This is a genomic window from Thauera sp. WB-2 (genome assembly GCF_027594845.1).
Lineage (GTDB): Bacteria > Pseudomonadota > Gammaproteobacteria > Burkholderiales > Rhodocyclaceae > Thauera > Thauera mechernichensis.
In genome coordinates this window covers 3868449-3980082 of sequence record NZ_CP088935.1, presented here as the reverse complement: position 1 = coordinate 3980082, position 111634 = coordinate 3868449, and the positions used below count along the sequence as shown (strand labels likewise).

At 66.9% G+C, this 111634-nt stretch carries 105 protein-coding genes and 1 riboswitch (2 of these 106 only partly in view); of the genes, 55 read left to right on the top strand and 50 right to left on the bottom strand.

Annotation, left to right across the window (positions count from 1 at the left end; all coding sequences use genetic code 11):
* Together LQF09_RS18160 and LQF09_RS18155 are read left to right on the top strand one after the other, a co-directional pair.
* Positions 1–576, top strand: the 3' portion of a protein-coding gene (locus LQF09_RS18160) for a DMT family transporter (RefSeq protein ID WP_270068625.1). It extends 309 nt beyond the left edge of the window; 576 of the gene's 885 nt are visible here — the last part of the coding sequence; the start codon falls outside the window, past its left edge; its stop codon occupies positions 574–576.
* Positions 577–615: 39 nt separating this feature from the next.
* Entirely contained in the window at positions 616–1221 is a 606-nt protein-coding gene (locus LQF09_RS18155) for a 2-hydroxychromene-2-carboxylate isomerase (protein ID WP_002931175.1), read from the top strand.
* An 8-nt stretch (positions 1222–1229) separates the two neighbouring features.
* Here the strand turns inward: LQF09_RS18155 and LQF09_RS18150 are convergent, their stop codons facing one another.
* The gene (locus LQF09_RS18150; protein WP_270068624.1) at positions 1230–1952 is read right to left on the bottom strand and encodes a hypothetical protein; all 723 of its coding nucleotides are present in this window, start codon (positions 1950–1952) and stop codon (positions 1230–1232) included.
* 86 nt (positions 1953–2038) lie between these two features.
* Here LQF09_RS18150 and LQF09_RS18145 point away from each other — a divergent pair, with 86 nt between their 5' ends.
* Positions 2039–3970 carry an ATP-binding cassette domain-containing protein gene (locus tag LQF09_RS18145; RefSeq protein ID WP_270068623.1) on the top strand — a complete coding sequence of 644 codons (1932 nt, stop codon included), beginning with the start codon at positions 2039–2041 and terminating at the stop codon, positions 3968–3970.
* A gap of 13 nt (positions 3971–3983) precedes the next feature.
* Here the strand turns inward: LQF09_RS18145 and LQF09_RS18140 are convergent, their stop codons facing one another.
* Positions 3984–5198 (bottom strand): HD-GYP domain-containing protein, encoded by a 1215-nt coding sequence (locus LQF09_RS18140; protein WP_037984489.1) that lies wholly within the window; start codon positions 5196–5198, stop codon positions 3984–3986.
* 199 nt (positions 5199–5397) lie between these two features.
* Here LQF09_RS18140 and thrH point away from each other — a divergent pair, with 199 nt between their 5' ends.
* The 6 genes from thrH to LQF09_RS18110 all read left to right on the top strand — a co-directional run bounded on the left by thrH (position 5398) and on the right by LQF09_RS18110 (position 11364).
* Positions 5398–6009 (top strand): bifunctional phosphoserine phosphatase/homoserine phosphotransferase ThrH, encoded by a 612-nt coding sequence (gene thrH / locus LQF09_RS18135; protein WP_002928719.1) that lies wholly within the window; start codon positions 5398–5400, stop codon positions 6007–6009.
* Between the two features lie 14 nt (positions 6010–6023).
* Positions 6024–6899 (top strand): formyltetrahydrofolate deformylase, encoded by an 876-nt coding sequence (purU, locus tag LQF09_RS18130; protein ID WP_002928722.1) that lies wholly within the window; start codon positions 6024–6026, stop codon positions 6897–6899.
* Between the two features lie 110 nt (positions 6900–7009).
* The gene (locus tag LQF09_RS18125) at positions 7010–8431 is read left to right on the top strand and encodes an aspartate kinase (RefSeq protein WP_002928724.1); all 1422 of its coding nucleotides are present in this window, start codon (positions 7010–7012) and stop codon (positions 8429–8431) included.
* A gap of 228 nt (positions 8432–8659) precedes the next feature.
* Positions 8660–10456: an acyl-CoA dehydrogenase C-terminal domain-containing protein gene (locus LQF09_RS18120; RefSeq protein ID WP_270068622.1), complete on the top strand. Its 1797-nt coding sequence runs from the start codon at positions 8660–8662 to the stop codon at positions 10454–10456.
* 63 nt (positions 10457–10519) lie between these two features.
* Positions 10520–11011 carry a thioesterase family protein gene (locus tag LQF09_RS18115; RefSeq protein ID WP_002928727.1) on the top strand — a complete coding sequence of 164 codons (492 nt, stop codon included), beginning with the start codon at positions 10520–10522 and terminating at the stop codon, positions 11009–11011.
* Between the two features lie 8 nt (positions 11012–11019).
* A complete protein-coding gene (locus LQF09_RS18110) occupies positions 11020–11364 on the top strand; it encodes a cupin domain-containing protein (RefSeq protein ID WP_270068621.1) in 345 nt (114 codons plus the stop codon).
* A gap of 92 nt (positions 11365–11456) precedes the next feature.
* Here LQF09_RS18110 and LQF09_RS18105 read toward each other — a convergent pair whose 3' ends face one another.
* From LQF09_RS18105 to LQF09_RS18085, 5 genes are all read right to left on the bottom strand, one after another.
* Positions 11457–12683: an ammonium transporter gene (locus LQF09_RS18105; RefSeq protein ID WP_002928755.1), complete on the bottom strand. Its 1227-nt coding sequence runs from the start codon at positions 12681–12683 to the stop codon at positions 11457–11459.
* Positions 12684–12800: 117 nt separating this feature from the next.
* Entirely contained in the window at positions 12801–13139 is a 339-nt protein-coding gene (gene glnK, locus LQF09_RS18100) for a P-II family nitrogen regulator (protein ID WP_002928757.1), read from the bottom strand.
* Positions 13140–13237: 98 nt separating this feature from the next.
* Positions 13238–14587 carry an ammonium transporter gene (locus tag LQF09_RS18095; protein ID WP_270068620.1) on the bottom strand — a complete coding sequence of 450 codons (1350 nt, stop codon included), beginning with the start codon at positions 14585–14587 and terminating at the stop codon, positions 13238–13240.
* 13 nt (positions 14588–14600) lie between these two features.
* A complete protein-coding gene (glnK, locus tag LQF09_RS18090) occupies positions 14601–14939 on the bottom strand; it encodes a P-II family nitrogen regulator (protein WP_002928762.1) in 339 nt (112 codons plus the stop codon).
* Between the two features lie 63 nt (positions 14940–15002).
* Positions 15003–15764, bottom strand: a complete 762-nt coding sequence (locus LQF09_RS18085; protein WP_270068619.1) for a TorF family putative porin — start codon at positions 15762–15764, stop codon at positions 15003–15005.
* 271 nt (positions 15765–16035) lie between these two features.
* Between LQF09_RS18085 and LQF09_RS18080 the strand changes: the two genes are divergently transcribed.
* The 3 genes from LQF09_RS18080 to LQF09_RS18070 all read left to right on the top strand — a co-directional run bounded on the left by LQF09_RS18080 (position 16036) and on the right by LQF09_RS18070 (position 19204).
* Positions 16036–16293 carry an accessory factor UbiK family protein gene (locus LQF09_RS18080; protein WP_002928770.1) on the top strand — a complete coding sequence of 86 codons (258 nt, stop codon included), beginning with the start codon at positions 16036–16038 and terminating at the stop codon, positions 16291–16293.
* 89 nt (positions 16294–16382) lie between these two features.
* Entirely contained in the window at positions 16383–17885 is a 1503-nt protein-coding gene (locus LQF09_RS18075) for a YifB family Mg chelatase-like AAA ATPase (protein ID WP_002928771.1), read from the top strand.
* 125 nt (positions 17886–18010) lie between these two features.
* Positions 18011–19204 (top strand): multidrug effflux MFS transporter, encoded by a 1194-nt coding sequence (locus LQF09_RS18070; protein WP_002928772.1) that lies wholly within the window; start codon positions 18011–18013, stop codon positions 19202–19204.
* 15 nt (positions 19205–19219) lie between these two features.
* On the opposite strand, the gene LQF09_RS18065 is transcribed toward LQF09_RS18070, so the two are convergent.
* The 3 genes from LQF09_RS18065 to LQF09_RS18055 all read right to left on the bottom strand — a co-directional run bounded on the left by LQF09_RS18065 (position 19220) and on the right by LQF09_RS18055 (position 21173).
* Positions 19220–19612: a rhodanese-like domain-containing protein gene (locus tag LQF09_RS18065; RefSeq protein ID WP_002928773.1), complete on the bottom strand. Its 393-nt coding sequence runs from the start codon at positions 19610–19612 to the stop codon at positions 19220–19222.
* A 78-nt stretch (positions 19613–19690) separates the two neighbouring features.
* Entirely contained in the window at positions 19691–20416 is a 726-nt protein-coding gene (locus LQF09_RS18060; RefSeq protein WP_002928774.1) for an ABC transporter ATP-binding protein, read from the bottom strand.
* Positions 20406–21173 carry an ABC transporter ATP-binding protein gene (locus tag LQF09_RS18055; protein ID WP_270068618.1) on the bottom strand — a complete coding sequence of 256 codons (768 nt, stop codon included), beginning with the start codon at positions 21171–21173 and terminating at the stop codon, positions 20406–20408. The genes LQF09_RS18060 and LQF09_RS18055 overlap by 11 nt, the downstream gene beginning before the upstream one ends.
* 322 nt (positions 21174–21495) lie before the next feature.
* Between LQF09_RS18055 and LQF09_RS18050 the strand changes: the two genes are divergently transcribed.
* The 5 genes from LQF09_RS18050 to LQF09_RS18030 all read left to right on the top strand — a co-directional run bounded on the left by LQF09_RS18050 (position 21496) and on the right by LQF09_RS18030 (position 26193).
* Positions 21496–22341, top strand: a complete 846-nt coding sequence (locus tag LQF09_RS18050; RefSeq protein ID WP_232431560.1) for an ABC transporter ATP-binding protein — start codon at positions 21496–21498, stop codon at positions 22339–22341.
* Positions 22341–23045, top strand: coding sequence for an ABC transporter ATP-binding protein (locus LQF09_RS18045; protein ID WP_002928777.1), 705 nt, complete (start codon positions 22341–22343; stop codon positions 23043–23045). Before LQF09_RS18050 ends, LQF09_RS18045 begins: the two co-directional genes overlap by 1 nt.
* 11 nt (positions 23046–23056) lie before the next feature.
* Complete coding sequence (locus tag LQF09_RS18040; protein WP_002937940.1) at positions 23057–23926, top strand: branched-chain amino acid ABC transporter permease; 870 nt, start codon at positions 23057–23059, stop codon at positions 23924–23926.
* Positions 23926–24873 carry a branched-chain amino acid ABC transporter permease gene (locus LQF09_RS18035; RefSeq protein WP_270068617.1) on the top strand — a complete coding sequence of 316 codons (948 nt, stop codon included), beginning with the start codon at positions 23926–23928 and terminating at the stop codon, positions 24871–24873. Before LQF09_RS18040 ends, LQF09_RS18035 begins: the two co-directional genes overlap by 1 nt.
* Positions 24874–24987: 114 nt before the next feature.
* On the top strand, positions 24988–26193 hold the full coding sequence (locus LQF09_RS18030; protein WP_002928780.1) for an ABC transporter substrate-binding protein: 1206 nt from the start codon (positions 24988–24990) through the stop codon (positions 26191–26193).
* Between the two features lie 95 nt (positions 26194–26288).
* Here LQF09_RS18030 and LQF09_RS18025 read toward each other — a convergent pair whose 3' ends face one another.
* From LQF09_RS18025 to LQF09_RS18010, 4 genes are all read right to left on the bottom strand, one after another.
* Positions 26289–27017: an amino acid ABC transporter ATP-binding protein gene (locus LQF09_RS18025; protein WP_270069897.1), complete on the bottom strand. Its 729-nt coding sequence runs from the start codon at positions 27015–27017 to the stop codon at positions 26289–26291.
* A 54-nt stretch (positions 27018–27071) separates the two neighbouring features.
* The gene (locus LQF09_RS18020; RefSeq protein ID WP_270068616.1) at positions 27072–28169 is read right to left on the bottom strand and encodes an amino acid ABC transporter permease; all 1098 of its coding nucleotides are present in this window, start codon (positions 28167–28169) and stop codon (positions 27072–27074) included.
* Positions 28170–28184: 15 nt separating this feature from the next.
* Complete coding sequence (locus tag LQF09_RS18015; RefSeq protein ID WP_270068615.1) at positions 28185–29369, bottom strand: amino acid ABC transporter permease; 1185 nt, start codon at positions 29367–29369, stop codon at positions 28185–28187.
* Between the two features lie 89 nt (positions 29370–29458).
* Positions 29459–30487, bottom strand: coding sequence for an amino acid ABC transporter substrate-binding protein (locus tag LQF09_RS18010; protein ID WP_270068614.1), 1029 nt, complete (start codon positions 30485–30487; stop codon positions 29459–29461).
* A gap of 509 nt (positions 30488–30996) precedes the next feature.
* On the opposite strand from LQF09_RS18010, the gene LQF09_RS18005 reads away from it, so the two are divergent.
* The 3 genes from LQF09_RS18005 (at position 30997) to metH (ending at position 36375) form a co-directional block, all read left to right on the top strand.
* Positions 30997–31491, top strand: a complete 495-nt coding sequence (locus LQF09_RS18005) for a hypothetical protein (RefSeq protein ID WP_002928792.1) — start codon at positions 30997–30999, stop codon at positions 31489–31491.
* Between the two features lie 18 nt (positions 31492–31509).
* The gene (locus LQF09_RS18000) at positions 31510–32166 is read left to right on the top strand and encodes a hypothetical protein (protein WP_270068613.1); all 657 of its coding nucleotides are present in this window, start codon (positions 31510–31512) and stop codon (positions 32164–32166) included.
* A 296-nt stretch (positions 32167–32462) separates the two neighbouring features.
* Positions 32463–32537: riboswitch (S-adenosyl-L-homocysteine riboswitch) on the top strand.
* A gap of 76 nt (positions 32538–32613) precedes the next feature.
* A complete protein-coding gene (metH, locus tag LQF09_RS17995) occupies positions 32614–36375 on the top strand; it encodes a methionine synthase (protein WP_270068612.1) in 3762 nt (1253 codons plus the stop codon).
* Between the two features lie 28 nt (positions 36376–36403).
* On the opposite strand, the gene LQF09_RS17990 is transcribed toward metH, so the two are convergent.
* On the bottom strand, positions 36404–39019 hold the full coding sequence (locus LQF09_RS17990) for a bifunctional diguanylate cyclase/phosphodiesterase (protein WP_270068611.1): 2616 nt from the start codon (positions 39017–39019) through the stop codon (positions 36404–36406).
* Positions 39020–39251: 232 nt separating this feature from the next.
* On the opposite strand from LQF09_RS17990, the gene trxA reads away from it, so the two are divergent.
* Positions 39252–39629 carry a thioredoxin gene (gene trxA / locus LQF09_RS17985; RefSeq protein ID WP_002928802.1) on the top strand — a complete coding sequence of 126 codons (378 nt, stop codon included), beginning with the start codon at positions 39252–39254 and terminating at the stop codon, positions 39627–39629.
* Here the strand turns inward: trxA and LQF09_RS17980 are convergent.
* Positions 39620–40552: a LysR family transcriptional regulator gene (locus tag LQF09_RS17980; protein ID WP_270068610.1), complete on the bottom strand. Its 933-nt coding sequence runs from the start codon at positions 40550–40552 to the stop codon at positions 39620–39622. The two genes, trxA and LQF09_RS17980, sit on opposite strands and share 10 nt — an antisense overlap.
* 157 nt (positions 40553–40709) lie before the next feature.
* On the opposite strand from LQF09_RS17980, the gene LQF09_RS17975 reads away from it, so the two are divergent.
* Both LQF09_RS17975 and LQF09_RS17970 read left to right on the top strand, forming a co-directional pair.
* Positions 40710–41117, top strand: coding sequence for a hypothetical protein (locus tag LQF09_RS17975; protein ID WP_002937905.1), 408 nt, complete (start codon positions 40710–40712; stop codon positions 41115–41117).
* A gap of 72 nt (positions 41118–41189) precedes the next feature.
* Complete coding sequence (locus LQF09_RS17970) at positions 41190–41663, top strand: phosphate-starvation-inducible PsiE family protein (protein WP_270068609.1); 474 nt, start codon at positions 41190–41192, stop codon at positions 41661–41663.
* Between the two features lie 18 nt (positions 41664–41681).
* Here the strand turns inward: LQF09_RS17970 and LQF09_RS17965 are convergent, their stop codons facing one another.
* A complete protein-coding gene (locus LQF09_RS17965) occupies positions 41682–42626 on the bottom strand; it encodes a ribose-phosphate diphosphokinase (protein WP_002928812.1) in 945 nt (314 codons plus the stop codon).
* A 221-nt stretch (positions 42627–42847) separates the two neighbouring features.
* Between LQF09_RS17965 and LQF09_RS17960 the strand changes: the two genes are divergently transcribed.
* Positions 42848–44464, top strand: a complete 1617-nt coding sequence (locus LQF09_RS17960; RefSeq protein WP_002928815.1) for a SulP family inorganic anion transporter — start codon at positions 42848–42850, stop codon at positions 44462–44464.
* Here the strand turns inward: LQF09_RS17960 and LQF09_RS17955 are convergent.
* The gene (locus LQF09_RS17955) at positions 44461–45684 is read right to left on the bottom strand and encodes an exo-beta-N-acetylmuramidase NamZ family protein (RefSeq protein ID WP_270068608.1); all 1224 of its coding nucleotides are present in this window, start codon (positions 45682–45684) and stop codon (positions 44461–44463) included. The genes LQF09_RS17960 and LQF09_RS17955 overlap by 4 nt on opposite strands.
* Before the next feature lie 5 nt (positions 45685–45689).
* Positions 45690–46310 carry a DOMON-like domain-containing protein gene (locus LQF09_RS17950; RefSeq protein WP_270068607.1) on the bottom strand — a complete coding sequence of 207 codons (621 nt, stop codon included), beginning with the start codon at positions 46308–46310 and terminating at the stop codon, positions 45690–45692.
* 289 nt (positions 46311–46599) lie between these two features.
* On the opposite strand from LQF09_RS17950, the gene LQF09_RS17945 reads away from it, so the two are divergent.
* From LQF09_RS17945 to LQF09_RS17925, 5 genes are all read left to right on the top strand, one after another.
* Complete coding sequence (locus tag LQF09_RS17945) at positions 46600–47766, top strand: MFS transporter (protein WP_270068606.1); 1167 nt, start codon at positions 46600–46602, stop codon at positions 47764–47766.
* 82 nt (positions 47767–47848) lie between these two features.
* Complete coding sequence (locus tag LQF09_RS17940; protein ID WP_270068605.1) at positions 47849–50623, top strand: bifunctional diguanylate cyclase/phosphodiesterase; 2775 nt, start codon at positions 47849–47851, stop codon at positions 50621–50623.
* 43 nt (positions 50624–50666) lie between these two features.
* Positions 50667–51074 carry a hypothetical protein gene (locus LQF09_RS17935; RefSeq protein ID WP_270068604.1) on the top strand — a complete coding sequence of 136 codons (408 nt, stop codon included), beginning with the start codon at positions 50667–50669 and terminating at the stop codon, positions 51072–51074.
* A gap of 281 nt (positions 51075–51355) precedes the next feature.
* Complete coding sequence (locus LQF09_RS17930; protein ID WP_270068603.1) at positions 51356–52666, top strand: tryptophan--tRNA ligase; 1311 nt, start codon at positions 51356–51358, stop codon at positions 52664–52666.
* Between the two features lie 218 nt (positions 52667–52884).
* Positions 52885–56334, top strand: coding sequence for a transglycosylase domain-containing protein (locus tag LQF09_RS17925; protein ID WP_270068602.1), 3450 nt, complete (start codon positions 52885–52887; stop codon positions 56332–56334).
* On the opposite strand, the gene LQF09_RS17920 is transcribed toward LQF09_RS17925, so the two are convergent.
* Positions 56237–57166: a LysR family transcriptional regulator gene (locus LQF09_RS17920; protein WP_002937887.1), complete on the bottom strand. Its 930-nt coding sequence runs from the start codon at positions 57164–57166 to the stop codon at positions 56237–56239. The two genes, LQF09_RS17925 and LQF09_RS17920, sit on opposite strands and share 98 nt — an antisense overlap.
* A gap of 184 nt (positions 57167–57350) precedes the next feature.
* Here LQF09_RS17920 and LQF09_RS17915 point away from each other — a divergent pair, with 184 nt between their 5' ends.
* Positions 57351–58286 carry a sodium-dependent bicarbonate transport family permease gene (locus tag LQF09_RS17915; protein WP_002928837.1) on the top strand — a complete coding sequence of 312 codons (936 nt, stop codon included), beginning with the start codon at positions 57351–57353 and terminating at the stop codon, positions 58284–58286.
* Here the strand turns inward: LQF09_RS17915 and LQF09_RS17910 are convergent.
* Entirely contained in the window at positions 58231–59613 is a 1383-nt protein-coding gene (locus LQF09_RS17910; protein ID WP_002928839.1) for an MFS transporter, read from the bottom strand. The two genes, LQF09_RS17915 and LQF09_RS17910, sit on opposite strands and share 56 nt — an antisense overlap.
* Positions 59614–59933: 320 nt before the next feature.
* On the opposite strand from LQF09_RS17910, the gene LQF09_RS17905 reads away from it, so the two are divergent.
* The 3 genes from LQF09_RS17905 to LQF09_RS17895 all read left to right on the top strand — a co-directional run bounded on the left by LQF09_RS17905 (position 59934) and on the right by LQF09_RS17895 (position 63006).
* The gene (locus LQF09_RS17905) at positions 59934–60428 is read left to right on the top strand and encodes a PACE efflux transporter (protein ID WP_002928841.1); all 495 of its coding nucleotides are present in this window, start codon (positions 59934–59936) and stop codon (positions 60426–60428) included.
* Position 60429: 1 nt separating this feature from the next.
* The gene (gene murB / locus LQF09_RS17900; protein ID WP_002928843.1) at positions 60430–61452 is read left to right on the top strand and encodes a UDP-N-acetylmuramate dehydrogenase; all 1023 of its coding nucleotides are present in this window, start codon (positions 60430–60432) and stop codon (positions 61450–61452) included.
* 156 nt (positions 61453–61608) lie between these two features.
* The gene (locus LQF09_RS17895) at positions 61609–63006 is read left to right on the top strand and encodes an FAD-binding oxidoreductase (RefSeq protein WP_270068601.1); all 1398 of its coding nucleotides are present in this window, start codon (positions 61609–61611) and stop codon (positions 63004–63006) included.
* 14 nt (positions 63007–63020) lie between these two features.
* On the opposite strand, the gene LQF09_RS17890 is transcribed toward LQF09_RS17895, so the two are convergent.
* From LQF09_RS17890 to urtA, 17 genes are all read right to left on the bottom strand, one after another.
* Positions 63021–63773 carry a flagellar brake protein gene (locus LQF09_RS17890; protein ID WP_270068600.1) on the bottom strand — a complete coding sequence of 251 codons (753 nt, stop codon included), beginning with the start codon at positions 63771–63773 and terminating at the stop codon, positions 63021–63023.
* Between the two features lie 123 nt (positions 63774–63896).
* Positions 63897–65567: a nitric oxide reductase activation protein NorD gene (locus tag LQF09_RS17885; protein WP_270068599.1), complete on the bottom strand. Its 1671-nt coding sequence runs from the start codon at positions 65565–65567 to the stop codon at positions 63897–63899.
* Positions 65551–66348 carry a CbbQ/NirQ/NorQ/GpvN family protein gene (locus LQF09_RS17880; RefSeq protein ID WP_270068598.1) on the bottom strand — a complete coding sequence of 266 codons (798 nt, stop codon included), beginning with the start codon at positions 66346–66348 and terminating at the stop codon, positions 65551–65553. Before LQF09_RS17880 ends, LQF09_RS17885 begins: the two co-directional genes overlap by 17 nt.
* A gap of 84 nt (positions 66349–66432) precedes the next feature.
* Positions 66433–67470, bottom strand: coding sequence for an aliphatic amidase (locus tag LQF09_RS17875; RefSeq protein ID WP_270068597.1), 1038 nt, complete (start codon positions 67468–67470; stop codon positions 66433–66435).
* A 130-nt stretch (positions 67471–67600) separates the two neighbouring features.
* On the bottom strand, positions 67601–68014 hold the full coding sequence (locus LQF09_RS17870) for a type II toxin-antitoxin system VapC family toxin (RefSeq protein WP_270068596.1): 414 nt from the start codon (positions 68012–68014) through the stop codon (positions 67601–67603).
* Positions 68011–68259 (bottom strand): type II toxin-antitoxin system Phd/YefM family antitoxin, encoded by a 249-nt coding sequence (locus LQF09_RS17865; protein ID WP_002928853.1) that lies wholly within the window; start codon positions 68257–68259, stop codon positions 68011–68013. Before LQF09_RS17865 ends, LQF09_RS17870 begins: the two co-directional genes overlap by 4 nt.
* Before the next feature lie 481 nt (positions 68260–68740).
* The gene (locus LQF09_RS17860; protein ID WP_002925881.1) at positions 68741–69022 is read right to left on the bottom strand and encodes a helix-turn-helix domain-containing protein; all 282 of its coding nucleotides are present in this window, start codon (positions 69020–69022) and stop codon (positions 68741–68743) included.
* The gene (locus tag LQF09_RS17855; protein WP_002925880.1) at positions 69012–69326 is read right to left on the bottom strand and encodes a hypothetical protein; all 315 of its coding nucleotides are present in this window, start codon (positions 69324–69326) and stop codon (positions 69012–69014) included. Before LQF09_RS17855 ends, LQF09_RS17860 begins: the two co-directional genes overlap by 11 nt.
* Before the next feature lie 331 nt (positions 69327–69657).
* Entirely contained in the window at positions 69658–69990 is a 333-nt protein-coding gene (locus LQF09_RS17850) for a type II toxin-antitoxin system RelE/ParE family toxin (protein ID WP_270068595.1), read from the bottom strand.
* Complete coding sequence (locus LQF09_RS17845) at positions 69987–70238, bottom strand: ribbon-helix-helix domain-containing protein (RefSeq protein WP_270068594.1); 252 nt, start codon at positions 70236–70238, stop codon at positions 69987–69989. Before LQF09_RS17845 ends, LQF09_RS17850 begins: the two co-directional genes overlap by 4 nt.
* Positions 70239–70330: 92 nt before the next feature.
* A complete protein-coding gene (locus tag LQF09_RS17840; protein ID WP_270068593.1) occupies positions 70331–70675 on the bottom strand; it encodes an FmdB family zinc ribbon protein in 345 nt (114 codons plus the stop codon).
* Positions 70676–70758: 83 nt separating this feature from the next.
* Positions 70759–71991 (bottom strand): formamidase, encoded by a 1233-nt coding sequence (gene fmdA, locus LQF09_RS17835; RefSeq protein WP_270068592.1) that lies wholly within the window; start codon positions 71989–71991, stop codon positions 70759–70761.
* Between the two features lie 21 nt (positions 71992–72012).
* Entirely contained in the window at positions 72013–72702 is a 690-nt protein-coding gene (urtE, locus tag LQF09_RS17830) for an urea ABC transporter ATP-binding subunit UrtE (RefSeq protein WP_002928872.1), read from the bottom strand.
* Between the two features lie 18 nt (positions 72703–72720).
* The gene (gene urtD / locus LQF09_RS17825; protein ID WP_002928874.1) at positions 72721–73464 is read right to left on the bottom strand and encodes an urea ABC transporter ATP-binding protein UrtD; all 744 of its coding nucleotides are present in this window, start codon (positions 73462–73464) and stop codon (positions 72721–72723) included.
* A 21-nt stretch (positions 73465–73485) separates the two neighbouring features.
* Positions 73486–74703: an urea ABC transporter permease subunit UrtC gene (gene urtC / locus LQF09_RS17820; protein WP_002928877.1), complete on the bottom strand. Its 1218-nt coding sequence runs from the start codon at positions 74701–74703 to the stop codon at positions 73486–73488.
* A gap of 41 nt (positions 74704–74744) precedes the next feature.
* Positions 74745–75659 carry an urea ABC transporter permease subunit UrtB gene (gene urtB, locus LQF09_RS17815; RefSeq protein ID WP_002928878.1) on the bottom strand — a complete coding sequence of 305 codons (915 nt, stop codon included), beginning with the start codon at positions 75657–75659 and terminating at the stop codon, positions 74745–74747.
* 108 nt (positions 75660–75767) lie between these two features.
* Positions 75768–77018, bottom strand: coding sequence for an urea ABC transporter substrate-binding protein (gene urtA, locus LQF09_RS17810; protein WP_270068591.1), 1251 nt, complete (start codon positions 77016–77018; stop codon positions 75768–75770).
* Positions 77019–77357: 339 nt separating this feature from the next.
* Between urtA and LQF09_RS17805 the strand changes: the two genes are divergently transcribed.
* Positions 77358–80798 (top strand): ATP-binding protein, encoded by a 3441-nt coding sequence (locus LQF09_RS17805; protein ID WP_270068590.1) that lies wholly within the window; start codon positions 77358–77360, stop codon positions 80796–80798.
* Positions 80770–81423: a response regulator gene (locus tag LQF09_RS17800; RefSeq protein ID WP_002937826.1), complete on the top strand. Its 654-nt coding sequence runs from the start codon at positions 80770–80772 to the stop codon at positions 81421–81423. The genes LQF09_RS17805 and LQF09_RS17800 overlap by 29 nt, the downstream gene beginning before the upstream one ends.
* Positions 81424–81453: 30 nt before the next feature.
* On the opposite strand, the gene LQF09_RS17795 is transcribed toward LQF09_RS17800, so the two are convergent.
* A complete protein-coding gene (locus LQF09_RS17795; RefSeq protein ID WP_270068589.1) occupies positions 81454–82185 on the bottom strand; it encodes a S1 family peptidase in 732 nt (243 codons plus the stop codon).
* 48 nt (positions 82186–82233) lie between these two features.
* Complete coding sequence (dksA, locus tag LQF09_RS17790; protein WP_002928894.1) at positions 82234–82668, bottom strand: RNA polymerase-binding protein DksA; 435 nt, start codon at positions 82666–82668, stop codon at positions 82234–82236.
* A 249-nt stretch (positions 82669–82917) separates the two neighbouring features.
* Here dksA and LQF09_RS17785 point away from each other — a divergent pair, with 249 nt between their 5' ends.
* The 4 genes from LQF09_RS17785 to LQF09_RS17770 all read left to right on the top strand — a co-directional run bounded on the left by LQF09_RS17785 (position 82918) and on the right by LQF09_RS17770 (position 87696).
* Positions 82918–83790 carry an outer membrane protein OmpK gene (locus LQF09_RS17785; protein WP_002928895.1) on the top strand — a complete coding sequence of 291 codons (873 nt, stop codon included), beginning with the start codon at positions 82918–82920 and terminating at the stop codon, positions 83788–83790.
* A gap of 222 nt (positions 83791–84012) precedes the next feature.
* The gene (locus LQF09_RS17780) at positions 84013–84732 is read left to right on the top strand and encodes a class I SAM-dependent methyltransferase (RefSeq protein WP_002928897.1); all 720 of its coding nucleotides are present in this window, start codon (positions 84013–84015) and stop codon (positions 84730–84732) included.
* Positions 84729–85511 (top strand): enoyl-CoA hydratase/isomerase family protein, encoded by a 783-nt coding sequence (locus LQF09_RS17775; RefSeq protein WP_002928899.1) that lies wholly within the window; start codon positions 84729–84731, stop codon positions 85509–85511. Before LQF09_RS17780 ends, LQF09_RS17775 begins: the two co-directional genes overlap by 4 nt.
* Positions 85512–85515: 4 nt before the next feature.
* Complete coding sequence (locus LQF09_RS17770) at positions 85516–87696, top strand: acetate--CoA ligase family protein (RefSeq protein WP_270068588.1); 2181 nt, start codon at positions 85516–85518, stop codon at positions 87694–87696.
* 279 nt (positions 87697–87975) lie between these two features.
* Here LQF09_RS17770 and LQF09_RS17765 read toward each other — a convergent pair whose 3' ends face one another.
* The 4 genes from LQF09_RS17765 to LQF09_RS17750 form a co-directional block, all read right to left on the bottom strand.
* Entirely contained in the window at positions 87976–91527 is a 3552-nt protein-coding gene (locus tag LQF09_RS17765) for an indolepyruvate ferredoxin oxidoreductase family protein (RefSeq protein WP_270068587.1), read from the bottom strand.
* Between the two features lie 105 nt (positions 91528–91632).
* A complete protein-coding gene (gene dmpH, locus LQF09_RS17760; protein WP_270068586.1) occupies positions 91633–92427 on the bottom strand; it encodes a 2-oxo-3-hexenedioate decarboxylase in 795 nt (264 codons plus the stop codon).
* Positions 92428–92443: 16 nt separating this feature from the next.
* Positions 92444–93226, bottom strand: coding sequence for a 2-oxopent-4-enoate hydratase (gene dmpE, locus LQF09_RS17755; protein ID WP_270068585.1), 783 nt, complete (start codon positions 93224–93226; stop codon positions 92444–92446).
* A 40-nt stretch (positions 93227–93266) separates the two neighbouring features.
* The gene (locus LQF09_RS17750) at positions 93267–94727 is read right to left on the bottom strand and encodes a 2-hydroxymuconic semialdehyde dehydrogenase (protein WP_002931482.1); all 1461 of its coding nucleotides are present in this window, start codon (positions 94725–94727) and stop codon (positions 93267–93269) included.
* Positions 94728–95103: 376 nt separating this feature from the next.
* Here LQF09_RS17750 and LQF09_RS17745 point away from each other — a divergent pair, with 376 nt between their 5' ends.
* The 12 genes from LQF09_RS17745 to LQF09_RS17690 all read left to right on the top strand — a co-directional run bounded on the left by LQF09_RS17745 (position 95104) and on the right by LQF09_RS17690 (position 105137).
* Positions 95104–95973 carry an urease accessory protein UreD gene (locus LQF09_RS17745; protein WP_002931483.1) on the top strand — a complete coding sequence of 290 codons (870 nt, stop codon included), beginning with the start codon at positions 95104–95106 and terminating at the stop codon, positions 95971–95973.
* Positions 95974–96024: 51 nt separating this feature from the next.
* Positions 96025–96327 (top strand): urease subunit gamma, encoded by a 303-nt coding sequence (gene ureA, locus LQF09_RS17740; RefSeq protein WP_270068584.1) that lies wholly within the window; start codon positions 96025–96027, stop codon positions 96325–96327.
* A gap of 10 nt (positions 96328–96337) precedes the next feature.
* Entirely contained in the window at positions 96338–96643 is a 306-nt protein-coding gene (locus tag LQF09_RS17735) for an urease subunit beta (protein WP_002931486.1), read from the top strand.
* Positions 96643–98394: an urease subunit alpha gene (ureC, locus tag LQF09_RS17730; RefSeq protein WP_002931487.1), complete on the top strand. Its 1752-nt coding sequence runs from the start codon at positions 96643–96645 to the stop codon at positions 98392–98394. Before LQF09_RS17735 ends, ureC begins: the two co-directional genes overlap by 1 nt.
* Before the next feature lie 9 nt (positions 98395–98403).
* On the top strand, positions 98404–98961 hold the full coding sequence (gene ureE, locus LQF09_RS17725; RefSeq protein WP_270068583.1) for an urease accessory protein UreE: 558 nt from the start codon (positions 98404–98406) through the stop codon (positions 98959–98961).
* Between the two features lie 2 nt (positions 98962–98963).
* Positions 98964–99662 carry an urease accessory protein UreF gene (locus LQF09_RS17720; RefSeq protein ID WP_270068582.1) on the top strand — a complete coding sequence of 233 codons (699 nt, stop codon included), beginning with the start codon at positions 98964–98966 and terminating at the stop codon, positions 99660–99662.
* Positions 99663–99664: 2 nt separating this feature from the next.
* Positions 99665–100315, top strand: coding sequence for an urease accessory protein UreG (gene ureG / locus LQF09_RS17715; protein WP_002931490.1), 651 nt, complete (start codon positions 99665–99667; stop codon positions 100313–100315).
* Between the two features lie 82 nt (positions 100316–100397).
* Positions 100398–100982, top strand: a complete 585-nt coding sequence (locus LQF09_RS17710; protein ID WP_002931491.1) for a HupE/UreJ family protein — start codon at positions 100398–100400, stop codon at positions 100980–100982.
* 124 nt (positions 100983–101106) lie between these two features.
* Positions 101107–102111: an adenosine deaminase gene (locus LQF09_RS17705; protein WP_002939890.1), complete on the top strand. Its 1005-nt coding sequence runs from the start codon at positions 101107–101109 to the stop codon at positions 102109–102111.
* 116 nt (positions 102112–102227) lie between these two features.
* Positions 102228–103823: a tetrathionate reductase family octaheme c-type cytochrome gene (locus LQF09_RS17700; RefSeq protein ID WP_270068581.1), complete on the top strand. Its 1596-nt coding sequence runs from the start codon at positions 102228–102230 to the stop codon at positions 103821–103823.
* A gap of 1 nt (position 103824) precedes the next feature.
* A complete protein-coding gene (locus LQF09_RS17695) occupies positions 103825–104466 on the top strand; it encodes a cytochrome b/b6 domain-containing protein (protein WP_270068580.1) in 642 nt (213 codons plus the stop codon).
* 83 nt (positions 104467–104549) lie between these two features.
* Positions 104550–105137, top strand: a complete 588-nt coding sequence (locus LQF09_RS17690; protein WP_002931496.1) for an NADPH-dependent FMN reductase — start codon at positions 104550–104552, stop codon at positions 105135–105137.
* Here the strand turns inward: LQF09_RS17690 and LQF09_RS17685 are convergent.
* A complete protein-coding gene (locus tag LQF09_RS17685; protein ID WP_002931499.1) occupies positions 105126–105521 on the bottom strand; it encodes a putative zinc-binding protein in 396 nt (131 codons plus the stop codon). The two genes, LQF09_RS17690 and LQF09_RS17685, sit on opposite strands and share 12 nt — an antisense overlap.
* A gap of 149 nt (positions 105522–105670) precedes the next feature.
* On the opposite strand from LQF09_RS17685, the gene LQF09_RS17680 reads away from it, so the two are divergent.
* Positions 105671–106843: an alpha-hydroxy acid oxidase gene (locus LQF09_RS17680; RefSeq protein ID WP_270068579.1), complete on the top strand. Its 1173-nt coding sequence runs from the start codon at positions 105671–105673 to the stop codon at positions 106841–106843.
* Between the two features lie 137 nt (positions 106844–106980).
* On the opposite strand, the gene LQF09_RS17675 is transcribed toward LQF09_RS17680, so the two are convergent.
* Together LQF09_RS17675 and LQF09_RS17670 are read right to left on the bottom strand one after the other, a co-directional pair.
* On the bottom strand, positions 106981–107328 hold the full coding sequence (locus tag LQF09_RS17675; protein ID WP_002931501.1) for a DUF1840 domain-containing protein: 348 nt from the start codon (positions 107326–107328) through the stop codon (positions 106981–106983).
* A gap of 21 nt (positions 107329–107349) precedes the next feature.
* Positions 107350–107907: a hypoxanthine-guanine phosphoribosyltransferase gene (locus LQF09_RS17670; protein ID WP_002931502.1), complete on the bottom strand. Its 558-nt coding sequence runs from the start codon at positions 107905–107907 to the stop codon at positions 107350–107352.
* Between the two features lie 135 nt (positions 107908–108042).
* On the opposite strand from LQF09_RS17670, the gene upp reads away from it, so the two are divergent.
* Positions 108043–108675, top strand: a complete 633-nt coding sequence (gene upp / locus LQF09_RS17665; protein WP_002931503.1) for a uracil phosphoribosyltransferase — start codon at positions 108043–108045, stop codon at positions 108673–108675.
* Between the two features lie 106 nt (positions 108676–108781).
* The gene (locus tag LQF09_RS17660) at positions 108782–110029 is read left to right on the top strand and encodes a uracil-xanthine permease family protein (protein ID WP_270068578.1); all 1248 of its coding nucleotides are present in this window, start codon (positions 108782–108784) and stop codon (positions 110027–110029) included.
* Here LQF09_RS17660 and LQF09_RS17655 read toward each other — a convergent pair.
* From LQF09_RS17655 to LQF09_RS17645, 3 genes are read right to left on the bottom strand one after another with little or no spacing between them, the layout of a single operon-like run.
* On the bottom strand, positions 109962–110366 hold the full coding sequence (locus LQF09_RS17655; protein ID WP_002931505.1) for a YqjK family protein: 405 nt from the start codon (positions 110364–110366) through the stop codon (positions 109962–109964). The genes LQF09_RS17660 and LQF09_RS17655 overlap by 68 nt on opposite strands.
* 7 nt (positions 110367–110373) lie before the next feature.
* Complete coding sequence (locus LQF09_RS17650; RefSeq protein ID WP_002931506.1) at positions 110374–110766, bottom strand: phage holin family protein; 393 nt, start codon at positions 110764–110766, stop codon at positions 110374–110376.
* Positions 110767–110777: 11 nt separating this feature from the next.
* Positions 110778–111089 (bottom strand): DUF883 family protein, encoded by a 312-nt coding sequence (locus tag LQF09_RS17645; RefSeq protein WP_002931507.1) that lies wholly within the window; start codon positions 111087–111089, stop codon positions 110778–110780.
* A 269-nt stretch (positions 111090–111358) separates the two neighbouring features.
* Between LQF09_RS17645 and rquA the strand changes: the two genes are divergently transcribed.
* Positions 111359–111634: the start of a rhodoquinone biosynthesis methyltransferase RquA gene (gene rquA, locus LQF09_RS17640; protein WP_270068577.1), read on the top strand. 429 nt of this gene lie beyond the right edge of the window; 276 of the gene's 705 nt are visible here — the first part of the coding sequence; its start codon is at positions 111359–111361; the stop codon falls past the right edge of the window.

The window sequence follows — 111634 nt, the reverse complement described above, 5'->3', positions numbered from 1 at the left end:
TACACAGCACCCTTCTTCGTCGCCCTCGGCGCGGTCTGGCTGCTGCCGCAGGAACACATGCGCCGGGCGCAGTGGGTGGGCATGGCGCTGGCGTTCGGCGGTATTCTGGTGCTGTTCGGCGAGCATCTGTTCATGCCCACCGACCGCGCCTGGATCGGTGACCTGATGATCATGCTGGCGGCGGTGTTCTGGGCCGCGACCACGTTGACCGTCAAGGCCAGCGCATTGGCGCGGGTGTCGGCTGAAAAGACCCTGCTGTACCAGCTTGCGGTGTCGGCGCTGGTGCTGCCGCTGCTTTCGGTCGCGCTCGGCGAGCCCGGCGTGTTCGCGCCGACGCCGCTGGTGTGGGCGAGCCTGTTCTTCCAGACCTTCATCGTTGCCGGGATGTCCTACCTGGGCTGGTTCTGGCTGGTGCGCCAGTATCCGGCAACGCGGCTGTCGTCCTTTTCCTTCCTGACACCGGTGATGGGCGTGCTCGCGGGCGGGCTGCTGCTGGGCGAGGCGATGACACCTGCCGTGTTCGGTGCGCTTTTCCTCGTGGGGGCGGGCATCTGGGTGGCGAACCGGCCACGTTGATGTTCTATAGTGGCGGAGCCAATCAACGGAGTCAGCGCCATGCCCCGCCCCGCCGTCGAGTTCTGGTTCGAGTTCGCCAGCACCTATTCCTACTTGTCTGTGATGCGCATCGAGCGTGTGGCCGAGGCCGCTGGCGTGGAGGTGGCATGGAAGCCCTTCCTGCTCGGGCCGGTGTTTCTCGCCCTGGGCTGGAACGATTCGCCCTTCAATATCTACCCCCCCAAGGGGCGCTACATGTGGCGCGACCTCGAACGGCTGGCGATGAAGGAGGGCTTGCCCTTCCATCGCCCCAGCCGTTTCCCGCGCAATGGCCTACTGGCGGCGCGGGTCGCGCTGGTCGGGGTCGAGGCCGGCTGGGTCGCGCCTTTCGCACGCGCAGTGATGACGGCCAATTTCGCCGAGGACCGCGAGATCGGCGAAGCGGCCGTGATCGAGGACATCCTGCGCGCGCTCGGCCTGCCAGCCGATGAAGTCATGGCGCGAGCCCAGGCCGATGCCAACAAGCTGGCGCTGCGTTGCCAGACCGAGCGCGCGGCCGAACTGGGCTTGTTTGGTGCGCCGAGCTTTCGCGTCGGCGAGGAGCTGTTCTGGGGCAACGACCGCCTCGAGGACGCGCTGGCATGGGCGTGCGCCGGAGCGGCCTGAGGTACTTGCTACTTCTTCTTCTGCGCCTGTTCTTCCTCGTAACGCCGCTGGCGTTCCTCGTAGCGGTCGCGGTCGCGTTCGGCTTGCTGCGCGCGGCGGGAGGCCTCCTCGGTAGTGCGCTGGCGCGCTGCATCGCGTTCGGCATCGGCGGCAGCGCGTCGGCGGACCGCGTCGGCCGCAGCCTCCTCGCTACGCGTCTCGCGCTCGGCGCGAATGCGTTCGCTCTCCGGCGATGGGGCGATGCGGGCATCCGGGCTGGGTGGGGTGGGCTGGAGCGCCGGCAGTTGCGGCAGCGCTGTCGGCGCTTCGGGCGATTGCATGCTGCCAACGGCAGTCGGCCGCGCGCCTTCGGCAAGCAGCGCTTCTGCCGTGCGCTGGCGTTCGGCCAGGGTCAGGCGGCGTGCCTCGGCTTCTACGGCGCGGGCGCGCTGGATGGTCTCGAGGCGCTCCTTGCGCGCCTGGTCGATGCAGCGATTGACCAGAAAACGCTCGTAGCAGGCCGCCTCGGCGGTGGCGAAGCGGGCTTCGGCCTCTGCGCGCAGGGCCTTGCCTTCTGCCTCCAGGGCGCCGATGCGGGCGCGATCGGCGGTGCGCCGGGCATCGTCGGCCGGCGTCTGGGCGAGGGCGGACAGGGTGGTGGTGCCGAGCAGAGCGGCGAACAGGGCTCGGCGGAGGGTGGAGCGGAGCTCGGGCTTGAGCGTGCAGCGAGCGGGCAGGGTGAGGTGAGTCATGCGCACGGTGTTCCTGAGAGGATTCGGCTGGCGCGTAGAATAGCGCCTTTGCAACTGCCCGCGGCCCCGAAGCCGTGTATCCGTTCGTGATCAGTCTTCGCAATCTGCGCCTCGCTCGCGGCGCCAAGGTCCTCATCGAGGCCGCTACGCTGCAGATCCACCCCGGCTGGAAGGTCGGCCTCACCGGCGCCAATGGCAGCGGTAAATCCAGCCTGTTCGCCATGTTGCGCGACCAGCTCCACCCCGACCAGGGCGACCTCGACATGCCGCCGGGCTGGGTGATCGCCCACGTCGCGCAGGAAACGCCCGGTCTTGCACAGCCGGCAATCGACTACGTGCTCGATGGCGACGCCGAATTGCGGCGGATCGAGGCCGAGTTGGCCGCGGCCGAGGCGGCCCACGACGGATCGCATATCGGTGAGCTGCATGCGCGCTTGCACGAGATCGGGGGCTATTCGGCGCGCGCGCGCGCGGCGGCGCTGCTCGATGGCCTGGGTTTCCTGCAGTCCGATATCGAGCGTCCGGTCGCGGACTTCTCCGGCGGCTGGCGCATGCGTCTTAACCTGGCGCAGGCGCTGATGTGCCGCTCCGACCTGCTGCTGCTCGACGAGCCCACCAACCACCTCGACCTCGATGCCGTGATCTGGCTGGAGGCGTGGTTGCGCGATTACCGCGGTACCTTGCTGCTCATTTCTCACGATCGCGAGTTCCTCGACGCCTGCGTCACCCATATCGCCCACATCGAACAGCAGAAGCTCGCGCTCTACACCGGCGGCTACTCCGACTTCGAGCGCCAGCGCGGCGAGCGCCTGATCCAGCAGCAGGCGATGTTCGAGAAGCAGCAGCGCGACATCGCGCATATGGAGGACTACATCCGCCGTTTCCGCGCCAAGGCCACCAAGGCGCGCCAGGCGCAGAGCCGGATCAAGGCGCTGGAGCGCATGGAGCGCATCGCCGCGGCGCATGTGGACACGCCCTTCAGCTTTGCCTTCCGTGACGCGCCGCCGGCGCCCGATCCGCTGCTGCAGATCGAGGACGGTGCGGTGGGCTACGGCGACAAGACCGTGCTAGAGCGCATTACGCTGACCCTGCGCCCGGGCGAGCGCGTCGGTCTGCTGGGGCGCAACGGTGCGGGCAAGTCGACCCTGATCAAGCTGCTGGCACATGAACTGCAACTGGCCGGTGGCCGCCGCCTGGAGGGCAAAGGCCTCGCTACCGGCTACTTCGCCCAGCATCAACTGGAAACGCTGCGCCCGGACGAGTCGGCGCTGCAGCACATGGTCCGCCTCGATCCGCAGACGCGCGAGCAGGAGTTGCGCGACTACCTCGGCGGTTTCGACTTCCGCGGCGATGGTGTAGGCGGCACCTCCACTCCGGCGACCACGCCTTGCGGCCCGTTTTCGGGCGGCGAGAAATCAAGACTCGCGCTCGCGCTGCTGATCTGGCAGCGACCCAATCTGCTGCTGCTCGACGAGCCCACCAACCATCTCGACCTCGAGATGCGCCACGCGCTGACCATGGCGCTGCAGGACTATGAGGGGGCGATGGTGCTGGTCTCGCACGACCGTGCGCTGCTGCGCGCCACCTGCGACCGCTTCCTGCTGGTCGATGGCGGATGCATCCAGCCCTTCGACGGCGACCTCGACGACTACCGCGACTGGCTCGCAAGCCGTCGCGCCGAGGTTGCCGCCGCAGCGGCTTGTCCCGACCAGGCCGCCGACAAAGCGGCGCGCAAGGCCGACCGCGCGCAGGCTGCGGCCGACCGCCAGGCGCGGCTGGCGGCGCGCCGCCCGCTGGTAAAGGAAGTGGAGCAGATCGACAAGCGCCTGACCGCGTGGAACAAGGAAAAGGCGGAGATCGATGCGAAGCTTGCCGATCCGGCGCTCTACACCGGCCCGCAGGCAGGCGAGGTGCCGGCCCTCAACAAGCGTCAGGCGGAGCTTGCCGAGCGCATCGAGGAGGCCGAGCTGCGCTGGCTGGAGCTCAACGAGGCCCTGGAGGCGATCCCGGCCGATTGAGGCGCGGCACCGATCATTGCGGCAGCCAGCGTACCGGGTCGATCTGCCAGCTTTCGAAGTCCTCGTGGCCGACAATGCGGTCCTGCGAACGGCGCAGGTCGATGTTCTGCGGCTTGAGGTAGTGTCCGGCGGTGTGAAAGATCACCTTGACCACAGGCTGCATCGGCTTGTCGTCGTTCTGCGACTGAACCACCGCCAGGCGGCGGCTCTCCAGCCGCACCAGGGCGCCGGTGGGATAGATGCCGACCGAGCGGATGAAGGCCTTGACCATGTCGGGCTTGAAGTGGCCGTCGGTCCAAGTCAGCAGCTTGCGCAGCGCCTCGGTGGGCGCCATGCCCTTGTGATAGACGCGGTTCGAGGTGATGGCGTCGTACACATCGACGATCGAACCCATCTGGCCGTAGAGGCTGATCTCGTCGCCGCGCAGCTTGTTCGGGTAGCCGCTGCCGTCGAAGCGCTCGTGGTGCTGGGCAGCGACGTCGAGGGCGATCTGGCTGATGCCGGGCGAGGCCTGCAGGATGATCTTGCTCTGCACGACGTGGCTCTTCATCTTGTCGAATTCGGCGTCGGTGAGCTTTGCCGGTTTGTTGAGAATCTCGTCGGGCACCTTGGCCTTGCCCACGTCGTGCAGCAGGGCGCCGATCGCGATCTCCCGGATCGTCGGGCGATCGAGTCCGAGGGTGCGGGCGAATGCGACCATCAGCGCACACACCGAAACCGAGTGCTGGAAGGTGTAGGCGTCGTGTTCCTTGAGGCGGGCCAGAGGCGCGAGGGCGTCGGGCTCGCAGAAGATGGAGTCGACGATGCGCTCGACCAGCGGCTCGATCTTCTCGAGCTCGATCTGCTTGCCGAGGCGGATGTCGGTCATCATGTCGCGCACGATGAGGTTGGCTTCGCCCTTGAGCGCGCGTGCGCGTTCGAACTCGCTGCCGGACTTGCGCGCGGTGGCGACGACGGGGGCCGGGGCGGCCTCTGGTTGCGGTGCTTCAGGCCTTGCAGGGGCCGCCTCGACAGCCGGTGGTTCGACCGCGACGACCGCTTCGGGGTCAATGCCGCGCTTGATGTCGATGAGGATTTCCTGGACGCCGGTCTCGCGCACGCGGCGTACCGTCTCCTCGTCGCCGACGAGAAAGCTGTTGCGCAGGAAATTGTGCTCCAGCCAGCTGCACTTGAGGTCGTGGATGTACACGCCCGGCTTCAGGCTGGAGATGGGGATAGGCTTGATCACGTCATCGCGTCCGCGCGAGTTCTTGTGCCCCGGATTATCCAATACGGGCATGCGTTATGGCACTGGTCCGCAGGGCCCCGGTCGAGGAGTATTGCACGGACACCTTGCGGTCGGCTTGCGATTCGTGACCGGCCGACGTCCCCGTGGCCACACACTGCTAGAATCCCGGATTTCCCGAACCTGTTAGCTGGAGTGCGTGGTGCGTATCGTCTGTCTCGACCTCGAAGGTGTGCTCGTCCCCGAAATCTGGATCGAATTCGCCGAACGTACCGGCATCCCCGAGTTGCGCCGTACGACTCGCGATGAGCCCAACTACGACACCTTGATGAAGTACCGCCTGGACATCCTGGCGCAGAAGAAGCTCGGCCTGCCCGATATCCAGGAGGTCATCGCCAGCATGGGGCCGATGGAGGGGGCGCGTGCCTTTCTCGACGACCTGCGTGACGCCTATCAGGTGGTGATCCTGTCCGACACCTTCTACGAGTTTGCCAAGCCGCTGATGAAGCAGCTCGGCCTGCCCACGCTGTTCTGCCACAGCCTGGAGGCCAACGCCGAGGGCATCCTGGTGAACTACCACCTGCGCATGCCGGACCAGAAGCGCGAGGCGGTCAAGCGCTTCAAGGAGCTCAACTTCAAGGTCGTCGCTGCAGGTGACTCCTACAACGACACCGCGATGCTTGGCGAAGCCCATGGCGGCATCCTGTTCCATCCGCCCGAGAACGTGGTGCGCGAGTTCCCGCAGTACCCGGTGGTGCGCGATTACGCTGCACTGCGCACCGAGATCGACCGCGCATTTGCCCGCGCCGGCTGAGCGTGTTGCCCGATATGCACCGCGAACGCTTCTACACCCTCTCCGCCTCCTGCCCCGACCGTGTCGGTATCGTCGCCCGGGTTTCCGGCTTCATTGCCGAGCACCAGGGCTGGATCCTCGAGACCTCGCTGCATGCGGAGCCGCCGCTGGAGGCGGGTGAGGTTGGGCGCTACTTCATGCGCATCGAGATCAAGGCCGACTCCCTGCCCTTCCATCTTGCCGAATTCCGAGAGCGCTTCCGCCCGCTTGCCGAAGAACTCGAGATGGAATGGAAAATCTCCGATTCGGCGGTCAAGAAGCGGGTCGTGGTGCTGGTGAGCAAGCAGGAGCACTGCCTGTACGACCTGCTCGCGCGCTGGCAATCGAAGGAGCTCGACATCGAGATTGCGTGCGTGGTCTCCAATCACGACACCTTCCGCGGCTTCGTCGAGTGGCACGGCATTCCCTTCCATCACGTGCCGGTGACGGCCGACAACAAGTCGAACGCCTACGCCGAGGTGCGGCGCATCTTCGAAGAGGTGCGTGGCGACACCATGGTGCTGGCGCGCTACATGCAGATCCTGTCGCCCGAGCTGTGTGCAGCCTATCCGGGACGCATCATCAACATCCACCACAGTTTCCTGCCCAGCTTCGTCGGTGCCAAGCCCTATCACCAGGCTTACGCCAAGGGCGTCAAGCTGATCGGTGCCACCTGCCACTACGTCACTGCCGACCTCGACCAGGGGCCGATCATCGAACAGGACGTGATCCGCATCGACCACTCCGATGCGGTCGAGGACATGGTGCGCTACGGCAAGGACATCGAGAAGACCGTGCTCGCCCGCGGCCTGCGCTACCACCTCGAGGACCGGGTGCTGGTGCACGGCAACAAGACCATCGTGTTCCGTTGAAACCTGCGCGCTGTTCGCACCGAGCCCCGCGCGGGGCCTGTCCTTTATTGCGCTGAAACAATACGATAACGGGTTTGGATCGGCCCGCAACCAGAACTGGAACTCACCTCATGCAAAGCCCTGGCAATCAGATGATCTCGGTGGAGAAGATCGGCGGCACCTCGATGTCCGCATTCGGCGACGTGCTGCGCCACATCATGCTCTACGACAGCGCCCGGATCTACGGCCGCATCTTCGTGGTGTCGGCTTACTCGGGTGTGACCAACCAGCTTCTGGAGCACAAGAAGACCGGCCAGCCCGGCATCTACGCCCTCTTTGCCGACGGCGCTGACTACCATGCCGCGCTCGACGGCCTGGCCGTCAGCCTCAAGCAGCTCAACGCTGGCTTTGCCGAGCTGGGCCTGCCGCTCGACGTGGCCGATGCCTTCGTCGATGAGCGCATCGGCGAGGTCAAGAAGTACCTCGACGCGATGCACCATGTGCTCGCCAGCGGCTACATCCGTCGCGAGGACGTGCTGCTGGCTGCGCGCGAGGTGTTGGCCTCCATCGGCGAGTCGCACAGCGCCTTCAACAGCGTCGAGATGCTCAAGGCCAAGGGGATCAAGGCCATCCTGCTCGACCTCGCCGGCTTCCATGACGACGAGGCGTGGACCATCGACGAGCGCATCCACAACAGCTTCAAGGGCCTGGACATCGCCGGCAACGTGATTGTTGCCACCGGCTACACCAAGGGCACGGAAGGCATCATGCGCGAGTTCGACCGCGGCTACTCCGAGGTCACCTTCAGCAAGATCGCGGTCGAGGTGCGCCCGGCAGAAGCCGTCATCCACAAGGAGTTCCACCTGTCCTCGGCCGACCCCAACATTGTTGGCCTGGAGAACGCGGTGGTCGTGGGCGCCACCAACTACGACGTCGCCGATCAGCTCGCCGATGTCGGCATGGAGGCGATCCACCCCAAGGCGGCCAAGCCGATGGAACTTGCCGGTATTCCCATCCGCCTCAAGAACACCTTCGAGCCCGAGCATCCCGGCACGCTGATCACCAAGGACTACGTCGGCGAGCGCGCCCGTGTCGAGATGGTGACCGGCAGCGACAAGGTCACCCTGGTCGAGATTCACGATCCGAGCATGGTGGGTACGGTCGGCTTTGACCTGGGCATCATGGAGATCTTCTGCCGGCACGGCATCTCCTACATCCTCAAGGCCACCAATGCCAACTCCATTGCCCATGTGCTGTGGGAAAGCTCGGTGACGCCGGCGCTGGTCGCCGAACTCGAGGCGCGCTACGAGGTGGTCACCGTCAAGCCGAGCGCGATCGTGTGCGCGATCGGTTCGAACATCAGCATTCCGGGCGTGCTCGCGCGCGCCGCCCAGGCCCTGGCCGATGCACAGGTGAACGTGAACTGCGTGTCGCAGACGCTGCGCCAGGTGAACATGCAGTTCATCATCGAGCGCAGTGACTACAAGAACGCGATCATCGCCCTCAACCACACGCTGTGTGTCAGCCCCGGAGTGCCGGTCCCGCGTGCTTGAACCCCGCACTGCAGCCTGGACTGCAGTGGCAAAGCGGCATGATCGAGGCGACCTGCGGGTCGCCTCGATCGTTTCCGGGGGCGGGGAGTGCAGAGGCAGGCCGCAGAGGCGGCGGAGTTCAAACGATCGTTTGACTCGGGCTTATGTCCGTATAAAATAAAACGAACGTTTGATTGAGTCTGCCCTCGTGCAGGCCGGTCGCCCGACACCACCCGGAGGAGATACGCAATGCCCCAGTACGCCCCACCCTTGCGCGACATGCAGTTCGTGCTGCACGAGGTCATCGACGCCGTCGGCCAGCTCCAGGCCTGCCCGCCGCACGCCGAGCTTGATGTCGACACCTTCAACGCCGTGCTCGAGGAGGCGGGGAAGTTCGCCGCCGAGGTGACCTTTCCGCTCAACGTCGGAGGCGACAGCGAAGGTTGCAAGCTCGATCGTGCCACGCACGAGGTGCGCGCACCCGCCGGTTTCAAGGAGGCCTACGCGCAGTACGTCGCCGGCGGCTGGCCTTCGCTGGCCTGCGATCCCGAGCACGGCGGCCAGGGCCTGCCCCTGGTCCTCAACCAGTGCCTGTACGAGATGCTCAACAGCGCCAACCAGGCCTGGACGATGTATCCCGGCCTGTCGCACGGCGCCTACGAGGCCCTGCACGCGCATGGCTCGCCCGCCCAGAAGGCGCTGTACCTGCCGAAGCTGACCAGCGGCGAATGGACCGGCACCATGTGCCTGACCGAGCCACATTGCGGTACCGATCTCGGGCTGTTGCGCACCAAGGCCGAGCCGCAGGGTGACGGCACCTACCGCATCAGCGGCGAGAAGATCTTCATCAGCGCGGGCGAGCACGATCTCGCCGCCAACATCGTGCATCTGGTGCTGGCCCGCCTGCCCGACGCGCCGGTAGGCAGCAAGGGCATCTCGCTCTTCATCGTGCCCAAGTACCTGATCAACGGCGACGGCTCCCTCGGCGCGCGCAACGGCATCTTCTGCGGCGGCCTGGAGCACAAGATGGGCATCCACGGCAATGCCACCTGCCAGATGGTGCTCGAGAACGCGATCGGAACGCTGGTGGGCGAGCCCAACAAGGGCTTGCAGGCCATGTTCGTGATGATGAACGCCGCCCGCCTCGGCGTAGGCAACCAGAGCCTGGGGCTGACCGAGGTTGCCTTCCAGAACGCGCTTGCCTACGCCAAGGAGCGCATCCAGATGCGCAGCCTCACCGGCCCCAAGGCCACCGACAAGCCGGCAGACCCGATCATCGTGCATCCCGATGTACGCCGCATGCTGCTTACCGCCAAGGCCTATGCCGAAGGTGCGCGCGCGCTGCTGTGCTTCTGCGCGGTGCTGTCGGACAAGGAGCTGCACCACCCTGACGAACAAGTGCGCCAGGACAGCGCCGAGCTGCTTGCGCTGCTGACCCCTATCGCCAAGGCCTTCGTCACCGACAACGGCTTTGCCGCCACCAACGAGTGCATGCAGGTCTTCGGTGGCCATGGCTACATCAAGGAGTGGGGCATGGAGCAGTTCGTGCGCGATGCCCGCATCAACATGATCTACGAGGGTACCAACACCGTGCAGAGCCTGGACCTGCTCGGACGCAAGGTGCTTGGCAACAACGGCGCCACACTGCAGAAGTTCGGCCGCATGGTGGGCGCGCTGCTGCGCGAAGAGGGGGGCAATGAAAAGATGTCCGAGTTCATCAGCCCGCTCGCGCAACTTGCCGAGCAGATGATCAAGTTCACCACCGAGATCGGCGCCAAGGCCTTGCAGGACCCGGATGAGGCGGGAGCCGCCGCGGTGCCTTACCTGCGCGTGGCTGGGCACCTGGTGTTCGGCTACTTCTTCGCGCTGATGGCCGCGGTCGCGCTCAAGAAGCTCGCCGCCGGCAGCACCGACCCGTTCTACACTGCCAAGCTGCAGACCGCACGCTTCTACTTCGCCCGCCTGTTCCCGGAGACGGCGATGCTGATGCGTGCGGCGCGTGCGGGCAGCGCGGCGCTGATGGATACGGATGCCGCACTGGCCTGATGCCGGGTAACCGGGGGGCATCCGCCCTCCGGCCCGTAGCACTCGAGGAGGGATGGCTTACAGATGTCGAAGAGCACGAGTACAAACGAAAGCCCGGTTCAGTTCGAGCCCGAGTTCATCGCCGGTGTGCGCGAGATTTTCGAGCGCAATATCGCATTCAATGCGCTGATGGGCCTGCGCATCGAGGACATCGATGGGGTACGTGCCACCGGGCGAATCGAGATGCGCCCGGAGCTGGTGGGACACTTTCTGCACAACCGCATCCACGGCGGGGTCATATCGGCCTGCCTCGACGCCATGGGCGGCCTGGCGGTGATGGGGGCGATCGGCGCCCGTCATCTGGACGAGCCGGTTTTGCAGCGCCTGCACCGTTTCTCCCGTCTTGGAACCATCGACCTGCGGGTCGATTACCTGCGCCCCGGCATCGGTGAGTCCTTCCGCATGGAGGCCGAGGTGCTGCGCCTGGGGTCGCGCGTCGCCTCGACGCGGATGGGCTTTCTCGCCGCCGATGGCAAGCTGCTCGCCACCGGCTCGGCGGCCTACATCGTGTCGTGAGCGGTGCGATGAGTGCGCCTGTTGCCACCATCCAGCGCGGCAAGCTCGCTGCCGCGCTGCCGCCGCCAGCCGGGGGCGAGATCTTCCAGACCCTGTTCGCCAACCCGGCCTGCCGGATCGAGCGCATTGTCTCCCATGGCCATGCAAGCGCCTCCGGCGAGTGGTACGACCAGGCCTGGGACGAGTGGGTAGCGCTGCTCGCTGGCGAGGCTGTGCTCGAGTTCGACGGCGGCGACACGATCACGCTCACCGCAGGCGACTGGCTTGCCTTGCCTGCGCACTGCCGGCACAGGGTGTCCTCAACCAGTGCGGATGCGCTATGGCTGGCGGTGCATTGCACAGCATCGGGCTGAGGCTTGAGCGAAAAAACGGCGCCCCGCAGGGCGCCGCTCGAAACAGGACCGGAGGAGAGCGGTCCCGCAGGTGAAGTGCTTGGCCTTGCGGCTCAACTGCGATAAGCGGACTCCCCGTGCGCCGTGATGTCCAGGCCCTCGCGCTCCTCTTCTTCGGGCACGCGCAGGCCGACCAGGATGTCCGCGATCTTGTAGGCGATGAAGGCGACCACTGCCGACCACACGATGGTGACGATCACGCTCCAGGTCTGGATCCAAACCTGGGCGCCCATGGCGAAGTCCTCGCCGCCGGTGCCGCCCAGGGCGGGCGCAGCGAACACGCCGGTGAGAATCGCGCCGACGATGCCGCCCACGCCATGCACGCCAAACACGTCGAGGGCGTCATCGGCGCCCAGCATGTGCTTGAGGCCATTGACGCCCCACAGGCAGATGAAGCCGGACAGCGTGCCGATCACGATCGCGCCCATCGGGCCCACCGAGCCGCAGGCAGGGGTGATGGCGACCAGGCCGGCGACCGCGCCCGAGGCCGCGCCCAGCATCGAGGGCTTGCCCTTGAGCAGGGCCTCGGCCAGCGACCAGGCCAGCACCGCGGCGGCGGTGGCGAACAAGGTGTTGATGAAGGCGAGCGCCGCGCCCGAGGTGGCCTCGAGGTTGGAGCCGGCATTGAAGCCGAACCAGCCCACCCACAGCAGCGAAGCGCCGACCATCGTCAGCGTCAGGCTGTGCGGTGCCATCGATTCGCGACCGAAGCCGATGCGCTTGCCGACCATGTAGGCGCCCACCAGGCCAGCGATACCGGCGTTGATGTGCACCACCGTGCCGCCGGCAAAGTCGAGCGCACCGTCCTCCAGGAGGTAGCCGCCCGGACCCCACACCATGTGGCAGATCGGCAGGTAGCAGAAGGTGAACCAGATCACCGAGAAGATCAGCACCGCCGAGAACTTCATGCGCTCGGCGAAGGCGCCGACGACGAGTGCGCCGGTGATGCCGGCAAAGGTGGCCTGGAAGGCGATGAAGGCGAATTCGGGCAGCTTCACGTTGTCGGTGAAGGTGTCGGCGAGCGAGTCGATGGTGACGCCGGACAGGAAGACCTTGTCGAGCGAGCCGATGAAGGGGGTGCCCTCGGTGAAGGCCAGGCTGTAGCCATAGACGGCGAACAGCAGTGCGTTGAGCGAGAACACGGTCATCACCTGCATCAGCACCGACAGCATGTTCTTGGCGCGCACCAGGCCGCCATAGAACAGCGCCAGGCCGGGCAGGGCCATCATCAGCACGAGAAGCGTCGCGGTCATGATCCAGGCGACATCGCCCTTGTGCACCTCGACGGCGGCTTCGGCCGCCTCCTGGGCGAGGGCGCCGCCGGAGACGGCGGGCAGGCCGACAAGAAGGCTTGCAGACAGCAGCGTATGGATTGTTTTCATTTTGGGTGTGCTCGCTTACAGGGCGTCGGTACCGGTCTCACCGGTGCGGATGCGGATGACCTGCTCGAGATCGAAGACAAAGATCTTGCCGTCGCCGATCTTGCCGGTGGCGGCGGACTTCTCGATGGCTTCCAGAGCCTGGTCGAGCACGTTGTCGTCGACAGCTGCCTCGACCTTCACCTTGGGCAGGAAGTCGACGACATACTCGGCGCCACGGTAGAGCTCGGTATGGCCCTTCTGGCGGCCGAAACCCTTGACCTCGGTGACGGTGATGCCCTGCACGCCGATGGCCGACAGTGCTTCGCGGACTTCGTCGAGCTTGAAGGGCTTGATGATCGCGGTGATGAACTTCATGGTCTTCTCCGGTGCGCGGGCGGGGCGCCGTAGCGCCCCGCCCTGCGGTTTGCGAGCCGGCAGGCGACGCCTGCCGGGTGAGGCTTGCTGGCTGATGCTTACTTCGTCACGAACTCGGGGTAGGCTTCCTGACCGCACTCGGTGAGGTCGGTGCCTTCGTACTCTTCCTCGGCCGTGACGCGAATACCCATCACCGCCTTGAGCACGCTCCACACGATCAGGCTGCACACGAAGACCCACACGAAGATGGTCAGGGCACCGACGATCTGGCCGATGAAGCTGACGTCGCCGTTGGTGACCGGCACCAGCAGCAGACCGAGCAGGCCGCAGCTGCCGTGCACCGAGATGGCGCCGACGGGGTCGTCGATCTTGAGCTTGTCGAGGAAGGTGATCGACAGCACCACCAGCACACCGCCTGCGGCGCCGAACAGGGTTGCCACCAGCGGGGTCGGGGTCGAAGGCTCGGCGGTGATCACCACCAGGCCGGCGAGCGCGCCGTTGAGCAGCATGGTCAAGTCACCCTTGCCGAACATCAGCTTGGAGACGATCAGTGCGGCTACCGCACCACCGGCTGCGGCAGTGTTGGTGTTGAGGAACACCATGGCCACCGAGTTGGCGTTGGCGATGTCGCCCAGCTTCAGCACCGAACCGCCGTTGAAGCCGAACCAGCCCATCCACAGGATGAAGGTGCCGAGCGTGGCCAGCGGCAGGTTGGCGCCGGGGATGGCGCGTACCTCGCCGTTGGGGCCGTACTTGCCCTTGCGGGCGCCGAGCAGCATCACACCGGCGAGCGCGGCAGCCGCACCGGCCATATGCACGATGCCCGAGCCGGCGAAGTCCGAGAAGCCGAGGTCGCCCAGGTTGTACAGGCCGAGGACGTCGTTCTCGCCCCAGGTCCAGGAGCCTTCCATCGGGTAGATGAAGCCGGTCATGACGATCGCGAAGGCCAGGAAGGCCCACAGCTTCATGCGTTCGGCAACGGCGCCGGAGACGATCGACATCGCGGTGGCGACGAACACGACCTGGAAGAAGAAGTCGGAAGCGCCGGAGTAGATCGAGTCGCCGCCGAAGCCGTCCTCGCGCTCTGCGAAGGCCTGGAAGGCTTCATCGACGAGCTTGTCACCGCCGTCGATACCTGACAGGAAGATGCCGCCGCCATACATGATCGCGTAGCCGCAGATCAGGTACATGATGCAGGAGATGGCGAACAGGGCGACGTTCTTGGTGAGGATCTCGACGGTATTCTTCGAGCGCACCAGGCCGGCCTCGAGCATCGAAAAACCCGCTGCCATCCACATCACGAGGGCGCCGCACACCAGGAAGTAGAAGGTGTCCATGGCGTACTGCAGCTCGAAGACGTGCTTGAGTACCTCTGATTCGCTGGCCACCGCGGGGCCGGCAAGGCTGGCGGTCGTGGCCACCAGCAGGGGGGGCAGGATTCGCTTCATTGCATGTTCTCCCTTAGAGCGCATCTGTGCCGGACTCGCCGGTGCGGATGCGAATGGCCTGTTCGAGATCGAAGACGAAGATCTTGCCGTCGCCGATCTTGCCGGTGGCGGCGGACTTCTCGATGGCTTCCAGCACCTGGTCAAGGATGTCGTCGGTCACCGCGACCTCGACCTTTACCTTGGGCAGGAAGTCGACGACGTACTCGGCGCCACGGTAGAGCTCGGTGTGGCCCTTCTGGCGGCCGAAGCCCTTGACCTCGGTGACCGTGATGCCTTGCACGCCGATGGCCGAGAGTGCTTCGCGCACTTCGTCGAGCTTGAACGGCTTGATGATGGCAGCGATGAGTTTCATGGGGCTTGCCTCTGTCATGGTTCTCGCAAACGGCCCGGAAGCGGGTGTCCGGGCCGCGAGGGATCAGAATTCCTTCGTGAAGGACAGCGCGTAGCGGTCGCCGGCCGCGTTCTTGCCATTGCTGCCGAAGCAGTAGGGCTGACCAAGTGCGCAGCTGCCATTGGCGTCGGAGTCCGAATAGCTGAATGCAACGGTGCCGAAGCCGACGTCCTTGCTGATGCCCAGGCCCCAGTCGGTGTAGGTCGCATCGCTGTTCTTGCGGATGCGCTGGTGGCCGACGTGCGCCGACAAGGTCCAGGTCGGGGCGACCTCGTACTCGGCGTTGAGCTCCAGATAGTTGCTGTTGCGGGTCTTCTCGCCATTCGTGCCCGTCCACCCGAACAGGTGCTTGGAGACGGCGTGCGAGTACTTCAGCTCGAGGAACTGCCAGCCCAGCGACAGGTAGACCTCGGTCGAGTCCGGCGACGGCGTGCCGGCGATCTTGTCGCCCGGGTAGTAGTACTGGATCACGCCGACGTCGTAAGACAAGGGGCCTGCTTCGCCCGCATAGCCGACGTAGAGGTCGAGCTCGAGGCTGTTGTTGGTCTTGGCGATGTCGTCGACCCAACCGACGTTCGAGCCCCAGGTGCCGATGTAGAGCCCGCTCTCGTGCGCGTAGTCGAAGCCGCCCTGCAGTGCCGGCTTGCCCTGCGACTGGGTGATGCCGCGGAAGACGTAGTCCGTGGTGATGGTCAGGTTGGCGCTGATGGGGCCGTCGCCGGCATGGGCGACGCCTGCGAAGGGCAGTGCGGCAAGAAGGGCGGTGGTGAGAAGGGACTTGCGCATGATGAACTCCTGAGCGGGTTTCGGGTTTTGACGCTGATCCCAAAGCACGGCGTGTGCCAGCAAACTGAAGTGATTGTTAAATATGAAGTTATCAGGATGATTGGGGGGGCGCAGCCGTTGTTTTGCTGCGCTGCCGCACGGATTCATGCACGAGAATGGCTCGGTATGCACCGACTTGGTGCATCGAGCCGGGCCGTGACTGCCAGCTTCTGGTGCATCGCGGGCGGCGTGCTAGACTTCGCGCCATTCCTCACGTTTCAGGCAGGCCACCATGAGCACTCCCCGCATCCTTGACGAAATCGGCGCCAAGCTCTCCGAGCTCGCCGCCAACAGCCCGGTTCGCGACATCGAGAAAAACGCCAAGGCGCTCATCGGCAGCGCGTTCGGCAAGCTGGAACTGGTGACGCGGGAGGAGTTCGAGGTGCAGCGCGAGATGCTCGCCCACAGCCGCCAGAAGCTCGCCGAACTTGAACAGCGGGTGGCAGAGCTCGAGCGTCTGCTTGCCGCAGAGGCAGACCGCAGCGTTTGACCACAGTCCGGATCGATCTGTCCGGAATAGTTTTTTGTCATTTTTTGCTTCTCCGCTAGACTGGCGCTCCGTCCAGTCCGGAGAACCGCATGTCCCTTGCGCTGGTGCGCAGTCGAGCGCTCGACGGCCTCGAAGCCCACGAGGTCATGGTCGAGGTGCACCTGGCCAACGGCCTGCCGGCATTCAACCTCGTCGGCCTGCCCGATACCGAGGTGCGCGAGGCGCGTGATCGTGTGCGCGCCGCGATCCAGACCTCGCAGTTCGAATTCCCACAACGCCGGATCACCGTCAATCTCGCGCCTGCCGACCTGCCAAAGGAGGGCGGGCGCTTCGATCTCGCCATTGCCGTTGGCATCCTGGCCGCGTCCGGTCAGGTGGCTGATGGGAGCCTTGACGGCATCGAGTTCTGTGGCGAGCTGTCGCTGACCGGCGGCCTGCGCGGGGTGCGTGGTGTGCTGGCGGTGGCGCTGGCCGCAGCACGTGCGCGCCGTAAGCTGGTGCTGCCGGCCGACAATGCTGCCGAGGCCGTGCTCGCCCAGGATGCCTTCGTGCTGGGGGCTGCCAGCCTGCTTGAGGTGTGCGCTCACCTCAATGGCCATACCGTGCTGCAGCGTGCGGCATCACGGCCTCCCGAGACAGCGTTACGCGACGGCATGCCCGACCTCGCCGACGTGCGTGGTCAGTTGCAGGCGCGTCGCGCGCTTGAGGTGGCAGCAGCAGGTGCGCACTCGATCCTGCTTTTTGGCCCGCCCGGCACGGGCAAGTCGATGCTCGCTCAGCGTCTGCCGGGGCTGTTGCCGGTGATGACCGAGGCGGAGGCGGTCGAGAGCGCCGCGCTGTTCTCGCTCGAAGGGAGCTTCGATCCCGCGCGCTGGCGCCAGCGGCCCTTCAGGGCGCCCCACCACACCGCTTCGGCTGCCGCGCTCGTCGGCGGCGGGGCGATGCCGCGGCCAGGCGAGATCTCGCTGGCAAACCACGGCGTGCTCTTCCTCGACGAGCTGCCGGAGTTCGATCGCCGTGTGCTCGAGGCTTTGCGCGAGCCGCTCGAGAGCGGCACGGTGACGGTGTCGCGTGCGCGCAAGCGCGCTGAGTTTCCGGCCCGCTTTCAGCTCGTGGCCGCGATGAATCCGTGCCCCTGCGGCTATGCCGGCCATCCGCATCGCGCCTGCGTGTGTACGCCTGAGCAGGTGGCGCGCTATCGCGCGCGCATCTCCGGCCCGCTGCTCGACCGCATCGATCTCAGCGTTGAAGTGCCTGCGATCGCGCACGATGAGCTTGCCAGCGCCAGTCCGGGGGAGGATTCGGCCGCGGTGCGCGCACGCGTGGCGACGGCGCGCTCGCGTCAGTTCGAACGCCAGGGCACGGTCAATGCCCGCCTCGAACCGGGGCAGGTGGAGCGCTGGTGCACACCGGACGCCGCCGGGGCGAGCCTGCTCAAGCAGGCAATGAGCCGCCTCAACCTGTCCGCGCGTGCCTATCACCGCATCCTGCGCGTCGCGCGCACGCTCGCCGACCTGGCTGGCCTGGCTCAGCCCGGATCCGCGCAGGTGGCCGAGGCCATCCAGTACCGGCGCAGCGTCGATGGGCGCTGATCGCGGGCGCCCGCCCCCGCACTGGGTTAAGCTGGTGTCCTTGTTCCCGAACCGACCTGGATGCCGTAGGCGCACTGCCTCACACGGGCTGTGTGCTTCCTTCCCGCATCCGGCTGACTCCTTACATGCCTGCCAACGCACTCTGGTTGCCCTGGCTGCTCGCGGCATTGTCCGCGATCGGCCCATTCTCGATCGACACCTACCTGCCTGCCTTTCCGCGGATCGGCGCCGATCTCGAGGCGACAGCGATCCAGGTTCAGCAGACCCTGAGCGCCTACATGCTGGGGCTGGCGGGCATGGTGCTGTGGCACGGTGCGCTGGCCGACCGCTATGGGCGCCGGCGTGTGCTGCTCGTGCTGACCGCGGTGTTCGCCCTGGCCTCGATACTGTGTGCCGCCGCGCCCAGCATCGAGTGGCTGTGGCTGGGGCGCGTCCTGCAGGGTGTATGCGGCGGCGCTGGCGTTGTCGTGGGCCGTGCCGTGGTGCGCGATGTTCATGAGGGGGCGCAGGCGCAACGTCTGATGGCGAGGGTGATGCTCATCTTCGCCCTTGCGCCGGCGATCGCGCCGTTGGTGGGCGCCGCCCTCCTTGCGCTCGCCGGCTGGCGCTCGATCTTCATCTTCCTGGCCGTGTTCGGTATCGCGCTCACGCTGGCGACCTGGCGCCTGCTGCCCGAGACCTTGCCGGTGGCGGAGCGCCAGTCGCTGCACCCGGCGCAACTGTTGCGCGGCTACCGGGCGGTCTTCGGCAGCCCGGCCTTCGTGCTGCTCGGCTTGACCGCCGCACTCAATTTCTGCGGCTTTTTCCTCTACGTCATGTCCGCACCCGTGTTCATCCTTGAGCACCTTGGCCTGGGTACGACGGGGTTCATCTGGCTGTTCGGCCCCGCCGTGGGCGGGATGATGCTCGGCTCGCTGCTCTCGGAGCGCATGGCCGGGGTCTGGCGGCCGGGGCGCACCGTTGGGGCGGGTTTTGCCCTCATGTTCGCGGCCGTGCTGGCAAACCTGCTCGTGTCCGCGGGCTTGCCTGGGGCGGAGCGTTGGATCGTGCTTGCGGTCGGCCTCTATTGCTGCGGCATGTCGATTGCCACGCCGACACTGAACATCCTCGCCCTGGATCTGTTTCCGGCGCGTCGCGGCATGGCGTCGAGCTGCCAGAGCTTCATGCAGATCGGCATCAATGCGCTGCTGGCGGGCGTGGTGGCGCCATTGCTGTGGACGAGTACGCTCAGCCTTGCCACAGGCATGGCGCTGTTCGTGGGGCTCGGTGTGTCGTGCTGGCTGCTGTGGATGTGGCGGAGGCGCCAGGCGACGCTGTGAGTGCGGGCCGTGCGCTCAGCACTGCGCCCAGGGCAGGCCGTCGAAGCGCCAGCCATTGACCGAGTTGCGGTGGTGGTTGGCGTCGAGTTCGCCTTCGAAGCCATGGCTGACGTTGTAGACGGTGGTGAAGCCCGCCTGTTCGAGCGCCTCGCCCGCGACTTCTGAGCGATTGCCGGAGCGGCAGATGAGCAGGATCGGGCGGTGGCCGCCGTTGCCGGCGAGTTTCTTGACCTCGCCCACGAAGTTCGGATTCACCTCCCAGTCTGGGCCGTCGTTCCACGACACATGGATGGCGCCCACCGGATGGCCGACGAAGAGGTATTCGATCTCGCTGCGGACGTCGATGAGCAGTGCGTCCGGCCTGGACTGCAGCAGCGCATGGGCTTCCTTCGGCGTGATGTGTTGCATGTGCAGGGCTCCGGCTCCGTGGGTGAAGGATTATATTCTGAACAACGGATACGGGTCGCGGCGCATCCACGTCCTGCACTAGTCGCCGCCGAGATAGGCGCGACGTACGCGCGTGTCCTCGAGCAGGGACGGGCTGCGCCCGCTGAGGACGATGCGGCCGTTCTCCATCACGTGCCCCTGCGCGGCGAATTCGAGCGCGAGGCGGGCATTCTGCTCGACGAGCAGGATCCCCAGTCCGGCTGTCGACACCGAGTCCAGCACCTCGAACACGGTGTCGACGATGCGTGGCGCCAGCCCCATTGAAGGCTCGTCGAGCAGCAGCAGGCGCGGGCGCGACATGAGTGCACGGGCGATGGCGAGCATCTGCTGCTCGCCGCCGGAGAGTGTGCCGGCGGTCTGGTGCAGGCGCTCGTGAATCCGCGGCAGCATGGTGAAGACCTTGTCGAGGTCGGCCTCGATGCCGTGGCGATCGTTACGCGCATAGGCGCCCAGGCGCAGGTTCTCGGCCACCGTCAGGCGCGCGAACAGCCCTCTCCCCTCGGGCACCAGGGCGATGCCGCGGCGCACGCGCGCGTGGGCTTCCAGCTTGTCTATGTCTTCGCCCGCAAAGCGCAGCCTCCCTGCAGCCAGCGGCGTGGCCCCGGCAATGGCGGCCAGGGTGGAACTCTTGCCCGCGCCATTGGCGCCGATCAGGCAGTGGCGATCGCCTTCGCAGATGGTGAATGAGACCCCTTTCACCGCCTCGATGCCGCCGTAGGCGACGGTCAGCGCGTCGACCTGCAGCAGCGTGCGGTCACCTTGCATGACTGCCTCCCAGGTAGGCGGCAATCACGACGGGGTCGTGCCGCACCGCTGCGGGTGTGCCTTGCGCGATCAGCCGACCGAAGTCGAGTACGGCAATGCGGTCGCACGCTGCCATGACCAGGCTCATGTCATGCTCGATCAGGACGATGGTGACGCCGTCGGCCCTGATGCGCTCGAGCAGGCGTTTCAGTACGCCCGTCTCGGTGGCGTTCATGCCCGCCGCGGGTTCATCGAGCGCGAGCAGGCGTGGCTGGCCGGCGAGCGCACGGGCGATCTCCAGCCGGCGTTGGTCGCCATAGGACAGCGTGCCGGCAGCGGCGTCGGCAAGGTGCGCGATGCCCACATAGTCGAGCCAGCGCAGGGCGCTGGCGCGGCAGGCCGCCTCCTCGGCACGCGCCGCGCGCGTCCCCGCCAGGGTGGCCCATAACCCGGTCCGCGCTCGGGCGTCGGCGGCGACCATGGCGTTCTCGAGCACGCTCAGCTCGCGGAACAGGCGGGTGTTCTGGAAGCTGCGGGCGATGCCGCAGCGTGCAACGGCATGCGGCGGGCCTGCAGGCAGGCTCTCGCCGCCAAGCGTGAAGTGGCCATTGTCGGCACGTTCACTGCCGGTGAGCAGGTTGAACAGGGTGGTCTTGCCAGCGCCGTTGGGGCCGATCAGCCCGAAGATCTCACCCTGTTCGACTTCGAACGAGATGTCGTCCAGCGCTTGCAGGCCGCCGTAGCGCTTGCTGACCTTGCACGCGTGCAGCAGGCTCATGCGTCGCGACTCCGCGGTGGGCGCAGGCAGGTCGCAAGGGGGCGGCATGCGCCGGGCTTGCCCGTGGTGGTGGTGCGCATGGCGGTCGGCAAGAATGGAAGCGGCATCGAGGTGGCCAGCGTTCAGGGGCGTGGGGCGTGCGGATGCACGGGTCTGGCAGCAGCATCCTCTTGCGGTTGGCCCTGACTTCTCGCCCCCTGGGGCTTGTTGTAGAGTCGTGAATCGTAACCGGATGGTAAAAAGACTTTGCCGTCGTGACCAGCGTGAGCAGTCGCAGCGGCCCTTCGCCGCCCCATCGGGGCGAGCTACGCGCAAGCAAGGAATGCTTATGCTTGAAGTGGATGGGTTGGTCAAAGCCTTCGGCGGCTTTCGTGCCGTCGACGGCTGTACGATGAGGGTGAACGAGGGCGAGATCCTTGGTCTCATCGGCCCCAACGGCGCTGGCAAGACGACCCTGTTCAACCTCATCGCCGGCGCCTTGCAGCCCACGGCCGGCACGATCCGCTTCCTGGGCGAGGATGTCACCCCGCTGTCGACCGACGCGCTCTTCCACAAGGGCCTGGTGCGCACCTTCCAGATCCCGCACGAGTTCGGCCGTCTCACTGCGCGCGAGAACCTGATGATGGTGCCGCCCGCGCAACCGGGGGAGGATCTGTTCGCCAACTGGCTGTCCTGGGGCAAGGTGCAGCGCGTCGAGGAGGCCGTGCGCCGCAAGGCAGACGAGACGCTCGCCTTCCTCGAACTCAGCCACGTCGCCGACGAGCGTGCGGGCAACCTGTCCGGCGGCCAGAAGAAGCTGCTCGAGCTGGGGCGCACGATGATGACCGACGCCAAATTGGTGCTGCTCGACGAGCCTGCTGCGGGCGTCAATCGCACCCTGCTGCGCAAGCTCGAGGAGAAGATCCTCATCCTCAACCGCGACTGGGGTTACACCTTCATCCTCATCGAGCACGATATGGAGATGATCGAGAAGCTGTGCCAGCCGGTGGTGTGCATGGCCGAAGGTAAGGTGCTGATCCAGGGCGACTTCCATACCGTGCGCTCGGACGCCCGCGTGCTCGAGGCCTATCTCGGCGAGACGCCCTCGGCCATCGAGCGCAATGAGTTCGAGCACGACCCCAAGGTCGAGCAGCTGCGCGAGCAGGAACTCCACAAGGAGGACCTGTGATGCCCTTGCTCGACATGAAGGACGTGCGTGGCGGCTATGGCGACGCCGACATCCTGCAGGGCGTGTCGATCACGGTGGCCGAGCGCGAGATCGTCGTCATCGTCGGCCCCAACGGGGCCGGTAAATCTACCGCCATGAAGGCCGTCTTCGGGCTGCTCAACGTGCGTGGCGGGGCGATCGTGTTCGACGGCGAGGACATCACCGGCTGGGCGCCCAACCGCATCGTGCAGCGCGGGGTGTGCTACGTGCCGCAGGTGGACAATGTGTTCCGCGAGATGACGGTGCACGAGAACTTCGAAATGGGTGCCTTCCTGCGCGGCGGCGACCTCTCGGCCGCCTACGACCGCGTCTATGGCCTCTTCCCCGACCTCAAGGCCAAACGCAGGAACCTGGCGGGGGATCTCTCCGGCGGCCAGCGCCAGATGGTGGCGATGGGCCGCGCGCTGATGCTCGACCCCAAGCTGCTGCTGCTCGACGAGCCCACTGCCGGCCTCTCGCCCAAATACATGGAGCAGATCTTCCAGATCACCCGCGACGTACGCGACGCCGGCGTGTCCATCCTGCTGGTCGAGCAGCACGCCAAGCAGGCGCTGGCCTTCTGCGACCGCGGCTACGTGCTGGCAACCGGCGCCAACCGCCACGAGGGCACGGGCCAGGCCCTGCTCGCCGATCGTGAAGTGGCCGAGATGTTCCTCGGCGGCTGACAGGACGAATCATGCCCCTGCTCGATTTCCTCAACTTCTACCTGGTGCCGGGCATCGTCCTCGGCTCCATCTACGCGGTCGGCGCCATCGGCATCACGCTGGTGTTCGGCATCCTGCGCTTCGCCCACTTCGCCCATGGCGACATGGCCACGCTGGGCGCCTTCATCGCGCTCGCCCTCGTCGCCGGTGGCATGGACCCATGGACGGCGCTGCCGGTGGCGATGGCGGCGACTGCGGTCGTGGCCATCGGCGTGGACAAGGCCTTCTACGACTACCTCAAGGCGCGGCCCAAGATCGTTACCGTGATGGCCTCGCTGGGCGTGGCGCTGATGCTGCGCTCGGTGGTGCAGGTGGTGTGGGGCGTGGATCCCAAGACCTACGCCACCGGCATCGTACGACCGGATTCCTACTTCGGCATCCTGCTGCGTCCGCGTGAGCTCTACACCCTGGCCTCGGTGGTGCTGATCGTGGTCGGCCTCGCGCTCTTCCTGCGTCACTCCAAGTGGGGCAAGGCGATGCGAGCGATGTCCGACAACCCCGATCTGGCCCGTCTGTCCGGGGTGGACAACCGCAAGGTGACGATGCTGACCTGGGCCATCGTCGGCGCGCTGTGCGCGGCCTCGGGCTTCATGCTCGGCATCAACACCGAACTGCACTCGATGATGGGCTGGCAGCTGCTGCTGCCGATGTTCGCCGCCGCCATCGTCGGCGGGGTGGGGCGGGTCGAGGGCGCGGTGCTCGGAGGCCTGGTGGTGGGCATCGCCGAGGAGCTGTCGATCTTCATCCTGCCGGCGCAGTACAAGGCGGCAACCGCCTTTGCGCTGCTGTTGCTCATCCTGCTCGTCCGCCCGCGCGGCCTGCTCAACGGCAAGGTGCTCTGATGGATCTGCTCGGTCTCGCCAACTACGCGGTCTTCATGGCCATCCTCATCGGCATCTACGCCCTGCTCGCGCTCGGGCTCAACATCCAGTGGGGCTTCACCGGTCTGTTCAATGCCGGCATCGCCGGTTTCTTCGCCATCGGTGCCTACACTTCGGCCATCCTCACCAGCCTGCCGGCAGCGCACCGCCTGGGCGGCTTCGAGCTGCCGATGGTGCTGGGCTGGGTGGCAGCGATGCTTGTCGCCGCCGCCATCGCCTGGCCGATCGGCAAGATCTGCCTGCGCTTCCGCTCCGACTATCTGGCGATTGCCACCATCGGCATCGCCGAGATCATCCGCCTGGTGATCCGTACCGAAGGTTGGCTCACCGGCGGCGTGCGCGGCATCACCGGAATCCCGCGGCCCTTCGGCGAGCTGCCCTACATGCAGTCGCAGCTGGCCTTCCTGGCGATCGTTGTGGTGCTGGTGCTGCTTGCCTACATGCTCGTCGAGCGCCAGGTCAATGCGCCCTGGGGCCGCATGATGCGGGCCATCCGCGACAACGAGAACGCCGCCGCTGCCATGGGCAAGCGGGTGGCGGACCGCCGCCTGCAGGCCTTCGTCTTCGGTTCGGCGCTGATGGGCCTGGCGGGCGCGTTGTTCGTGCATTTCAATCGCTCGATCACGCCCGAGGCGATCGACCCGATGATTGCCACCTTCCTGATCTGGATCATGCTCATCCTCGGCGGCTCCGGGAACAACCGCGGCGCCATCCTTGGCGCGGCGGCGATCTGGATCATCTGGTCGGTGTCCGAACTGCTCACCGACCGTCTGCCCGCCGAGGTAGCGATCCAGGCCAAGTACGCACGCGTGTTCATCATCGGCCTGACGCTGCAGCTGGTGCTGCGTTTCCGGCCGGAGGGCATCCTGCCCGAGCGCCAGGCTGGCGCTGCATCGTCCCGACGATGAAGCCCGCCCGGCCCTGGTGCCTGACCGCTTTGCTGTGACCCCTTCCCTGACCGGGGCCGCGCTGCGCCCCATTCAGACAACCCGTGCCCCCGGCACATTCTGGAGGTGATCCTAGTGAACAAGAAGACGCTCGCAACCCTCGTCGGCTCGCTGCTCGGTGCGGCCGTGCTGGCAAGCCCCGCGCACGCGCAGAACGTCAAGATCGGCCTGCTCGGCGGCATCTCGGGCCCGATCGCGGCAATGGCGCCGTCCATGCTCGACGCCTCCCGCCTGGCCATCGCCCAGGTCAACGAACAGGGCGGCATCCTCAACGGCGGCAAGCTCGATGTCGTGGTCGGCGACAGCGCCTGCAACCCGCAGAACGCCACCGACGCCGCCACCAAGGCGGTCAACATCGACCGCGTCATCGCCACCGTCGGTCCGCACTGCTCGGGCGCGGTGCTGGCCGCGGCCAACTCGGTCACGGTGCCGGCAGGCGTGCTGATGGTGACGCCTTCGGGGACCTCGCCCGAGATCACCAAGATCAACGACAAGGACCTCGTCTATCGCACCGTGCCGTCCGACGACTACCAGGGCCGCGCACTCGCGCGCACCCTCAAGGCGCGCGGCATCGACAAGGTGGCGGTGGCCTACCTCAACAACGACTACGGCAAGGGCCTGGCCGAGTCCTTCAAGGCCGAGTACGAAGCCAATGGCGGCACCATCGCCGGCTACTCCGGGCATGAGGACGGCAAGGCTTCCTACCGCTCCGACCTCGCCCAGCTCGCCCGCGGCGGTGCCGACACCCTGGTCATCTTCGACTACGGCGATGGCACCGGCCTCACCATCCTGCGCCAGGCCCTGGAGAACAACTTCTTCAAGACCTTCATCGGTGCCGACGGCATGAAGTCCGAGGCCGTCATCCGTTCGCTTGGCGAGCAGAACCTGGGCGGCTTCTTCGCCTCGGCGCCGGTGGGCGAGGCCTCGGCCTCGCTCGATGCCTTCCGCGCCGCGTTCTCGGCCGCCGGTGGCAACCCCGACGCGATCTTCACCACCACCTCGTACGACGCCGCCTTCCTGGTTGCGCTCGCGATCGAGAAGGCCGGTGGCGACAAGGCCAAGCTCGCCGAGTCGCTGCGCGCCGTGGCGTCGGCGCCGGGCGAGCCGATCATGGCCGGCGAGTGGGCCAAGGCCAAGCAGCTGATCGCCGAAGGCAAGGACATCGACTACAAGGGCGCCGCCGGCGACCACGAATTCGATGCCGCCGGCGACGTGCCGGGCAACTACGCCTTCTTCAAGGTCAGCGGCAGCACCTACGAGGCGATCGCCGACATGAAGTAAGCCAGCATCCGTCGAAGGATGTGCGAAGGCCGGCCGGGGTAACCCGGGCCGGCCTTCTTGTTGGGCTGTCGGTGTCGATCGATCGCTGGTCCGGCTCAGTGATTGAGGATCTGGCCGAGGAAGGTTTTGGTGCGCTCGTTCTGCGGGTTGGAGAAGAAAGTCTCGGGCGGCGCCTGTTCGATGATCTCGCCGCGGTCCATGAAGATGACGCGGTCGGCCACGGTGCGCGCGAAGCCCATCTCATGCGTCACGCACAGCATGGTCATGCCGCTGTCGGCGAGCTGGATCATGGTGTCGAGCACCTCCTTCACCATCTCCGGGTCGAGCGCGGAGGTGGGTTCGTCGAACAGCATGATCTTGGGCTTCATGCACAGCGCGCGCGCGATCGCGACCCGCTGCTGCTGGCCGCCGGAGAGCTGGCCGGGGTACTTGCCGGCCTGCTCGGGGATGCGAACGCGCTCGAGGTAGTGCATCGCCACCTCTTCGGCTTCGCGCCTGGGCATGTTGCGCACCCACATCGGCGCCAGCGTGCAGTTCTGCAGCACGGTGAGGTGCGGGAACAGGTTGAAGTGCTGGAACACCATGCCCACCTCACGGCGGATGGCCTCGATGTGCTTGAGGTCCGAGGTCAGCTCGACGCCGTCGACGACGATGCGGCCCTTCTGATGTTCCTCCAGGCGGTTGATGCAGCGGATGGTGGTCGACTTGCCCGAGCCGGACGGCCCGCACAGCACGATGCGCTCGCCCTGCCTGACGGCGAGGTCGATGTCCTTGAGGACGTGGAATTCGCCGTACCACTTGTTCACGCCCTCCATGCGGATCATGATGTCCTCGCCGGGGGTGCGCGTGTTCGTCTTTTCGGTCATGACGGGGCGGTCCTATCGTTTGTGTCCGGTATGCAGGCGTCGTTCAAGATGCATCGAATAGCGCGACATGCCGAAGCAGAAGATCCAGTACACCGCAGCGGCGAAGACGTAGCCCTCGGTGGAGAAGCCCAGCCAGGCGGGGTCGACCGTGGCCTGATGGATGCTGTTGAAGAGGTCGAACAGGCCGATGATGATGACCAGGCTGGTGTCCTTGAAGAGCGCGATGAAGGTGTTGACGATGCCCGGAATCACCAGCTTCAGCGCCTGCGGCAGGATCACCAGCCCCATCAGCCGCCAGTAGCCGAGGCCGAGCGCCCGGCCGGCCTCGTACTGGCCCTTCGGGATGGCCTGCAGGCCGCCGCGCACCACTTCGGCGATGTAGGCGGCCTCGAACAGCGTCACCGCGATGAGTGCGCGCAGCAGCTTGTCGATGCTGACCTGCTCGGGCAGGAACAAGGGCAGCATCACCGAGGACATGAACAGCACGGTGATGAGCGGCACGCCGCGCCAGAACTCGATGAAGGTGACACAGATCACCCGGATTGCCGGCATCTCCGAGCGCCGGCCGAGCGCGAGCAGGATTCCGATCGGCATTGCCCCGGCGATGCCGACCACCGCGATCACCAGGGTCAGCATCAGCCCGCCCCACTGGCTGGTCTCGACGACGTCGAGCCCGGGCCCGCCGTAGAGCAGCCAGAACGCCAGCCAGGGGTAGACGAGCAGGTAGCCCACTCCGTACACCCACTTCTTCGGCATCGCGCGGAAGAACAGTGGGGCGGCACCGACGATGGCGAGGATCACCGTGAGGTCGACCCGCCAGCGCAGCTCCGCCGGGTAGAAGCCATACATGAACTGGCTGAAGCGACTCTGGATGAACACCCAGCACGCGCCGCCGGCGCTGCAGTCGCTGCGGCTGGAACCGCTCCAGGTCGCGTCGAACAAGGCCCAGTTCAGCACTGGCGGCACCATCAGCCACAGCAGCCAGGCCGACACGAGCGTGAGCAGGGTGTTGAAGGGGCTGGAGAACAGGTTGGCACGCAACCAGCCGATGGCGCCGACCGACATCGCTGGCGGTGGCAGGCTGGGCTTGAAGTGGTGTGTGGTGCTCATCGGCGTGTCGCTCCCTCAGCGTTCGACCAGCGCGATGCGCTTGTTGTAGATGTTCATCAGGATCGAGATCGCAAGGCTGATTGCGAGATAGACGGACATCGTGATGGCGATGGTCTCGATTGCCTGTCCGGTCTGGTTGAGCGCGGTGCCGGCGAACACCGAGACGAGGTCGGGGTAGCCGATCGCAGCGGCCAGAGACGAGTTCTTGACCAGGTTGAGGTACTGGCTGGTGAGCGGCGGGATGATCACCCGCATCGCCTGCGGCAGGATGACGAGGCGCAGCGTCGGCCCCGGACGCAGTCCCAGCGAGCGCGCGGCCTCGGTCTGGCCGTGACTGACGGCCTGGATGCCGGAGCGCACGATTTCGGCGATGAAGGCGGCGGTGTAGATCGAAAGTGCCACACTGAGCGCCACGAGCTCGGGGATCACCACCCAGCCGCCACGGAAGTTGAAGCCGGTCAGCGCTGGCACGCTCCAATGCAGCGGTGTTCCGGCAAGGCCGATGGCGGCCGCGGGCACGACGACCAGCAGCGCGATGCAGGCCGCGGGCAGCGGGAAGGCCTGGCCCGTTGCTTCCCGCCTGGCCTTGGCCCAGCGTGCCAGCACGACGCAGGCGAGGATGGCAAGCGCCAGCGCGGTGACGAAGGCCCAGAACCCATCGGCTGCGCTCGGCGAAGGCAGATAGAGCCCACGGATGTTGAGGAAGATCGCGTCGCCGACCGCATGGCTGTCGCGTGGCGGTGGCATGGCTCGCAACACCGCGAAATACCAGAAGAAGATCTGCAGCAATGGCGGGATGTTGCGGAAGATCTCGATGTAGATGGCAGCCAGCCGGCTGATCAGCCAGTTGGGTGACAGACGCGCGATGCCGACGATGAAACCGATCATCGTGGCCAGTACGATGCCGAGCACGGCGACGAGCAGGGTGTTGAGCAGGCCGACGAGGAAGACGCGGCCGTATGTGTCGCTCTCGGTGTAGGGGATGAGGGCCTGCAGGATGCCGAAGCCGGCCGAGCGATCGAGGAAGTCGAAGCCCGAGGTGATGCCGCGCTGGGCCAGGTTGGTCTGGGTATTGTCGAACAGGTACCAGCCGATCGCGATCACCGTTGCAATCGCGAGGACCTGGAACACCAGGCCCCGGACCTTGGGGTCGTTGAGCATGGAGGCCCGCGGCGGCGGGCTGCTTGCCGGAGTATGCATGCGACGCTCGGTTGGTGAAGGTTGGGCTGCAGTCGAGGCCCGGGCGCCGCTGCCGCGGCGTCCGGGTCATGAGGCATCAGCTGAGGCGTTCAGCGTACCGGCGGTGCGTACTGGAGGCCGCCGGCGTTCCACAGCGCGTTCTGGCCGCGTGCGATCTTGAGCTCGCTGCCCATGCCGACGTTGCGCTCGAACATCTCGCCGTAGTTGCCGACCTGCTTGACCATGTTGACCACCCAGTCCTTCGAGACCTTCAGGTCCTTGCCGTAGTCACCGTCGGCGCCGAGCAGGCGACGGACGTCGGGGTTGGTCGAGCTGGCGGCTTCCTTTTCGACGTTGGCCGAGGAGATGCCTGCCTCTTCGGCGTTGAGCAGGGCGAACAGCGTCCAGCGCACGATGTTGAACCACTCGTCGTCACCCTGGCGGACCAGCGGCCCGAGCGGCTCCTTGGAGATCACCTCGGGCAGCACCACGTAGTCTTCCGGGTTGGCGAGCTTGATGCGCTGGGCGTAGAGCTGGGACTGGTCGGAGGTCAGCACGTCGCAGCGGCCGGCCTCGAGCGCGACGATGGTCTCGTCGGACTTGTCGTAGGTGATCGGGGTGTATTTCATGCCGCTGCTGCGGAAGTAGTCGGCGAGGTTGAGCTCGGTAGTGGTGCCGGCCTGGATGCACACCGCAGCGCCGTCGAGTTCCTTGGCACTCTTGACGCCGAGTTTCTTGTTCACCAGAAAACCCTGGCCGTCGTAGTAGGTGACACCGGCGAAATGCAGGCCCATCCCGGAATCGCGCGAGCTGGTCCAGGTGGTGTTGCGCGACAGTACGTCGACCTCGCCGGACTGCAGGGCCGTGAAGCGTTCCTTGGCAGTCAGCGGGGTGAAGCGCACCTTGCTGGCATCGCCGAACACGGCTGCGGCGACGGCACGGCAGACGTCCACGTCGAGGCCCTTGTAGTTGCCCTGCGCGTCGGTGAAGGAAAAACCGGGAAGACCGTCGCTGACACCGCACTGGACGTAGCCTTTCTTCATGACTGCGTCGAGCGTGGTGCCGGCGCTGGCATGAGAGGACAGGCCGAGCGTCGTTGCGGCGAGGATGGAAAGAGCTGCAGTTCTTACAGGCTTCATCAAACACCTCCTGAAGGGATGGGGTACCGACTGAGCAGGGACACTCCCGGCCGCCTTGGGCGTGTTGATTCCGGGGGGTGTTTCAAAGTATTTCGCGTGCAGTCGGGCTTCCGCAAGATGGCTAGGGAAACTACGGATACAGGCCAGGACTGGGCCGCGTGACGTCCTTTGCAGGAATTGTGCCGAATCTTGTGCAATGCAATAAGTCTTTGATATGGCGTTGATATTACGATTGGGAATGTCGTGCCTGGAGCTCTTGAGCCCCTTCGTGGCGCATGGACAGGGTTCGCCGCACCATTGCTGGGCACGTCTCACGGCGGCCTGCAGGTCAGCGCTACGCTTCGGATCGCACGTGCACGCAGTGCGGTGCAAAATGCCGATCGAGAGTGCGTTGCGAAGATCCGCAGGCAAGTGTGCTTCCCGCCTGCATGCATCGTCCGAGGGGGCGGATCTGGGTGGCGAGTGCGCGGTAACATGGCGGTTCCGCTGCCTTGCCAACCGGAGCCACCATGAAACGCCTGCTCGCCTGGATCTGCGGCCTGTTGTCCGCCATCGGCATCACCGCCTGCGACTACATCAACGTCAAGGAGCTCAAGCCCGGCGTGTCGACCGCGGTGGAGGTGCGCGAGCGCTTCGGTCCACCGCACATGGAGTGGCGCAACGAGGACGGCTCGCTGACCTGGGAATACAGCCGTCAGCCCGAGGGAATCGAGTGTTTCATGATCACCATCGGCCCGGACCAGATCCTGCGCAGCATCGATCAGGTGCTGAACGAAGGCACCTTTGCCAGGGTCGAACGCGGCATGAACGCGGATCAGGTTCGCCGCCTGCTCGGCAAGGCGGCCTCCAGTCAGTTCTTCGCGCTCAAGCAGGAGACGGTGTGGGAATGGAAGATTGACCATGGCGAGGCCAGCGGCGGCGATGCGGTCTTCTTCACCGTCTCCTTCAACACCGACGGACGGGTGACGGGAACGGGGCGATACACGCGCTACCGCGGCCGCTGACGAAGCAGGGAGGCAAAGATGGCAAACAGCAATGGCGGGGCAACCGGCATCGGTGGTAGTCCCATCTCGGCGTCGCCCTGGCCGGTGGCGCGCGCCCTGGCCTGGGCGATACTGGCCGTGCTTGTGATGCAGCTGGCCGGTTGCGCCGCATTCGCACCACCGCGCCCATACACGACCGAGACCGAAGCACTGGCCGAGCGTGGGGAGCCGACGCGGCGCTGGTCCAACGAGGACGGCACAACCACACTGGAGTATGCGACTCAGCCCAATGGCTGGTCCTGCCTGATGGTCGAGGTGGACGCGGGCGGTGTCGTGCTGCGCCAGTGGGATGCGCTCGCGCCCGAGAACCTGGCACGCGTCGAGCGCGGCATGGACAAGGAGCAGGTCTCGCGCCTGCTCGGCACGCATCGCTCCGAGCAGCGTTTCCGCAACTCCGGCGAAGAGGTGTGGGACTGGAACGTCCGCAATGACGGTCCGGGCATCGCGACCCTGTTCAACGTGCACTTCATCGACGACAAGGTCGTGCGCACCAGCCAGACCCATGTGTACCCGCGCGACGGTGTGCTCTTCGGCGGCTGGGCAGGCTATTACGGCTACCCCTGGGGGTGGGGCATGGGCTGGGGGTATCCGCGCCCGTTCTACCGCCATCCATTTGCGCATCCCTGGTACTGGTAGGGGCGGCGGCGTGTGAGCGTGCTGGTTCCTGCCGACTCCCGCGCGAGATCTCCTTCAACAACTCGCGGCTGGCGCCGCTCCTGCGGCAGAAACCGACGCGCGGGTGCCGTAGGAGCGGCGCCAGCCGCGAGGGTGTGAAGGCGACAGGGTCCCGGGGATTCTCCGAAGAGCTCGCGGCGGGTGCCGCTCCCACGGTGAGCACCCCACCGCTTTCGCGCCAGCATGTCGGCAGCGGCGACCACCCGGTCGCGCTTGCCTCCTTGGCAGTGCCGCGGCACTGCGGCTAGAATCGCAGCCTTGCCGAGGAGCGCTGCGACCCACCGAACCTGTGCGGGCCAGGCTCGGCAACCGATCAACGGCGCTCACAAACCTTCAGCCGGTTTGTGGCGCCGTTCGCTTTTGTGCGTGGCGTTGCCCGGCGACCGTCGAACGACCGAGGACCGACCCATGCAAGCCGATCGCAGTACCGAACTCCGCCAGCTTCTCGCCGACCGCATCCTGATCCTGGATGGCGCGATGGGCACCATGATCCAGCAGGAAAAGCTGGGTGAGGCGGACTACCGCGGCGATCGCTTCCTCGACCACCCGAAGGACCTCAAGGGCAACAACGACCTGCTGGTGCTTACGCGCCCGGACGTGATCGCAGGCATCCACCGCGCCTATCTCGAGGCCGGCGCGGACATCATCGAGACCAACACCTTCAACGCCACCCGCGTGTCGCAGGCGGAGTACGGGCTTGAGGCGCTGGCCTACGAACTCAACGTCGAGGGTGCGCGCCTGGTGCGCGAGCTGTGCGACGAATACACCGCGAACAACCCCGCCAAGCCGCGCTACTGTGCCGGCGTGCTCGGGCCGACCTCGCGCACGCTGTCGATCTCGCCGGACGTGAACGACCCCGGCTTCCGCAACATCAGCTTCGATGCGCTTGCCGACGACTACTATGACTCGGCCAAGGCCCTGCTCGAAGGCGGCGCCGACATCCTGCTGATCGAGACGGTGTTCGACACGCTCAACGCCAAGGCCGCGGTGTTCGCGATCGAAAAGCTGTTCGACGAGATTGAGAAAAGCGGCGGCCAGCGCGTGCCGGTGATGATCTCCGGGACCATCACCGATGCCTCAGGCCGCACGCTGTCGGGCCAGACCGCGGAGGCGTTCTGGAATTCGCTCAGCCACGCGCAGCCGATCAGCTTCGGCCTCAACTGCGCGCTCGGCGCCGACCAGCTGCGCCAGTACGTCGAGGAACTGTCCAACGCCTGCGACACCCACGTGTCCGCCCACCCCAACGCCGGCCTGCCCAACCCGCTGTCGCCCACCGGCTACGACGAGACGCCCGAGCACCTCGCCAGCCAGATTTGCGAGTGGGCGCAGAGTGGCCTGGTGAACATCGTCGGCGGCTGCTGCGGCACCACGCCGGCGCACATCGCGGCGATTGCCGAAGCCGTTGCGGGCCTCGCGCCGCGTGTCGTGCCCACCATCGAGAAGAAGCTGCGCCTGTCGGGCCTCGAGCCCTTCAACGTCGGCGGCGACGCCCTGTTCGTCAATGTCGGCGAGCGCACCAACGTTACCGGCTCCAAGGCCTTCGCGCGCATGATCCTCGAAGGCCGCTTCGACGACGCGCTCGCGGTGGCGCGCCAGCAGGTCGAGAACGGCGCCCAGGTCATCGACATCAACATGGACGAGGCGATGCTCGATTCGGTCGCCGCCATGGAGCGCTTTTGCAAGCTCATCGCTACCGAGCCCGACATCTCGCGCGTGCCGATCATGCTCGACTCGTCGAAGTGGTCGGTCATCGAGACCGGCCTCAAGTGCATTCAGGGCAAGGGCGTGGTCAACTCGATCTCGATGAAGGAGGGCGAGGCCGAGTTCCTGCGTCAGGCCCGGCTCGCGCGCCGCTATGGTGCCGCGGTGATCGTGATGGCCTTCGATGAGCAGGGCCAGGCCGACACCTTCCGCCGCAAGACGGAGATCTGCGAGCGTGCCTACACGCTGCTGGTCAAGCCCGTTGCCGAAGGCGGCGCCGGCTTCCCGGCCGAAGACATCATCTTCGACCCCAACATCTTCGCCATCGCCACCGGCATCGAGGAGCACGACAACTACGCGGTCGACTTCATCAACGCCGTGGCCTGGATCAAGGACAACCTGCCTTACGCCAAGACCTCTGGCGGGGTGTCGAACGTGTCCTTCAGCTTCCGCGGCAACGACCCGGTGCGCGAGGCGATCCACACCGTGTTCCTCTACCACGCGATCAAGGCCGGGCTGTCGATGGGTATCGTCAACGCCGGCCAGCTCGGCGTGTATGACGAGCTCGACCCGGTGCTGCGCGACAAGGTCGAGGACGTGGTGATGAACCGCCGTGCAGGGGCGGGCGAGGCGCTGGTCGAGCTGGCGCAGACGGTGAAGGGCCAGGCCAAGGAGTCCACCCAGGACCTCGCCTGGCGCGCGTGGTCGGTGGAAGAGCGCTTGAGCCACGCGCTGGTCAAGGGCATCACCGAGTTCGTCGTCGCCGACACCGAGGAGGTGCGCGCCAAGCTCGAGGCCGAAGGCAAGCCCCCGCTGGCGGTCATCGAAGGCCCGCTGATGGCGGGCATGAGCGTCGTCGGCGACCTCTTCGGCGCGGGCAAGATGTTCCTGCCCCAGGTGGTGAAGTCGGCGCGGGTGATGAAGCAGGCCGTCGCCCACCTCATTCCCTACATCGAGGCCGAGAAGCTGCGCACCGGCGCCAGCAGCAAGGGCCGCATCATCATGGCCACGGTGAAGGGCGACGTGCACGACATCGGCAAGAACATCGTCGGCGTGGTGCTCGGCTGCAACGGCTACGAGGTGATCGACCTCGGCGTGATGGTGCCGGCAGCCAAGATCCTGGAAGCGGCCAAGGAACATGGCGCGCAGGCCATCGGCCTATCAGGCCTCATCACGCCCTCGCTGGAGGAGATGGCCCACGTTGCCGCCGAGATGAAGCGCCAGGGTTTCGAGGTGCCGCTGCTGATCGGGGGTGCCACCACCAGCCGCAACCACACCGCGATCAAGATCGCGCCGCACTACGACCAGCCTGTCGTGTACGTGCCCGACGCCTCGCGCGCGGTCGGCGTGGTCACCGCACTGCTGTCCGAGGGCCAGAGCGAGGCCTTCAAGGCCGAGGTCGCTGCCGACTACGAGAAGATCCGCGTCCTGCACGCCGGCAAGAAGGGCATGCAGCTGGTCGGCCTTGAGGCAGCGCGTGCCAACGCTTTCCGTACCGATTGGACGGCCGAGCGCGTGGCCGCGTGCAGCACTGCCCACCAGGCCGGATTCACGCCCTACCAGCCCCCGCGACCCAACATGCTCGGCGAGCAAGCGATCGACGTCGAGCTCGGCGAGCTGGCGAGCTATATCGACTGGGGCCCTTTCTTCCAGACCTGGGACCTCGCCGGCCGCTTCCCCGCCATTCTCGATGACGCGGTGGTGGGCGAGACCGCGCGCAACGTGTTCGCGGATGGCAAGGCCATGCTGGACAAGATCGTCGCCGAGAACTGGCTGCAGGCCAAGGCGGTGTTCGGTCTGTTCCCGGCCAACGCGGTCGGTGACGACATCGAGATCTACACCGGCGAGGACCGCAAGCACCTTGCCATGGTGTGGCACGGCCTGCGTCAGCAGCACGAACGCCCGGCGGGCAAACCGCACTGGTGCCTGACGGACTTCGTCGCACCCAAGGAGTCGGGCGTGCCGGACTGGATCGGCGCCTTCGCGGTGACTGCTGGCCTGGGCATCGAGGCCAAGCTCGCCGAGTTCGAGGCGGCGCACGACGACTACCACGCCATCATGCTCAAGAGCCTGGCCGACCGCCTGGCCGAGGCCTGCGCCGAATGGCTGCATGAGCGCGTGCGCCGGGAATGCTGGGGCTACGCGGCCGACGAGGCGCTCGACAACGAGGCGCTGATCGCCGAACAGTACCGCGGCATCCGCCCGGCGCCGGGCTATCCGGCCTGCCCCGACCATACTGTGAAGGGCCCGCTGTTCGAACTGCTCGGCGCGCGCGCGCGCATCGGCATGGATCTCACCGAAAGCTACGCGATGACGCCGGCAGCGGCGGTGAGCGGCTTCTACTTCGCCCACCCCGAGAGCCACTACTTCGCCATCCCGAAGATCGGCCGCGACCAGCTCGAGGACTGGGCGCGCCGCACCGGCATGGATGTGGAGGAGGCGGCGCGCTGGCTGGCGCCCTTGCTTTGATGCGCTGATGGAGAGGCCCGACGCCGTGTCAGGCGGCGGGCGGGCGGGGCTCCAGGCGGGTGCCGAAGACTGTGCTGGGTTCGGGGCGGCCGATCAGGTAGCCCTGGAAGCGGTCGCAGCCTGCGGCCGCCAGCATGTCGAACTGCGCCTGCAGTTCGACCCCCTCGGCGATCACGCGCAACTCCATGGTATGGGCGAGGGCGATGATGGTGCGCGCGATCGCCGCGTCGTTGGGGTCCGTCAACACATCGCGGACGAAGGAGCGGTCGATCTTGAGTGCGGTCAGTGGCAGCCGTTTCAGGTAGCTCAGCGACGAGTAGCCGGTGCCGAAGTCGTCGAGGGCAAAGCCGATGCCGAGCGCCCGCAACTGCTGCATGCGCTCGACCACCGTTTCGGTGTCCTCGAGCAGCATGCTCTCGGTGAGCTCGAACTTGATCCAGGCGCCTGGAATGTTGCGGGCGCCGAGTATGTCCGTCACCGTCGCGACGAAATCGGCATGGTGAAACTGGCGCGCGCTGACGTTGATGGCGATCTGGAGCGCGTGTTGCGGATAGGTCGCCGACCACGCCAGCAGTTGATCGCAGGCGGACTCGATCGCCCATGTTCCGAGGGCAATGATCAATCCGCTTTCCTCGGCCACGGGGATGAACTCTGCCGGTGGTACCTGCCCACGCTCGGGGTGACTCCAGCGCATCAGCGCCTCTGCGCCGACCAGCCTGCCGTCGACATCGACCACGGCCTGGTAGTGGAGATGGATCTGGCCCGCTTCCAGGGCGTGGCGCAGATCGGCTTCGAGGCCGGCGCGCGCGCTCAGCTTCACCGCAAGCTCGGGGCCGAAGAAGCTCAGGCAGTTGCGGCCCAGCGCCTTGCTCTGGTACATCGCCATGTCCGCATGCTTGAGCGCGGTTTCGGCAGTCCCTGCTTCCTGGCCGAACAGCACGGCGCCGATGCTGGCGGAGATATCGGCGTTGAACTTGTGTACCTGGTACGAGTGCTCGATCACCTGCAGGATCTTGCGCCCGATCTCGCCCACCTGCTGCCGGGCTTCGTCGGGGTCTTCGCTCAAGTCCTCCAGGATCACGACGAACTCATCGCCGCCCAGGCGGGCGACGGTGTCGCCGCTGCGAACCGCCTGCGAGAGCCGCCGGGCGACCTCGCGCAACAGTTCGTCGCCATGGTCGTGGCCGAGGGTGTCGTTGAGCACCTTGAAGTTGTCGAGATCGAGCAGCAGCAGCGCGCAGTGGCTGGTGCGGCGCCTGCCGGCCTCGAGGACATGGGCGAGACGGTCCATCAGCAGCCGCCGGTTGGGTAGCTGGGTGAGGGGGTCGAAGTAGGCGAGGGCGTGGATGCGATGCTCGGCCGTCTGCAACTCCTCCACCTGCAGTTGCAGCTGACCGGCCTGGGTGGCCAGCGCCGTCTGGTTGCGGCCGAGCAGGGTTCGCATCTCGTCGAGCGTGGTGCTCAGTTGGGCGAGCTCGGCGATGCGCGTGCGCAGTGGGGGCGGCCGGGAAAAGTCGAGCGCTCCGATGCGCTTGCCCTGCACTGCGAGCATCTCGAGCGGTGCAGCGATCGTGCGTGCCTGCCGCTGCGCGATGACGGCGGCGACGCCGATCAGAATGCCGAGTGTCGCGGCGATGGTGAGCCCGATGAGCGACCATGCCGGCTCGAACTCGCGGGCGGGGGCGAGAGTGAGTACCCAAAGGCGCTGCTCGCCCACCTCGTACGGTGTCATTGCCGCAATCCAGTCCTCCCCTTCCGAGTTGAAGCGGCTCGCCGAGAAGCGCGTACGGCCAGCCTGGCGCCACAGCGACAGCGCGTCGTTGATGCTGGGCTGGCCTAGCGCACTGGCGGGGAGCATCAGTGTGCCCAGCCAGTCGCTCTCGGCGATGTGGTCGGGGCGGCGTGGCAGCGCCAGCACCAGTTCTCCCTCGGTGAGCACGAGCGTGCTGCCGCTTGCACCGATGCGTGCCTCTCGCGTGCGCGTCGACAGTTCGGCAAGCAGGATGTCGAGACCGATCGCCCCCTGGCTGCCATCGCTCAAGCTGACGGCCTGGGAAACCGTGATGCCCGGCTGGCCGGTGGTGTAGAAGGTGTATGGGGGCGTCCAGTAGCGCATGGTGCCTGGGCGGACGGCGCCCTCGTACCAAGGCCGCGAGCGGGCGTCGTAGTCGAGCGTCTGCCAGTGCTCGCTACGATTGCCGGCAACGTCCTCCTCGACGATGAGGTGTTCGCTGCCCGTGCCTGGAAGGTCGGTGCTGCGACTGCGCCACCGTCCGTCAGGCAGGCGCAGCAGCATCCAGCCGCGGCCCTCCTCGTTGCCGATCACGATCGAGCTGATGTTGCGGACATGGCTCAGCAGAGGCTTGAAGTAGCGCTCGGCGGCCTGCGTGTCATCGAAGGGTGCTTTCTGTCCTGCAAGCCACTCGGCTGCCGAGGGCAGGATCTGGCTGGGCAGCTCGACCGTCTCGCGCAGCGTGTTTTCGACCAGGTCGGCGACGCGGGTGAACTCGCTGGCAGTCAGGCGTTCGTGAAGTGGCAGCACGATGAGCCCGACCACGGCAGCCATGACCGCCAGCAGGCCGCCCGTGACGAGCAGCAGCAGGCGTTTGAAGATGACGTCGCGGAGCGTGGCGGGGCGGGACATGCGGATTGCCGGATGAATATGCGGATTCAGTGTTTCTTGTCCCCATTATGGGCGCTGTCGCGCGGAACGTCATGCTGCTTGCGTGCCCTGCAGTGCATCCGGGGAAAACGAACCGATCGACCCGTGGCGCGTGGCTGGCGCCGCTCCTGCGAAGATCCATCGCGGTCGGTGAGCGAGGGAGCGAACGGGCTCGCGTGTATCATGCGGGTTTGACTTTTCTGGAATGGCTGTCATGTCCACGCTCGAGATCACCGCCGACAACTTCAACGACACGGTCGAACAGAACGCAATCGTGTTCCTCGACTTCTGGGCCGCTTGGTGCGGCCCCTGCCGCAACTTTGCACCCGTGTATGAGGCTGCGGCCGAGGCCAATCAGGATATCGTCTTTGGCAAGATCGACACCGAGGCGCAGCAGGATCTTGCCGCCGCATTCCAGATCCGCTCCATCCCCACCATCGCCGTGATCCGCGAGGGTGTCATGGTGTTCCGCGAGTCCGGTGCCTTGCCGGCGAGCGCGCTCGAACAGGTCATTCAGGGCGTGCGCGGCCTCGATATGGAGCAGGTGCGCGCGGAGATTGCAGCCCAGCAGGCAGGCCAGGCTCAGGGCTGACCTGCGCAGCCTGCCGCATCGTCGTTGGGCGATGCGTTGTCGAGAATGGCTTTCATGGCCCGGTGCGACAGCCTGCGTTCGGTGGTGATCGCGTACACCCGCGTGCGTACCGCCGCCATCTCACCGAGGCGCATCACACCATACTGTGCGCGCACGTAGGGTTCGATCATGGTCGGTGCTGCGAACAGTCCGGCGCCACCCTGGCCGAAGGCTTTCAGCAGTGCGCTGTCGTCGAACTCGGCGATCACGTCGGGCTGCAACTGACGCTCCTCGAACCAGCGCAGCATGGCCGCGCGGTGGGCGACGTCCTGACCCGGTAGCAGGAAGGGGGCGCCGTCCAGCATCGCGGGGAAGGTCCCCTGCAGGGTGGGCACCAACTCTGGCGCCGCGAATACCGTGAGCCCGCTTTCGGCGAGCAGGGTGCTGTGGCCGCGCACGCCGACCTCGGCGGGCATGGCGCGGTCGGCGATGATCAGGTCGAGCCGGCGCAGCGCGAGCTCGCCCAGCAGCTCGGTCAGTGGCGCCTCGCGGCACACCAGCCGCCCCGGCCGGTCGACGCGCAGCGCCGGCTCGATCAGGCGGTGGGCCACCGACTTGGGCATGCTGTCCGGGATGCCGATCCGGAACGGCAAGTCGCGGCGCAGCCCGTCGTCGCGCACGATCTCCACCACCTGCTCGCCCAGCGCGAAGATTTCCTCGGCGTGGCCGAGGATGCGCTCGCCCGCTTCGGTGAGTTCGAGCCGGCGACCGGCACGCCGGAACAGGGTCACGCCGAGCGTAGCCTCGAAGGTCGCGAGTTGGGCGCTGATTGAATGCGGTGCCAGGTTCAGCATCCGCGCCGCACCTGCGATCGAGCCCACACGGGCCACCATCCAGAAGTAGCGCAGGTGCTTGAAGTTGAGATCGATATTTGCGTTCGCCATGAGGTTCCATCCAAAAAATCGATTTCTGGCCTAATGGTAATCGACTTTTTATGAGAACTGTTCTCCGTTAAGGTCTGACTCACCTGCAGCACGCAGTGCATTCCGACCGGGAATGTCAGGCGGTTGCAGTGCTTCCGACACCACAGGAGACATCGCCATGCGCCACTACGAAGCCGACAGCACGCCCGCCGCCGCCCGCATCCTCGCCCTGACCGTACTGGCCGACGGCGGCCTGGATCGTGATGAGATCGATGCCGCAATGCGGACGGATCTCGCCCGCCGCCTGGGGATCGGTCAGCTCGAATTCGAACGCATCCTGCGCGAGTATTGCGACGACCTCATGCTGGGTGCACACTACATGGATGGCATGCGGCTCAGGCTGGCCGACGAGGTTCTCGATCTGGTTCTGGAAGACATCTCCGAACCGGCCCTGCAGCAAGCCTTGCTGCGCGCGATGCAGGACATCGTCAGCGCCGATGGCGTCGAGACGCTCGCCGAGGTCGAGGTTCTCGGGCGCGCGCTGGAGAAGTGGGGAATGAAGGCATCCCCTGGAAAACTCAACTGAGCGCCGCACGTCCGGCCTGCAGGTCCAACAGGGGGCAGGCCGGGCGCGGTCGGCAGGCATGGAGAGATCATCATGTCGGACAACTGGAACATGCGCGCCTCCGAGCACGACAACCACCTCGGCGAGCGCGTCGACGACCCCCTGATCGACCGCCTGCATTGGGTCATCCGCCAGGCGATCCGCGTGCTCGCGGTGCTGATGGTCGCAGTGATCCTGTGGACGGTAGCCGACGTCGTGCTCGTGCTCTACGAGAAGCTGTCCTCGCCGCCATTCCTGCTGCTCGATCTAAACGACATCTTCGTCGTCTTTGCGGCCTTTCTCGCCGTCCTGATCGCGATCGAGATCTTCGTCAACATCACGCTCTACCTGCGCGACGATGTCATCCACGTCAAGCTGGTGATCGCGACCGCGCTGATGGCGATCGCGCGCAAGGTGATCGTGCTCGACCTCAGTACGCTCGAGCCGATGTACCTGTTCGCCATCGGCGTCATCGTGCTGGCGCTGGGCGTGACCTACTGGATGGTGTCGCTGCGGCCCGACAAGTAAGCGGCCGGGCGCGTACGCTCACTCGAACAGGGCCCCTACGCTCTGGCCGCTGTGGATGCGCTCGATGGCGGCAGCAAAGAGCGGTGCAACATTGAGCACGGTGAGCTTGTCGAGGCGTTTTTCCGCCGGCAGGTTGACGGTGTTGGTGACGACGATGCTGTCGAGCGCGGCGTTGCGCAAGCGTTCGATGGCTGGGCCACACAGCACGCCGTGGGTGGCTGCCGCATGCACGCTCTTCGCGCCTGCCGCCTTGAGCGTGTCGACCGAGGACACCAGTGTGCCGCCGGTGGCGATCTCGTCCTCGAAGATCACCACGTCGCGGCCAGCGACCTCGCCCACCACATAGCCCTGCTTGACCGTGGTGTCCGATACCCGACGCTTGTCGATGATCGCCATCGGGATGCCCAGCTTCTCCGAAAAACGCCCGGCCCGCTTGGCGCCGCCCGCGTCGGTGGCGACCGCGACCATGTTGGACAGGTCATAGCGGTTGCGGAAGTGCTCGACGATGAGCGTCACCGCGGTCAGGTGGTCAACCGGCACGCTGAAAAAGCCGTGCACCTGGTCGGCATGCAGGTCCATGGTGAGCACGCGATCGGCGCCGGCAGTGTGCAGCAGGTCGGCAATGAGACGGCCGGTGATCGAGATGCGTGGCGCGTCCTTCTTGTCCGAGCGTGCGTACGAGTAGTAGGGGATCACGGCGGTGATGCGCTGGGCCGAGGCGCTGCGCAGCGCGTCGAGTGTGATCAGCAACTCCATGATGTGTTCGCTCACCGGTTCGGTGAAGGACTGGAACACGAACACGTCGCGCTCGCGCACGTTGTCCTGGATCTGCACCCGCAGGTTGTCGTTGGAGAAGCGCGAGATGTCCAGTTGCCCGAGCCGCATGCCCAGGCGCTGGCTGATGTCGCAGGCGAGGTCGCGGCTGGCGCTGCAGGCAAAAATCTGGAGTCCGTGCTTGATCATCGTGGCGATTCTCCGGTCGCGTCGGTCCGGGCGTGGCCGCGCGTCTTGGTGTAGTGGGCGGGGTGGCGTTCGCGTTGGGGCGGTGTCCTCCGCAATGCTACGACAAGACGCCCCTGCAGGCTTGCATCGGCGCTTCTTTTGCCACATCGTGGCGAAAAGAACGAGGCGGGGGGAGACAGCAACCGAGCAATCGGCCGCACCCGCCAGGCTGTCGATCGGGCATGGGTGAATCGATGGAGCAGGGGGCTTCCGCGCTGGCGCGGCTGAGGGGGGATTTCTTCGGGGGGCTGACGGCTGGCGTGGTCGCGCTGCCGCTCGCGCTGGCGTTCGGTGTCGCCTCCGGCGCGGGTGCCGCGGCCGGCCTTTACGGCGCGATCGTGCTCGGTCTCGTCGCGGCCCTGCTCGGTGGCACGCGGATGCAGATCTCCGGGCCGACGGGGCCGATGACCGTGGTGTTCGCATCGGCACTCGTCGCTGTAGGTGGCGATCTTGGCATGGCGATGGCGGCCGTGCTGGTGGGTGGGATCGTGCAGATCGGCCTCGGCCTGGTGCGTGCCGGGGCGCTCGTGCGCTTCATTCCCTACCCGGTCGTGTCCGGTTTCATGAGCGGCATCGGCGTCATCATCATCGCGCTCCAGCTGGCGCCCTTGCTCGGCGCGCCGCCGTCGTCCTCGCCACTGGGGGCGATCCTCGGCCTGCCCGGCGTGCTCGGCGCTTTCAACGGGGAGGCGCTGCTGCTCGGCCTCATGACCCTCGTCATCGTGTTCCGGACACCGATGTCGATCAGCCGCATCGTGCCAGCGCCGCTGGTGGCGCTGCTGGCGATGACCGCGCTGTCCGCCCTCGCCGGCTTCGAGGTCGCGGTGATCGGCGAGATCCCGGTCGGTCTGCCCGAGCTTGCGCTGCCCAGCTTCAGCCTGGAGACGTGGACGACCATCCTGGTGCTTGGCATCACGCTCGGCATGCTCGGTTCCATCGACAGCCTGCTGACCTCGCTGGTCGCCGATTCGGTGACACGCACCCGCCACCACTCCAACCGCGAGCTCATCGGCCAGGGCGTCGGCAACATGCTGTGCGCGTTTGCCGGCGGCCTGCCCGGCGCGGGCGCGACCATGCGTACCGTGGTGAACATCAAGTCGGGCGGGCGGGGACGGCTGTCGGGGGTCGTGCACGCGCTGTTCCTGCTCGCCCTGCTGCTCGGGGCCGGTCCGCTCGCGAGCGAGATCCCGCTCGCGGTACTGGCCGGGATCCTGATCAAGGTCGGGGTGGACATCCTCGACTACCGCTTGCTCAAGCTGCTGCGCAGTGCGCCGCGCGCCGACGTCGCGGTGATGGCGGCGGTATTCCTGCTGACTGTGCTGGTGGATCTGATCGTCGCCGTGGCCGCCGGCGTCATGCTGTCGATGGGGCTCATCATCCACCAGCTGGTCGCACAGGCGAGCCTGCGCATCTGGCCGGTGCCGCGCGAGGCCGGCGAGGGCGAGGGAGGTCGTGACGCCGACATGGAAAGCGGCGTGCGCGTCATCGAGGTCGGCGGTCCTTTCTTCTTCGGCTCCACCAGCCAGCTGCTCGACCGTGTGGACCAGGTGATCGGCACCCGGGTCGCGGTGTTCGATTGCAGCCGGGTGCCCTTCATGGACCTGTCGGCGCAGTTCGCACTCGAGGAGATGGTCGATCGACTGAAGGCGCAGTCGATCGCCGTGCTCGTCGTCGTGCCGCCGGCGATTCATGCCCAGCTGTTGCGCCTGCACGCGCCAAACCTGCCCGCGGCCCTGTTGCGTCACGACCTTGCTGCGGCGCTAGGCGAGGCGCGTGCGCTGGTCGCCCCCGCTGCCTAGCCCGGGTAGAGCATGAAGGGCGCGCGCGTCTCGAGCCAGGCCGCCTCGTCGGCGCAGGCAAGGGCGTCGAGGTCCTGTGGGCGTGCGGCGGGGTCGTCCACCCACTCGCGCAATACCGGCGAACCGTTGATGAGGTCGATGGCGAGGCGGTCGAACTCGTATTCGTAGCCGAAGTCGCGCCACAGCGCATAGTCGGGCTGAAGCCGGCGAATGGCCTTGAAGGCCAGCGCCTGTAGCCGCCACGGGCGGAAGGCATGGTGCGCGTAGTGTTCAGGCGCCTCGACATGGATCTGCACGCCGTTGCACAGGCGGCCCGCATGCTTGTGGAAGGTAGGCTCGAACCAGCAGTCTCGCAGCACACAGCCGCGCAGCCACTCGGGTGCGAGGGTACGCATCTCGGCGATCAGTGCGCGTGCGTCGAGATCGGGGGCGCCGAAGATCTCCAGCGGGCGTGTCGTGCCGCGACCTTCGGACAGGGTCGTGCCTTCGAGCATCACGGTACCGGCATAGCAGCGCGCCATCGACAGGTTGGGCGCGTTCGGGCTGGGGTTGATCCAGCTGCGTTCGCCCAGCGGCCAGCCGTAGCCGGGCGCTGCCTCGGGCTGCCAGCCCTGCATCGGAATCACGCGGCAGTCGACGTCGAGGCCCAGGGTGGCCACGAACCAGTTGGCGAGTTCGCCCATGGTCAGGCCGTGACGCATCGGCAAGGCACCGGCGCCGACGAAGCTCTCCCATCCAGGCTGTAGCGTCGTGCCTTCGACCGGCCGTCCGGCCGGGTTGGGGCGGTCGAGTACCCACACCGACTTGCCATGCTTCGCCGCTTCTTCCAGCACGTAGCGCAGGGTGGTAATGAAGGTATAGATGCGGCAGCCGAGGTCCTGCAGGTCGACCAGCAGCACGTCGAAGCTGTCCATCATCGCTGCGCTCGGCCGGCGCACTTCGCCGTACAGGCTGAACACCGGGATGCCATGCAGCGGGTCGCGATAGTCGGCCGACTCCACCATGTTGTCCTGCTTGTCGCCGCGCAGGCCATGCTGCGGGCCGAAGGCGGCCGATAGCGTGATGTCGGGCAAGGCACCGAGGGCGTCGAGCGAGTGCTTGAGGTCGCGGGTCACCGATGCCGGGTGAGCGAGCAGGGCGATGCGACGGCCGGCGAGCGGGCGGCGTAGCGCCGGCTCGGCGAGCAAGCGGTCGAGGCCGAACTGGATGAATTGGGGCATGCGGATCAGGGCTGGGAGCGCGTTGCGGTGGCCAGCGTGAGGACGAACGTGTCGCGGGCGTGGAAGTCGGGCTGAGCGGGGGCATGGCGTACCGCCCAATACTCGAGTTGACCGTCCTTGCGTTCAATGACGGCAGCCAGGCTGACCTGGAGGTCGGTCCCCGGCGGCACCGCCGGCAGCAGTCCGGCCGGGACGCGTGCCTCCAGCACCAGACTGCCCGCGTCGTGGGCGCACTGGATTTCGGGTGCCTGCTCGGCGGCAAAGCCGTCGACGCGCTGGCGCCAGCCCTGGAACGCGTACACCGCCCACTGGCCGCTGGGCGAGAAGTTGTACTCGCGGTAGGTCGGCTCTCCGGGCACCCCGAGGAAGACTTCGAAGCAGGTGTGCTGCCATAGGCCGTCGGCCGCGACGGAAGGCTGCGGCGCGGGAACGACGAGGCGGTCGATGCGGCTGTCGTCGAGACGGAACTCGAACACTGCACCGCCTTCCGGTGCGGCGTACATGGTGGCGAGCAGGTGGCCGACCGGGCCGCTGCCGGCAACGGCTGCATCTGGGCTGCTGGGGTGGGGGCGCAGGCCTACCGTGATGGTCGGAACCTTGGGGCGCTCTGAGGGGCTGTGGGACACGGTCTTCGGGCAGTGGGCGGCAAAGGCGCAATGTTAGCCGCTGGGCCTGCGCACGGATACAGCCCGCTCCGGGTGTGTCATCGATCACGCTCGGAAACACTTTTCGATAGCCTGGATGTTGCAACGCACAAATCCCTTGTGTAATATCGCACCTGTCTCCTCCACTCTCCTCGTGATGTGGATTCAGGCCCAGGCTCGAAAGCGCCTGGGCCTTTTTTTACGCCCGGCCCGGCGGGCAAGGGGTTTCCCCGCTTGAGAAGACGCCTGTTCTCGCGGCAGACTCCGCTCCATGCCCGCGTCGCCACTTGCCATCATCGTCCTTGCCCAGCTGTTCGGCACCCCGCTCTGGTTTTCCGCCAACAGCGCGGGCGGCGATCTCATGCTGGCCTGGGGCCTGAACAGCGCCGACATCGGCCGCCTGACCAACGCGGTCCAGTTCGGCTTCATCGTCGGCACGCTCGTGTTTGCGCTCACCGGCCTGGCCGACCGTTTTGCCGCCAGCCGCATCTTCGCGTGCAGCGCGCTCGTCGGCGCCGCGGCCAATGCGGGTTTTGCGTTGTTGGCGCAGGGTCTGGACGAGGGGCTCGCATGGCGTTTTGTCGTCGGCCTGGCGCTTGCCGGGGTCTATCCGCTGGGCATGAAGCTGGTGGTGAGCTGGGTGCCGGAACAGGCTGGCGCCGCGCTGGCCTGGCTGGTCGGCATGCTCACGCTGGGGACCGCGCTGCCGCATGGCGTGCGCGCGCTCGACGCCGGTTGGGGTTGGCAGCCCACCATCCTCGTGTCATCGCTGCTGGCGGTGGCGGCAGCGCTCATGATCTGGCGACTTGGCGACGGGCCTCATCTCGTGCGCCGGCGCGGCATGCCGCACCTGCGCCTGGGTGAGGTCGTCCTCGCCTTTCGTGCGCCGCGCCTGCGCGCATCTGCGCTGGGCTATTTCGGCCATCAATGGGAACTCTACGCGTTCTGGACGCTGGTGCCACTGCTGGTGACGGCGGCATGGGACGGCAAGGGCGGCGGGTCGGCGTTCGCGTTCGTGGCGATCGGCATCGGCGCTGCGGGGTGCGTGCTCGGCGGCATGCTCAGCCGCCGTGTCGGCAGCGCACGCGTGGCGGCGCTGGCATTGGCCGTATCGGCCCTGTGCTGCGCGCTCTATCCGCTGGCGAGCACCGCGCCGGCCGTGCTGGTGGGCGTGCTGATGCTGGTTTGGGGGGCGAGCGTGGTGGCCGATTCACCGCACTTCTCCGCACTTTCTGCGCAGGCTTGCCCGCAGCAGATCGTGGGCAGCGTGCTTGCGCTCCAGAATGCGGTAGGCTATGCATTTACGATGGCGTCCATCGAGCTTGCAACGCGCTTGTGGCCCTTGCTTGGCGATCGCGTCGCGTGGTTGCTCCTGCCCGGGCCGCTGCTCGGCCTGTTGGCGCTCCGGCCGTTGTGGCGACGCGGAGCATTGCGATGAACGAACTCCCCATTTTGGGTATGTTTCGCGCTATGGTTCGAGCTCCGACAGGCCGAGCGGGCGCATACATGCTTGCTGAGAGATGCATTCCCATCACCTGAGCTCCTTGAGTTCCCGACTGTGGCTCGTCATCGCGCTGGCGGTGCTGCCGCTGTTCGTCATGTTCGTGTTCGACTACCTCGGTCAGCGTGATCTGACGGTCAGTCAGGCCGAGCGCGACATGGCGCGCATGCTCGAGGCGGTGCAGCAGGAAGAGGCAATGGCCCTGCGCGCGGTGCGCAGCACGCTCGGCATCATGGCGAACTCCGACAACCTCGCCAGCCTCGATGCCGAGGAGTGCAGCGGGATTGCCTCGCGGCTGCTGTCGACACTGTCCGATTTCAACAATCTGGGGGCTGCACTGCCCGATGGCACGCTGTTCTGCAGTGGCTTGCCGCTGCAGGGCGGGGTCCGGCTCGACGATCGCCAGTGGTTCAAGGACGCGTCCGCCGGCAGCGACATCAGCGCTGGAGAGTATGCCGTCGGTCGTATCTCGGGGCGGCCGTCGATGGTATTCGGCTATCCGCTGCGTGACGGGACGGAGTTGCGCGCGGTGTTGTTCGCCTCGCTCTCACTGGCCTGGTTCGACCGCCTGGTTGCGGCCTACCGACTTCCTGAGGGCTGGGAGGCCATCCTGCTCAGCGACGCGGGCGAAGTGATTGCGCGTTATCCGGATGGCCACCCCTGGAAGGGCGTGCGCCTGCCGGAGGAGAAGCATGCCGCTTTCCTCGGCATCAAGACCGCAGCAGGTGGGGTCGGCGAGGTGGAAGGGCTCGAAGGCGCATTGCGCCTGTATGGCGTGCGGGGCGTGAGTTTCGCCGGTGACATGGTCGATGTCGTGATCGGGGCGCCTCTGGGGCGATCCCTGGCCGACGTTGATCGGGCCTTCTCGACACGGGTTGCGCTGCTTGCCCTGGTCGCCCTGATCTCGGCGCTGGCGGCGCGCTACGCCATCCGCGCCCTGATCGAGCGCTGGGCCGGCAGTACCCGCGAAGTGCTCGCGCGCATCGCCGAAGGCGCGCCGGCAACCTCCATAGCGCAGCCATCGGACGTGTTCGAGCTGAGGGCGGTCGAGGAGGGCATCGAGCGCATGGCCGTCGAGCTCGCACGCCGCGAGGCCGAACTGCGCCGCCTGTCGATGGCGGTCGAGCAAAGTCCCGAGAGTGTGGTGATCACCGACCCCCACGGACGGATCGAATACGTCAATGACGCCTTCTGTCGCGTGACCGGATACGCGCGTGAAGAACTCATCGGCCAGAACCCTCGCATTCTCAACAAGGGGAGGACGCCCGACGATACCTACCGCGAGCTGTGGGCGACGATCCTGCGTGGCGAGGTGTGGCGCGGCGAGTTCGACAATGTACGCAAGGACGGCTCCAGCTACACCGAGTTTGCCACGGTCGCACCGATCAAGAGTGCCGACGGCGTCATCACCCATTTCGTTGCGGTGAAGGAGGACATCACCCTGCGCCGGCAGTCCGAGGCCCTGGTGCACCGGCTCGCCTATTACGACGCGCTCACCGAACTGCCCAACCGGGCGCTGATGCGCGACCGCCTGCAGCACGCCGTGTTGTCGAGTGCGCATACCGGCGACTATGCGATGCTGCTGTTGCTCGACATCGACCGCTTCAAGCAGCTCAACGACACGCAGGGCCATGCTGCGGGAGACCGTCTGCTGCAGGCGGTGGCGCGGCGCCTGAGACAGGTCTTGCGTGAGGAAGACACTGCTGCCCGCCAGGGCGATGATGACTTTGCCGTCATCGTCGAGCATCTCGGCCGCGGCAAGGAGGAGGCGCTGATACGGGCGGAGGGCATTGCCAAGGAGATTCAGGCCGTCCTCGGGGCGCCCTATGACGACCTCGACGACAGTGGTCGTCCGCATTACATGTCCTTCAGCATCGGCATCACGCTGTTCCAGGGGCGCCAGTGGGCGATCGAGAACCTGCTCAAGCAGGTCGAGGTGGCGCTCTACATGGCCAAGGAAGAGGGGCGCAACACGACGCGCTTCTTCAGCCCGCAGATGCAGGCACGGGTGCAGGCCCACGCCGAGATGGAATCTGCGCTGCGCCAGGCCCTGGACGAGGGCGCCTTCCAGTTGTTCTACCAGCCTCAGTTCTGCCGCGACGGCAAACTCGTCGGCGCCGAGGTGCTGGCGCGTTGGCCGGTCGAGGGCGGGCGGATGGTGTCGCCGGCGGATTTCATCCCTGTTGCCGAGGACACTGGCCTGATCGTGCCGCTCGGCGGCTGGGTGCTCGACACCGCCTGCCGGCAGCTGGCGGCGTGGCAGGCGCAGCCGGGTACGCGCACGCTGAGTCTCGCCGTCAATGTAAGCGCGCGCCAGTTCCACCAGCCGGACTTCGTGCTCCAGGTCACGTCAGCGATGCAGCGCCATGGCATCATGCCTTCGGCACTCAAGCTCGAGCTGACCGAGAGCGTGATCCTTGGCACGATTGATGAGACGGTCGCGCGCATGGCGCAGCTGCGGACGCTGGGCGTACGTTTCTCGCTCGACGACTTCGGTACGGGCTACTCTTCGCTGTCCTACCTGCGCCGCCTGCCGCTCGACCAGATCAAGATCGACCAGTCCTTCGTGCGCGACATGCTCGACAATGCCGGCAGCGAGACGATCGTACTTGCCATCCTGGGCATGAGCCGCTCGCTCGGCCTGGAAGTGATCGCCGAGGGCGTGGAGACAGAGGCGCAGCACGCCTTTCTGCTCGAACATGGCTGCCAGCGCTTTCAGGGCTACCTGCTCGGCAAGCCCTTGCCGCTTGCAGCCTGGCCCGCGTACTGGCTGGACAGCTGCGCCGGCGACTGAGTCGTACGCACGCCGCCTCGAACCGCCTGTCTCAAGGAGCGTCATGAAACACCGCATCGTCATCGCCGGGACCTGCCTGCTCACGGGGCTTGCCGGCGTACCCGCCTGCTGGGCGCAGCCGTCGCTGGTGGATGGCGAAGCCATCGTCCTTCGTTGTGGGGGGATCGGTGCCGACGAGTCCACGCGCATGCGCGCCGAAGTATCGATGTACGCCCTCACCCTGCTGTACGCCACCGCGGGCGGCGCTTATCTTGCCGATGTCCATACACGGGTCGAGGAGCCTCTGGGCGGCCGTAGTGTCGAGGCCCCCTGCGGCCCTGTTGGCCAGGTGAACGTGCCCGAGGCGGGGACCTACCGTGTCATCGCCACCCATGAAGGGGGGCGCCAGGAGCATTGGGTGGAGCTGCGCCCGGGCGGCGGTGCAACCCTGTCCTTGCGCTGGGCGGATTGAGACGCAGGGAAAGTGCAGCCGCTGTGAGTCTGCTTGGGGAGGGTTGTGGCTGCGGCCTTCAGACCCTCGCGGCTGGCGCCGCTCCTACGCAGAACCCCGCGCTGCTGCCCTCGCTGTGGGAGCGGCGCCAGCCGCGAGCCTCCCAAGGCGGCACTCCATGTGGCGCCCTCGATGTCGTGATACGCCACGCGAATGCCGCGTGTTGAGACGCAAGCGCCTTATGCAACGCGTGCCAAGCCGTTAAACTCGCGGTCTTTGTCCAGTTTCAGCCGGAGCCAGCCATGACTGTGCAGCGCGTCCTCACCGGGATCACCACCTCGGGCACCCCCCACCTCGGCAACTACGCCGGCGCCATCAGGCCGGCGATCGCCGCCAGCCGCCACCCGGGCGTGGAGAGCTTCTATTTCCTGGCCGACTATCATGCGCTGATCAAGACGACCGACCCGCTGCGCGTGCAGCGCTCGACCCTGGAGATCGCCGCCACCTGGCTCGCCGCAGGGCTCGACACCGACCGCGTGTGGTTCTACCGCCAGTCGGACATCCCCGAGATCCCCGAGCTCGCCTGGTTGCTCACCTGCATTGCCGGCAAGGGCCTGCTCAACCGCGCCCACGCCTACAAGGCCGCAGTCGACAAGAACACCGCTGATGGCCTGGACCCGGATGCCGGCGTCAACATGGGTCTCTACATGTACCCGGTGCTGATGGCGGCAGACATCCTGATGTTCAAGGCGCATTCCGTTCCGGTCGGCCGCGACCAGATTCAGCACATCGAGATGGCGCGCGACATCGCCGGCAGTTTCAACCACCTCTACGGCGAGCACTTCGTGCTGCCCGAGGCGGCGATCGATGCCTCGGTGGCGACGTTGCCCGGCCTGGACGGGCGCAAGATGAGCAAGAGCTACGACAACACCATCCCGCTGTTCGCGCCCACGGCCGAGCTCAGGAAGCTCGTGTTCTCGATCGTCACCGATTCGCGGGCCCCCGGCGAACCGAAGGACGCTGACGGCTCCGCCCTGTTCGAGCTCTATCAGGCCTTCTCCCGGCCAGAGGAGGCGCGGGCGATGCGCACGGCCTTCGAGGAGGGGATCGCCTGGGGCGAGGCCAAGCAGGCGCTGTTCGACAAGATCGAGGCTACGGTGGCGCCGATGCGTGCGCGCTACGAGGAGCTGATCGCCGACCCGGCACAGATCGAGAAGCACCTGCTCGAGGGCGCGGCCAAGGCGCGCGCGATCGCCACCCCCTTCATCGCCGAACTGCGTCACGCCGTCGGCCTGCGCCGGCTCACGACGATGGCCCAGCCCGCCAAGGCCGCCAAGGCCAAGGCGACTACCCAGCCCCAGTTCAAGCAGTACCGCGAGGGCGACGGCCGCTTCCACTTCAAGCTCGTCGCTGCCGACGGCGCCACCCTGGTCGTCAGCGAGGGTTTCGCAACGCCGCGCGAGGCCGGCGCGCTCGTGACCTATCTCAAGCAGGGGGGCGAGTTCGAGGTCGCAGGCGACGGCGTGTTCGTCAGCGGTGAGCGCGTGGCCGCGCTTGTCGGCGGCTGCGCGGCGACCGGGCTGCGTGCTGCGCTCGCGAGCTTCGCCGAGTGATACGTAGCGGGGCGGCGCTCGGGTGCGGTGGCTGTCCAGAAGCGGTGGTTTGGTGGCCATGGGCGGTGTGGCGCAGCTGTAACAGTGTGCTTTCCCAGCCTTGAAATCGGGATAATTGGTGCGATGCAATATCCTGCCCCTCAGCCGTGAAGCGCCACCCACCGAAAGCCAACAAAGCCCCTCAGTCCGCACGCGCACCCGCCCTGGCGCCAGCGCCGATGTCGTCCGCGCCGGCGCAGGAACCGGCACCCGCCGCGCGCCGGCGGCGCCCCTGGCGCTTGTTTGGTGCGGCGGCCTTCCTGCTGTTTGTCGTCGCCCTGGTCGCGGGCGGCATCCTGCTTCGCCACGAGCTCGACACCTCCCGCCTGCAGGCGCGCGAGATCGCGCGCTTTGCCGCCCGCCTGGACTACGAACGCATTGCGGGGCCGAGTGAGGCCGTGCGGTATCCGCAGCATGGCCCCTTCGATCAGCGCTTGGGCTACACCGAACTGCCACGCTTCATCGAACGCCTGGGTGCGCGCGGCTTCGCGCTCACCACACAGACGCGCTTCAGCGATGCCTTGCTCGATTACGTCGGCCAGGGTTTCTTCCCGCCCTATCGCGAGAAGGCGCGCGCCGGGCTCGACGTGCTCGACTGCCGCGGCGACGCGCTGTACGACTTCCGCTATCCCTACCGTGGCTACGCCAGCTTCGAGGCGGTGCCGCCAGTCGTCGCCGAGGCGCTGCTGTTCATCGAGAACCGCGGCCTGCTCGACGAGTCGCGGCCGCTGCTCAATCCGGCGGTGGATTGGGTGCGCTTTGCGCGTGCCGCCCTCGGCCAGCTCGGCCGCATGGTCAGCGCCGACCTCGACGCGCCTGGCGGCAGCACGCTGGCGACGCAGATCGAGAAGTACCGCCACTCGCCCGACGGCATCACCCACGATGCGCGCGAGAAGCTGCGCCAGATGGTGTCGGCCAGTGTGCGCGCCTACCGCGAGGGTGAGCACACCCTGCCGGTGCGCCGCCAGCTCGTGCTCGACTACCTCAACACCGTGCCGCTGTCGGCGGCGCCCGGTCATGGCGAGGTCAACGGCGTGGGCGATGGGTTGTGGGTGTGGTTCGCGAGCGATTTCGAGCGCGTCAATGCGCTGCTGTCCGCGCCTGAGGCGCTCGACGAGCCCGAGACACTGCAAGCCCAGGGCATGGCGCTGCGCCAGATGGTGGCGCTGATGATCGCCCATCGCCGCCCGTCGTGGTACCTGATGGGTGGGCGCGAGGTGCTCACCCGCACCACCGACGCCTACTTGCGCCTGCTCGCCGAGGCCGGCACGATCAGTGCCGCGCTGCGCGACGCGGCGCTGGCGCAGCCCCTGGTGTACCGCGACCTGCGCGCCAACCCACCGCTGCGCCCGGCCAACCCGGGCAAGGGTACGACCGCCGTCCGCGCGCGCCTGGCCGGTATGCTCGGCACCTCGCTGTACAGCCTGGACCGGCTCGATGCCGAGGTGGATACCACGCTGCACGCCGGGCTGCAGCAGGCCGTCAGCGGCTACCTTGGCCGCCTGTCCGAACCGGCCTTCGCGCGCAGCCAGGGCCTGGTTGCCGACCGCATGCTGAACCCCGCCACGCTCGGCGCCGTGCGCTACAGCTTCACCCTGGTCGAGCGCACACCCGGTGGCAACCGCGTACGCGTGCAGACCGATACCACCGACCAGCCCCTCGACATCAACGAAGGCAGCAAGCTCGAGCTTGGCTCCACCGCCAAGCTGCGCGTGCTCACCACCTATCTCGAAATCGTTGCTGAGCTGCATGGCCGCCTGGCCGAGCTCGATGTGCCGGCGTTGCGCCGTGTCGAGGTTGACCGCCAGGACAACCTCACGCGCTGGGCGATCGACTATCTCGCCACGGCCCCAGACCGCAGCCTGCCGCTGATGCTCGAGGCTGCGCTCGAACGCCGCTTCTCGGCCAATCCGGGCGAGGGCTTCTTCACCGGCGGCGGGCGGCATACCTTCGGCAACTTCAACAGCAGCGACAACCTGCGCGAGCCCACCTTGCGCGAAGCGCTGCAGGCCTCGATCAATCTGCCCTTCGTACGCCTGATGCGCGAGATCGTGCGCCACACCATGTACCAGGTGCCCGGCAGTACCGCGCGCCTGCTCGAGGACAATGACGACCCGCGCCGCATGGAATACCTCGCCCGCTTTGCCGATCGCGAGGGGCAGACCTTCCTGCGCCGCTTCTGGCGCAAGTACCAGGGCCGTACGCCGGAGGAAATGCGCACGATGCTGCTCGACGGCCTGCGCCCCACCGCCGAGCGCCTGGCCGCGGTGTACCGCTACCTCGAGCCCGAGGCGCCGCCCGAGGCGCTGGCGACCTTCCTCGCCCAGCGCCTGGGCGATGCCCGCCTCACCGAGGGGCGGGTCGCCCAGCTTTACAGTCGCCATGCGCCCGAGGCCTGGGACCTGCCTGACCGCGGCTACGTCGCCCGTGTCCATCCGCTCGAGCTGTGGCTGGTCGCCCACCGCCTGCACAACCCGGACGGCACCTTCGCCGACGCCGTGGCCGCAAGCGCCGAAGAGCGCCAGGAGGTGTACCGCTGGCTGTTCCGCACGCGCTCGCGCAGCGCCCAGGACGTGCGCATCTTCACCATGCTCGAGGTCGAGGCCTTCCTCGATATTCATCGCCGCTGGGCGCGGCTGGGCTACCCCTTCGGCCACCTCGTGCCCTCGCTGGCCACCGCGCTCGGCAGCTCGGGCGACCGTCCGGCGGCGCTCGCCGAGCTCATGGGCATCATCGTCAATGATGGTGTGCGGCTGCCGACGCAGCGCATCGACCGCGTGCGCTTCGCCGTCGACACCCCTTACGAGACCGGTTTTGCGGTGCGGCCCTCGGCGGGGGACCAGGTCATGCCGGTGGAAGTCGCTGCGGCCTTGCGCGGCGCACTGTCCGAGGTCGTCGAGGGCGGCACGGCGCGCCGCCTGGCGGGCACCTTCCGCCTCGCCGACGGCAGCGAGCTCGCGCTGGGTGGCAAGACCGGCACCGGCGACAACCGCATCGTCGTCGGCGGCCGTGCCGGTGTGGCGCTCAATCGCACGGCCACCTTCGTCTTCTATCTGGGGCCGCGCCACTTCGGCTCGCTCACCGCCTACGTGATCGGGCCCAACGCGGCGTCCTACCGTTTCACGTCGGCGCTGCCGGTGCAGATCCTCAAGTCGATGGCGCCGGTGCTGCTGCCTCACCTGGAGTCTGAGCCCGAACTGGCGTGCGCGCCTGTCGACGATCTGGCGCTGCCGGCTCCTGCCGTGCCTGCGCCCGATGACGCCACGACAGCGGACCGCGTTGCGCCCCGCGAAAGCGAGGCGCTGGACGGGGAGGCTTTGCACGATGAGGATGCGCTGCGGGAGGATGACTCGAGCCTGCCCGTCAATGGCGATGACACGGCGCCGCCCGCCGACTACGAGGCGCCCGAGCCCGACCCGCCGACGCTCGCCCCCGAGGGGGACGAGGGCGTGACTGCGGCGCCAGGCCTCACCGATGCCGCCGACTACGAACCCACCCGCCTGCGCGTCGGTCGCATCGGAGGTGCCGAGCTCAGCGCCGCGCCGCAGTCAGCCGGGCTTGCGCCGTCCGGTTCAGCTCCGGCGCCCGCGCCTGCAGGAAGCGCAGGAAGGCTGCAGCGAGGGGGCTGAGGCGCTTGCCGGCAGGGTAGACCACCTGCCATTGCGACATCACCGGTGTGTCGACGACCTGTAGCACGGCGATGCCTTCATCCGCAGCGTGCGCCAGCGCATGGGCCGACAGCACCGACAGCCCCAGCCCGCCCGCGACGGCCTGCTTCACCGCCTCGTTGCTACCCAGCTCGAGGCGGGGGCGCAGCGCCATGTCGTGCGCAGCGAAGAAGTGTTCCGCCGCCTGCCGCGTGCCCGAACCCTGTTCTCGCAGCACGAATTCCTCATCCTCCAGCGCACGCACGGCGATGTCGATGCGCCCGGCAAGAGCGTGGTGGGTCGGGGCGATCACCACCAGCGGGTTGCTCAGGAAAGGGGTCGCCACCACCACGGGCACCTCCGGCGGCCGGCTCATGATGTAGAGGTCGTCCAGGTTGTCGGCGAGGCGGCGGACCACCGCATCGCGGTTGAGCACCACCAGCGACACCTCGACCGCCGGCCGCTCGCGGCGGAAGTCGCCCAGCAGGCGCGGGATGAAGGTCTCCGCGGTGCTCACCACGGCCAGGCGCAGGCGGCCGACCACGTCGCCGCGCAGTTCGGCGAGCGTCTCGTCGAGGTTTTCCAGCTCCTGCTCGACACGCTGCGCGGCACCCACCACGGCATCGCCCGCTGTGGTCAGGTGCAGGCGGCGTCCGACACGCTCGAACAGGGGCAACCCGACCTGCTCGGACAACTGGCGAAGCTGCCCCGACAGCGTGGGCTGGGTCAGGTGCAGGCGCTGGGCCGCACGCGTGACGCTGCCTTCGCGCGACACGGCGAGCAGCAGGCGGAGCTGGTGGAGGGTGAGACGCATGGCTGAGGTGACCGGCGCAGTAGCATAGATAAAAGACTATGTTAAACCTAAAAAGATACGATTTTTATCCATGTGTGCACTGCGGCAGAATGTGTCCGCTCGCTGCCTCTCGCCAGGTGAGGCGGGCCGCAGCCCAGATCACCAGGATGCACGCCTAGCGAGCATCTCCACAGGAAGCCACAACATGGTCGATGCCGTACCCTTCTTCTTCGCCCTCGGCGTTGTCGCCTCGCTGGTGCGCAGCGGGCTGCGCCTGCCGGCGGCAGTGTTCGAGACGCTGTCGATCTACCTGCTGCTGGCCATCGGCCTCAAGGGCGGCATGGAGATCGCGCGCTCCGAGAGCGCCACGCTGTGGGTCGATGCGCTGCTCGCGATCGGACTCGGCGCGGTGATCCCGCTCTTCGTCTTCCCGCTCTTTCGCCTGCGCTTCGGTCGCGCTGATTCGGCCTCGCTGGCGGCGCACTACGGCTCGGTAAGCATCGTCACCTTCGCCGTCGGCGCGTCGATCCTCGGCAGCCGCGGCATCGAGGTCGAGGGGCACCTCGCCCTGCTCGCCGCCCTCATGGAGGCGCCGGCGCTGATCGTCGCCACCCTGATGGCGCGTCTCGGCACCCAGGGTGCGGACGGGCGCACGACGACCGCGGCGCTGGTGCACGAGGTCTTCGCCAACAAGAGCGTCGTGCTGCTCGGCGGCGGCATCATCATCGGCTGGGTTGCCGGTCCCCAGGGTCTGGAGCCGATGTCGCCGCTGTTCGTCGATCTGTTCAAGGGCGCGCTCTGCCTGTTCCTGCTCGAGATGGGCCTGATCGCGGCCGACCGCCTGCCCGACCTGAAGAAGGCCGGTCTCTTCCTCGTCGGCTGCGGCCTTGCCCTGCCGCCGGTGCTGGCCCTGGGTGGCTGGGGTGTTGCCCAGCTGATGGGTCTGGGCGTGGGCGGTACGGTGCTGATGATGACGCTGGCCGGCAGCGCCTCGTACATCGCCGCGCCTACCGCAATGCGCATCGCCGTGCCCGAGGCCAACCCGGCACTGGGCGTCGCCGCCGCACTGGCGGTGACCTTCCCCTTCAACCTGCTGGTCGGGATTCCGCTGTATCTGTGGTGGGCGCAGGCGATGGCGTGAGGTCCTCGGCGCCGGTTGCCGACGGCAGGTCCGCAGCAAGGGCCTGTTCGGCGCCGTCCGCGCCGCCCTCGCCCGGATCTCCGTTCCGGTTCTCCGCGGTGGCTGAACGCTCCTCCGGGGCCACCATCTCGAGCACGGTGGGCGAGGTGCGCATCATGGCAGTGAATTGGGCGGGCTCATCGACGATCTCGTCCCGGGTGCGGCGGTACAGCAGCAGGGCGTAGATCGCCAGCGGGACAAAGGCGAGGCCCAGGTGCAGGGGCAGGGCGATGCTGCCGAACACCCCCATCAGGGCGCCGGCGACGGCAGGTCCGACTGCTGCGCCGAGCCCATGCAGGAATAGCACGCCAGTGTTGCCGGCGAGTATCTCGTCCTTGTGCAGGTGGTCGACGAGGTGCGCGACCACGATGGGATAGACGGCGAACGCCGCCCCGCCGAACACGAACAGGCCTGCCAGCGATACATGCTCGAGGTGGCCGAGCAGGGCGACCACGAGCCCGGCCGAGGCTGCGCCGATGGCCGCTACCGCGAGCGCCAGGCGGCGGTCGCCGGCGTCCGAGAAGCGCCCCATCGGCCACTGCAGCAGGGCGCCGCCGATGATCGCCGTGCTCATCAGCAGGCCCACCCCGGCCGCGTCCAGGCCGATGCCTTCGGCGTACAGCGGGGTCAGGCTCCAGAACGCCCCCATCGACAGCCCGGACGACAGCGCGCCGACGAAAGCTGCGGGCGCCGCACGCCAGATCAGGCCCAGGTCGAGCCGCGGTCGGGCGCCGATCTGCGGCTGTGGCAAGCGTGTCATCGTCACCGGCAGCAGCGACAGGCAGACGAAGATGGCCGCCACCGCAAACAGGGTGAACGCCGCCGGCGTGTCCAGGCGCAGCAACTGTTGGGCGCCGGCGAGCGCAGCGAGGTTGACCACCATGTAGATCGCGAACACCTGGCCGCGGCGCTCGGCCGCGGTCTGGTCGTTGAGCCAGCTCTCGATCACGGCATAGAAGCCGACCAGGCCGACGCCGGTCAGCACGCGCAGACCCATCCATACCCCGGCATCGACAATGAGGGTGTGGAGCAGGATGCAACTCGCCACCGTCGCGCCGAAGAAGGCGAATGCGCGGATGTGGCCCATGCGGCGGATCAGGCGTGGCGCGATGAAGGTGCCGAGAAAGAAGCCCAGGAAATAGGTCGAGCCGATGAGCCCGAGGGTGTTTGCCGAGAAGCCTTCCAGGCTTCCGCGCAGCGGGATGACCGTGTTGACCAGGCCCGAGCCGAGCAGCAGCAGGGCAATGCCCGACAGCAGGGCGCCGATGGGAACGAGGGTAGGGAGCATGGCAGCACAGGCTCGACTGTCCGCGCCGGATGGGTGCAGTCGCCGGAGCCTGCCGTTTGCATTTGGACAAAATAGTCTACCAGCCTCGCGCGGGTGGCGCTGCCTGTCCGTCCCACAGCATGTCGCGCCAAGCTGATCCCGCATATCAGCTTGGCGCGCTTGCCAAGGCCGGTGCTGCCGAGTCTAATAGCGCCCGAAACCCATTCGACGCGGGGACGACCCCGCCCGCCGTGCGTCCTGCATGGCGACCGTCGATGAACGGCGGGACGACCCGCCCTTCAGGTCTGTCGCCTCAGCGCGGCGGGCCGCAGGATTCCACCGTGTCTGCCAAACCCAAGCTTCGCTCCTTCCGGGACCGCCTGCGTCAGATTGCTTTGTTCGAGGTCGGCGGCCTGCTCCTGATCACCCCGCCCTTTGCCTGGCTGAGCGGCGTGCCGGTGACCGAGTCGATCGGCCTGCTCGCCCTCCTCGCACTCATCGCCGCGATCTGGAACGGGTGCTACAACACGAGCTTCGACTGGGTCGAGGGCCGGCTCACCGGCCGTACTGCAGACCGCCGGCCGTTCCGCCTGCGCTGCGCGCACGCGGTTGGCTTCGAGACCGGACTGCTGATGCTGACCTTGCCGGTGATCATGTGGTGGACCGGCATGGGCTGGCTCGAGGCCCTGATTGCGGACATCGTGCTGGCGATCACCTATACGGTGTATGCGTTGCTGTTCAACCTCGGCTACGACCGTGCCTTCCCCATCCAGCCCACCACCGCACCGCGTGCCGGGGCCGAGGACATGGGCACGGCCGTCGCGGCGGAGCGCTGAGATGGGCGAGGACGTGCGCAATGCCGACCTGGCAGGCCTCAACACTTTCGGCCTGCCGGCGCGCGCTGCGCGCCTCGTCCACGTGCGCAGTGCCGCGCAGCTGAAGGCCCTGATCGCCGAGCCGGCGTGGGCTGCCACACCGCGCCTCGTGCTCGGCAGTGGCAGCAACCTGGTACTCGCCGGTGACTTCGCCGGCACCGTGCTCAAGGTCGAACTCGCCGGCCGCCGCCTGGTGGCCGAGCACGCCGACGCCTGGGTCGTCGAGGCCGGTGCAGGGGAGAACTGGCATGCCTTCGTGCGCTGGACGTTGGAGCACGGCTGGCCGGGGCTGGAGAACCTGTCGCTGATTCCGGGCACGGTAGGCGCGGCGCCGATCCAGAACATCGGCGCCTACGGGCTGGAGCTGGCCGAGCGCTTCGACGCGCTCGATGCCATCGATCTCGACAGCGGTCAGGTGCGTACCTTCAGCCTGGCCGACTGCGGCTTTGCCTACCGTGACAGCGTGTTCAAGCGCGCCCCCGGGCGCTGGCTGGTCAGCGCAGTGCGGTTCCGCCTGCCGCGGCCGTGGCGGGCCGTCACCCGCTATGCGGACGTGATGCAGGAGCTGGGAGAGCGGTCCATTGCCACCCCCGCTGCGCTCGACATCTCCGATGCGGTAGTCGCCATCCGCCGCCGCAAGCTGCCCGATCCCGCGTTGCTCGGCAACGCCGGCAGCTTCTTCAAGAACCCGGTGGTGGATGCGGGGCTGTGCGCGCACTTGCTTGCCGCACACCCCGCCATGCCGCATTACCCGCAAGCCGACGGCAGCGAGAAGCTGGCGGCCGGCTGGTTGATCGAGCAAGCCGGCTGGAAGGGCCGCGACCTCGGGCCGGTCGGCTGCTACGAGCGCCAGGCCCTGGTGCTGGTCAACCGAGGCGGCGCAACCGGGGCCGACGTCGAGCGCATCGCGTGCGCCATCATGGCCGATGTCGAAGCCCGCTTTGGTGTCCGCCTGGAGCCGGAGCCGGTGTTCGTCCGCGCCTAGCCGCCTTCGACCTCTCGCGGCTTGCGCCGCTCCTACAGGGGGCGACGCGCGTTGGGTTTGCTGTAGGAGCGGCGCCAGCCGCGAGCTTTGCAAGGTCCGTCGTGTCTTGCGGGCTGCATTAGAATCCGACCTCGTCCTCAGCTCACCGGAGCCCTCATGTCCCAGTCTGCGCCCGCCGTCCCGCCTGTTATCGTCGCCTTGCGTGCGGCGCTTGGTGCCGACGAGGTGCTGGCGGGCGATGCCAGCCCCCGTCACCTCAAGGACTGGAGCGGCGTCGCCGGCGGCCTGCCGCTCACCATCCTGCGCCCGCGCAGCACCGACGAGTTGTCGCGCATGCTGGCGATCTGCCATGCACACGACCAGGCGGTGGTGCCGCAGGGCGGGCTGTCAGGCCTGTGCGGCGGTGTGGTGCCCGGCGCGGGCGAGGTGGTGGTGTCGCTGGAACGCATGAACCGCATCGAGCGCATCGACATCGACTCCGGTACCGTCACCGTCGAGGCCGGGGCCATCCTGCAGAACGTGCAGGAGGCCTGCCGCGAGGCCGGCGCGCTGCTGGCGGTGGATCTGGGCGCGCGCGGCTCCTGCCAGGTCGGCGGCAACGTCGCCACCAACGCTGGCGGTAACCGCGTGATCCGCTACGGCAACACGCGCGACCTGGTGCTCGGGCTGGAAGTGGTGCTCGCCGACGGCACCGTGCTGAGCATGATGAACCAGATGGTCAAGAACAACGCCGGCATGGACCTCAAGCACCTGTTCATCGGCAGCGAGGGCCTGCTGGGCGTGGTGACGCGCATTGTCTTCAAGCTGCAGCCGCTGCCGCGCGGGGTGAGCACCGCCATCGTCGCGCTCGACGACTACGCCGCCGCGCTGCGCTTCCTGCGTCACGCGCAGCAGAGCCTGTCGGGCCAGGTCAGCGCCTTCGAGATCATGTGGCGCGACTACCTGCAGACCGCGGTCGAGGCCGGGCGGCTGCGTGCGCCGCTGGCGGGTGACTACCCGGTGTATGTGCTCATCGACATGCACTGCGGCCAGCCCGACACCGACGCCCGCCGCTTCGAGGCCATGCTCGAGCAGGCGATCGAGGCGGGCTGGATCCTGGATGCGGCGATCGCCCAGTCGGTGGCCGACGCCGAGGCCTTCTGGGCGATCCGCGACGGCGTTGCCGAAGTGCTGCGCGACTACGCGCCTACGCTCAACTTCGACGTCTCGGTGCCGGTCGCCCACATCGGCGACTGCGCGCAGCGCGTACGCGCAAACCTCGAGCGTGACTGGCCGCAGCTGAAGGCCTTGTTCTTCGGTCACGTCGGTGACGGCAACCTGCATGTGGTGGTGTGCAAGGTGCCGCAGGACCACGACAGCCTCGAGCGCATCGAAGAGGCGGTGTATGGGGTGGTACGCGACTACGGCGGCTCGATCTCGGCCGAGCACGGCATCGGCCTGCTGAAGAAGCCCTGGCTGGGGTATTCGCGCTCCGCGGCCGAGATCGCGCTCATGCACAGCCTCAAGCAGGCGCTCGACCCGAAGGGGCTGCTCAACCCCGGCAAGGTGCTGTAAGCCGCCAGCCGCGCCTAGATCACATGGCGCGGCTGCTCGATGATGGTCTGGTAGACGAAGCTGCGGATCAGCATGCGCGTTCTAGGTACGTTGTCGCGGAAATCCAGGCCGTAGTAGTACTCGATGCCGTCGGCGTCGATGGCCTGTTCCACATTGCGTATCTCGGCAACGACGGTGAGCTCATTGTCGACATCGTGCAGCTTCAGCGTGAAGCGCAGCACCACGGCAGCGCCCTTGTCGCCGAGTGCGGTCTTGGTGTGCAGCAGCACGCCGGTGGCGCTCATGTTGAGCAGCACGCCGGGCACCGTTTCCGCCCCGGCGGCTTCGGGCCCCGTGTCCGCGGGGAGCTGTGTGCGCACACGTGTTGCCTTGCGGATGATGCTGCCCTGGATCAGGGTGGGGAAGCTGAGGTGCAGGTATTCGAAAGGCAGCCTGCATACGCGCAGCACATGGGCGCGGAATGCGAACGCGCTCTGACGCGAGAACACGCGCACCACCAGCAGGTCGCCTTCGACAAGGCCGATGCGCTTGCCGCCCGCGGTGGGCGTGGTGACGATCAGGCTGGTGTCCTGCATGTAGCCCACCACGCGCACGAAGCTGCGGTGGCCCCCTGTGGCGACAGGGCATTCGACCTGCAGGCGGTCGCCAACTCCCAGGCGCATGTCATCGAAGCTGAAGCCCTTTGCTGCGCGGGTCTCGGCGGCAGTGCCTTCCTGGTCTGCGCCGTCAGTGCCTACGTCGTCGTCTTCTTCTGTTTGTAATCGCATGGGTATGCAGGCCGACAGGGATACGTAGCCGTGGATTCTAGCGTGTGCCGAAGGTGGCAGGGCCGCATGATGCTTGCGTCCGTGCACTATTGCACTGCATGGCCCGATATTGGCGGTGCATGTTCAGTTGATGCTCAGATCCCTGTGACAGGCGCGCAAGGCCCTGCCGAGCATGGCCGTGCGCGTGAGTATGCGGTGGCCGTTGATGCCGAAGATGCGCCGGGCGGCCTCGCGGCCGTCCTCGCCGAGCATGAGTCCGGCGCAACGCACGCCGGACCGGCGCGCCTCGCTGACGGCTACACGTGCATCCTCGACGAGGTGCTGCGGGTCGAACACGTCGATGTCGGCCGGGCTGCCGTCGGACACTACGATCAGGGCCGGCAGCGGGCGGCTGCGCAGGATGGAGGTGGCGTGTCGGATCGCGGCGCCGAGGCGAGTGGATTGGCCGGGCCTCAGGCCCTGCAGGAGGCTGGGGGGGTTGTGGGCGTGCGCCGTGTCGAAGTCGACCAGGCGGTGGTAGCGCACCGCGTGCCGGCCGTCGGAGTCGAACCCGGCCACGGCAATGCGGCTGCGCTGGCGATGCAGGGCCGCGACAAGCGCGCGTGCCGCCTCGCATTCCACGTCCAGAATGCTGCGGCCGTCGTCGAGGCGGTCGGCGGTGGAGGCGGACAGGTCGAGCAGGACGAGCAGGTCCAGCGCCGGCTCGCCGGGACGGTTGCGGCGGAACAGGCGTGGGTCGGGCGCCCGCCCCAGGCGCAGGTCGAGCGCAGCGGCGGTGGCGGCATCCAGATCGAGCTCTTCGCCGTCCCACTGCCGGCGTTGCCGCAGGGCAGGGCGCAGGCGCGGCGCAGTGTGAATGCGCAGTGGCGCGTCGCGGCGGCTGCCGTCGTCGGCGTCCGCAGAGGTGGTGCGTGCCGACGCCGGGGCGATCTCGGCCACGGTGCACCAGTCGCTGCGGTAGCGCCCGAGGCGGTAATGCCATTCTGCATGGGCGTGCAGGCTGTGCGCAGGCGTTGCGGCCGCAGCTTCGCCTTCGCCGGCGGGGCGGTGCGCTGCCGTCCCCGCCGGCACCCCCTCCTGGCGCACGTGGGTTTCGGCCTGGTGCGCATCCTCGGGGTGCTGCCAGAGGTGGCTGTTGTCGTCGTGCCAGGGCAGCGGCGGCGCGTAGGCCTGCAGGTTCATGCGCACGCGCAACTGGCCAAGGTCGTTGGCGAGCACGGCGGCGATACGGCGGAACACGGCGGGCTGTTCGAGCTCGCCGAGGGCGGCCTCGAACAGCTCGCGTGCCTTGGTTACCCAGGGGTGGTCGTCGGCGAGCTCGGGGTCGATCAGGGCGCGCTGCAGGCGTTCGACCAGGTGCTCGAAGCCGACGCCGTCGGCTGCCGGGTGCCGGGCGAGCAGCGTGCGGAACAGGCGCTCCAGGCCGGGGTGGCTGCGCATGAGCAGGCGGTCGCAGCGGCAGTCCTCCACTGCGGCGGCAATGGCCAGGCCGATGGGCTTGAGCCGGCCGGTGGCCTGGCGGCGCGGCGAATGCAGCAGATGGCCCAGGGCATGGGCGCTTGCCGCCAGGGCAAGGTCGGGGTCCGGGTGGGTGGTGAGCGTGTCCGGCAGCAGCAGCACCTTGCCGTGCAGCACCGGGCGCGGCGGCGGGCCGTCCTGCGGTGGGCGGTCGAGGGTCTGCACGCTCGCCTGGTCGACGCCGAAGGCGTGCAGCAGGTGGCCGAGCGCGCGCAGCCGGGTATCGTCCGGCGCGGGCGCCGGGCAAGGCGGCAGCCGTTCAGAAGGCCGCGTCAAGGATCGCCTCCAGCGCCTGCGCCATGTCGGGTTCGTCGGTGAGGGCGGCCGTCATCGCCATGCGGCAGCTGTCGCGCGGCGGCAGGCCGTCGTGGATGAGGGTGCCGGCGTAGATCAGCATGCGCGTGGAGATGCCCTCTTCCAGCCCGCGCTCACGCAGCCGGCGCGACTTGTGCGCGATGTCGACCAGGCGGGCGGCGAGGCTGCGCTCGATGCCCGACTCATGGGCGACGATGTCGGTCTCGACCGCGGCCTCGGGGTAGTCGAACTCGAGTGCGGCGAAGCGCTGCCGGGTGGAGGGCTTGAGCTGCTTGCCGTGGCTCTGGTAACCGGGGTTGTAGGAGACGACGAGCTGGAAGTCGGGGTGTGCCTTGAGGATCTCGCCCTTCTTGTCGAGCGGCAGGATGCGGCGGCCGTCGGTGAGCGGGTGGATCACCACCGTGGTGTCCTGGCGCGCCTCCACGATCTCGTCCAGGTAGCAGATGGCGCCGTGGCGCACCGCGGTGGTCAGTGGGCCGTCGTGCCAGTGCGTGCCGTCGGCGTCGAGCAGGTAGCGGCCGACGAGGTCGGCGGCGGTCATGTCCTCGTTACAGGCCAGCGTGATCAGCGGCTTGCCCAGGCGCCAGGCCATGTGTTCGACGAAGCGCGTCTTGCCGCAGCCGGTCGGGCCCTTGAGCATCAGCGGCAGGCGGTGGGCGTAGGCGTGTTCGTAGAGGGCGATCTCGTGGCCGGTGGGGTGGTAGTAGGGCTCGGTGGTGACGCGGTAGGGGCTGAGATCCATGGCGGGAATCCGGGTGAGGCACCGGTGATGCAGTGAGGGCAGGGAGGGGGTGGGCGCGGGCGCTACCACCCCGTTGGCCCTGGGTCAGCGGTGCGTCGACGGCTGGTTGGGGATGCCCTCGATCGGGCATTCCGGCGTGCCTACGGTGGAACGGGTGATCGCCTCCACCTTCTTGCGCGTGCCTTCCGGGTCGTTGATCCACTCGCCGTAGAAGCTGTAGGGGCAGGCGGCGACGCCGGTGGGTTCCTCGCCGGAGTTGATCTTGCCGGTGTAGCCGCGGTGCAGCAGCTTGAAGAGGTGGTTCTGCGACTGCGCGTTCTTGCGGAAGTCGCGGATCAGGCTGGTGGAGAGCTCGGCGTACTGAATGCCCATCTCCTCCTCGCCGCATTCGCCCAGCGTGCGGCCGTCGAAGCCGACGATGGCCGAGTGGCCGAAGTAGGAATACACACCGTCGAAGCCGGTGGCGTTGGCCACGGCCACGTAGCAGTTGTTCATCCACGCCATCGCCTTGGCCACCATCACCTGCTGGTCCTTGGCGGGGTACATGTAGCCCTGGCAGCGCACGATCAGTTCGGCGCCCTTCATCGCGCAGTCGCGCCAGATCTCGGGGTAGTTGCCGTCGTCGCAGATGATGAGGCTGATCTTCATCCCCTTCGGGCCGTCGGACACATAGGTGCAGTCACCCGGATACCAGCCCTCGATCGGCACCCAGGGCATGATCTTGCGGTACTTCTGCACGATCTCGCCCTGGTCGTTCATCAGGATCAGCGTATTGTAGGGCGCCTTGTTGGGGTGGTCTTCATGGCGCTCGCCGGTCAGCGAGAACACGCCCCACACCTTGGCCTTGCGGCAGGCGGCGGCGAAGATCTCGGTCTCCTCGCCCGGCACCGTGGCGGCGGTGTCGTACATCTCCTTGGCGTCGTACATGATCCCGTGGGTCGAATACTCGGGAAAGATCACCAGGTCCATGCCCGGCAGGCCCTGCTTCATGCCCACCACCATGTCGGCAATCTTGCGCGCGTTGTCCAGCACCTCGGCCTTGGTGTGCAGGCGCGGCATCTTGTAGTTGACCACCGCAACGCCCACGCAATCGGCGCTGCTCGAAATATCTCCGTGTCTCATGGCTTGGGTCTCCCGGTGAGGCGGGTTGCAAAGGGTGTGGCCTCATTGTCGGGAGGGTGGTGCGCTGCACAAATACGTTGTTTGACGTATCGGGCGCCAGGGCGGGACGACGCCGTTGAGAGATCTCGTGTCAGCTCGTCCAGGGGTTGAAGACCTCGACGGGCAGGCCCGCGAAATCCTTGGTGTTGCGTGTCACCAGTACCAGATCGTGTTCCAGGGCGGTCGCTGCGAGCAGGCTGTCAATCGTGGGCAGCGGTCGTCCGGCTGCAGCGACCAGACGCCCCCAGCGATCGGCCACTGCGCCATTGACGTCGAGGATGCGCCCGGTGAAGAAGGTGGGGAGATCCGTTTCGAGCCAATCGATCAGCGTCTGCTTTCGAACTTCGTCACCCACGCCTTCAATGCCCTTGCGGATCTCGCCGAGCGTCAGCACAGAGAGATGCAGGGTGGTGGGCGGCCGCTGCGAAAACCAGGCGACCACGCCGGGGTCTGGAGACTTGCGCCGCAGTTCGGACAACACGTTGGTGTCGATCAGATAGCTCAAAACGAGACCTCGCGCGTCAGGCTCTGCTCGCGTTCGAGGGCGATGTCGTCTGTTCCGAACAAGGGTGAGCGTCGCATGAAGTCCACCAGCGAGTCCTGCGCCTGTGACAACCGATCAAAAGTTTCGCGCGAGATCACCACTGCGACTGACTTGCCGTGCAGGGTGATGTCCTGGGGCTGGGTCTGGGCGCGCTTGACCAACTCCGACATGCGCGCCTTAGCTTCCTGCATCTGCCAAGTCTGCATTGTTTTGCCTCTCTTTCTGACTAGTATGGTCAGATTTTAGTGGCGGTCCGATCAGTACTCAAGTCGCGACGCAGGCGCTTTCCCGGCATGGCCCCAGTAGAGCGGCTCCAGCATCTTCCTCAAGCGTGCCCACGATCTAGGCGGTGAGTGCCTCCGGACCCTTGCAGATGGTGTCCGGGTCGTTGAATCGCCCGCCGTCGGGGCGCTGTCTGCGGCGGCGTCGTTTGTAGAGTGATGCTCTGGGGCGCAGGCGGAGGGTTGTCGGCCTCAGCCGACCTTGGGTCTGACGCCGACGTCGGGCGGCAATGCGTCGGTCACCGGCCGCTCACCTGTTTTCGGCGGTGAACGACCGCTTCCTGTGTCTGGCTATAGCCGGACCCGACCCTGAGCCGCCTGATGACGTTATCAAGCTAAACGGCAACATGCCGGTCACCAAGCTGCCGTCCGTGCGGCTCTTTGAAAATACCCGATGTGAATTTATTTACATACGTAACTCTTGCAAGACTTCAGGGTGAGAAACGGCAACACGGAGCAACGTCTTGGCCGCACCCGTAGGCGAGCGACGCCCCTGCTCCCACTCCTGCAGCGTTCTGGCTGACACTCCGAGCAGATCCGCAAAAGCTTGCTGAGACAAGCCCATCTTTGCACGAGCCTCAGCTGCTTCGGACAACTCGACACGCGTGGTGCGTACGGCCTCGCCACGCCTCATTTGCTTGACGGACTCAAGCAAATCCTGCTGGAACTTTTCGATTTCAGAGGGCATCTTCGACTCCTTGCTTCAACTCCGCCAAGAAGGACGTGGGGAGATTGTCGAACTTGGCTTTCTTGTAGGCGATCAAGAGCCAAATGGTTTCGGTGTTCGCGTTGAAGTAAATGATCCTGGCGCCACCGCGTTTTCCTTGTCCCGCAGATGTCCAACGGACCTTGCGGCAGCCGCCACTTCCCCGGATCACGTCACCGGCTTCTGGATTGGCTGCAATCCAGTTGATGAACTCAGCGCGCTCGGCCTCCGACCAGATTTCACTGGCATAGCGCTGGAAGATAGCGGTTTCAGCAACTGTTCTCATATGCGAACTATACGTCATTGACGTATAGTTCGCAAGCAGCGGCGCAGACACAGTTTTTGACCGAGGCCGATAACAAGCAGACGGCAAGTCCCTGATCGGCTATCCGTCGTTCGCGTTGGCGGAAATTTCCCAGTCGCTACGTCTCGTGATGGCCGTGAGCGTGAGTACGAGGCCGTGCCAAGAAGCTGACATTCGATACGCGCGCCAAGCAGGCCAAGGTCCGCTGTCAGCGAAGTCCGGCAACTCACACTGCCGGCCAGGACCTGCCACTGGAATGGAGCTCCGGTAAGCGGACCGTGAGAACTTGTCCTTGGAGGGCCGAGCGATTGCGTCAGGCGAAGGCGTCAGGGTCCTGCATCCAGACGGGAATGTCGCGCTCGCCGTGGAGTACGCGCCAGACATCGATGTGGTCCGGTCGTTCGACGTAGAAGACGAGGTAGGGGTAGGGCGACAGCGTCCAGGAGCGCAGGCCAGGAAGGTCCAACTCATGCCCATAGCGCGGCGAGCCCGTGCCAGGATGGTGGGCGATGTGGGTATAGCTCTGTTCCAGTGCGTCGATGAAGCCGAGCGCAACAGATGAGGAAGCCTCTTCGAGGTAGTAGGCTATCGCGTCGTCGACGTCCTGGTTGGTCTGCTCACGCGGAACGACGGGTTTGACCTTCACCCGTGAGAAACCGGCTTGGCAGCCCTACGTACCCGGTCACGCAGACCTTCGAAGTAAGCGGAATCAGCCGGCGATGCCGGCGCAGCGGCTGCGCCGGCCAGCAGCACTCGACGCAAGCGCTGACGATCCTGATCCTTACGGATCAGTTCGCGAACGTATTCGCTGCTGGTGCTATAGCCCCGTTCGCCCACCTGCTCATCCACGAAGGATTTCAGACTGTCGGGCAAGGAAATGTTCATCGTGCTCATGGGCGCAGATTAGCTGGCTTGGCAAAATTTGCCAAGACGGCGCATCCGACTTGGCCCCGCCAGTCACGCTGCACGACCGCTTCCCTTCCCCCTCAGTGACTAATCATCCACGGCCTCTTCGTCGGAAACGCCTTCGACCCATCGGCCGCCCTGACCGTCGACTTCGACGGCTTCCCGCTGCAACACCCGCACCCCGGCCCGTGCTTGTGCCGCGTCGCATACTCCGCGCTGGTCATTGGCGCATTGGCTGCGCGTTCGTTGGTGGCGTGGGCGCTGCGGGTGGCGCCGTCCATCGTGGCCAGCGTGGGCGCGCTGAGCATGACGCGGTAGGACGCGGCGCCGCAGTGGGGGCAGGCGCAGGGTTCGTTGCGGGCGCTCATGGGGCGCAGGGCGGAGAAGTCGCCGCAGTCTTCGCAGAAGTATTCGTAGGTCGGCATGGTGGGTTTCCGGTGGCGGGGCCCGCCGCCCGGGCTACGGCGGCGGGCGGGCTGCGGTGGAAGGGGCCGCGGTTGATGCGGGCTCAGACCTTGTCGTAGGCGATGGGCATGTCGACGCTGCCGCTGATGAACTTGGTGGGCCCTTCGGCGGTGGGGTTGATGTCGAAGTCGAAGATCTCGGTGGGCAGCCACAGCGTGGCGCAGGCGTTGGGGATGTCGACCACGCCGCTGATGTGGCCCTGCACCGGTGCGGTGCCGAGGATGGAGTAGGCCTGGGCGCCGGAGTAGCCGAACTTCTTCAGGTATTCGATGGCGTTGAGGCAGGCCTGGCGGTAGGCGACGTGCACGTCCAGGTAGTGCTGCTTGCCCTGCTCGTCGACCGAGATGCCTTCGAAGATCACGTAGTCCTTGTAGTTGGGCGTGATCGGGCTGGGCTTGAAGATCGGGTTCTTGATGCCGTACTTGGCCATGCCGCCCTTGATGAGGCTGACCTTCATGTGCACCCAGCCGGCCATCTCGATGGCGCCGCAGAAGGTGATTTCGCCGTCGCCCTGCGAGAAGTGCAGGTCGCCCACCGACAGGCCGGCGCCCTTCACATACACCGGGAAGAACACGCGCGAGCCGCGCGAGAGATCCTTGATGTCGCAGTTGCCGCCGTGTTCGCGCGGCGGCACGGTGCGGGCGCCTTCCATCGCGGCCTTGTCGCGGGCCTCGCCCTTCAGCTTGCCCATGTGCGCGGTCTTGGGCGCAGGCGGGTTGGCCAGCGGCGGCACGCGGTCGGGCTGGGTGGCGATGAAGTCGACCTCGCGCTCGTTCCACATGTCGAGCATCTTCTGGTCGGGCAGGCAGCCGATGAGGCCAGGGTGGATGAGGCCGGCGAAGCGCACGCCGGGGATGTGGCGGCTCTTGGTGAACATGCCTTCGAAGTCCCAGATGGACTTCTGCGCATGCGGGAAGTGTTCGGTGAGGAAGCCGCCGCCGTTGTTCTTGGAGAAGAAGCCGTTGAAGCCCCACAGGCTGTCGTCCTTGGCGCCGATGTCGAGCAGGTCGACCACCAGCAGGTCGCCGGGCTCGGCGCCTTCCACGCCCACCGGGCCGGACAGGAAGTGCACGGTGGAGAGGTCCACGTCGCGCACGTCGGCTGCGTCGTCGTCGTTCTTGATGGCGCCGCCGGTCCAGTCGTAGGTCTCGAGGATGAAGTCGTCGCCGGGCTTCACCCAGCACGCCATCGGGATGTCCGGGTGCCAGCGGTTGTGCACCATCTCGTTTTCGTAGGGGGACTGCTTCAGGTCGACCTTGATCAGTGTTTCAGGCATGGCACACCTCTTTTTGGTGGGTTACACGGAGAGGAACTGCTTGATGTGGGCCTCGTCGGTGTCGGCGCGCGCGCTTTCATGGACGAGGCGTCCGCCTTCGATGACGAACAGGCGGTCGGCCACGTCCATCGCGAAGGAGAGGACCTGTTCGGACACGACGATGGTGATCTTGCGGATCTTGCGGATCTCGTTGAGCGCCTTGGCGATGTCCTTGATGATCGAGGGCTGGATGCCCTCGGTGGGCTCGTCGAGCAGCAGTACCTTGGGGTCGGTGACGAGCGCGCGCGCAATCGCCAGCTGCTGCTGCTGGCCGCCCGAGAGGTTGCCACCCTTGCGCTTGCGCATCTCCCACAGCACCGGGAAGAGCGAATAGATCTCGTCCGGCACCCGGCGCGAGCGTGCGTTCTCCAGCCCGGTCTGGATGTTTTCCTCGACGGTGAGGGTGGGGAAGATCATCCGCCCCTGCGGTACGTAGGCGATGCCCTTGGCCACGCGGCGGAAGCTCTCGTCCTTGCCGACTTCAAGGCCGTCGATCTCGACGCTGCCCGACTTCAGCGGCAGCACGCCCATCAGCGACTTGAACAGCGTGGTCTTGCCCATGCCGTTGCGGCCCATGATGGCGACGGCTTCATTGCGTTCGGCGGCGAACGAGATGCCGTGCAGGGCCTCGCTCTGGCCGTAGTTCACGACGAGGTTGGATACCTTGAGCATGGTGTTCTCCGGTGAGACTCAGTGGCCTAGATAGACGTCGATGACCTTGGGATCGGACTGGACCTTGTCCATCGAGCCTTCGGCGAGGATCTTGCCCTGGTGCATCACCGTGACCTTGTGGGCGATGCGGGCGACGAAATCCATGTCGTGCTCGATGACGATCACCGAGCGGTTCTGGCAGATGCGGTTGAGCAGGTCGGCGGTGAGCTCGCGCTCGCGTGCGCTCATGCCGGCGATGGGCTCGTCCAGCATCAGCAGCTCGGGGTCCTGCATCAGCAGCATGCCGATCTCCAGCCACTGCTTCTGGCCGTGGGAGAGCAGGCCGGCCTCGAGGTCGAGGCGGTCGGCCAGCCCGATCATTGCGGCGACCTCGTCGACCTTGGCCTGCACGGCGTCGTCGCACTTGAAACCGAGCGCGCCGAACACGCCGCGGCCACGCGGGAAGGACACCTCCAGGTTCTTGAACACGCTGAGGTTCTCGTAGATGGACGGGGTCTGGAACTTCCGCCCGATGCCTGCGCGCACGATCATGTGCTCGGGCAGCCGGGTCATCTCGGTGTTCTTGAACTTGATGCTGCCGGCCGAGGCCTTGGTCTTGCCGCAGATCAGGTCGAGCAGGGTGGTCTTGCCGGCGCCGTTGGGGCCGATGACCACGCGCAGTTCGCCGCGATCGACATAGAGGTTGAGGTCGTCGATGGCCTTGAAGCCGTCGAAGGACACGGTCAGGCCTTCCACTGCGAGTACGAAGTCGGTATTGCTCATGGTGCTGTGCTCCCTGGTTCGTCAGGCGGACTGGCTGCTGACCTTGGTGCTGATACTGATCTTGCTGGTCGGGCTGGCGGTGCCGGAGGAAGTCGGGCTGGCGATGTTGGCCGTCGTTTCCGCACCGGGTGCAGGCGGTTCCGGGGTCGTGGCGGGCGCCGCCTTGCGCCTCGTCAGCCAGGGCTTGACGTGGCTCTCATACAGGCCGGCCAGACCGTTGGGGAAGGCCATCACCACGCTGATGAACAGTGCCGCCATCAGGAACAGCCACAGGTCGGGGAAGCTCTCGGAGAAGTAGGTCTTGCCGAAATTCACCAGCAGCGCGCCATACACCGCACCGACCAGACTCATGCGCCCGCCCACCGCGGCGAAGATCACCATCTCGATCGAGGGCACGATGCCGACGAAGGACGGCGACATGAAGCCGACCTGCAGCGTGAACATTGCGCCGCCGATTGCCGACAGTGCCGCGGCGAGGCAGAAGGCGAAGACCTTGAACATGGACACGTCGTAGCCCGAGAAGCGCACGCGGTCTTCCTTGTCGCGCATGGCCAGCAGCAGGGTGCCGAGCTTGCTGAGCTGGATCCAGCGGCACAGCATGATCGAGCCGAGCAGCAGGAACACGGTGACGAAGTAGAGCGTGTACTTGGCCTCGTCGGTGCGGATGTCCCAGCCCAACAGGGTGCGCAGGTCCGTCATGCCGTTTACACCGCCGGTGTAGCCTTGCTGGCCGATGATGAGCACGGTCAGGATCAGCGCCACCGCCTGGGTGATGATGGCGAAGTACACCCCGCCCACCCGGCGCTTGAACATGGCGTAGCCGATGATGAAGGCGAGCAGCGTGGGTACCGCGACCACTGCGAACAGCGCAAAGGGCAAGGAGTTGAACGGTTCCCACCACCACGGCAGCTCGGTGAGCTGGTTCCAGTCCATGAAGTCGGGGATGCCCGGCGTGGATTGGATCTTGGTGCTCTCCGGGTCGGACGCCTCGAGCTTCAGGAACATCGCCATCGCGTAGCCGCCGAGGCCGAAGAACACGCCCTGGCCCAGGCTGAGCACGCCGCCGTAGCCCCACAACATCACCAGGCCGATGGCGACGAAGCCGTAGGTCAGGTACTTGCCCACCAGGTTCAGGCGGAAGAGGTCCATCGCCAGCGGGAACACCACCAGCAGCAGGACGGCGAGAATCAGGAGGCTGCCGTAGCCGCCTCGTGTCAGCCAGTGTTTGATTGCATCCATTTTCAGGCTCTCCGAACGGGTATGCGGTTATGCAGCCAGGCTCAGCGACGCACTTTGGCGGCGAACAGGCCTTGCGGTCGCATCATCAGGATGCCGACGATGAGCAGCAGGGTGAGGACCTTGGCCATCGAGCCGGACAGGAAGAACTCCGAGATCGACTGCGTCTGGGCGATGCCGAAGGCCGAGACCACCGTGCCCCACAGGCTGGCCGCACCGCCGAAGGTGACCACCAGGAAGGCGTCGACGATGTACAGCGAGCCGCTCGTCGGCCCGGTCGAGCCGATGGTGGTGAAGGCGGCGCCGGCCACGCCGGCAATGCCGCAGCCGATGGCGAAGGTGAGGCGGTCGGTCTTGCGCGTGTCGATGCCGATGGCGTTGGCCATGGTTCGGTTCGACACCGTGGCGCGCACGCGCAGCCCCCAGCGCGACTTGTACATGGCCAGCAGCACGCCGCCGGTGACGACCAGGGTGAGGCCGAGCACGAACATGCCGTTGATCGGGATGTCGAGGCCCTCGGTGATCTCCCACGACCCCATCAGCCAGTCGGGCAGGGTGGGGCTGACTTCCTTCGGCCCGAACACCGAGCGGAAGGTCTGCTGCATGGCCAGCGACAGGCCCCAGGTGGCGAGCAGGGTGTCGAGCGGGCGCTTGTAGAGGTGGCGTATCAGCGCCCATTCCGCCAGCCAGCCGAAGGCGAAGGCGGCGAGGAAGGCGCACACGATGGCGAGCGGGAAATAGGCCTGCATCAGCCCGGGCGCGTAGGCTTCGGTGAGTGCAGACATCAGGAAGATGGTGTAGGCGCCGATGGTCATGAACTCGCCGTGCGCCATGTTGATGACGCCCATCTGGCCGAAGATGATCGCCAGCCCGAGGCCCATCAGCAGCAGCACTGCGAACAGGCTCAGGCCGGCGAAACCCTGCATCAGGGTGATGTGGAAGATTTCGTCGAATGTCATGACGGACCTCTGGAGGGAAGGTGCGGTGTGGCGCGGGCCTGGCAGGCGGCGCCGGTCACCGGGTACCGGGGCCGCGGCCGGTGCAGGTCGCGACCCCGCGGAGCGGGCTTACTGGTAGCCCTTGGGGAAGGGATCCGGCTCGATCAGCTCGGGCGACTCGGCGACCACCTTGAACTGGCCGTCGGCCTGGCCCATGCCGATGCGCGCCTTGCTCCACAGGTGATGGTTCTCGTGGATCTTCACGAAGCCCTCGGGCGCAGTCGGCAGCTCGATGCCCGGCGATGCGGCGACCACCTTGTCCACATCGAAGCTGCCTGCCTTCTCGACCGCCGCCTTCCACAGCCAGGGGCCGAGGTAGGCCGCCTGGGTCACGTCGCCGATCACCGCGCGCGGCCCGTACTTGGCCTTGAACGCTTCGACGAAGGCCTTGTTGTTGGGGTTGTCGAGCGACTGGAAGTACTTCATCGAGGCATAGAAGCCTTCGAAGTTTTCGCCGCCGATACCCAGCATCTCGTCCTCGGTCACCGACAGCGTGAGCAGGAACTGGCGGTTGGCGGTGATGCCCGCGGCCTTGAGCTGCTTGTAGAAGGCGACGTTGGAGCCGCCCACCACCGCGGCGAAGATGCAGTCCGGCTTGGCGATCTTGATCTTGTTGATCAGCGAGTTGAAGTTGGTGTTGCCGAGCGGGTAGTACTCCTCGCCGACCACCTTGCCGCCCTGGAAGGCCTCGATGTGCTTGCGCGCGATCTTCATCGAGGTGCGCGGCCAGATGTAGTCGGAGCCGACCAGGAAGAAGGTCTTCGCGCCCTTCTCCTGCTTGGCCCAGTCGAGGCCGTAGAGAATCTGCTGGGTGGCCTCCTGGCCGGTGTAGATGACGTTCTTCGACTGCTCCAGGCCTTCGTAGAAGGTGGGGTAGTAGAGCAGGCCGTTCTCGCGTTCGAACACCGGCAGCACCGCCTTGCGCGAGGCCGAGGTCCAGCATCCGAACACCGCGGCGACCTTGTCGTTGACCAGCAGCTTGCGCGACTTCTCGGCGAAGGTCGGCCAGTCGGAGGCGCCGTCTTCCTTGATGACGCGGATGGTGCGGCCGAGGATGCCGCCCATCTGGTTGATCTGGTCGATGGCCAGCTGCTCGGCCTGGATCGAGCCGGTTTCGGAGATCGCCATGGTGCCGGTGGCCGAGTGCAGCTGACCGACCACGACCTCGGTGTCGGTGATCGCGAGCCCGGTGGTGTTGACCTGGGCGGTCGGCAGTGCGGCAGCGTGGCCCATGCGCGATATCGCAAGGGCAAGCGGGAGGGCGGCGGCGCCGAGCATGAACTTGCGGCGCTGGGAGGATTGCAGGTGCTTGTCGGACATGGATCGCTCCTTGGTCGGTAGGCGTATGGGCAGGGGTAGCGGGTCGTGTCGGGCGGGGCTCGACGTTTCGTCTCGCTGCGGTGCACAAGCTAATGAGCTGGGCCCTGCGTGCGAATACGTCAAACGACGTATAGGGATGCGCAGGGCGGAGGAGGAGGATCAGTTGGCGGGTGCTGCGCTGCAGCATCCAGGGGCCGCAGGCGGTTTCCATGCACCGTGATGGTGCGCCGCCTGCACGGCCGTGGTGACTGCTGGCGCAGGCGGCGCGCGGCAGCCCTTGTCGCGTCTGTGCATGGCGCGGTCGGGTCCAGTCGGAATGGTCCTTGCTTATAGTCAAGGATGAGCCCTAGCCCCGCCACCGACGCCGCCCCTATCGCGTCCCAGCGCATCATCCACATCCGCCGCGAGTACAACGGCTGGGTGGCCAATGAGACGCTGGAGGACTACGCGTTGCGCTACGCGCCGCAGACCTTCCGCAGGTGGTCGTTCTCGCGCATCTCCAACACCGCGCTCGGGGCGGTGTCCTTCCTGGCGCTCGAGGCCATCGGTGCCACCATCGCGATGAACTGGGGCTTCATCAACATGATGTGGTCGGTCGGGCTGGTCGCGCTGGTGCTCTTCCTCACCGGGCTACCGATTGCCTACTACGCCGCGCGCTACGCGCTCGACATGGACCTGCTGACGCGCGGCGCCGGCTTCGGCTACATCGGTTCGACCGTCACCTCGCTGATCTACGCCTCGTTCACCTTCATCTTCTTCGCCATCGAGGCGGCGATCATGGCGCTCGCGCTCGAGCTCTGGTTCGACATGCCGATCATGTGGGCCTACCTGGTGAGCGCGCTGATCGTGATCCCGTTCGTCACCCACGGCATCACCTGGATCAGCCGCCTGCAGGCGTGGACGCAGCCGGTGTTCGTGGTGCTGTTGCTGGCGCCGTTCTTCTTCGTGCTGGTGTCCGACCCGGCGCTGTATGCGACCTTCACCACCTTCGGCGGGCGCCACGGCAACGACTTCAACCTGCTCGCGGTGGGCGCCGGCTGCGCGGTCGCCTTTGCGCTCATCTGCCAGATCGGCGAGCAGGTGGATTTCCTGCGCTTCCTGCCCCACCCGGTGCCGGGCAACCGGGTGCGCTGGTGGGCCGCGGTGGTGGCCGCCGGGCCAGGCTGGATCATCCCCGGTGCGGTGAAGATGGTGGGCGGCGCCTTCCTGGCCTTCGTCGCCCTGCAGTCGATGATTCCGCCCGAGAAGGCGGTGCAGCCCACCCAGATGTACCTGGCCGGCTTCCAGCACGTGATCGACGACCCGCGCGCGGCGATCATGCTCACCGCGATCTTCGTCATCATCTGCCAGGTCAAGATCAACGTGACCAATGCCTACGCCGGCTCGCTGGCGTGGTCCAACTTCTTCTCGCGCCTCACCCACAGCCATCCGGGGCGGGTGGTGTGGCTGATCTTCAACGTGCTGATCGCGCTCATGTTGATGATGCTGGGCGTGTTCGAGGCGCTCGAGCACGTGCTCAGCGTGTACGCCAACGTCGCCGTGGCCTGGATCGGCGCGGTGGTGGCCGACCTCGTCATCAACAAGCCGCTCGGGCTGTCGCCGCGCGGCATCGAGTTCAAGCGCGCGCACCTGTACGACGTCAATCCGGTGGGGGTGGGGGCGATGCTTGCCGGCTCGGTGCTCGGCATCGTCGCCTTCGGCGGCTCGCTTGGGCCGTTCGCGCAGGCGTTTGCGCCCTTCATATCGCTGCTCACCGCCTTCGCGCTGGCGCCGCTGATCGCCTGGGCCACGCGCGGCCGCTTCTATCTGGCGCGGCCGCGCGAGATGCGCTGGCAGGCCGCCCAGCCGCTGCGCTGCGTGGTGTGCGAGAACCACTTCGAGTCCGAGGACATGGCGCAGTGTCCGGCCTACGGCGGCGCCATCTGCTCGCTGTGCTGCACGCTGGATGCGCGCTGCGGCGACCGCTGCAAGCCCGAACCCGGGCCGCTGGCGCGGCTCGCGCCCTGGCTTGCGGGCTGGATGCCGTCGTCGATGTCGGCGCGGGTGGCGCGCCGGGTCAGCCAGTTTGCGCTGGTGTTCTTCGTGTCCACCCTGGTGATCGCGGCGGTGGTCGCGCTGGTGTACCAGCAGGAGCTGATCGCCGCCGAGGTGGGGGCGACCGACCTCGGCCTGGCCTTCCTGCGCATCTTCGCGGTGCTCGTCCTGCTCGCTGCGGTGGGGGTGTGGTGGCTGGTGCTGGCCAACGAGAGCCGGCGTGTGGCGCAGGAGGAGTCCGAGCGCCAGAACCAGCTGCTGCTGCGCGAGATCGAGGCCCACCGCGACACCGACGCCAAGCTGCAGCGCGCCAAGGAAGATGCCGAGGCCGCCAACGCGGCCAAGAGTCGCTACGTGCGCGGCATCAGCCACGAGCTGCGCACGCCGCTCAATACCATCCTCGGTTATTCCCAGATCATGCTGCGCGACACCGACCTGCCGCGCCGCCGGCGCGAGGCCATCTCCACCATCCAGCGCAGCGGCGAACACCTGTTGGCCTTGATCGACGGCCTGCTCGACATCGCCAGCATCGAGGCCGGACGCCTGCAGTTCAACCGCCAGGAGTTCCGCTTCGCCGAGTTCCTCGCCCATGTCGACAAGACGATCCGCCTCGAGGCCGAGCGCAAGGGGCTGGCGTTCCGTACCGAGTTCGCCGGTCGCATGCCCGAGGTGGTGCAGGGCGACACCAGCCGCCTGCGCCAGGTGCTGATCAACCTGCTGGTCAACGCGGTGCGCTACACCGCGTGCGGCGAGGTGGTGCTCAAGATCACCTACCAGAGCGAGATCGCCGTGTTCGAGATCCGCGACACCGGCTGCGGCATTCCCGAGGCGGACCTGGAGCGTATCTTCGAGCCCTTTGAGCGCGGCACCGGCAACCAGCCGCCGAGCGCGCCAGGCACCGGCCTGGGGCTGACCATCACCCGCCTGCTGGTCGAGCTCGCGGGCGGGCAACTGACCGTCAGCAGCACGCCGGGCCAAGGCAGCGTATTCCGCGTCAAGCTGCATCTGCCGCGGGTGGTGCATCCGCGCGTGGCGACGCGGCCGGAGCGCGAGATCCTGGGGTACTTTGGCCCGCGCCGCAAGCTGCTGGTGGTGGACGACCAGCCTGCGCAAAGCCATCTGATCGCCGACATGCTGCGCCCGCGCGGCTTTCTGGTCGAGGAGTCGGACCACCCCGACGACGCCCGGCGAAAGCTGGCCGACTTTGCCCCCGACCTGGTGTTCCTGGATGTGTCGATGCCGGTGACCGACGGCTGGACGCTGAGCCGCCAGCTGCGCGATGCCGGCCATGCGGGCCCGATCGTCATGGTGTCGGCGAATGCCTACGAGAACCTGCCCGACCGCCGCAAGGCCGCTGGTTGCGACGACTTCATCGTCAAGCCGGTGCTGGAAACCGAGCTGTTCGCGCGCTTGAGTACCTGGCTGGGGCTGGCGTGGATCTACGCCGAAGCGGCCGGCGCGGCGCCTGCGCCCGAGGCGGTGTTGCCGCCACCTGCCGGCACTGCAGTCGAGCCCGAGGCGGCGTCGGCGCTGTCCGCCCAGGTGCGGGCCGAGCTGCGCGACCTCGCCGAACTGGGCCGCCTGCAGGGCCTGGTGCGCCGCCTGGATGAGCTCGAGCGCCGCCACCCCGAACTGCATGCCCCGCTGCAGGCGCTGCGCGCGCTCACACTGGCGTTGCGTTTCGACACCCTCATCCAGACCCTCGATGGAGCCGACGATGACTGCCCCGACGCCATCGCGCCCTGAGCGCGAAGTCATCCTGCTGATCGACGATGCGCCCGATACGGTGCGCATGATCGCCGAAGCGCTGGACGAGGCCGGCTACACCGTCCTGGTTGCCACCGACGGCGCCACTGCGCTGAAGCGGCTCGAGCGCATCACCCCCGACGCCGTACTGCTCGATGCCTGCATGCCCGGCATGGACGGTTTCGAGACCTGCCGCCGGCTCAAGCAGGCGGCAGGCATGGCGACCGTGCCGGTGATCTTCATGACCGGCCTGGCAGAGACCGAACGCCTGGTCGAGGGGCTGTCGGCCGGCGGTGTCGATTACCTGGTCAAGCCGGTGGTGCCGGACGAGCTGGTGGCGCGCCTGCAGGCGCACCTGCGCGTGTCACGGCAGATGAACGCCGCGATGCAGGGGCGCGGCGAGACCCCCGTGCCAGCCGCTCCGGCCTTGCCCAACCCGCTCACGCAGCGCGAGATGGACGTGCTCGGATGGGTCGCCCGCGGCAAGACCAACCGCGATGTGGCCGAGATCCTCGGCATGAGCCCGCGCACGGTTAACAAGCATCTCGAGCACATCTACGAGAAGCTGGGGGTGGAGACGCGAACAGCGGCGGTCGCCCAGTTTGCCAGGCTCGCACGGCCCTGAGAGCTCCGCGACTGCCTGTGGCCGCGCGCGTCACTTGTCCGTCAGCGTCATCAGGATGTCGGCGTACCACGCGCAGTTCAGGCCGAGGGCCTCGTCAAGCTCGAGATCGCGCGTACCGACGTCGAGGCGGGCCGAATGTACGCCGAGCAACAGCCACGGCAGGTCGCCGTGGCGCGGATCTGCGCTGGTGCAGCGCATCACCACCGGCGCCCCGCTGGTGCCGCGGTGGGTGCGGGCGTCGGTGAGGAAGTAACCCTTGCCCTGAAAGCGCAGTCCGAAGGACGAGGCGATCGCCGCTTGGCGCACCACCGGCATGTGGTGCAGGGTGTCGTGAAAGCCGAGCGGGAAGCCCACGACCAGCAACGAGCTGCCGACCTCGACCTGATCGAAGCGGCCGAGCAGATGAGCCGGCGTGAACGCGCGGTAGGCCGCACCGGCGGGCAGGGCACCCTGCTCCAGCTCGATCGCGGCGACGTCGATCTCTCCAGCAGAGTCCGTGCCCTGGCGCCAGATGCTGCGTCCGTTGCGGTAGAGCGGGATGGAGAAGCCCGTCGAGTGCGCCAGGTTGTTGGCGTCGTCGTGCAGTTCGATCTCGATGCGGTCGGGGAAGTGCTTGCTCGCCTCATCGTGCAGCACGTGGCGGCTGGTGACCAGAAACAGGCGGTGACCGCGTGCGAAGAAGAAACCGCTCGCGTTGGTCAGTGCCACCTGACCGTCGAAGGTGCATACGCGCGCAGCGGTGAGCAAGATCGATTCGATCACTGCCTGCTTCGCGGTCCTCCCCGCGGCCATTCTGGCTGCAGCGTTCACTCAGCCGCCGCGCATCTTGCGCCGGGCTTCGTGGATCTCCTGCGCCTCGACGCTGAGCGTGGCGGTCGGGCGTGCGAGCAGCCGCGGGATGCCGATCGGCTCGCCGCTGTCCTCGCACCAGCCATAGCTGCCGTTGTCGATGCGTGCCAGTGCCTCGTCGATCTTGTGCAGCATCTTGCGCTCGCGGTCGCGCACGCGCAGTTCGAGCGTGTGGTCTTCCTCCAGCGAGGCGCGGTCGGACGGGTCGGGCGTGCTCTCGAACTCCTGCAGGTGCAGGGTGGTGCGGTGAGCCGAGTCGAGCAGCGCGTCGCGTTCCTGGATCAGCTTGTCGCGGAAGAAGGCCAGCTGCCTGGCGCTCATGTATTCCGTTGCCGGCGCGGCCCGCATCTCGGCTTCGGTCGGCAGGGCTTCGGTGGCGGTGAGCGTTTCGTTCATGGTGATTCCCCTCATTCAGAGGCAGGCCCCGAGGGCCGCCATGGTGCGGCGCATGCGGCAAGACCCTTACCATACACGGCAACGCCCGGGTCGGGTTGATGACATGCTCCGGGCGTGGTGAGCATCGGGTTTGCTTATGCGCACTATAAGTGCGGCTCAGGCTTGTCGACGGATGTCCCCGATACATTGGCGCCGCGAACGCTGCGACGGCGCGGACGCCACACCCAGGGAATCATCCGGAGACAGAAAATGACAAGATTCGACACGTGTTTGAAGGCCGTGGGCGCAGCCTGCCTGCTTGCGGCGGTGCCGGCTAGCGGCCAGGCGGCGACCTGGAGCGACACCTTCGTCGGCTACCGCTACGGCACGGAGTTCCGCGAGCCGACGAACACCAGGGCGGTCGAGAAGCATGTGCTGCAGCTCACTCACGCCAGCGGCTACTCGGTCGGGCAGAACTTCATCAACGTCGACATGCTGCAGTCGGACAAGGCCGACCCCGCCAGCGGCAGCACCAACGGTGCGACCGAGTTCTACCTGACCTACCGCCATCAGGTCCATCTGGGCAAGCTGCTGGACAAGCGCTTGGCCTTCGGCCCGGTCAAGGAGGTGGCGATCACCGCCGGGTTCGACCTCAACACCAAGAACACGCGCTTTGCGCCGCGCAAGCGCCTGCTGGTGGTCGGGCCGACGCTCAAGTTCGACGTCCCGGGCTTTCTTGACGTGAGCCTGCTCTACGGCAAGGAGTGGAACCACTGCGGATTGGGCGCGCCGGCCTGCCCACGCAGCGACATCAGCTTCGATCCGCAGTGGATCATCAGCGCGGCCTGGGGCATCCCGTTCAGCGCCGGCTCGGTGCCGTTGAAGTTCCAGGGCTTCATCAACGTCAATAGCGACAAGGGGCGCGACTACGCAGGCGTGAAGACGCGCACCGAGACGCTGATGCGTGCCGCGCTGATGGTCGATGTCGGCCAGATGGCCTGGGGCACGAAGAACACCTTCCTGATGGGCGTCGGTTACGAGTACTGGCGCAACAAGTTTGGCAACCATGCCTACGGCAACGGGGTCGAGAAGCCCGGCATCGACACCGATGCGCCCACCTTCCAGCTGGAGTGGCACTTCTGATCCTGCCCGACGACTGGGCCTGACACGAAGCGGGCGGATGCCGATCACGCGCATCCGCCCGCTTGTCGTTCCGCGAGTCGAGGCCTGAGGCGGCTTGCGATTGCGGGATTTCCATCATGGGCAGCACGGCCAGGGCTGGTTAGAATGCCGTCCATGAGTCTGCACGCCCCGGGAGCCGCATTCGGCTGTCCGGTCTGCCTCCACCCCGTTACGCGCCCTTTCATGCATGTGGATGGGCGTGATTACCAGCGCTGTGACGTTTGCGAGGCGACTTTCGTGTTGCCGGCGCAACGCCCCGGTGCAGCGTGTGAGCGCGCCGAGTACCTGCTGCATCGTAACGACCCCGCCGACCCAGGCTATGTGCGTTTTCTGGCGCGGCTGGCGCAGCCGCTGATCGCCCGCCTGGATGCAGGCAGCAAGGGGCTCGACTACGGCTGCGGCCCGGGGCCTGCGCTGGCGGCGCTGCTGGAGCGGGCGGGGCATGCAGTGAGCCTGTACGACCCCTTTTTTGCCGCGCACGAGGCTGCGCTGTCCGCGCAGTACGACTTCATCACGTGTACCGAGGTGGTCGAGCACTTCCACCGCCCGGCGGAGGAGTTCGCCCGCCTCGACGCCATGCTGCGCCCGGGCGGTTGGCTCGGCGTCATGACCTGCTTCCAGACCGACGACGCGCGCTTTGCGCGCTGGCACTACCGTCGCGATCCGACCCATGTGGTGTTCTATCGCGAATCCACCTTCCGCCACCTGGCGGAGCGCTTCGGCTGGCAGTGCGAGGTGCCGGGCAAGGACGTCGTCCTCCTGCGCAAGCCTGGCGCCGCGGCTGTACCGGCCCGCGCCACACCCTTTACCCAGAATCGGCCGGCCACCGCCGACCATTCCGCTTCTTCGGCACACCCTGCCGACTCGCTCCCCACCCCAGAGAAGGGCAAGACCACGCCATGAGCTACGAAACCATCCTTTACCACGTCTCCGACGGCATTGCCGAGATCCGGCTGAATCGTCCGCAGCGCCTCAATGCCGTCACCCAGCAGCTCTACGACGAGCTCAACGATGCACTCAACCGCGCCGAGGCCGACGGCGACGCCCGCGTCGTGCTCATCACCGGCGAGGGCCGCGCCTTCTGCGTCGGCGCCGACCTCAAGGCGCACAAGGCGGGACGCACCGCCTTCGATCGCCGCCAGTACCTCAAGGGCGAGCAGGACGTCTGCCACCGCCTGCTGCACATGAAGACGCCGGTGATCGCCGCGGTCAATGGCTACGCGCTGGGTGCGGGTGCCGAGATCGCGATCGCTTCGGACTTCATGCTGATGGCCGAGAGTGCGCAGATCGGCCTGCCCGAGATATCCATCGGCAACTTCCTCGGTGGTGGTGTGACCTGGCTGTTGCCGCGCCTTGTGGGCTTGGCCAAGGCGCGCGAGCTGGTGTTCCTGGGCGAGCGCATCAAGGGCGACGAGGCGGTGCGCATCGGCCTGGCCAACCGCGTGTTCGCCGACGAGGGTTTCCTCGACGCGGCGCGTGCCTTTGCGCTCAAGGTGGCGAGCAAGGCGCCGTTCTCGATGCAGCTCGCCAAGGAGCAACTCAACCTGTCGGCCGAGCGCACGCTGGATGCCTGCCTTACCGCCGAGCTCGAAGGCATGATGTTCGTCGGCACCACGAAGGACTGGCAGGAAGGTGTGGACGCTTTCGCCGAGAAACGCGCACCCGTCTTCAAGGGGGAATGACACGATGACCGAGAATACGACCCAGAGCATGCCTGTCCACAAGAGCCCGCTGCACGATTTCCTTGCGCCTGATTCGATCGCCATCGTCGGTGCCTCGGCCGACCCCACCAAGCGCGGCTACAAGGCCATGGTCGGCCTCATCAAGGGCAACTACCGCGGCAGGATCTACCCGCTCAACCCCAAGGTGCCCGAGATCCTCGGCGTCCCCACCTATGCCTCGCTCGACGACATTCCCGGCCCGGTAGACCTGGCGCTGATCTGCACCCCGGCGGCGACCCTGCCTGGGTTGCTGGTGGAGTGCGGGCGCAAGGGCGTGAAGGGCGCGGTGATCCTCGCCAGCGGCTTCCGCGAGACCGGGCCCGAAGGCGCGAAGCTCGAGCAGCAGGTGCTCGATGCCGCCCGCGCCGGCGGCGTACGCATCATCGGCCCCAATACCTCGGGTATGTTCAACCTGCACAAGAACGTGAATCTGCTCGACCTGCGCAACGTCAAGGCGGGCGACATCGGCTTTATCTCGCAGTCGGGCAACATGCTGCTCGCGCTGGTGCTCGAGGCGGAGAACAACGGCCACGTCGGCTTCTCGACCTACGTCGGCCCCGGCAACCAGACCGACATCGGCTTCAACGACTATCTGCGCTACCTCGGCGAGGAGGAGAACACCCGCGTCGCCACCTTGTACGTGGAAGGCTTTCGCGACGGCCAGCGCTTCCTGCAGGCGGCACGCGAGATCACGCCGCTGAAGCCGGTGGTGGTGTACAAGTCCGGCGCCACCGAACTCGGCAAGAAGGCCGCCAGTTCGCACACCGGCGCGCTTGCCGGCAGCTACGAGATGACGGTGGATCTGCTCAAGCAGGTGGGCGTCAGCGTGGTGCGCCACTCCGACCAGATCCTGCCGGTGGCCGAAGGCCTGGCGTTGATGCAGCAGGCGCGCGGACGCCGGGTGGCGGTGATCGCCGACGGCGGCGGCCAGGCCACGATCACCTCCGACCGCCTGTCCGACGCCGGGCTGGAACTCGCCGAACTGTCTGCGGCCACGCGCAAGCGCCTGGCGGACATCCTGTTCCCGCAGGCCTCGCTCGCCAATCCGATCGACGTCGCCGGTACGTCGGACGCCGACCCCGAGGTGCTGGCGCGCTGCATGGAGATCGTCGCCGACGATGACAACGTCGACGCGGTCTTCCTGGTCGGCATGTTCGGCGGCTACCACACCCGCTTTGCCGAGTCCCTGCTCGGCGGCGAGATGCGCGCCGCCGAAGCCATGATCGAGCTCGCCCGCCGCAGCGCCAAACCGCTGGTCATCTACAGCCTGTACGCGCCGGTCAAGCCGCCGGCGCTGCGCCGCCTGCACGAGGCCGGGCTGCCGGTGTACTCCTCCATCGAGCATGCGGTGAAGGTGCTGCAGGCGCTGGCCGAGCGCGGCATCTACCTGCAGCACCAGCACGGCCAGCCGCTGCAGGTGGGCGTCACCCCGCTGGAAAGCATGCAGGCCATGTTCGCGCGCGCCCAGAACGAGGGTCGTGACCTCTACGAATTCGAGGCCAAGACCCTGTTGCGCGAGCACGGCATCGCGGTCGCCGAGGAGTTCGTCGCCCACGGCGCCGACGAGCTTGCCGCCGCGGTGGCGAAGTTCGGCACGCAGCCGCTGGCAATGAAGGTGGTGTCGAAGGACATCCTGCACAAGTCGGATGCCGGCGGCGTCAAGCTCAACCTGGTCGGCGAGGCCGCGCTGCGCGAGGCTTACGACCAGATCATGACGAGCTGCCGCGCCTACGATGCCAACGCCGACATCCGCGGCGTGCTGCTGACGCCGATGGCGAAGAAGGGCACGGAGGTCATCGTTGGCGTGGTGCGTGACCCGATCTTCGGCCCGGTGCTGATGTTCGGCCTGGGCGGCATCTTCGTCGAGATCCTGGAGGACGTCGCCTTCCGTGCCATCCCGCTATCGCGCCACGACGCCGAGGCCATGGTCGATCAGCTCAAGGGCCGCAAGATTCTCGCCGGCGTTCGTGGCGAGCCGGCGGTGGACAAGGCGGCACTGGTCGACCTGCTGCTCAAGGTATCGAGTATCGTCAGCGCTTATCCGCAGCTGTCCGAACTGGATCTCAACCCGGTGATCGCCTATCCCGAGGGCTACGCCGTGGTCGATGCGCGCATCATCACCAACCGCTCGGTAGTGAGCGGCTGAGCGCACGGGCCCTGCCGCATGTCGCCTTCAAACGCTCGCGGCTGGCGCCGCTCCTGTGGGGGGCGCCAACGGCGGGTGGCTTTGCTGTAGGAGCGGCGCCAGCCGCGAGCCTTTCCGGGCGGCTACGACGAGCCCCGTCGCCTTCAGCCCCTCGCGGCTGGCGCCGCTCCTACGACGGGAGCTGCCTCTGTAGGAGCGGCGCCAGCCGCGAACCTTTCGTCGCCCCGTGTGCTTCAACGTGCATGCCGGCTCACGTTTGATTGCCCGGGGCTGTAACGCTTACACGAACTGTACGACCTGGGCTGCACCGCGGGCCTTGGCGGCCTGCGGGTTGTCGAAGTCGGCCATCAGCTGCGCCTGCTTGGCCTTGGCCAGCGCGATGTGACGCTCCTTGACGTGGCCGTAGCCGCGCACCGCGTCGGGCATGCTGGCGAGCTTGACCGCGATCGCGAGGTTGTCGCGGTTGAGCTTGTCGCACAGTGCGTCGAGCAAGCGGTCGTAGTCCTCGATCGCCTGGCGCTCCAGGTGGCGCTCCTCGGTCTTGCCGAAGATGTCCCACTTGCCGCCGCGCAGGTGCTTGAGCCTGGCCAGGTGGCGGAAGGCCTTCAGCACCCACGGGCCGTACTTCTGCTTGACCGGCTCGCCCGTTTCCGGGTCGCGCTTGGAGAGCAGCGGCGGCGCCAGGTTGTACTCGATCGTGTAGCCGTGCGGGAACTGCGCATCCAGCTCGGCCAGGAAGGCCGGGTCGGAGTGCAGGCGGGCGACCTCGTACTCGTCCTTGTACGCCATCAGCTTGTAGAAGTAGCGCGCGGCGGCCTCGGCCAGGGCCGAGCTTTCCGATGCGGCACGCTTCTCGGCTTCCATCACGCGCTTCACCTTGGCCGCGTAGCGGCGGGCATAGGCGGCGTCCTGGTAGCCGATCAGGTCGGGCACGCGGATCTCGAGCAGGCGGCGCACTTCACCGCTGGCACCGACCGAATCCACGATCTGGCGCGCCTCGGCGGTCAGCTCGGGCAGCTTGGGCGCCTTGGCTTCGTACTTGTGGATCTCGGCGTGGACGTAGTCGAGGTCGACCACCGCCATGCGGCCCCACTTGAACGCCAGCAGGCTCATGTCCACCCCGACGCCGGCCTGGCGGATCGCAGTCTCGAAGGCGGCGGCGCTGATCGGCAGCGCACCGGCCTGGTAGGCCACGCCGACCATGAACATGTTGGTCGCCATGCTGTCGGCAAAGAGGCCCTCGGCCAGCGTCTGCGCGTCGAGATAGACGTTGTCGTTGCGGCGGCTGACGCGGTCGATGCCCTGGGTCAGGCGGTCGACGTTGGGGAACTGCACCGACTTGTCCGACACCATGTAGCCGGTCGGCGCCTGGCCGGTCGACACGATGGCGATCGTGCGCTCGGGGTGGCACTTGTCCAGGTTCTTGTTGTCGGTGGCGTTGAGGATGTCGAAGCCAAGGTACAGGTCGGTGCTGCCGTCCGAGATCTTGTTTGCGCCGTCGAAGGGGGTGGCGGTGACCTTGATGTCCGAGATCACCGCGCCGCCCTTCTGCGCCAGGCCGGTCTGGTCCAGGCCCACCGCCCACTTGCCGTCGATGCGCGCGGCGTTGGCGATGGTCGCCGCCACGGTGACCGAGCCGGTGCCGCCGATGCCCATGACGTGGGCGCCGAAGTTGTCCGGGTCGACCCTGAACACGGGGTCGGGCAGTTCGCGTTCGAGCGCGGGCAGGCGGCCCTTCTTCTTTTTCTTCGCCTCGCCGGCCTTGGGGTCAGCCTTGGGCGTGATGGTGAGGAAGGACGGGCAGAAGCCCTTCACGCAGGAGTAGTCCTTGTTGCACGAGGGCTGGTGGATGCGCGTCTTGCGGCCGAACTCGGTCTGCACCGGCTCGACCGACATGCAGTTGGACTTCTCGCCGCAGTCGCCGCAGCCTTCGCACACGCGCTCGTTGATCACCATGACCGCCTCCGGCTCCCAGGCCTTGCCGCGGCCACGCTGGCGGCGCAGCTCGGCGGCGCACTCCTGGTCGTGGATGAGTACGGTGGTGCCTTCGGTCTCGGCGAGCAGCTTCTGCGCTTCCATGATGCGGTCGCGGTGCCAGACCTCGGTGTTGCCGATGAGACTGACCGCGTTGTAGCGCGACAGGTCCTCGGTGGTGACGATGATGCGCTTGACGCCGTTGGCAACGAGCTCGGCCACCAGGTTGCGCACCGGCTCGGCGCCCATGATCTCCTGGCCGCCGGTCATCGAGGTGTGGCTGTTGACCAGGATCTTGAAGGTGATGTTGGTGTTGGTCGCCGCGCAGTAGCGCACCGCCAGGCTGCCCGAGTGGGCGTAGGTGCCGTCGCCCATGTTCTGGAAGATGTGCTGCGTGTCGGTGAAGGGCTGCATGCCGATCCACTGCGCGCCCTCGGCGCCCATGTGGGTGCCCATGACCACGCCGCGCTTCATCCACATCGCCATCGTGTGGCAGCCGATGCCGGCCGACACGATGCTGCCCTCGGGGGCCTTGGTGGAGGTGTTGTGCGGACAGCCCGAGCAGTACCAGGCCGAGCGCGTCAGCGTGGTCAGCGCGTTGCGGCTGTGGATCTCGTCCAGGCGGCGGATCCAGGCCTCGGCCGACTCCAGCCGGGTCTTGCGCGACAGGCGGGCGTGCAGCGCACGGGCGATGATGTCGGACTCGAACTCGCCGTGGAAGGGCAGCAGGTCGCGGCCTTCCTCGTCGCGCTTGCCGACGATGCGTGGCGCGTTGGCCGTGCCGTAGAGGATGTCCTTGGCGAACAGCTCGATGAAGGGGCGCTTTTCCTCGACGACGAGGATCTCCTCGAGCCCGCGCGCGAAGTCGCGGATGTCGTCCGGCTGCAGCGGGTTGAGCATGCCGATCTTGAGGATGCGCACGCCGGCGCGACGCAGCGCATCGTCGTCCAGGCCCATCTCCATGAAGGCCTGGCGCAGGTCGTGGTAGGTCTTGCCGGCGGTGATGATGCCCAGCCAGGCGTCGGCGTTGGGGAGCGTGACCTTGTTGAGGCCGTTTTCGCGCGCATACAGGCGGGCGAGCTCCTGGCGCGCGTAGTACAGCGTGCGCTCCATGTCGAGCGCGTCCTTGCGCACGTTCATGCCGAGGTTGACCTCGGGCGTGTAGGGGCGGCCGTCGAGCTCGACCACCGGGGTGACGAACTTCAGGCGGTCGGGGTCGACGATGGCGCTGCCGCTGCCGTCGGCGACGTTGGTGACGATCTTGAGGCCTGCCCACAGGCCCGAGATGCGCGACAGGTAGTAGCCGTGCAGGCCGAAGTCGAGGATGTCCTGCACGTTGCCCGGGTACAGCGAGGGGATGCCGACGTGGTAGAACATGGCCTCCGACTGACTCGGCAGCGAGGACGACTTGCAGCTCGGGTCGTCGCCGAAGATGGCGAGCACGCCACCATTGCGCAGGGTGCCGGTGTAGTTGGCGTGCTTGAGCGCGTCGCCCGAGCGGTCCACGCCCGGCGCCTTGCCGTACCAGGTGCCGACCACGCCGTCGAACTTCTGCTTGCCCACCGTGTGCATCATCTGGGTGCCCCAGACGGCGGTGGCGGCGAGGTCCTCGTTGAGGCCGTCGACGAACTGGATGTTGTGCTGCAGCAGCAGCTTTTGCTGCTTGATGAAGTTGGCGTCCAGCATGCCCACGGGCGAGCCGCGGTAGCCGGAGATGAACATGGCGTTGTTCAGACCGCGGCGGCGGTCGAAGCGGATCTGGTCCATCGTCAGGCGCACCAGCGCCTCGATGCCCCCGATGTGGATGATCCCCTCTTCTGCCGTGAATTGCCGCGTCAGGTCCTGTTTGGACGACATCGGTGTTGCCCCTCTTGAATGTGGTGTGCGCCCCGGATGTGCAACGGGCTGGCGCGCGCTCGAAATGGCGCGCTGCCAGCCCGTGTCAGCAGCGCTTGGATGCGATCAGGCGAAGCGGAACGAGACGTTGCCGAGGTCCTGGAAGCGGACGTTGACGTTGTCGCCCTTCTTGACCGGGATGGCTTCGGTGACGCCGCCGGTCATGATGAAGGTGCCGGCCGGGATCTCCTGGCCGCGCTTGCCGAGCTCGTTGGCCATCATCGCGATCGCCACCAGCGGGTTGCCGAGCACGGCCGCGCCGGCGGCCATGGAGACGATCTCGCCATTGATCTCGAGCACCACGCCCAGCGTCGGCAGGTCGAGTTCGTCGAGGTTGCGCATGTTGCCGCCGATCACGAAGCGGGCCGACGAGGTGTTGTCGGCGATCACGCTCTTGAGGTCGAACTTGAAGTCGCGATAGCGCGAGTCGATCACCTCGACCGCCGGCAGCACGAAGTCGATCGCCGCCATGACGTTGCCGATGTGGCAGCCGGGGCCGCGCAGCGGGGCCTTGGTGACGACGCAGATCTCGGCTTCGACCTTGGGGTGGATCAGCTCGTCGAACTTCACTTCGCCGCCGTCCGGCACCGACATGTAGTCGGCGATGAAGCCGAACACCGGGGTCTCGACGCCCATCTGCTTCATCTTGGCGCGCGAGGTCAGGCCCGCCTTGAGGCCGGCGACCTTGTTGCCGCGGGCGAGCTTGCGGCGCTTGATCTCGTCCTGGATGGCGTAGGCGTCATCCCAGTCCATGTCGGGGTAGTCGTCGGTGATCTTGGTGACATCAAAAGCCTGCAGCTCGGCGTTTTCGAGGTGTTCTGCGAGCTTGGCGATGGTGGCCTGGTCGAGGGTGATTGCCATGGGTGCGGTTTCCTTGTCAGATGAAGCGGACCGACGTGCCACCGAGGCCGCCGACGTTGCAGATGAGGCTGTCGCCGGCGACGACCGGGACGAGCGGGGATTGCGAACCGGAGAGGATGATCTCGCCGGCCTTGAGGCCGATCCCCAGGCGCCCCAGGGTGTTGGCCAGCCAGGCGATGGCGTTGACCGGCGAGCCCTGCACGGCGGCGCCGGTGGAGGTGCTGATGATGTCGCCGTTCTTGGACAGCACCATGCCGGCGAGCGCGAGGTCGAGCTGGCGCGGGCTCTTGCGCACGCCGCCGAGCACCAGCACGCCGCAGGAGGCGTTGTCGGCCACGGTGTCCTGGATCTTGATCTTCCAGTCCTTGATGCGCGAATCGACGATCTCGAAGCAGGGCACCACGCAGTCGGTGGCGCGCAGCACGTCGGCCGCAGTCACGCCCGGGCCCATGAGGTCGTTCTTGAGGATGAAGGCCACCTCGGCCTCGGCCTTGGGGGCGATCATCGACGAGGCGACGATCGGCTCGCCCTCGTTGTAGACCATGTTCGACAGCAGCTGGCCGAAGTCGGGCTGGTTCACCTTCAGCATGTCCATGACGACCTTGCTGGTGACGCCGATCTTCTTGCCGACCACGCTGTGGCCGTCGTCGAGCTGGCGCTGGATCATGCGCAGCTGGATGTTGTAGGCGTCCTCGATGGTGATGTCGGGCTCGCGGTCGGTCAGCGGCGCGACCGGGGTGAGGGTCTTGAGTGCGGTGTACAGCTCGTCGCCGTAGTGATTGATCTTGCTCTGGTCCATGTCGTGTTCCCGGTGAGGTGTTTGGTTGATGAGCCGGTGATCAGTACTTGATCATCACGTTGCGCAGTTCGGTGTAGAACTCGAGCGAGTGCACCCCGCCCTCACGGCCGATGCCCGATTGCTTGGAGCCGCCGAAGGGGGTGCGCAGGTCGCGCAGGAACCAGCTGTTGATCCAGCACAGGCCGACCTCGATGGCGTTGGCCATGCGCATGGCGCGGCTGATGTCCTGGGTGTGCACCGAGGTGGCCAGGCCGTAGCGGTTGGCGTTGACCATGTTCAGCACTTCCTCTTCGGTGTCGAAGGGCTGGATGTGGCAGCACGGCCCGAAGATCTCCTCGGTGACCACGGTCGCGGTCTCGGGCAGGCCGGTCCAGATCGTGGGCTGTACCCAGCAGCCGTCCTTGAGGTCTTCCGGCATGTCGGGGATGCCGCCGCCGCAGACGATGTTGGCGCCTTCTTCCTTGGCCTTGGCGTACATGCCCAGCACCTTGGCCTGGTGCTTCTTGCTCACCAGCGGGCCGATCTTGGTGTCGGGGTCGAAGGGGCGACCCGGCTTCATGGTCTCGGCGGTGTGCTTCATCGCGGCGACCAGCTTGTCGAAGATCGGGCGCTCGACATACACGCGCTCGGTGCCGAGGCAGACCTGGCCAGCGTTCTCGAAGCAGGAGCGAGTGAGGGTGGCGATGGTGTTGTCGAAGTCGCAGTCGGCGAACACCACGGCGGCGTTCTTGCCGCCCAGTTCCAGCGACACCGGGCGGATACCGTCGGCCGCGGCCTTCATGATCGCGGTGCCGGTGCGGGTCTCGCCGGTGAAGGTGACGCCGTTGACGTCCGGGTGCGCGGTCAGGAAGGCGCCGGCCGAATCCACGCCGAAGCCGTTGACCACGTTGTACACGCCCTTGGGCAGGCCGACCTTGTTCATCACCTCGCCGAGCAGGGTAGCGGTGCTGGGGGTGTCTTCCGAGGGCTTGACGACCACGGTGTTGCCGCAGGCGAGCGCCGGGCCGGCCTTCCAGGTCATCAGCAGCAGCGGCAGGTTCCACGGGCAGATGATCGCGATCACGCCGCGCGGGGTGCGTACGCCGTAGCTGCGTGCGGTCTTGCCGTCCGGGGTGCGCATCTCGAAGGACTCGGTCGACACGTTCTTGATGGTGTCGGTGAAGATCTTGAAGTTGGCTGCACCGCGCGGGATGTCGATGTGCGAGGCGAGGTGGGCGGGCTTGCCGGTGTCGGCGATTTCGGCCTGCAGGAAGTCGTCGAAGCGGCGGTTGATCTCATTGACGACCTCGTCGAGCAGGTTGCAGCGCTCGACCACGGAGAGCTTGCCCCAGGGGCCTTTGAGTGCGGCCTTGGCGGCAGCGACGGCAGCATCGACCTCCGGCTTGCCGGCTTCGTACACCATGCCGATCAGCGCGTTGTCGACCGGGTTGCGGTTCTCGTAGGTCTTGCCGCTGGCGTTGGTGACGTACTCGCCGTTGATGAAGTTCTTGATCTCTTTCATGTTCGAAGGGTCCTCGAGTGATGTGTCGTTCGTTGTGGTCGCGGTGCGGGTGCCGTGGCCTTTTGCGCGACCCTTGAGCATGAGTCGCGAGATAAATTGTGAATCTCGAGATTTTATACGCGAGATTTTCCGTGGCTGCAAGCCCGACAGGAAAAATCAGCGTGTCGCGCTCGCCCGTGCCTCGCGTTCCCCGTGCGCACCTTCATGGTGCGGGCGGAGTCGTGTGCACCGCCGTGGTGCGCGCATGAGGTCGAAAGCCGTGCGGTGACGTCACGCCGGCCCTGCCTGGCCGTCGTTGCTCGATCGCGAGCCTTGTCCTTTCAATGGCTTGTGGCACTTCGTCGCAAGCTGGTCCGCAGCTTGCTAGGCAGCTGCCATGAATGCGCCCGCCCTCGCCTCGGCCCTTGCTATTGCACCCACGCCTGCTGGCGCAGGCTGGCAGGCCCGGCTGCGTCTTGGTTTCGAGCGCCGTGGGGCACGCACGGTGCTTGTCGCGCGTGAGCACTGCGGGCCGCTGGTGGTGCAACGGCCGCTGTATCCCGAGGGTGAGGCGGTGTGCCACACCATCCTGGTGCATCCGCCGGCCGGGATCGCCGGTGGTGACCGCCTGGCACTTACGCTGGCCCTGGGGGCCGGTGCGCATGTGCTGTTGACGACGCCGGGTGCGGGCAAGTGGTACCGCAGTGCGGGTCTGCATGGCGAGCTGGTGCAGCGCATCGAGATCGCAGAGGGGGGCGTGTGCGAGTTCCTGCCGCAGGAGAGCATCGTCTATGACGGTGCTCTCGGCGCCGTGACGACGGAAGTGGAACTGGGCGGATCGGCAGTGTTCATCGGTGCCGAGATGCTGTGCCTTGGGCGTACGGGTTCGGGCGAACGCTTCGGCCGGGGCGAGCTTGCGCTGCGCACGCGTATCCGCCGCGACGGCAGGCCGGTGTGGCTCGAGCGCGGCGTGCTCAAGGGCGGCGGTGCGCTGCTCGATAGTGCAGTGGGCCTGGGTGGCGAGCCGGTGAGCGCCTGCCTGCTGATTGCGGCACCCGCCTGCGATGCGGCCTTGCTGGAAGCCTGGCGGGCGGTGGAGCCCGTCGCCGGGCAGGGGGCGGTGACCCTGCTGCCCGGCCTGCTCGTCGCGCGCTGGCTGGGCCCGGCTTGCGAGCCCGGTCGGCAATGGCTGACGCGTCTGTGGAGCGTGGCGCGTCCGGCGGTGGCGGGGCGCGCAGCGCAGGTGCCGCGCATCTGGAGAACTTGAGACAAGCGTGCGCCGCCGGCCCAGGTGCCGGCCGGCGCCTGAGGAGGAAGGATGGAACTGACACCCCGCGAGAAGGACAAGCTGCTGATCTTTACCGCCGGCCTGCTGGCCGAGCGCCGGCGCGCGCGCGGCCTGAAGCTGAACTACCCCGAGGCGGTGGCACTGATCACCTGCGCCATCTTCGAAGGCGCGCGCGACGGGCGCACGGTGGCCGAGCTGATGAGCTACGGCGCAACCTTGCTCACCCGCGATGACGTGATGGAAGGCGTGGCCGAGATGATCCCCGATATCCAGGTCGAGACCACCTTTCCCGACGGGACCAAGCTGGTGACCGTGCACAACCCCATCCTGTGAGGCCCTTGCGATGATTCCGGGTGAATACTTCGTCGCCGATGGCGACATCGAACTCAATGTCGGCCGCACCACCTTGACGCTGGTGGTGACCAACACGGGCGATCGCCCGATCCAGGTCGGTTCGCACTATCACTTTGCCGAAACCAATACCGCGCTCCACTTCGACCGTGCTGCGGCGCGCGGCTTCCGGCTGAACATTGCAGCGGGTACCGCGGTGCGTTTCGAGCCTGGTCAGTCGCGTACCGTGGAACTGGTGGCGCTCGATGGCGAGCGCGAGGTGTATGGATTCAACGGCCTGGTCATGGGAGCACTGTGATGGCGGAGATCTCGCGCCGCGCCTATGCGGAAATGTTTGGCCCGACCGTGGGTGATCGCCTGCGCCTCGCCGACACCGAACTGGTGATCGAAGTCGAGCACGACTTCACGATCTACGGCGAGGAGGTGAAGTTCGGTGGCGGCAAGGTGATCCGCGACGGCATGGGCCAGGGCCAGGGCGTCTCGGCCGACGTGGCGGACACGATCATCACCAACGCGCTCATCGTCGATGCGGTCGCTGGCATCGTGAAGGCCGACGTCGCCCTCAAGGACGGACGTATCTGGCGGATCGGCAAGGGCGGCAATCCGGACATCCAGCCCGGGGTGACGATCCCCATCGGTGCCGGTACCGAGGTCATCGCCGGCGAGGGCATGATCCTGACCGCCGGCGGCATCGACAGCCACATCCACTGGATCTGCCCGCAGCAGATCGAAGAGGCGCTGATGTCGGGCGTCACCACCATGCTCGGTGGTGGCACCGGACCCGCGACCGGCACCTACGCCACCACGTGCACGCCGGGGCCGTGGCATGTCCACCGCATGCTCGAGGCGGCCGAAGCCTTCCCGATGAACATGGGCTTCTTCGGCAAGGGCAACGCCAGCCTGCCGGCGCCGTTGAAGGAGCAGGTGGCAGCCGGTGTGATCGGGCTCAAGCTGCACGAGGACTGGGGTACGACGCCGGCGGCGATCGACAACTGCCTGACGGTGGCCGACGAGATGGACATCCAGGTTGCCATCCATTCCGACACGCTCAACGAGTCCGGTTTCGTCGAGGCGACACTGGCGGCATTCAAGGGCCGCACCATCCACACCTTCCATACCGAAGGTGCGGGCGGTGGTCATGCACCGGACATCATCAAGGCGATCAGCCGGCCCAATGTGCTGCCGTCGTCGACCAACCCGACACGGCCCTACACGGTCAACACCATCGATGAGCACCTCGACATGCTGATGGTGTGCCATCACCTCGATCCGTCGATTGCCGAGGACGTGGCGTTTGCCGAGTCCCGCATCCGCCGCGAGACCATTGCCGCCGAGGATATCCTGCACGACAGCGGCGCGTTCTCGATGATGTCGTCGGACTCCCAGGCCATGGGCCGGGTGGGCGAGGTGGTGATCCGCACCTGGCAGACCGCGCACAAGATGAAGCTGCAACGCGGCTGGCTGGCGCCCCGGCGCGGCCCCGCCGCAGCGGTGCCGGAGGCGGTCGCGGCCATCGAGGGCAGCGACCGCAACGACAATTTCCGCGTCAAGCGCTACATCGCCAAGTACACCATCAACCCGGCCATCACGCACGGCGTCGCCCACGAGGTGGGTTCGATCGAGCCCGGCAAGCTCGCCGATCTGGTGTTGTGGCGGCCGGCATTCTTCGGCGTCAAGCCCAGCCTGATCCTGAAGGGCGGCATGATTGCCGCCGCGGCGATGGGCGATCCCAACGCCTCGATCCCGACCCCGCAGCCGGTGCATTACCGACCGATGTTCGGCAGTTTCGGCAAGGCGCTGAAGACCTCGGTGACCTTCGTTTCGGCGGCCGCCCTGGCGAATCCCGAGATCGCCGCGCTCGGGCTGCACAAGCCGCTGGTGGCGGTGCGGGGCTGCCGCAAGGTGAGCAAGGCCGACATGGTGTTGAACGATGCTACGCCCTCCATCGAGGTCGACCCCGAAACCTACGTCGTGCGTGCCGACGGCGAGCACCTGAGCTGCGAGCCGGCTGCGGCCTTGCCTATGGCACAGCGCTACTTCCTCTTCTGAGACGACATCATGCAAGCAGATTCCACTACCGTCGCACCGGTCGCCGCGGTGTCGGCGCCCCCCGCTTCTTCCGCGCTGTGCCTGATCGAGGCGCGCTACAGCGGCGATGCGCCGGCGAGCGACCATCTGGAGCTCGATTTCAACACCCGCAGCAAGAGCCGCCTGCGCGCACGCCTGGCCTCCGGCGCCGAGGTTGGCCTGTTCCTGCCGCGTGGCACCATCCTGCGCGGTGGCGACCGGCTGCTGGCGAACGATGGCCGGGTGGTCGCCGTGGTGTCCGCAGCCGAAGACCTGCTCGAGGTGCGCTGCGCCACCGCGACCGAACTCGCGCGCGCAGCCTTTCATCTTGGCAACCGCCATGTCGCGGTGGAGGTCGGGCGCGATGGCGGTGGCGACTGGTTGCGCCTGCAGGCCGACCATGTACTCGAGGACATGCTCGTCGGCCTGGGAGCATTGGTAAGCACGCTGCGGGCACCCTTCGAACCCGAGGCTGGCGCCTATGCGCCCGGCCACCAGCATCCGGGCGATGGCAGCGGTGCGCGCATCCATCTGATGGCAGGGCAGTGAGCATGCACGCGGCGACGCCCCTGCTGCCCCTGTTGCGCCTGCTGCAACTGGCCAGCCCTGCGCTGCCGGTGGGCGCCTATACCTACTCGCAAGGCCTGGAGTGGGCGGTGGAGAGTGGCGTTGTCGCCAGAGAGGCGGACGCCGCGGCGTGGATCGGCGATCTGCTCGAGTGGAGCGTGGCACGCTTCGAGGCGCCGTTGCTGGCGAGCCAGCTTGCTGCCTGGGCCTGTGGCGAGGACGGCGAGGTGGCGCGGCTCAACGACGACTTTCTCGCCAGCCGGGAGACGGCCGAGTTGCGTGCCGAGACGCTGCAGATGGGCTGGTCGCTGGTCAGGCTGCTCACCGAACTGGATGCCTTCGCCGCGCTGCCGGGCTGGCGCGCGCGCCTGCTGGCGCTCGATACGCCCTGCTTTCCGACCGCCTGGTCGGCCGCTGCCGCAGCCTGGCAGGTGCCGGCCGATCAGGCCCTGGCCGCCTACCTCTGGGCCTGGGCCGAGAACCAGGTGATGGCGGCGCTAAAGGCGGTGCCGCTCGGTCAGAGCGCAGGCCAGCGCCTGCTGGCCATGCTTGGCGAGCGTATTCCGGCGCTGGTCGGGCAGGCGCTGGAGCTGCCCGAAGCGCGCTGGAGCAACTACACCCCCGGCCTGGCCATTGCCAGCAGCCGGCATGAAACCCAATACACGAGGCTGTTCAGATCATGAGCATGAATCTCTCAGAAGGCTGCGGTCGCGATCGCGGGCATCATCGCGGTCCGCTCCGAGTCGGCATCGGAGGTCCGGTCGGCTCCGGCAAGACGGCGCTCACGCTTGCGCTGTGCCTGGCGCTGCGCGACAAGTACAACATCGCCGTGGTCACCAACGACATCTACACCGCCGAGGATGCCCAGTTCCTCGTGCGCAACGAAGCGCTCGCACCCGAGCGCATCATCGGCGTCGAGACCGGTGGCTGCCCGCATACGGCGATTCGCGAGGACGCCTCGATCAACCTCGAGGCAGTCGATCGGCTCAACGCGCGCTTTCCGGGGCTGGACATCATCTTCGTCGAGTCCGGCGGTGACAACCTGGCGGCGACCTTCTCGCCCGAGCTGTCGGACCTGACGATCTATGTCATCGACGTGTCGGCCGGCGACAAGATCCCGCGCAAGGGGGGGCCGGGCATTACCCGCAGCGACCTGCTGGTGATCAACAAGATCGACCTTGCACCGCTGGTCGGCGCCTCGCTCGAGGTCATGGACCGCGATGCGCGCAAGATGCGTGGTACGCGCCCCTTCGTGTTCTCCAACCAGAAGACGGGCCAGGGACTCGCCGATATCATCGACTTCATCGAGCGTCAGGGCTTGCTGGTGGCGGCCTGAAAGGCGCCTGACGGCCTGGCTGCTTCGCAATCCCGGTAGCTTCATCAGATGTTCATTTCTTGAAAGTGCAGGAGTCTCCATCATGAACACCCATCCCGTTCGCGCGGCGCTCGTCGCCGTGGCGCTGGCCACCGTCTCCGGTGCCGCGCTCGCCCACCCCGGCCACGAAGGTGCGAGCTTCTTCAGCGGCTTCGCCCACCCGTTCGGCGGTGTCGACCATTTGCTTGCGATGCTGGCCGTCGGCCTGTACGCGGCGCGCCAGCCCGGCGCCACGCGCTGGATGCTGCCTGCAGGCTTCGTACTGGCGATGCTGGCGGGCGCGGGGTTGGGCGCCCTCGATTTCGCGCTGCCCGCGGTAGAGGCCGGCATTGCTGCCTCGGTGCTGGTGCTGGGGCTGTTGATCGCGCTTGCCGCGCGTCTGCCCGTGGCGGCGAGCTTGCCCCTCGTCGCCGCCTTCGCGCTCTTCCATGGCCATGCCCACCATGCCGAGATGGAGGGCGCCAGCCTGGCGACCTACGCCCTGGGCTTTGCGCTCGCGACCGCGCTGTTGCACGGCGCCGGCTATGCGCTGACGCGGTGGACGCCGCAGACGCTGCTCGGCGACCGTGTCCACCGCGCGGCCGGCGCAGCCATCGCCGGCACCGGGGCTTTGCTGCTCGGCGCCTGAGCCTGACTCCGGGGCGGCTGCGCTGGGCGCGTACGCACCCGGCGCAGCCGCTGACGCGCTCGAGCTGTTGCAGGCGTAGCTGCCCGATTGGGACTAGCATGCAGGTATCAGCACGGAGGGCATCATGGACCTGGAGCATTTCGTTTGCAGCCTGCCCAAGGCCGAGTTGCACGTACACATCGAAGGCACGCTGGAGCCGGAGATGATGTTCGAGCTTGCCCGCCGCAACGGTGTGGCCCTGCCGTGGAAGAGCGTGGAAGAGACTCGCGCGGCTTATGCCTTTACCGACCTGCAGAGCTTTCTCGATCTCTACTACGCCGGCGCGGCCGCGCTGATCCATGAGCGCGACTTCTTCGAACTCGCATTGGCCTACTTCGAGCGCGCCCATGCCGACGGCGTGGTGCATGCCGAACTGTTCTTCGACCCGCAGACCCATACCGCACGCGGTGTCGCCTTTGCCACCGTCGTGGATGGCCTGGAGCGTGCCTGCGCCGAGGCCCAGGTGCGCTGGGGGATCAGTTCGCGGCTCATCCTCTGCTTCCTGCGTCATCTGAGCGAGGACGAGGGCTTCGCAACCCTCGAGCAGGCCTTGCCGCAGCTCGCCCGCATCCACGGCGTCGGCCTCGATTCGTCAGAGCGCGGACACCCTCCGGCCAAGTTCGCGCGCCTGTTCGCACGCTGCCGTGAGTTGGGCCTGCACATTGTGGCGCACGCGGGTGAGGAGGGACCGCCGGCCTACATCGCGGACGCGCTCGACGTGCTGAAGGTCGAGCGCATCGACCATGGCGTGCGTTGCGCCGAAGACCCCGCGCTGGTCGAACGCCTGGCGCGCGAGCAGGTTGCGCTGACGGTATGCCCGCTGTCGAACGTCAAGCTGTGCGTGTTTCCCGATCTCGCGCAGCACAACCTGAAGCGGCTTCTTGAGGCCGGCTTGAAGGTGACGATCAACTCCGACGACCCGGCCTATTTCGGCGGCTACATCGCGCGCAACTTCATCGACACCGCGCGTGCGCTGGGCCTGAGCCGCACGCAGCTCAAGCGCATCGCCCGCAACAGCCTGGAAGCGAGCTTCGTGCCGGAGTCCTTGCGTACGCCCTGGCTGCTGCGGCTGGACGCAATGCCGGCTTGAAAGCGTATCGGCTCTTCAGTTCCTGGGGTTTTTGCTTTGTTAGATAATTATCAAAAACTGAAATAGGGGTGCGCGTTAGACTGATGGCTCGATGACCCGGATCACGGAGTGCTGACATGAGCGTCCGACCCAACCGAGCTGCCAGCCTGCTGGCGGGCTTCTGCTTGCTGCTGCTTGCCACGCTGGCCATCGCGTCCACCGGCACCGCCGATCACAGCAAGTTCAAGGAGTTGCAGGGGCCCTTCAAGTCGGGTGAGGAGGTCACCGCGGCCTGTCTCGCCTGTCACACCGAAGCCGCAAAGCAGGTCATGGCCACACGCCACTGGACCTGGGAGTACGTCAATCCCGACACCGGCCAGAAGCTGGGCAAGAAGACCATGCTCAACGGTTTCTGCATCGGCGACCGTTCGAACGAGGCCTTCTGCCAGTCCTGTCATATCGGCTATGGCTGGAAGGACGAGACCTTTGACTTCACGGCCGAGAACAAGGTCGATTGCCTGGCTTGTCACAACACCGGCGCCTACCGCAAGCTGGCCGGCTTCGCGGGTCATCCACCGTACGAGCGCATCGAGTTCCCGCCCAAGTCCGGCAAGTTCGTCGAGGCCACCGATCTTGCCAGCGTGGCACAGAGCATCGGTGCCACCTCGCGGCGCACCTGCGGCGCCTGCCATTACTTCGGCGGTGGTGGCGACGGCGTCAAGCATGGCGACCTTGACTCCTCGCTCAACAAGCCCGACAAGGCGCTCGACGTGCACATGGCGGCGGACGGGCTCAACTTCACCTGTGCGAGCTGTCACAAGACGGACAAGCATGCCGTCGCCGGCAGCCGCATCAGCATGACCGGCGCCGACCCGCACGGCGCGATCATGCGAGGCGAGAAGACCGACCGCAATCCCGCGACCTGCCAGGCCTGCCATGGCGACCGACCGCACAAGGGTGACTTCCAGCACTCGGAGCGCCTCAACGACCACACCCGCACGCTGGCCTGCCAGACCTGCCACATCCCCGAGTTCGCTCGCGGCGGCGTGCCCACCAAGATGGGCTGGGACTGGTCCACTGCCGGCAAGCTGACACCTGAGGGCAAGCCCTTCCAGCTCAAGGACGACAGTGGACACGTCATCTACGACAGCAAGAAGGGCGATTTCGTGCTCGGCGAGAACGTGCAGCCCGACTACCTGTGGTTCAACGGCCAGGTGAGCTACACCCAGCCTGATACCCGCATCGACCCTGCTACCCGGGTGGCGATCAACACCTTCCATGGCACCCCCGGGGCGTCCGATGCACGCATCTGGCCGGTCAAGACCTTCCACGGCAAGCAACCTTATGACACCGAGCACCTGACCCTGCTCGTGCCGCACACCGCGACGCCGGACGACACCGCCTTCTGGTACAACTTCGACTGGCCCAAGGCGCTTCAGGCCGGTGCGGACGCCACCGGCCAGCCCTACAGCGGCAAGTTCGACTTCGTCGAGACCTCCATGCTGTGGCCGATCACCCACATGGTCGCGCCCAAGGACAAGGCGCTCGACTGCGCCCAGTGCCACGCCAACGACGGGCGGCTCGCCGGGGTGCCCGGAGTGTGGATGCCGGGCCGCGACCGCAACGCGATGCTGGACACCTTCGGTTTCGGTCTTGCTGGCTTGATGCTGCTTGGTGCGATCGGCCACGGTGGACTGCGCTTCCTGACCCGCAACAAGCGCAAGGAGCACTGACATGAGCGAGCGCATCTACCTGTTCACGCGCTTCGAGCGCTTCTGGCACTGGATGCAGGCAGCGCTGATCATCACGCTGCTGGTCACCGGTTTCGCCATCCACGGCAGCCATGGGCTGCTCGATTTCCGCACCGCTGTCGAAGTGCACGAGCTGGCTGCCTGGCTGCTGATTGGGTTGTGGGTCCTGGCGATCTTCTGGCACTTCACCACCGGGCAGTGGAAGCACTACGTCCCCACGCTGAGCAATATCGACCGCATGGTGAAGTACTACGCCTACGGCATCTTCACCGGCGCGCCGCACCCCTACAAGGTGACGGTCGAGCGCAAGCACAACCCGCTGCAGCGCATCGCCTACCTCGGTGTGAAGCTGCTCATCAATCCGCTGGTGTGGGTCTCGGGGCTGGTCTACCTGTTCTGGGGGCGGCTGCAGCCGCTGATGCCCGATGGCCTCGGCCTGCAGCAGGTGGCGCAGCTGCACACCCTGGGGGCCTTCCTGATGCTGGCCTTCCTGATCATCCACGTGTATCTGGCCACCGCCGGACACACACCGCTCGCCCACATCAAGGCGATGATCACCGGCTGGGAGGACGTGCACGACGAGGGCGGCGCCACCGCCAAGCCGGCCGCACCCGCCCGCCACTGAGGCGGTGGAGGCGGTTTGAGCAGGCCAACTTTTGCCTTGGATGAGGTCTAATGGTCTCCCCAAGCCCAGAGGAGTGTCCGCTGATGAAGCCCCCCCGCATCGTCGTGATGGCCGGCAGCCGCCGTGCCGAGGCCCTGTCCCGTCGTGTCGCCTTCGCCTGCGTACAGGCCTTGCAGGCGGCCGGTGCCGAAGTCGAGCATGTCGAGCTCGCCGACTATCCGGCGCCGCTCTACGATGGCGACCTCGAGGCGGCACAAGGGCTGCCGGACTGTATCGTGCGTCTTCAGCACATCCTGCATGCGAGCGATGGCCTGCTGGTGGTGAATCCCGAGTACAACGGCTCGGTCACGCCGCTGCTGAAGAACACGCTCGACTGGTGCTCGCGCCCCAATCCTGCGGACCGCGCGCGCTCGGGCGGCGCGGTGTACGCAGGACGAGCGGCCGCGGTGGTGGGCAGCTCGCCGGGCGCGCTGGGCGGGATGCGCGTGCTCTTCCATGTGCGCGACATCCTCGGCTATCTCGGCATGCAGGTGATCCCGCAGCAGCTCGCGGTCGCCAAGGCGGGCGATGCGGTGGGCGAGGACGGACGGCTGAAGGATGGCGCGCAACAGGCGATGCTCGAGGCGCTGGCGGTTGCGCTGGCCGACTGCGCGCGCCGGCTACGCGCCTGAACGCATGTCCGCTTCCCGCAGCGCCTGCAGCAGCTGTCGAGCCTGCTGCAAAACGCGCTCGGCTTCGTCCGCATCGAAATCGCTGGCGTAACGTTTCTTGACACCCTGTTCATTGAGCAGCATGTGGCGAGCGGGTTGCACGCCACGCTGGGCCAGACTGCTGCGGGTGCATTCGAGTGCACAGCCGTCGATGGCGAGGATGGGGCGGCCGGACTGAGCGATCCGCACCAGGTGCGGTACGTTGCCGCCGACCCCGGCGATGCAGGACATCTCGGCCTCGCCTTCGCGGTCCAGGCGCAGCGCGACGTGGTTCGCCATCTGCGCGGCACTGGAGCAGCCGGAGCAGGAGTAGACGAGGGGCAGGTCCTTCTTGCGCCCGGCCATGGCGGAGCCTCGCAGGTGCTGGTGACGGAAGCTGCCAGTTTACCCCGCTTCGGCCCGATGGGCGCGGCGTCAGCGCAGAGCCACTGCGGGCGCTCTCCGCTCAGCCGTTAGAATGCGCCGTCCCGCAACGCATTGAGCCGAGTCCACACGTGTCCTGCAGACGCCGCTTCCACCATGGCACCAACCCCGCCCGCGCTCAGAGCATCGCCGAGTTGCGCGCAATGGCTGCACGCCGGCTGCCGAACTTCTGCCTCGAGTATCTCGAGGGCGGTGCCGATGACGAGATCACGCTGTCGCGCAACCGGAAGGCGTTGGATGAGGTGCTGTGGTTGCCGCGCACCCTGGTCGATGTGTCGCAGCGTGAGCTTGCCGTGCCCTTGTTCGGCCAGGACAGTGCGCTGCCGATGGTGATCGCGCCAACCGGTTTCAACGGTTTGCTTGCGGATGGTGGCGACCGGGTGCTGGCCGAGGTTGCGCATGCGGCCGGGATCCCCTTCTGTCAGAGCATGGTGTCGACCGTCGCCCTCGAGGACATCGTTGCCACCGGGGTGCGGCACTGGATGCAGATCTACCCGTTCAAGGACCGCGACAACGTTGCTGCGGTGGTGAAGCGCGCCGAACTTGCGGGCTCGGAGGCGATCGTGCTTACCACCGACGCTTCGGTGTTCGGCAACCGCGAGTGGGACCGGCGCAATTACCGCGCACCGATGAAGCTGAACCTGTGCAACCTCATCGATGTGGCCTGGCATCCGCGCTGGGTGTGGGACGTGCTGGTGCCGCGCGGCATGCCGCGCTTTCGCAACCTGGGCAACTTGCCTGCGGGCATGGACAGTGCGCGCAACGCGGCGACCTGGCTTGCGGCGCAGATGGATACCTCGCTGACCTGGGACGATGTGCGCTGGCTGCGTGCACTGTGGCCGCGCAAGCTGTTGGTGAAGGGCGTCCTGATGCCCGAGGACGCATTGCACGCGCGCGACGCCGGGGCGGATGGCGTGGTGGTGAGCAACCACGGCGGGCGCCAGCTCGATACCGTGCCGGCCCCGATCGAGATGCTGGCCGCGGTGCGCGAGGCGGTGGGGCCCGACATGACGGTGATCGTCGACAGCGGCTTTCGCCGCGGCAGCGATTTCGTCAAGGCACGCGCACTGGGTGCGGATGCCGCGATGTCGGGCAGGGCGACGCTCTACGGCCTGGCGGCGGCCGGCCATGGCGGCGCTGCACGGGCGGTGGAGATCCTGCGCAGCGAAATGGCGCGCACCCTCGGCCTGATCGGCTGTGCGCAGATGCGTGAGGTGGACGGGCGCTACGTCGGACGCGGCTGAAGCCGGTGGCAGGATAGCCGCACGAAGCCTTGCCGGCGCGCATCGTGTCCGCCCCAGTCGCCTTCAAGCCCTCGCGGCTGGCGCCGCTCCTACGGCAAGCTCCCGCCGCTGCGAGCGTTCCCAGATGGGCCGCTGGCTCATACGCCCCACACCACCGGGGTGCCCTCGCGCTGCGATTCTTCCAGCATGTTGAGCAGGGGCCAGGCGCGTTGGGCGAGGCCGACCGGGGCGTTCATGCCGCTGCGGCCGGCTTCCTTGTCGGCTTCGTCATCGTCTTCGGTGCGTCGGCGCTCGAGTTCGGCCTGGCGCTGGCGGTCCTCTTCGATCGCGGCCTTGAGGCGCGCGATGGCTTCGGGGATCTGCTCGACGGTGACGATGCCCTTGCCGTCGTCGGGGTCCTTGCCGAGGAGGGTGATGAGCCGCTTGGCGATGTCGCCGAACATGATCACGTCGGCACTGGCATTGGACTTGAAGGTGACCAGCATGGAATCCGTTCTCCTGATGTTTTACAGACCCTTGACCGCGTAGATGCCGGGCGCGTTGCGCCAGTAACCCTTGTAGTCCATGCCGCAGCCGAACAGGAAGCGGTCGGCGATGTCGAGGCCGGTGAAGTCGGCGCGCATGCCGGGCGTAGCCTTGCGGTCGTGGAGCTTGTGCACCAGCACGGCGGAAAGCACCTCGGCGGCGCCTTCTTCCTGCAGGTGCTCGATGATGGCCTTGAGCGTGTGGCCTTCGTCGAGGATGTCGTCGAGTACCAGCACGGTGCGGCCACGCAGGTCCTGGGTGGGGCGTACGCGCCAGTCGAGCAGCGTGCCCTGCAGTGCGTGGCCGTAGCGGGTGGCGTGGAGGTAGGCGACTTCGAGCGGGAAGGGCAGGCGCGGCAGGATGCGACCGGCGAGAATCAGGCCGCCATTCATCACCGCGTAAACGAGTGGGTTGCGCTCCCCCAGGCGGGCGGTGATCTCCGCTGCCATGCGGTCGAGTGCAGCTTCGACGGTGGCGTCGTCGGCCAGGCAGTCGGCTTCTTCGCGGGCGCGCTTGATTTGTTCGAGGTCGAGAGACATGTTCGGGGTCCTGGTGGGCGGTGACCGATCGGCTGGCCGGTCGCGCATTTTAGCGCCGACCACGCGTGGACGCTTGTGCGCGCTCCTGCGCCGCGGTAAAAGGTGCGGGTCTCCGCCCTTGCCTGGAATGCTGCCATGCCCATCCACGAAATCCGCCATCCCCTCGTGCGCCACAAGATCGGCCTGATGCGCGAGGCGGACATCAGCACCAAGAAGTTTCGCGAACTGACTGCCGAGATCGCACGCTTGCTCGCCTACGAGGCGTGCAAGGACTTCCCGCTCGAGGACGTGGAGATTCAGGGCTGGGCCGGGCCGGTGAAGATCGAGCAGATCAAGGGCAAGAAGGTCACTGTGGTGCCCATCCTGCGCGCCGGCCTGGGCATGCTCGACGGCGTGCTCGACATGGTGCCGAGTGCCAAGGTGAGCGTGGTCGGCATCGCGCGCAACGAGGAGACGCTGCAGCCAGCGCCCTACTTCGAGAAGTTCGTCGGCCAGCTCGATGAGCGCATGGCGTTGATCATCGACCCGATGCTCGCCACCGGCGGCTCGATGGTGGCGACCGTCGACATGCTCAAGCGCAATGGCTGTGCCCATGTACGTGCGCTCGTGCTGGTGGCAGCGCCCGAGGGGATTGCGTTGATGAACGCGCAGCATCCGGATGTGGATATCTACACCGCGAGCATCGACAGCCACCTCAACGAGCACGGCTACATCATCCCCGGGCTGGGCGATGCCGGTGACAAGATCTTCGGCACCCGGCACAACTGAACGCCCGGCGGCGCTCCGGTGCCGTCCGTCATCGCCGTTTCATCCATAACGACAACCATGCCGGCGGTGCGGCGCGTTTGCTGCGAACGTCCGGCGGAGAACCTCCATGCGTGAAATTCCCATCCAGTCGGCCGATCCGCTGTGGCGGCAGGCCATCTCAGGCGCCCAGATCCTGTTCGTCGCCTTCGGCGCGCTCGTGCTCGTGCCACTGCTCACCGGGCTCAACCCGGCGCTTGCGTTGCTAGGCGCCGGGGTCGGTACCCTGCTGTTCCAGCTCATCACCGGGCGCCAGGTGCCGATTTTCCTGGGTTCGAGCTTTGCCTTCATCGCGCCGATCATCTTCAGCATCCAGACCTGGGGGCTGCCGGCGACCATGGGTGCGCTCGCCTGCGTGTCGCTGATGTACTTCCTCTTCGCCGGGGTGGTGTGGAGGCACGGCGCCGAGATCGTGCACCGCTACATGCCGCCGGTGGTGGTGGGGCCGATCATCATGATCATCGGCCTGTCGCTGGCGGCGGTGGGCGTGAACATGGCAATGGGGCGCTCGGGCGACGGCAAGATCGAACTCGTACCCTACGCGACGGCAATGACGGTGGCGGCGATCGCCTTCGGGGTGACAGTCATCGTCGCCGTGTTCGCGCGCGGTTTCCTCAAGCTGGTGCCCATCCTGTGCGGCGTCGGCGCCGGCTATGTGGCGGCGATCCTGTTCGGGCTGGTGGATTTTGGCGTGGTGGCGGCAGCCCCCTGGTTTGCGATGCCGCAGTTCGTGGCGCCGAGCTTCGAGCTGGCGGCCATCCTCTTCATGCTGCCGGTTGCGCTGGCACCGGCGATCGAGCACGTTGGCGATGTGCTCGCGATCGGCGGCGTGACCGGCAAGGACTACACCGAGAAGCCCGGCCTGCATCGCACGCTGGCCGGTGACGGCGTCGGCGTGTTGTTCTCCGGCCTGATCGGCGGGCCGCCGATCACCACCTACTCCGAGGTGACCGGCGCGGTCACGCTGACCAAGAACTACAACCCGGCGATCATGACCTGGGCTGCGGTGCTGGCCATCATCCTGGCCTTCTTCGGTAAGTTCAATGCGCTGCTGGCCTCGATTCCGGTGCCGGTGATGGGCGGCATCATGATGCTGATGTTCGGCTCGGTGGCGAGCGTGGGCCTGAACACACTGATCAAGGCGCGCACCGACCTCGACGAGCCGCGCAACCTGGTGATCGTCTCCGCGGTGCTGGTGATGGGGATCGGTGGCCTGGCGCTGAACTTCGACGGCCTCACGCTGCAGGGCGTCAGCCTGTGCGGCGTTGTCGCCGTGGTGTTGAACCTGATCCTGCCGAATCGCCAAGGGCGCGCTTGAGCGCACGAAGCGCCAGCCGAAGCGCCGGCGCAAGCACCGGTAGCAGCGCGGCCGGTGTGCCGCGCAGGCGCTTGTAGAGCAGCCAGCCCAACCAGGCGCGCTTGGCAATGCGCAGGCTGAGGCGGGGGCGGGCGGCGAGCAGGGCGAGGGCGCCGAGCGACAGCAGCGGGGCCTGTTCCTTGGCCCATGCGAAGTGTTCGCGCACACCGTCGACGCGGTCGAGGGTGGCGTCGACACCCTCCAGCCGCCAGGACAGGTCTGCGCGCTGGCTGGCGGCGCGCAACTGCAGGCGTTGCTTGCGCAGTGCGAGTTCGAGCGTGCGTGGATCCGTCCTCATGACAAGATCAGGCGTCCTCGTCGCGCCGCTGGACTGCCTGGCGGTCGCGCTTGAGTTCAGCCAGGCTGGCGGCAAACAGCTGGCTGCCGCGGCGCAGTTCGCGTGCGGCGTTGGTGGCGGCGAGCAGGCCGCCGCCCAGGCATGCCGCAGTGGCCACGCCGAGCGCCAGCAGGCGGTGTTCCTCCCAGAACAGCACGGTGAGGAAGATGAGCAGGAAAACCAGGCCGAAGCCGAGCAACAGGCCGCATAGCACGATGTTGAGCGCCACTGCGCTCAGTCGCAGCTTTTCTTCCTGCAGCTCGACCGTCAGTAGTTCGAGCCGGGTCTGCACCGTCTGCAGCCCGGCATCGATTGCGCCGCGCAGGGTTTCGGCCAGGCGCGGTCGACGTGGCTCGGCCATGGCGCCGTGCCTTAGCGCCGGCTCGAAAGCAGGCCGAGCAGGAAGGCGACGCCTGCGGCAATGCCCACCGCCTGCCAGGGCTTCTCATGTACGTAGTCGTCAGTGGCACGCGCCGCCTTGCGCCCGGTGTCGACGATGGCGTCTTCGGCATCCTTGAGGCGCTCTTTGGCGAGCGTCAGTCGTGCGCCGAGGCGGCCATGGACATCGGCTGCCTTGCCCTTGGCGTCATCTGCGGTCAGTTCGAGGAGCTCTTCGGCGTCGTTGATGAGGGTTCTGAGGTCCTCGATCAGCTTGTCCTTGGATGTGTCTGTGGTCGTGCTCATGATGGCCTCCTGAAGTTGAGTGACTACGACAATGGTGGACGATCGAAGGTTTCGTCGTCAAGGCTAGACCGATTGCGGGGTAATGGCAATTTCCCTAGCCCGTGGCGCTATTGCCATGTCGAATGCAGCGGTGTTGCGTCGCAGCAATTCGTGTAGCATCAGGTCAGACGCCGGCTTGCGATTCAGGGCCGTCGCTGCAGTGGAGGGACTGGCGGACCCTTGCAGCGCCGAGCGCCCCTACCCGGCTGCCATCACAGACCAAGATCGATATGCCTCCTTCATCCGACATTGCCACTCAGCCCGTCGAGGTGCTGCCCGACTATCTCAGCCGGACGTACTCCTGGGCTTATCTCGATCCGCGCACCGTGCCCTGGCTCGATCGCTCGCCGGTCGTGTCTGCGATCCTGTGGGGTAACGCGGCCCGCCTCATGCGGTGGGCGGTTGCGCAGTTTGTGCCCGGCGAAACGGTACTACAGGCCGCGTGCGTGTATGGAGGCTTCTCGCCGATGCTGGCGCGCCGGGTGGGGGAGCAAGGCCGTCTCACG

Coding starts and splice junctions, on each gene's coding strand:
- LQF09_RS17685 (WP_002931499.1), bottom strand. CDS start 105,521: ATGGCCGGGCGCAAGAAGGACCTGCCCCTCGTCTACTCCTGCTCCGGC.
- LQF09_RS17705 (WP_002939890.1), top strand. CDS start 101,107: ATGGACCTGGAGCATTTCGTTTGCAGCCTGCCCAAGGCCGAGTTGCAC.
- LQF09_RS17700 (WP_270068581.1), top strand. CDS start 102,228: ATGAGCGTCCGACCCAACCGAGCTGCCAGCCTGCTGGCGGGCTTCTGC.
- LQF09_RS17890 (WP_270068600.1), bottom strand. CDS start 63,773: ATGCGATTACAAACAGAAGAAGACGACGACGTAGGCACTGACGGCGCA.
- LQF09_RS18080 (WP_002928770.1), top strand. CDS start 16,036: ATGAGCACTCCCCGCATCCTTGACGAAATCGGCGCCAAGCTCTCCGAG.
- LQF09_RS17920 (WP_002937887.1), bottom strand. CDS start 57,166: ATGCGTCTCACCCTCCACCAGCTCCGCCTGCTGCTCGCCGTGTCGCGC.
- LQF09_RS17660 (WP_270068578.1), top strand. CDS start 108,782: ATGCGTGAAATTCCCATCCAGTCGGCCGATCCGCTGTGGCGGCAGGCC.
- LQF09_RS18010 (WP_270068614.1), bottom strand. CDS start 30,487: ATGAAGCCTGTAAGAACTGCAGCTCTTTCCATCCTCGCCGCAACGACG.
- LQF09_RS17955 (WP_270068608.1), bottom strand. CDS start 45,684: ATGCCCCAATTCATCCAGTTCGGCCTCGACCGCTTGCTCGCCGAGCCG.
- LQF09_RS17880 (WP_270068598.1), bottom strand. CDS start 66,348: ATGGATCTCAGCCCCTACCGCGTCACCACCGAGCCCTACTACCACCCC.
- ureA (WP_270068584.1), top strand. CDS start 96,025: ATGGAACTGACACCCCGCGAGAAGGACAAGCTGCTGATCTTTACCGCC.
- LQF09_RS17800 (WP_002937826.1), top strand. CDS start 80,770: ATGACTGCCCCGACGCCATCGCGCCCTGAGCGCGAAGTCATCCTGCTG.
- LQF09_RS17735 (WP_002931486.1), top strand. CDS start 96,338: ATGATTCCGGGTGAATACTTCGTCGCCGATGGCGACATCGAACTCAAT.
- LQF09_RS17970 (WP_270068609.1), top strand. CDS start 41,190: ATGTCGGACAACTGGAACATGCGCGCCTCCGAGCACGACAACCACCTC.
- LQF09_RS17860 (WP_002925881.1), bottom strand. CDS start 69,022: ATGCCCTCTGAAATCGAAAAGTTCCAGCAGGATTTGCTTGAGTCCGTC.
- dksA (WP_002928894.1), bottom strand. CDS start 82,668: ATGAACGAAACGCTCACCGCCACCGAAGCCCTGCCGACCGAAGCCGAG.
- LQF09_RS18055 (WP_270068618.1), bottom strand. CDS start 21,173: ATGAGCCTGCTGCACGCGTGCAAGGTCAGCAAGCGCTACGGCGGCCTG.
- murB (WP_002928843.1), top strand. CDS start 60,430: ATGGGCGAGGACGTGCGCAATGCCGACCTGGCAGGCCTCAACACTTTC.
- LQF09_RS17875 (WP_270068597.1), bottom strand. CDS start 67,470: ATGAGACACGGAGATATTTCGAGCAGCGCCGATTGCGTGGGCGTTGCG.
- LQF09_RS18005 (WP_002928792.1), top strand. CDS start 30,997: ATGAAACGCCTGCTCGCCTGGATCTGCGGCCTGTTGTCCGCCATCGGC.
- LQF09_RS17645 (WP_002931507.1), bottom strand. CDS start 111,089: ATGAGCACGACCACAGACACATCCAAGGACAAGCTGATCGAGGACCTC.
- LQF09_RS18040 (WP_002937940.1), top strand. CDS start 23,057: ATGCCCCTGCTCGATTTCCTCAACTTCTACCTGGTGCCGGGCATCGTC.
- LQF09_RS17695 (WP_270068580.1), top strand. CDS start 103,825: ATGAGCGAGCGCATCTACCTGTTCACGCGCTTCGAGCGCTTCTGGCAC.
- LQF09_RS17750 (WP_002931482.1), bottom strand. CDS start 94,727: ATGAAAGAGATCAAGAACTTCATCAACGGCGAGTACGTCACCAACGCC.
- urtD (WP_002928874.1), bottom strand. CDS start 73,464: ATGAGCAATACCGACTTCGTACTCGCAGTGGAAGGCCTGACCGTGTCC.
- LQF09_RS18070 (WP_002928772.1), top strand. CDS start 18,011: ATGCCTGCCAACGCACTCTGGTTGCCCTGGCTGCTCGCGGCATTGTCC.
- LQF09_RS17675 (WP_002931501.1), bottom strand. CDS start 107,328: ATGCTGGTCACCTTCAAGTCCAATGCCAGTGCCGACGTGATCATGTTC.
- urtA (WP_270068591.1), bottom strand. CDS start 77,018: ATGTCCGACAAGCACCTGCAATCCTCCCAGCGCCGCAAGTTCATGCTC.
- LQF09_RS18020 (WP_270068616.1), bottom strand. CDS start 28,169: ATGAGCACCACACACCACTTCAAGCCCAGCCTGCCACCGCCAGCGATG.
- LQF09_RS17690 (WP_002931496.1), top strand. CDS start 104,550: ATGAAGCCCCCCCGCATCGTCGTGATGGCCGGCAGCCGCCGTGCCGAG.
- LQF09_RS17930 (WP_270068603.1), top strand. CDS start 51,356: ATGACTGTGCAGCGCGTCCTCACCGGGATCACCACCTCGGGCACCCCC.
- LQF09_RS17845 (WP_270068594.1), bottom strand. CDS start 70,238: ATGAGCACGATGAACATTTCCTTGCCCGACAGTCTGAAATCCTTCGTG.
- glnK (WP_002928762.1), bottom strand. CDS start 14,939: ATGAAACTCATCGCTGCCATCATCAAGCCGTTCAAGCTCGACGAAGTG.
- LQF09_RS17960 (WP_002928815.1), top strand. CDS start 42,848: ATGGGTGAATCGATGGAGCAGGGGGCTTCCGCGCTGGCGCGGCTGAGG.
- purU (WP_002928722.1), top strand. CDS start 6,024: ATGCACCGCGAACGCTTCTACACCCTCTCCGCCTCCTGCCCCGACCGT.
- LQF09_RS18060 (WP_002928774.1), bottom strand. CDS start 20,416: ATGCAAGGTGACCGCACGCTGCTGCAGGTCGACGCGCTGACCGTCGCC.
- LQF09_RS18015 (WP_270068615.1), bottom strand. CDS start 29,369: ATGCATACTCCGGCAAGCAGCCCGCCGCCGCGGGCCTCCATGCTCAAC.
- LQF09_RS18035 (WP_270068617.1), top strand. CDS start 23,926: ATGGATCTGCTCGGTCTCGCCAACTACGCGGTCTTCATGGCCATCCTC.
- LQF09_RS17720 (WP_270068582.1), top strand. CDS start 98,964: ATGCACGCGGCGACGCCCCTGCTGCCCCTGTTGCGCCTGCTGCAACTG.
- LQF09_RS17710 (WP_002931491.1), top strand. CDS start 100,398: ATGAACACCCATCCCGTTCGCGCGGCGCTCGTCGCCGTGGCGCTGGCC.
- LQF09_RS17915 (WP_002928837.1), top strand. CDS start 57,351: ATGGTCGATGCCGTACCCTTCTTCTTCGCCCTCGGCGTTGTCGCCTCG.
- LQF09_RS18125 (WP_002928724.1), top strand. CDS start 7,010: ATGCAAAGCCCTGGCAATCAGATGATCTCGGTGGAGAAGATCGGCGGC.
- ureC (WP_002931487.1), top strand. CDS start 96,643: ATGGCGGAGATCTCGCGCCGCGCCTATGCGGAAATGTTTGGCCCGACC.
- LQF09_RS18115 (WP_002928727.1), top strand. CDS start 10,520: ATGTCGAAGAGCACGAGTACAAACGAAAGCCCGGTTCAGTTCGAGCCC.
- LQF09_RS18025 (WP_270069897.1), bottom strand. CDS start 27,017: ATGATCCGCATGGAGGGCGTGAACAAGTGGTACGGCGAATTCCACGTC.
- LQF09_RS17965 (WP_002928812.1), bottom strand. CDS start 42,626: ATGATCAAGCACGGACTCCAGATTTTTGCCTGCAGCGCCAGCCGCGAC.
- LQF09_RS17840 (WP_270068593.1), bottom strand. CDS start 70,675: ATGCCGACCTACGAATACTTCTGCGAAGACTGCGGCGACTTCTCCGCC.
- glnK (WP_002928757.1), bottom strand. CDS start 13,139: ATGAAGTTCATCACCGCGATCATCAAGCCCTTCAAGCTCGACGAAGTC.
- urtB (WP_002928878.1), bottom strand. CDS start 75,659: ATGACATTCGACGAAATCTTCCACATCACCCTGATGCAGGGTTTCGCC.
- LQF09_RS18120 (WP_270068622.1), top strand. CDS start 8,660: ATGCCCCAGTACGCCCCACCCTTGCGCGACATGCAGTTCGTGCTGCAC.
- LQF09_RS17785 (WP_002928895.1), top strand. CDS start 82,918: ATGACAAGATTCGACACGTGTTTGAAGGCCGTGGGCGCAGCCTGCCTG.
- LQF09_RS17935 (WP_270068604.1), top strand. CDS start 50,667: ATGAAACACCGCATCGTCATCGCCGGGACCTGCCTGCTCACGGGGCTT.
- LQF09_RS18000 (WP_270068613.1), top strand. CDS start 31,510: ATGGCAAACAGCAATGGCGGGGCAACCGGCATCGGTGGTAGTCCCATC.
- LQF09_RS17775 (WP_002928899.1), top strand. CDS start 84,729: ATGAGCTACGAAACCATCCTTTACCACGTCTCCGACGGCATTGCCGAG.
- LQF09_RS17975 (WP_002937905.1), top strand. CDS start 40,710: ATGCGCCACTACGAAGCCGACAGCACGCCCGCCGCCGCCCGCATCCTC.
- LQF09_RS18075 (WP_002928771.1), top strand. CDS start 16,383: ATGTCCCTTGCGCTGGTGCGCAGTCGAGCGCTCGACGGCCTCGAAGCC.
- urtC (WP_002928877.1), bottom strand. CDS start 74,703: ATGGATGCAATCAAACACTGGCTGACACGAGGCGGCTACGGCAGCCTC.
- ureE (WP_270068583.1), top strand. CDS start 98,404: ATGCAAGCAGATTCCACTACCGTCGCACCGGTCGCCGCGGTGTCGGCG.
- LQF09_RS18150 (WP_270068624.1), bottom strand. CDS start 1,952: ATGACTCACCTCACCCTGCCCGCTCGCTGCACGCTCAAGCCCGAGCTC.
- dmpH (WP_270068586.1), bottom strand. CDS start 92,427: ATGGCAATCACCCTCGACCAGGCCACCATCGCCAAGCTCGCAGAACAC.
- LQF09_RS17650 (WP_002931506.1), bottom strand. CDS start 110,766: ATGGCCGAGCCACGTCGACCGCGCCTGGCCGAAACCCTGCGCGGCGCA.
- LQF09_RS17925 (WP_270068602.1), top strand. CDS start 52,885: ATGTCGTCCGCGCCGGCGCAGGAACCGGCACCCGCCGCGCGCCGGCGG.
- LQF09_RS17865 (WP_002928853.1), bottom strand. CDS start 68,259: ATGCAGACTTGGCAGATGCAGGAAGCTAAGGCGCGCATGTCGGAGTTG.
- LQF09_RS17745 (WP_002931483.1), top strand. CDS start 95,104: ATGAATGCGCCCGCCCTCGCCTCGGCCCTTGCTATTGCACCCACGCCT.
- metH (WP_270068612.1), top strand. CDS start 32,614: ATGCAAGCCGATCGCAGTACCGAACTCCGCCAGCTTCTCGCCGACCGC.
- ureG (WP_002931490.1), top strand. CDS start 99,665: ATGAATCTCTCAGAAGGCTGCGGTCGCGATCGCGGGCATCATCGCGGT.
- LQF09_RS17655 (WP_002931505.1), bottom strand. CDS start 110,366: ATGAGGACGGATCCACGCACGCTCGAACTCGCACTGCGCAAGCAACGC.
- LQF09_RS17940 (WP_270068605.1), top strand. CDS start 47,849: ATGCATTCCCATCACCTGAGCTCCTTGAGTTCCCGACTGTGGCTCGTC.
- LQF09_RS18095 (WP_270068620.1), bottom strand. CDS start 14,587: ATGAAGCGAATCCTGCCCCCCCTGCTGGTGGCCACGACCGCCAGCCTT.
- LQF09_RS17990 (WP_270068611.1), bottom strand. CDS start 39,019: ATGTCCCGCCCCGCCACGCTCCGCGACGTCATCTTCAAACGCCTGCTG.
- dmpE (WP_270068585.1), bottom strand. CDS start 93,226: ATGGACCAGAGCAAGATCAATCACTACGGCGACGAGCTGTACACCGCA.
- LQF09_RS18065 (WP_002928773.1), bottom strand. CDS start 19,612: ATGCAACACATCACGCCGAAGGAAGCCCATGCGCTGCTGCAGTCCAGG.
- LQF09_RS17770 (WP_270068588.1), top strand. CDS start 85,516: ATGACCGAGAATACGACCCAGAGCATGCCTGTCCACAAGAGCCCGCTG.
- LQF09_RS18110 (WP_270068621.1), top strand. CDS start 11,020: ATGAGTGCGCCTGTTGCCACCATCCAGCGCGGCAAGCTCGCTGCCGCG.
- LQF09_RS17670 (WP_002931502.1), bottom strand. CDS start 107,907: ATGTCTCTCGACCTCGAACAAATCAAGCGCGCCCGCGAAGAAGCCGAC.
- LQF09_RS17910 (WP_002928839.1), bottom strand. CDS start 59,613: ATGCTCCCTACCCTCGTTCCCATCGGCGCCCTGCTGTCGGGCATTGCC.
- trxA (WP_002928802.1), top strand. CDS start 39,252: ATGTCCACGCTCGAGATCACCGCCGACAACTTCAACGACACGGTCGAA.
- LQF09_RS17895 (WP_270068601.1), top strand. CDS start 61,609: ATGTCCCAGTCTGCGCCCGCCGTCCCGCCTGTTATCGTCGCCTTGCGT.
- LQF09_RS17805 (WP_270068590.1), top strand. CDS start 77,358: ATGAGCCCTAGCCCCGCCACCGACGCCGCCCCTATCGCGTCCCAGCGC.
- LQF09_RS18050 (WP_232431560.1), top strand. CDS start 21,496: ATGCTTATGCTTGAAGTGGATGGGTTGGTCAAAGCCTTCGGCGGCTTT.
- LQF09_RS18045 (WP_002928777.1), top strand. CDS start 22,341: ATGCCCTTGCTCGACATGAAGGACGTGCGTGGCGGCTATGGCGACGCC.
- urtE (WP_002928872.1), bottom strand. CDS start 72,702: ATGCTCAAGGTATCCAACCTCGTCGTGAACTACGGCCAGAGCGAGGCC.
- LQF09_RS17780 (WP_002928897.1), top strand. CDS start 84,013: ATGCATGTGGATGGGCGTGATTACCAGCGCTGTGACGTTTGCGAGGCG.
- fmdA (WP_270068592.1), bottom strand. CDS start 71,991: ATGCCTGAAACACTGATCAAGGTCGACCTGAAGCAGTCCCCCTACGAA.
- LQF09_RS18085 (WP_270068619.1), bottom strand. CDS start 15,764: ATGCGCAAGTCCCTTCTCACCACCGCCCTTCTTGCCGCACTGCCCTTC.
- upp (WP_002931503.1), top strand. CDS start 108,043: ATGCCCATCCACGAAATCCGCCATCCCCTCGTGCGCCACAAGATCGGC.
- LQF09_RS17765 (WP_270068587.1), bottom strand. CDS start 91,527: ATGTCGTCCAAACAGGACCTGACGCGGCAATTCACGGCAGAAGAGGGG.
- LQF09_RS18155 (WP_002931175.1), top strand. CDS start 616: ATGCCCCGCCCCGCCGTCGAGTTCTGGTTCGAGTTCGCCAGCACCTAT.
- LQF09_RS17980 (WP_270068610.1), bottom strand. CDS start 40,552: ATGGCGAACGCAAATATCGATCTCAACTTCAAGCACCTGCGCTACTTC.
- LQF09_RS17855 (WP_002925880.1), bottom strand. CDS start 69,326: ATGAGAACAGTTGCTGAAACCGCTATCTTCCAGCGCTATGCCAGTGAA.
- LQF09_RS17945 (WP_270068606.1), top strand. CDS start 46,600: ATGCCCGCGTCGCCACTTGCCATCATCGTCCTTGCCCAGCTGTTCGGC.